General features: G+C 74.3%; 83 protein-coding genes and 2 tRNA genes. 36 read left to right on the top strand and 49 right to left on the bottom strand.

Going from position 1 to position 97,165, the window contains the following annotated elements; all coding sequences use genetic code 11:
- Nucleotides 1-300: 300 nt before the first annotated feature.
- From IR158_RS14800 to rsmI, 8 genes are all read right to left on the bottom strand, one after another.
- Nucleotides 301-1,572: a resuscitation-promoting factor gene (locus IR158_RS14800; RefSeq protein ID WP_291814181.1), complete on the bottom strand. Its 1,272-nt coding sequence runs from the start codon at nt 1,570-1,572 to the stop codon at nt 301-303.
- A 270-nt stretch (nt 1,573-1,842) separates the two neighbouring features.
- Entirely contained in the window at nt 1,843-3,039 is a 1,197-nt protein-coding gene (locus tag IR158_RS14805; protein ID WP_291814182.1) for a ubiquitin-like domain-containing protein, read from the bottom strand.
- Nucleotides 3,040-3,190: 151 nt separating this feature from the next.
- The gene (locus tag IR158_RS14810; RefSeq protein ID WP_291814183.1) at nt 3,191-4,135 is read right to left on the bottom strand and encodes a TatD family hydrolase; all 945 of its coding nucleotides are present in this window, start codon (nt 4,133-4,135) and stop codon (nt 3,191-3,193) included.
- Nucleotides 4,136-4,138: 3 nt separating this feature from the next.
- The gene (gene metG, locus IR158_RS14815) at nt 4,139-5,926 is read right to left on the bottom strand and encodes a methionine--tRNA ligase (RefSeq protein ID WP_291814184.1); all 1,788 of its coding nucleotides are present in this window, start codon (nt 5,924-5,926) and stop codon (nt 4,139-4,141) included.
- A 9-nt stretch (nt 5,927-5,935) separates the two neighbouring features.
- Nucleotides 5,936-7,075 (bottom strand): PH domain-containing protein, encoded by a 1,140-nt coding sequence (locus IR158_RS14820; RefSeq protein WP_291814185.1) that lies wholly within the window; start codon nt 7,073-7,075, stop codon nt 5,936-5,938.
- A 48-nt stretch (nt 7,076-7,123) separates the two neighbouring features.
- Nucleotides 7,124-7,291: a hypothetical protein gene (locus IR158_RS14825; RefSeq protein WP_227578283.1), complete on the bottom strand. Its 168-nt coding sequence runs from the start codon at nt 7,289-7,291 to the stop codon at nt 7,124-7,126.
- Nucleotides 7,292-7,459: 168 nt separating this feature from the next.
- The gene (locus IR158_RS14830) at nt 7,460-8,719 is read right to left on the bottom strand and encodes a PQQ-dependent sugar dehydrogenase (RefSeq protein WP_291814186.1); all 1,260 of its coding nucleotides are present in this window, start codon (nt 8,717-8,719) and stop codon (nt 7,460-7,462) included.
- 70 nt (nt 8,720-8,789) lie between these two features.
- Nucleotides 8,790-9,656 carry a 16S rRNA (cytidine(1402)-2'-O)-methyltransferase gene (rsmI, locus tag IR158_RS14835; protein ID WP_291814558.1) on the bottom strand — a complete coding sequence of 289 codons (867 nt, stop codon included), beginning with the start codon at nt 9,654-9,656 and terminating at the stop codon, nt 8,790-8,792.
- Nucleotides 9,657-9,928: 272 nt separating this feature from the next.
- On the opposite strand from rsmI, the gene IR158_RS14840 reads away from it, so the two are divergent.
- Complete coding sequence (locus IR158_RS14840) at nt 9,929-11,707, top strand: phospholipid carrier-dependent glycosyltransferase (protein WP_291814187.1); 1,779 nt, start codon at nt 9,929-9,931, stop codon at nt 11,705-11,707.
- A gap of 24 nt (nt 11,708-11,731) precedes the next feature.
- Here the strand turns inward: IR158_RS14840 and IR158_RS14845 are convergent, their stop codons facing one another.
- Nucleotides 11,732-13,201, bottom strand: a complete 1,470-nt coding sequence (locus tag IR158_RS14845; RefSeq protein ID WP_291814188.1) for a family 20 glycosylhydrolase — start codon at nt 13,199-13,201, stop codon at nt 11,732-11,734.
- Between the two features lie 189 nt (nt 13,202-13,390).
- Between IR158_RS14845 and IR158_RS14850 the strand changes: the two genes are divergently transcribed.
- Complete coding sequence (locus IR158_RS14850; protein ID WP_291814189.1) at nt 13,391-13,657, top strand: GlsB/YeaQ/YmgE family stress response membrane protein; 267 nt, start codon at nt 13,391-13,393, stop codon at nt 13,655-13,657.
- 63 nt (nt 13,658-13,720) lie between these two features.
- Here the strand turns inward: IR158_RS14850 and IR158_RS14855 are convergent, their stop codons facing one another.
- The 3 genes from IR158_RS14855 to IR158_RS14865 form a co-directional block, all read right to left on the bottom strand.
- A complete protein-coding gene (locus IR158_RS14855; RefSeq protein ID WP_291814190.1) occupies nt 13,721-15,100 on the bottom strand; it encodes a UTP--glucose-1-phosphate uridylyltransferase in 1,380 nt (459 codons plus the stop codon).
- A gap of 207 nt (nt 15,101-15,307) precedes the next feature.
- Nucleotides 15,308-15,556, bottom strand: a complete 249-nt coding sequence (locus IR158_RS14860; RefSeq protein ID WP_291814191.1) for an Atu4866 domain-containing protein — start codon at nt 15,554-15,556, stop codon at nt 15,308-15,310.
- Between the two features lie 16 nt (nt 15,557-15,572).
- Nucleotides 15,573-16,319 carry an Atu4866 domain-containing protein gene (locus IR158_RS14865; protein ID WP_291814192.1) on the bottom strand — a complete coding sequence of 249 codons (747 nt, stop codon included), beginning with the start codon at nt 16,317-16,319 and terminating at the stop codon, nt 15,573-15,575.
- 180 nt (nt 16,320-16,499) lie between these two features.
- Between IR158_RS14865 and IR158_RS14870 the strand changes: the two genes are divergently transcribed.
- Nucleotides 16,500-17,354: a helix-turn-helix transcriptional regulator gene (locus IR158_RS14870; RefSeq protein WP_291814193.1), complete on the top strand. Its 855-nt coding sequence runs from the start codon at nt 16,500-16,502 to the stop codon at nt 17,352-17,354.
- A 157-nt stretch (nt 17,355-17,511) separates the two neighbouring features.
- Here IR158_RS14870 and IR158_RS14875 read toward each other — a convergent pair.
- The 4 genes from IR158_RS14875 to glp all read right to left on the bottom strand — a co-directional run bounded on the left by IR158_RS14875 (nt 17,512) and on the right by glp (nt 20,865).
- A tRNA-Ala gene (locus IR158_RS14875) sits at nt 17,512-17,587 on the bottom strand.
- A 125-nt stretch (nt 17,588-17,712) separates the two neighbouring features.
- Entirely contained in the window at nt 17,713-18,861 is a 1,149-nt protein-coding gene (locus IR158_RS14880; protein ID WP_291814194.1) for a hypothetical protein, read from the bottom strand.
- 105 nt (nt 18,862-18,966) lie between these two features.
- Nucleotides 18,967-19,575, bottom strand: a complete 609-nt coding sequence (locus IR158_RS14885) for a GNAT family protein (RefSeq protein ID WP_291814195.1) — start codon at nt 19,573-19,575, stop codon at nt 18,967-18,969.
- Between the two features lie 48 nt (nt 19,576-19,623).
- Nucleotides 19,624-20,865, bottom strand: coding sequence for a gephyrin-like molybdotransferase Glp (glp, locus tag IR158_RS14890; protein WP_291814196.1), 1,242 nt, complete (start codon nt 20,863-20,865; stop codon nt 19,624-19,626).
- A gap of 123 nt (nt 20,866-20,988) precedes the next feature.
- On the opposite strand from glp, the gene IR158_RS14895 reads away from it, so the two are divergent.
- Entirely contained in the window at nt 20,989-21,657 is a 669-nt protein-coding gene (locus IR158_RS14895) for a 5-formyltetrahydrofolate cyclo-ligase (RefSeq protein ID WP_291814197.1), read from the top strand.
- Nucleotides 21,658-21,666: 9 nt separating this feature from the next.
- Here IR158_RS14895 and IR158_RS14900 read toward each other — a convergent pair whose 3' ends face one another.
- Complete coding sequence (locus IR158_RS14900) at nt 21,667-24,237, bottom strand: penicillin acylase family protein (protein ID WP_291814198.1); 2,571 nt, start codon at nt 24,235-24,237, stop codon at nt 21,667-21,669.
- Between the two features lie 247 nt (nt 24,238-24,484).
- Here IR158_RS14900 and IR158_RS14905 point away from each other — a divergent pair, with 247 nt between their 5' ends.
- The 3 genes from IR158_RS14905 (at nt 24,485) to mscL (ending at nt 26,355) form a co-directional block, all read left to right on the top strand.
- Nucleotides 24,485-24,847, top strand: a complete 363-nt coding sequence (locus IR158_RS14905; protein WP_291814199.1) for an FmdB family zinc ribbon protein — start codon at nt 24,485-24,487, stop codon at nt 24,845-24,847.
- 142 nt (nt 24,848-24,989) lie between these two features.
- Nucleotides 24,990-25,703, top strand: a complete 714-nt coding sequence (locus tag IR158_RS14910; protein WP_291814200.1) for an SAF domain-containing protein — start codon at nt 24,990-24,992, stop codon at nt 25,701-25,703.
- 43 nt (nt 25,704-25,746) lie between these two features.
- Entirely contained in the window at nt 25,747-26,355 is a 609-nt protein-coding gene (gene mscL / locus IR158_RS14915; RefSeq protein ID WP_291814201.1) for a large conductance mechanosensitive channel protein MscL, read from the top strand.
- A gap of 197 nt (nt 26,356-26,552) precedes the next feature.
- Here mscL and IR158_RS14920 read toward each other — a convergent pair whose 3' ends face one another.
- Together IR158_RS14920 and IR158_RS14925 are read right to left on the bottom strand one after the other, a co-directional pair.
- Nucleotides 26,553-26,963, bottom strand: coding sequence for a hypothetical protein (locus IR158_RS14920; protein ID WP_291814202.1), 411 nt, complete (start codon nt 26,961-26,963; stop codon nt 26,553-26,555).
- A gap of 229 nt (nt 26,964-27,192) precedes the next feature.
- Complete coding sequence (locus IR158_RS14925; RefSeq protein ID WP_291814203.1) at nt 27,193-31,746, bottom strand: hypothetical protein; 4,554 nt, start codon at nt 31,744-31,746, stop codon at nt 27,193-27,195.
- 394 nt (nt 31,747-32,140) lie between these two features.
- On the opposite strand from IR158_RS14925, the gene IR158_RS14930 reads away from it, so the two are divergent.
- Together IR158_RS14930 and IR158_RS14935 are read left to right on the top strand one after the other, a co-directional pair.
- Nucleotides 32,141-33,430: a nitrate/nitrite transporter gene (locus IR158_RS14930; protein WP_291814204.1), complete on the top strand. Its 1,290-nt coding sequence runs from the start codon at nt 32,141-32,143 to the stop codon at nt 33,428-33,430.
- A 76-nt stretch (nt 33,431-33,506) separates the two neighbouring features.
- Nucleotides 33,507-33,737, top strand: coding sequence for a hypothetical protein (locus IR158_RS14935; protein ID WP_291814205.1), 231 nt, complete (start codon nt 33,507-33,509; stop codon nt 33,735-33,737).
- 379 nt (nt 33,738-34,116) lie between these two features.
- On the opposite strand, the gene IR158_RS14940 is transcribed toward IR158_RS14935, so the two are convergent.
- Nucleotides 34,117-35,412, bottom strand: coding sequence for a helix-turn-helix transcriptional regulator (locus IR158_RS14940; RefSeq protein ID WP_291814206.1), 1,296 nt, complete (start codon nt 35,410-35,412; stop codon nt 34,117-34,119).
- A 55-nt stretch (nt 35,413-35,467) separates the two neighbouring features.
- Nucleotides 35,468-36,514: a type II CAAX endopeptidase family protein gene (locus IR158_RS14945; RefSeq protein ID WP_291814207.1), complete on the bottom strand. Its 1,047-nt coding sequence runs from the start codon at nt 36,512-36,514 to the stop codon at nt 35,468-35,470.
- Nucleotides 36,515-36,617: 103 nt separating this feature from the next.
- On the opposite strand from IR158_RS14945, the gene IR158_RS14950 reads away from it, so the two are divergent.
- The 4 genes from IR158_RS14950 (at nt 36,618) to IR158_RS14965 (ending at nt 40,377) form a co-directional block, all read left to right on the top strand.
- Complete coding sequence (locus IR158_RS14950; protein WP_291814208.1) at nt 36,618-37,007, top strand: hypothetical protein; 390 nt, start codon at nt 36,618-36,620, stop codon at nt 37,005-37,007.
- An 88-nt stretch (nt 37,008-37,095) separates the two neighbouring features.
- A complete protein-coding gene (locus IR158_RS14955; protein WP_291814209.1) occupies nt 37,096-38,361 on the top strand; it encodes a histidine kinase in 1,266 nt (421 codons plus the stop codon).
- Entirely contained in the window at nt 38,358-39,056 is a 699-nt protein-coding gene (locus tag IR158_RS14960) for a response regulator transcription factor (protein ID WP_366928450.1), read from the top strand. Before IR158_RS14955 ends, IR158_RS14960 begins: the two co-directional genes overlap by 4 nt.
- 52 nt (nt 39,057-39,108) lie before the next feature.
- On the top strand, nt 39,109-40,377 hold the full coding sequence (locus tag IR158_RS14965; protein ID WP_291814210.1) for a histidine kinase: 1,269 nt from the start codon (nt 39,109-39,111) through the stop codon (nt 40,375-40,377).
- A gap of 49 nt (nt 40,378-40,426) precedes the next feature.
- Here the strand turns inward: IR158_RS14965 and IR158_RS14970 are convergent, their stop codons facing one another.
- Complete coding sequence (locus IR158_RS14970) at nt 40,427-42,088, bottom strand: beta-xylosidase (RefSeq protein ID WP_291814211.1); 1,662 nt, start codon at nt 42,086-42,088, stop codon at nt 40,427-40,429.
- A gap of 284 nt (nt 42,089-42,372) precedes the next feature.
- On the opposite strand from IR158_RS14970, the gene IR158_RS14975 reads away from it, so the two are divergent.
- The 3 genes from IR158_RS14975 to IR158_RS14985 all read left to right on the top strand — a co-directional run bounded on the left by IR158_RS14975 (nt 42,373) and on the right by IR158_RS14985 (nt 45,486).
- Entirely contained in the window at nt 42,373-43,326 is a 954-nt protein-coding gene (locus tag IR158_RS14975) for a PfkB family carbohydrate kinase (RefSeq protein ID WP_291814212.1), read from the top strand.
- Nucleotides 43,327-43,371: 45 nt separating this feature from the next.
- The gene (locus IR158_RS14980; RefSeq protein WP_291814213.1) at nt 43,372-44,196 is read left to right on the top strand and encodes a 5'/3'-nucleotidase SurE; all 825 of its coding nucleotides are present in this window, start codon (nt 43,372-43,374) and stop codon (nt 44,194-44,196) included.
- 174 nt (nt 44,197-44,370) lie between these two features.
- Complete coding sequence (locus IR158_RS14985) at nt 44,371-45,486, top strand: YihY/virulence factor BrkB family protein (RefSeq protein WP_291814214.1); 1,116 nt, start codon at nt 44,371-44,373, stop codon at nt 45,484-45,486.
- Between the two features lie 57 nt (nt 45,487-45,543).
- Here IR158_RS14985 and IR158_RS14990 read toward each other — a convergent pair whose 3' ends face one another.
- From IR158_RS14990 to IR158_RS15005, 4 genes are all read right to left on the bottom strand, one after another.
- Nucleotides 45,544-47,202: a DNA polymerase ligase N-terminal domain-containing protein gene (locus IR158_RS14990; RefSeq protein ID WP_291814562.1), complete on the bottom strand. Its 1,659-nt coding sequence runs from the start codon at nt 47,200-47,202 to the stop codon at nt 45,544-45,546.
- Entirely contained in the window at nt 47,183-47,320 is a 138-nt protein-coding gene (locus tag IR158_RS14995) for a hypothetical protein (RefSeq protein ID WP_291814215.1), read from the bottom strand. Before IR158_RS14995 ends, IR158_RS14990 begins: the two co-directional genes overlap by 20 nt.
- Before the next feature lie 103 nt (nt 47,321-47,423).
- Nucleotides 47,424-48,341, bottom strand: a complete 918-nt coding sequence (locus IR158_RS15000; RefSeq protein ID WP_291814216.1) for an SDR family oxidoreductase — start codon at nt 48,339-48,341, stop codon at nt 47,424-47,426.
- A gap of 115 nt (nt 48,342-48,456) precedes the next feature.
- Nucleotides 48,457-54,417 (bottom strand): VWA domain-containing protein, encoded by a 5,961-nt coding sequence (locus IR158_RS15005; protein ID WP_291814217.1) that lies wholly within the window; start codon nt 54,415-54,417, stop codon nt 48,457-48,459.
- Nucleotides 54,418-54,647: 230 nt separating this feature from the next.
- On the opposite strand from IR158_RS15005, the gene IR158_RS15010 reads away from it, so the two are divergent.
- Together IR158_RS15010 and IR158_RS15015 are read left to right on the top strand one after the other, a co-directional pair.
- Nucleotides 54,648-56,450 (top strand): thiamine pyrophosphate-requiring protein, encoded by a 1,803-nt coding sequence (locus tag IR158_RS15010; protein ID WP_291814218.1) that lies wholly within the window; start codon nt 54,648-54,650, stop codon nt 56,448-56,450.
- A 57-nt stretch (nt 56,451-56,507) separates the two neighbouring features.
- Entirely contained in the window at nt 56,508-56,675 is a 168-nt protein-coding gene (locus IR158_RS15015) for a hypothetical protein (protein ID WP_291814219.1), read from the top strand.
- Nucleotides 56,676-56,716: 41 nt separating this feature from the next.
- Here the strand turns inward: IR158_RS15015 and arr are convergent, their stop codons facing one another.
- Both arr and IR158_RS15025 read right to left on the bottom strand, forming a co-directional pair.
- Nucleotides 56,717-57,136 carry an NAD(+)--rifampin ADP-ribosyltransferase gene (arr, locus tag IR158_RS15020; protein WP_291814220.1) on the bottom strand — a complete coding sequence of 140 codons (420 nt, stop codon included), beginning with the start codon at nt 57,134-57,136 and terminating at the stop codon, nt 56,717-56,719.
- A gap of 46 nt (nt 57,137-57,182) precedes the next feature.
- The gene (locus tag IR158_RS15025; protein ID WP_291814221.1) at nt 57,183-57,746 is read right to left on the bottom strand and encodes a DUF4334 domain-containing protein; all 564 of its coding nucleotides are present in this window, start codon (nt 57,744-57,746) and stop codon (nt 57,183-57,185) included.
- Between the two features lie 77 nt (nt 57,747-57,823).
- Here IR158_RS15025 and IR158_RS15030 point away from each other — a divergent pair, with 77 nt between their 5' ends.
- From IR158_RS15030 to IR158_RS15040, 3 genes are all read left to right on the top strand, one after another.
- Nucleotides 57,824-59,692: a glycoside hydrolase family 15 protein gene (locus IR158_RS15030; protein WP_291814222.1), complete on the top strand. Its 1,869-nt coding sequence runs from the start codon at nt 57,824-57,826 to the stop codon at nt 59,690-59,692.
- A 118-nt stretch (nt 59,693-59,810) separates the two neighbouring features.
- A complete protein-coding gene (locus IR158_RS15035) occupies nt 59,811-60,188 on the top strand; it encodes a YciI family protein (protein WP_291814223.1) in 378 nt (125 codons plus the stop codon).
- A complete protein-coding gene (locus IR158_RS15040; protein ID WP_291814224.1) occupies nt 60,185-61,399 on the top strand; it encodes a DUF6596 domain-containing protein in 1,215 nt (404 codons plus the stop codon). The genes IR158_RS15035 and IR158_RS15040 overlap by 4 nt, the downstream gene beginning before the upstream one ends.
- A 19-nt stretch (nt 61,400-61,418) precedes the next feature.
- Here the strand turns inward: IR158_RS15040 and IR158_RS15045 are convergent, their stop codons facing one another.
- The gene (locus IR158_RS15045) at nt 61,419-62,291 is read right to left on the bottom strand and encodes a L,D-transpeptidase (protein WP_291814225.1); all 873 of its coding nucleotides are present in this window, start codon (nt 62,289-62,291) and stop codon (nt 61,419-61,421) included.
- A gap of 47 nt (nt 62,292-62,338) precedes the next feature.
- On the opposite strand from IR158_RS15045, the gene IR158_RS15050 reads away from it, so the two are divergent.
- The 3 genes from IR158_RS15050 (at nt 62,339) to IR158_RS15060 (ending at nt 66,385) form a co-directional block, all read left to right on the top strand.
- Entirely contained in the window at nt 62,339-64,909 is a 2,571-nt protein-coding gene (locus IR158_RS15050) for a LuxR family transcriptional regulator (protein ID WP_291814226.1), read from the top strand.
- A gap of 73 nt (nt 64,910-64,982) precedes the next feature.
- Nucleotides 64,983-65,438 carry a cupin domain-containing protein gene (locus tag IR158_RS15055; RefSeq protein WP_291814227.1) on the top strand — a complete coding sequence of 152 codons (456 nt, stop codon included), beginning with the start codon at nt 64,983-64,985 and terminating at the stop codon, nt 65,436-65,438.
- Nucleotides 65,435-66,385 carry a hypothetical protein gene (locus IR158_RS15060; protein WP_291814228.1) on the top strand — a complete coding sequence of 317 codons (951 nt, stop codon included), beginning with the start codon at nt 65,435-65,437 and terminating at the stop codon, nt 66,383-66,385. The genes IR158_RS15055 and IR158_RS15060 overlap by 4 nt, the downstream gene beginning before the upstream one ends.
- A 51-nt stretch (nt 66,386-66,436) precedes the next feature.
- Here the strand turns inward: IR158_RS15060 and IR158_RS15065 are convergent, their stop codons facing one another.
- The gene (locus IR158_RS15065) at nt 66,437-68,584 is read right to left on the bottom strand and encodes a DEAD/DEAH box helicase (protein WP_291814229.1); all 2,148 of its coding nucleotides are present in this window, start codon (nt 68,582-68,584) and stop codon (nt 66,437-66,439) included.
- 321 nt (nt 68,585-68,905) lie between these two features.
- A complete protein-coding gene (locus IR158_RS15070; protein WP_291814230.1) occupies nt 68,906-69,307 on the bottom strand; it encodes an OsmC family protein in 402 nt (133 codons plus the stop codon).
- Nucleotides 69,308-69,557: 250 nt separating this feature from the next.
- On the opposite strand from IR158_RS15070, the gene IR158_RS15075 reads away from it, so the two are divergent.
- Complete coding sequence (locus IR158_RS15075) at nt 69,558-70,205, top strand: hypothetical protein (RefSeq protein ID WP_291814231.1); 648 nt, start codon at nt 69,558-69,560, stop codon at nt 70,203-70,205.
- Nucleotides 70,206-70,322: 117 nt separating this feature from the next.
- Here the strand turns inward: IR158_RS15075 and IR158_RS15080 are convergent, their stop codons facing one another.
- From IR158_RS15080 to IR158_RS15095, 4 genes are all read right to left on the bottom strand, one after another.
- Nucleotides 70,323-71,315 carry an NAD(P)-dependent oxidoreductase gene (locus IR158_RS15080; RefSeq protein ID WP_291814232.1) on the bottom strand — a complete coding sequence of 331 codons (993 nt, stop codon included), beginning with the start codon at nt 71,313-71,315 and terminating at the stop codon, nt 70,323-70,325.
- Nucleotides 71,312-74,134, bottom strand: a complete 2,823-nt coding sequence (locus IR158_RS15085; protein ID WP_291814233.1) for an alpha/beta fold hydrolase — start codon at nt 74,132-74,134, stop codon at nt 71,312-71,314. Before IR158_RS15085 ends, IR158_RS15080 begins: the two co-directional genes overlap by 4 nt.
- Complete coding sequence (locus IR158_RS15090; RefSeq protein ID WP_291814234.1) at nt 74,131-75,153, bottom strand: 3-oxoacyl-ACP synthase III; 1,023 nt, start codon at nt 75,151-75,153, stop codon at nt 74,131-74,133. Before IR158_RS15090 ends, IR158_RS15085 begins: the two co-directional genes overlap by 4 nt.
- A 161-nt stretch (nt 75,154-75,314) precedes the next feature.
- Complete coding sequence (locus IR158_RS15095) at nt 75,315-77,258, bottom strand: endo-1,4-beta-xylanase (protein ID WP_291814235.1); 1,944 nt, start codon at nt 77,256-77,258, stop codon at nt 75,315-75,317.
- Between the two features lie 299 nt (nt 77,259-77,557).
- Here IR158_RS15095 and IR158_RS15100 point away from each other — a divergent pair, with 299 nt between their 5' ends.
- Nucleotides 77,558-78,157 (top strand): hypothetical protein, encoded by a 600-nt coding sequence (locus tag IR158_RS15100; RefSeq protein ID WP_291814236.1) that lies wholly within the window; start codon nt 77,558-77,560, stop codon nt 78,155-78,157.
- A gap of 54 nt (nt 78,158-78,211) precedes the next feature.
- Here IR158_RS15100 and IR158_RS15105 read toward each other — a convergent pair whose 3' ends face one another.
- Complete coding sequence (locus IR158_RS15105; RefSeq protein ID WP_291814238.1) at nt 78,212-78,481, bottom strand: hypothetical protein; 270 nt, start codon at nt 78,479-78,481, stop codon at nt 78,212-78,214.
- Between the two features lie 100 nt (nt 78,482-78,581).
- A complete protein-coding gene (locus tag IR158_RS15110) occupies nt 78,582-80,534 on the bottom strand; it encodes an FAD-dependent oxidoreductase (protein ID WP_291814239.1) in 1,953 nt (650 codons plus the stop codon).
- A 121-nt stretch (nt 80,535-80,655) separates the two neighbouring features.
- On the opposite strand from IR158_RS15110, the gene IR158_RS15115 reads away from it, so the two are divergent.
- Together IR158_RS15115 and IR158_RS15120 are read left to right on the top strand one after the other, a co-directional pair.
- Nucleotides 80,656-81,285 (top strand): TetR family transcriptional regulator, encoded by a 630-nt coding sequence (locus tag IR158_RS15115; RefSeq protein ID WP_291814241.1) that lies wholly within the window; start codon nt 80,656-80,658, stop codon nt 81,283-81,285.
- A gap of 48 nt (nt 81,286-81,333) precedes the next feature.
- Nucleotides 81,334-81,723 (top strand): hypothetical protein, encoded by a 390-nt coding sequence (locus tag IR158_RS15120; RefSeq protein WP_291814242.1) that lies wholly within the window; start codon nt 81,334-81,336, stop codon nt 81,721-81,723.
- A gap of 13 nt (nt 81,724-81,736) precedes the next feature.
- On the opposite strand, the gene IR158_RS15125 is transcribed toward IR158_RS15120, so the two are convergent.
- The 4 genes from IR158_RS15125 to IR158_RS15140 form a co-directional block, all read right to left on the bottom strand.
- A complete protein-coding gene (locus IR158_RS15125) occupies nt 81,737-82,120 on the bottom strand; it encodes a hypothetical protein (protein ID WP_291814244.1) in 384 nt (127 codons plus the stop codon).
- A gap of 192 nt (nt 82,121-82,312) precedes the next feature.
- Entirely contained in the window at nt 82,313-82,468 is a 156-nt protein-coding gene (locus IR158_RS15130) for a hypothetical protein (protein WP_291814246.1), read from the bottom strand.
- A gap of 219 nt (nt 82,469-82,687) precedes the next feature.
- Nucleotides 82,688-83,911, bottom strand: a complete 1,224-nt coding sequence (locus IR158_RS15135; protein ID WP_291814247.1) for a Fic family protein — start codon at nt 83,909-83,911, stop codon at nt 82,688-82,690.
- 233 nt (nt 83,912-84,144) lie between these two features.
- Nucleotides 84,145-84,217 (bottom strand) — tRNA-Arg (locus IR158_RS15140).
- Nucleotides 84,218-84,430: 213 nt separating this feature from the next.
- On the opposite strand from IR158_RS15140, the gene IR158_RS15145 reads away from it, so the two are divergent.
- Nucleotides 84,431-85,348 (top strand): ribonuclease Z, encoded by a 918-nt coding sequence (locus IR158_RS15145; RefSeq protein WP_291814249.1) that lies wholly within the window; start codon nt 84,431-84,433, stop codon nt 85,346-85,348.
- Between the two features lie 39 nt (nt 85,349-85,387).
- On the opposite strand, the gene IR158_RS15150 is transcribed toward IR158_RS15145, so the two are convergent.
- The 7 genes from IR158_RS15150 to IR158_RS15180 all read right to left on the bottom strand — a co-directional run bounded on the left by IR158_RS15150 (nt 85,388) and on the right by IR158_RS15180 (nt 89,687).
- Complete coding sequence (locus IR158_RS15150) at nt 85,388-85,603, bottom strand: hypothetical protein (RefSeq protein WP_291814250.1); 216 nt, start codon at nt 85,601-85,603, stop codon at nt 85,388-85,390.
- Nucleotides 85,604-85,647: 44 nt separating this feature from the next.
- The gene (locus IR158_RS15155; protein WP_291814252.1) at nt 85,648-87,135 is read right to left on the bottom strand and encodes a glycosyltransferase 87 family protein; all 1,488 of its coding nucleotides are present in this window, start codon (nt 87,133-87,135) and stop codon (nt 85,648-85,650) included.
- 1 nt (nt 87,136) lies between these two features.
- Nucleotides 87,137-87,484, bottom strand: a complete 348-nt coding sequence (locus IR158_RS15160) for a hypothetical protein (protein WP_291814254.1) — start codon at nt 87,482-87,484, stop codon at nt 87,137-87,139.
- A gap of 87 nt (nt 87,485-87,571) precedes the next feature.
- On the bottom strand, nt 87,572-87,994 hold the full coding sequence (locus IR158_RS15165; protein ID WP_291814255.1) for a TM2 domain-containing protein: 423 nt from the start codon (nt 87,992-87,994) through the stop codon (nt 87,572-87,574).
- 148 nt (nt 87,995-88,142) lie between these two features.
- A complete protein-coding gene (locus IR158_RS15170) occupies nt 88,143-88,376 on the bottom strand; it encodes a hypothetical protein (protein ID WP_291814256.1) in 234 nt (77 codons plus the stop codon).
- A 151-nt stretch (nt 88,377-88,527) separates the two neighbouring features.
- The gene (locus IR158_RS15175) at nt 88,528-89,199 is read right to left on the bottom strand and encodes an AIM24 family protein (RefSeq protein WP_291814257.1); all 672 of its coding nucleotides are present in this window, start codon (nt 89,197-89,199) and stop codon (nt 88,528-88,530) included.
- A 77-nt stretch (nt 89,200-89,276) separates the two neighbouring features.
- Complete coding sequence (locus tag IR158_RS15180; protein ID WP_291814258.1) at nt 89,277-89,687, bottom strand: transferase; 411 nt, start codon at nt 89,685-89,687, stop codon at nt 89,277-89,279.
- A gap of 137 nt (nt 89,688-89,824) precedes the next feature.
- Here IR158_RS15180 and IR158_RS15185 point away from each other — a divergent pair, with 137 nt between their 5' ends.
- The 4 genes from IR158_RS15185 to IR158_RS15200 are packed head-to-tail and all read left to right on the top strand — an operon-like array spanning nt 89,825 to nt 93,127.
- Nucleotides 89,825-90,358 (top strand): gluconokinase, encoded by a 534-nt coding sequence (locus IR158_RS15185; protein WP_291814259.1) that lies wholly within the window; start codon nt 89,825-89,827, stop codon nt 90,356-90,358.
- A gap of 40 nt (nt 90,359-90,398) precedes the next feature.
- Nucleotides 90,399-91,778: a GntP family permease gene (locus IR158_RS15190; RefSeq protein WP_291814261.1), complete on the top strand. Its 1,380-nt coding sequence runs from the start codon at nt 90,399-90,401 to the stop codon at nt 91,776-91,778.
- Nucleotides 91,779-91,827: 49 nt separating this feature from the next.
- On the top strand, nt 91,828-92,367 hold the full coding sequence (locus tag IR158_RS15195; protein ID WP_291814263.1) for an OsmC family protein: 540 nt from the start codon (nt 91,828-91,830) through the stop codon (nt 92,365-92,367).
- Nucleotide 92,368: 1 nt separating this feature from the next.
- Entirely contained in the window at nt 92,369-93,127 is a 759-nt protein-coding gene (locus IR158_RS15200; protein WP_291814265.1) for a hypothetical protein, read from the top strand.
- Between the two features lie 9 nt (nt 93,128-93,136).
- On the opposite strand, the gene IR158_RS15205 is transcribed toward IR158_RS15200, so the two are convergent.
- The gene (locus tag IR158_RS15205) at nt 93,137-94,129 is read right to left on the bottom strand and encodes an aldo/keto reductase (protein WP_291814267.1); all 993 of its coding nucleotides are present in this window, start codon (nt 94,127-94,129) and stop codon (nt 93,137-93,139) included.
- Nucleotides 94,130-94,162: 33 nt separating this feature from the next.
- Here IR158_RS15205 and IR158_RS15210 point away from each other — a divergent pair, with 33 nt between their 5' ends.
- From IR158_RS15210 to rocD, 3 genes are all read left to right on the top strand, one after another.
- The gene (locus tag IR158_RS15210) at nt 94,163-94,639 is read left to right on the top strand and encodes an SRPBCC family protein (RefSeq protein ID WP_291814268.1); all 477 of its coding nucleotides are present in this window, start codon (nt 94,163-94,165) and stop codon (nt 94,637-94,639) included.
- 203 nt (nt 94,640-94,842) lie between these two features.
- Nucleotides 94,843-95,670 (top strand): dimethylargininase, encoded by an 828-nt coding sequence (ddaH, locus tag IR158_RS15215; RefSeq protein ID WP_291814269.1) that lies wholly within the window; start codon nt 94,843-94,845, stop codon nt 95,668-95,670.
- A gap of 2 nt (nt 95,671-95,672) precedes the next feature.
- Complete coding sequence (rocD, locus tag IR158_RS15220) at nt 95,673-96,896, top strand: ornithine--oxo-acid transaminase (RefSeq protein WP_291814270.1); 1,224 nt, start codon at nt 95,673-95,675, stop codon at nt 96,894-96,896.
- Nucleotides 96,897-97,165 lie beyond the last annotated feature (269 nt).

The following is a 97,165-nucleotide window of genomic DNA, read 5'->3' on the forward strand; positions in this document are numbered from 1 at the left end:
CCCCGCCCACCCCCATGCGCGAGAGAGCAATCCAGTCACCGCCCGACGCACGGGGCGAACTGGATTGCTCTCTCACCACCGGGGGGTGAGCTGGATTGCACTCTCACCACACGGCGGCGAGCCCGGGGGGTGGGCTGGATTGCACTCTCACCACACGGCGGCGAACCGGGGGGTGGGCTGGATTGCACTCTCGCCACCCCGGGGGCGAGCCCGGGGGGTGGGCTGGATTGCACTCTCACCACAGGGGGCTGGATTGCACTCTCACCACGGGGGGTTGATTGCACTCTCGCCCCCTGGGGGTCAGTTGAAGAGGTTCTTGCCGCAGTGCGGCCACTGGCCGGCACCCGAGCGGTTGTAGAGCATCTTCGCGCGGGCAGTCTGCTCGTCGGCCGACGCCTGCGACGGGAGGCCGGCACCGCCGACCGCCTGCCACGTGGCGACGGAGAACTGGTAGAGGCCGTGGTACTTGCCGGTCGACGACACCGCGTTCACGCGGCCGCCGGACTCGCACCTCGCCAGCGCGGCCCAGTTGAGCGAGTCGGCGCTGCCGCCCGCGGCGATCGGGCCGGCGGCGGCCGCACCGGCGGACGACGCCGCACGCGGTGCCGGGGCGGGCGCGACGGGCCGCGGCTTCGTGCCGACCTTCACGACCTGCTCGACGGGCGCCTGCGTGACGCCGTCGCTGACGAGCTCGCGGGACTCCTCGACGCCGTCGACCGTGGTGACGCTCTCGACGACGGTGCGCACGCCGGGGACCCCGGCCTGCACGACGACCTTCTGACCGACGTAGCGGCTCGCGTCGTCCTCGGTGCGGGACGTGAACGGCACCTCGGACGTCGTCGCGACGTCCTGCACCAGCACGCGCTGCACCACGACCTGCACGACGCCGGCGGGGCCGCGCTGCACGTGCACGCGGTCCAGCGGCTGCAGCGCGACGCCCAGGTCGCCGAGCACCTCGCCGACCGTGGCGTCCACCTCGGGGACGTCGAGGACGGTCCCGTCGACGAGCACCTCGGCGCGCCCGGTCAGCGCGAGCTCCAGCGGGAGCTCGGCGCGCTCGGCGGAGCGCGACGCGACCAGCGCGACGTTCCCGGCGCGGTCGGCGAGCGTGTCGAGCGCCTCGTCGGCGCTGAGCGCGGTGGTCCACACGACCTGGCGCTTGCCGTCGATGATCACGACCAGCGCGGTCGCGTGGCGCACGACGATCTCCGCACCGTCGACCAGCGGGCCGCTGTGGGACACGGTGTCGCGGTCCCCGACCTCGACACCGTGGTCGGACAGCAGGCCGTCGACGGACCCGGCGAACGTCGAGACGTTGCTGATCTCGCCGTCGACGTCCAGTGCGACGGTCTTGTGGGCCTGGGCGACGGCGGTCCCGCCGGCGGCGACGACGAGCGCGGTGGCACCCGCCGCGATCAGCGGCCAGCGGCGACGCCGCGCGCGTGCCGCGCCAGCCGTCTCCGGTCCGTGATCGGTGTCGGGGGCCGTGTCGGCGGCTGCCGTCGTCGGGGTCGGACCGTTGAAGGGGGTCGAGAACTGCACGAGGCTCCAGCCGTCGTCGATCCCGGGCACGGGGAGCGGCGGCGCTCCGCGGCGACAAGCACCGGGCACGCCCACCACGGAGGGATTCCCCGATCCGGCGGTGCGGTGGCCGCAGGACGGCCGACCGTGCGTCGCGTGGGCGGCCCGGGAGTCTCACCCGTCCGCGCAATAGCGACACGCGACCGTAACGGGATTGTGATCCGAGATCCAAACCCGGAGCGTGTGACGAAGATCACACCGGATTCGGCGAGTCGTCGGCGACTCGCCGAGGATCGCGTCGCGCTGCGACGAACCGGGAGGTCAGTACCAGTTCTTGGCCTGCGAGTGCGCCCACGCGCCGCAGGGGTTGCCGTACCGGCCGGCGATGTAGTTCAGCCCCCAGGTGATCTGAGTCGCGGGGTTCGTCCGCCAGTCGTCGGCGACCGACGCCATCTTGGAGCCGGGCAGCGACTGGGGGATGCCGTACGCCCCCGAGGACCGGTTCTCGGCGTTCCAGCGCCAGCCGCTCTCCTTGTTCCACAGCGACAGCAGGCAGGCGAACTGGTCGTCGCCCCAGCCGCGGGCGGCGGCCATCTCCTTGCCCATCGCCTGCGCCGTGCCCGGCTCGACCGCGACCGACGCGGGGTCCGGCAGCTCCGCCGTGCCGACGCGCGTCACCTGAGCCACCGGCGGGACCGTCACGACGGACGCCAGCACCGTGCGGCCGACGACGACGCCGCCCACCACGTCGAGGGAGTACGTCGTCGTCCTCTGCCCCGCCCGGCCGGTCGACTTCACGACCCGGTTGCCCTTGACCAGGGTCGGGTCCTCGATCTCCTGCACCTCGAACGGCACGGCCTCGGTGACGGTCTCGCCCGACGTGGCAGCACGCGTGACCAGCACGACGAGACCGTCCACGGCCGCAGCGTCCAAGGGCACCGAGACCTGGTCGGCCTCCTCGAGCACGAGGCCGATCTCACGCAGCGCGTCCCGCACGGTCGAGCCGCTCGTGACGCCGTCGATGACCTGCCCGTCGACCACGAGGTGCACGGTCTTCTGCGTCGAGACGCGCAGCACGTCGCGTCCGACGGTGGCCGAGCGCGACGCGGACAGCCGCACGCCGTCGCGCAGCCCGAGCTCCTCGACGGCCTCGCCGACGGTCAGCGCCGTCGTCCAGACCGTGCGCTGCTGCCCGTCGACCTCGAGGTCGATCTCGCGACCGTGCCGCACGACGACCTGGCCCGTGCGCGCGACCGTCTGGTCCAGACCCGGCGCGACCAGGTCGCCGTCGGCCACGTCGATGCGCCCGGCCGCCAGGACGTCGGCGACCGTGCGGCCGAACGTCTGCACCTGCACCTCGGTGCCGTCGACGTCGACGGTCACGTCCTTGTGCATGGCCGCGAAGGCACTGGTGCCGCCCACGACGAGCGCGAGCACGACCGACTGCGCGGCGGTGCGTGCGGCCCGGTCGCGTGCGCGTGCTGCGCGGCGGCCCGGCTCCTGCTCGGAGACGGTCACGGTGTCCTTCGGGTCGGCGGGAGGGACGCTGCCCTGAAGTTCTCATCGGCAGCCCTCGACGCACGCTTGACCGTGCGACCGACTGCTGCCGGGACAGACCGTAACCGACTCGTGACCCTCCCGACCAGCGGTGGTTGCGCACCGGGCGCCCTCACCACGGGCCGTACACAGCCTCGGAGACCTCGCTGACCTGGACGCACACGTCCGCGAGCGGCCTCCCGGTCGCCTCGGCGACAGCGCGCAAGGTCCCCGGCAGGAGGTACGGCGCGTTGGGCCGTCCGCGATGCGGGTGGACCGTGAGGTACGGCGCGTCGGTCTCGACGAGCACCAGCGACGCCGGCAGCACGCGCAGCGCCGCCCGCAGCTCCTCGTTGGCCGGGAACGAGACGGGCCCGGCGAACGAGCAGTACCAGCCCTCGTCGGCGCACACGCGCGCCAGCGCGACCCCGCCCGAGAAGCAGTGGAACACGGTCCGCTCGGGCGCACCGTCACGGCGCAGCACGTCGACGACCTCGTCGTGCGCGTCGCGGTCATGGATCTGCAGCGCCAGACCCAGTTCCCTGGCGAGCGCGACGTGCGCCCGGAACGCCTCGCGCTGCACCTGCCGGCCCCGCTCCCCCGCGCGGAAGTGGTCGAGCCCGGTCTCGCCGATCGCCCGCACGCGCGGGTTGGCGCGCGCGACGGCCGCGAAGGCGGCGAGCGCCTCGTCCAGCGGCACGTCGTGGCGCGCTTGGGGGTCCGGCTCGAGCCCGTCGGGAGCGACCTCGCGGACGCCCGCGTGCAGGACCGCCTCGTTGGGGTGGATCGCGACCGCACCCAGCAGGGCCGGGTGGGCGCGCACCGCCGCGTCCGTCCACGCGACGGCGTCGAGGTCGCAGCCGACCTGCACCATGCGGGTGACCCCCACCTCCGCCGCGCGCGTCAGGTGCGCGGCGAGGTCCGGGCTGGTGGCGGACGACGCCGTCGGGTCTGCCGGGTCCCAGCCGTCCGCCCGCCACCCGACGACCGAGTCGAGGTGCGTGTGGTTGTCCACGACGGGCGACGGCAGGGGCTCGGGCGGCGGGGGCCAGCCCGTCTCACGACGCTTGCGGGCCACGGCTCAGGACTGCCGGAGCCGCTCGAGCTCCTCCTCGACGATCGCGTCGTCGAGCTTGGTGAAGACCGGCGTCGGCTTGTCGACCTTCGTCCCCGGCACGACCGCCTTCGGCTGCCACGTCCCGCGGACGGCCGTGTAGTCGCCCGTGATGACGGGGTAGTGCCGGCTGTCGTCGTCGAGGTCGGTGACCTCGTCGATGCGCGGCTGCGGCGAGAATGTCCCCGTGCCGCCCAGCGCCTCGTGGACCTGCTGCGCGGAGTGCGGCAGGAACGGGGCGAGCAGCGTGTTGAGGTCGCTGACGGCCTGCGTCGTGGTGTGCAGGACGGTCGCCAGGCGGTCCGGGTCCGTCTTGAGCTTCCACGGCTCGGTCTCCGAGACGTACCGGTTGGCCTCCGTCACCACGCGCATGGCCTCCTGCAGCGCCTGCCGCTGGCGGTGCGCGCCGACGAGCTCCCCGACGCGGCCGAAGGCGGTGGTGACCTCGGCGACCAGCGCCTCGTCCACGGGCTCGCGACGACCCGGCGTCGGGATCTCGCCGAAGTTCTTGTGCACCATGCTGGCCGTCCGGTTGACCAGGTTGCCCCAGCCCGCGACGAGCTCGTCGTTGGTCCGGCGCTTGAACTCCGCCCACGTGAAGTCGACGTCCTGCATCTCCGGGCCGGCCACCGAGATGTAGTACCGCAGCGCGTCGGGCTGGTACCGCGCCAGCATGTCGCGCACGAGGATCACGCGGCCGCGCGACGTCGAGAACTGCTTGCCCTCGACGTTGAGGAACTCGCTGGACACGACCTCCGTCGGCAGGTTGAGCGAGCCGTACGCGCCGGGCGCCCCGCCGCGCGAGCCCTTGCCGTCGTAGCCGAGCAGCTCCGCCGGCCAGATCTGGGAGTGGAACGTGATGTTGTCCTTGCCCATGAAGTAGTACGACAGGGCCTCGGGGTCGTTCCACCACTGCCGCCACGCGTCGGGGTCGCCGCTGCGCCGCGCCCACTCGATCGACGCCGACAGGTAGCCGATGACCGCGTCGAACCACACGTACAGGCGCTTGGTCGGGTTCTGCTCCCAGCCGTCGAGCGGCACGGGGATGCCCCAGTCGATGTCGCGCGTCATCGCGCGCGGGCGCACGTCGTCGAGCAGGTTCAGCGAGAACTTCAGGACGTTGGGGCGCCAGCCGGTGCGCGTGCGCAGCCAGTCGCCGAGCGCGTCGACGAACGCGGGCAGGTCGAGGAAGAAGTGCTCGGACTCGACGAACTTCGGCGTCTCGCCGTTGATCTTGCTCTTCGGGTTGATCAGCTCGATCGCGTCGAGCTGGTTGCCGCAGTTGTCGCACTGGTCGCCGCGCGCGCCGTCGTACCCGCAGATGGGGCACGTGCCCTCGATGTAGCGGTCCGGCAGCGTGCGGCCCGTCGACGGGCTGACCGCGCCCTTGGTGGTCCGCTCGATCATGTACCCGTTCTTGTGCACCGTGCGGAACATCTCCTGCACCACGGCGTAGTGGTTGCGCGTGGTGGTGCGGGTGAACAGGTCGTACGACAGCCCGAGGGCCGTGAGGTCCTCGACGATGACGCGGTTGTAGCGGTCCGCGAGCTCCTGGGCGCTGACGCCCTCCTTGTCGGCCTGCACGAGGATGGGCGTGCCGTGCTCGTCGGTGCCCGAGACCATCAGCACGTCGTGCCCCGCCATGCGCATGTACCGGCTGAAGACGTCCGAGGGAATGCCGAAGCCGGCGACGTGACCGATGTGGCGGGGGCCGTTCGCGTAGGGCCAGGCGACGGCCGACAGGATGCGGGACATGCCTCGATCCTAGGTGGGACGCCCCTCGTCCTCGTCCCCGATTCCGCGCTGCGGCCCCGACTCGGCCGGGGGCTCGGGCTCGTCGGCGTCCTCGCGCCACCGCCGGCGGCCCAGGTCGACGAAGCGCGAGGTCCCCTCCGAGACGTCCCAGGAGCGCTCGTGCGCCTCCTCCTCGTCGAGCCGCAACGCCTCCTCCCCCGCGATCGCCTCGGCCTCGACCGACGTGCCGTCCTCCGCCGCCTCGGCCAGCGTGGGCGGCAGCCGACGCTCGGCGCGCACGTCCTCGTCGGGTGCGGCGTCGACGTCGTCCGTCTCGTCGGGCGTGCGGATGCGCAGCGGCTGGGTGTCGTTCGGGTCGTAGGGGCGCTCACGCGTCGGCCACACCACCACCGGCTCCGACCAGCGCTCGGGCAGCGCCCGGGCGGACCCCGCGACGACCTGCGGCTCGTCCGCGGCCCGCTCGACCGTGCCGGCCTGCATCTCGGGTGCGTCGGCGAGCGCGACGGCACCGCCGGCCCGCGACGCGCGCGACGGCGGCACCGTCGGGGGCGGACCGTCGGGCCGGCGCCTGCGGCCGCGTCGGGACCCGCGCGGCGGACCGCCGTCGTCCTCGCCGTCGGACGGCGGCTCCGTCGCGGGCGTGAAGATCAGCGCGCACAGGTCCCGGTACGTCGCGTCGGGTCGCGCCACCCAGCCGATCTGCCGCAGCGCCTGGTCCTGGCCGGCGGACTCCAGGAGGAACTGCCCGTAGCCGAGCATCTGCCCCAGGACGGACCGCGAGTAGCGCATGTCCGTGACCTTCATCAGCGGCATCATGCCGACCTGGTGGGTGATCAGCCCGGTCAGCAGCAGCATCCGCTTGTCGGTCGCGACGAACCACTCGACGCGCCACAGCAGCAGGTACCACCCGAACCGCGCGAGCGCGGCGAGCCACAGCCACCACACCACGAGCGCACCGTCACCCACCGCCGGCTGCAGCACGTACGTCAGCCAGCCGCACACCGCGAACACGCCGGACGCCACGAGGGCCGGCTCGAGCAGCTTGGCCCAGTGCCGGCGGGTCGCCAGGACGACGCGCTCCCCCGGCAGCACGTACCGGCGCAGCAGCCGGTGCGACATGACGATGCGTGTCGCGTGGTCCGTCGTCATGTCGTCACCTCCCGCCCTCGCGCCGCGACGGCCCTACGGCACGGTCCGTCAGTCCGCCAGGTTGCTGAAGAACCGCGCGAACCCCGAGAACGCGCCGTAGATGAAGTCCCAGATGTTCTCGACCACCTCGGCCGCACGGTCGGGGTTCGTCACCACGGCGTACAGCAGGAAGATCACGACGATCCACATGAGGATGCTCTTCGCCCTCGCCGGCATGGTCGGCTCCCGTCGTGTGCTCGTCGTCGCGTGGTCGTGCTGCTGATCACCGCCGCCGTCGTCGTCCGGCCGGTCCACCGACGGGCGCGAGCGCGACCGTCGGACGGCGCACACAGTACCGACCAGGACGATCCGCCCGAACCGCACACGCCGGGCGCGTCGCGACTCTCAGTCGTCTCTCACGGTGACGCGCAGGATGCGGTCGTCACCGGGGACCGGGTCGCCGCGGCCGTCGGTGTTGTTCGTCAGCACCCACAGCGACCCGTCCGGCGCGACCTCGACGGCCCGCAGGCGGCCGTGCTCGCCGGCCAGCAGGGCCTGCGGCGTGCCGACCCCGGCGGCGTCGGCGGCCGGGTCGTCGAGCGTCGCGGGGGCGACGGGCCGCAGGGGCACCCGCCACAGCGTGCGGCCGCGCAGGCCCGCGAGGTAGACGCCCTCGTCGGTCACGGCCAGGCCGGAGGGCGACGCGTCGGACGTCGCCCACACGGCGACGGGGTCGACGAACCCCTGCCCCGCGCCACCCTGCCCCTCGACCTCGGGCCACCCGTGGTCGGCGCCCGCGTGCAGCACGTTGAGCTCGTCCCACGTGTCCTGCCCGAACTCCGCCGCGAACGCGCGCCCGTCGGGCGCCCAGCCGATGCCCTGCACGTTGCGGTGCCCACGCGTCCACACCGGCGACGACGGGTCCGGGTTACCGGGGGCCGGGGCCCCGTCGGCCGTGACGCGCAGCACCTTGCCCCCGAGGCTGCCCGGGTCCGGCGCCAGGCTCGTCGTGTACGTGTCCCCCGTCGTGACGTACAGGTGCCCGTCCGGCCCGAAGGCCAGACGCCCGCCGTTGTGGTTCGTCCCGCGCGGGACGCCCTCGAGCAGGACGCGCGTCGGGCCGAGCGTCGCGCCGTCGAGCGTCGCGCGCAGGACACGGTTGTCCTGGCGCGAGGTGAGGTACACGACGACGTCGACCGGCCCGGACGGTCCGGCGCCCGGGACGACCGCCACGCCCAGCAGCCCGCCCTCGCCGCGCGCCACGGTCGCGGCCGCGATCTCCTCGGCGCCGGGTCCCGTCACGTCGGTCAGCGACCCGTCGGCCCCGACGACCACGAGGCCGGCCGCGTCGCGCAGGCTCACCAGCGCACGACCGTCGGGAAGGAACGCGAGGCCCCACGGGGCGTCCAGGCCGGTGGCCACGTCCTGCACGGACGCGACCGTCACGGTCGGGACGTCCCGCACCGCCGAGGCATCGGCCGGTGTCGGGGACCCGGGCGTCGGTGCCGCGGGCGTCGGCGCCGACGTCGTCGCCGGCCCCGCGGGGGGCGGGACGTCCGTCGAGCACCCGGCGGCCAGGGCGAGGGCGACGAGGCCGTGCGCGAGCGCGACCGGTCCCGGCACGGCGCTGCGTCGCGCACCGTCGCGAGGACGTCCGGCTGCCATGACCCCACTGTGCCGTGCGTCGGCCCGTCCCGCAGCCGCGCTCACGACGCTGCGCAGGAGTGCGGCGCGCTCAGGGGGTGCGCGACGCCAGCGCCGCCGCGTACAGGTCGCGCTTCGGCACCCCGGTCGCCTCGGCCACCTCCCCGACGACGGTCTTGAGCCGTTCGCCCCCGTCGACGCGGGCGAGGACCTCCGGCACCAGGTCGGCGACGTCACGCGGGCCGTCGGCGGGCGCGCCGCCGACGACGAGCACGACCTCGCCGCGCACCTCCCCCGCGTGCGCCCACGCGGCGAGGTCCGCCAGCGGCCCCCGGCGCACCTCCTCGTACGTCTTGGTCAGCTCGCGCGCGACCGCGGCCGGGCGGTCCGCACCGAACGCCGCGACCAGCGCGTCGAGCGCCTCGGCGACGCGGTGCGGCGCCTCGAACAGCACGATGGTCCTGCGCTCGGACGCCAGGGCAGCCAGCGCCCGCGCGCGGTCCCCGGGCCGGCGCGGCAGGAAGCCCTCGAAGCAGAACCGGTCCGTCGGCAGGCCCGACAGCGCGAGCGCCGCCAGGACCGCGCTCGGTCCCGGCGCCACCGTGACCGGCAGTCCGGCGGCGACCGCCGCCTGGACGACCCGGAACCCGGGGTCCGACACCGTCGGCATCCCGGCGTCCGTGACGACGAGGACCGTGCCGCCCTGCGCCACGACGTCGAGCAGCTCGTCGGAGCGCCCCGACTCGTTGTGCTCGTGGTGGCTGACGACGCGCCCCGTGATGGTGACGCCCAGCCGGGCGGCCAGCGCGCGCGTGCGCCGGGTGTCCTCCGCGGCCACGACGTCCGCCTCCGCCAGCAGCCGACGCAGGCGCGCCGAGGCGTCCTCGGCGTCCCCGATCGGCGTGGCCGCCAGCACGAGCGCCCCCTCGCCGACCCGCAGCGAGCGCGCGGCCGGCACCGGACCGGCCGCCGGCGTCGCGGAGTCCGTCGCGTCGGACGGTGCCGCGGCGGGGCCCACCTCGGGCAGTGCGTCGGGCAGTGCGTCCGGCAGCGGGTCGGCGGCGGGCTCGACAGGGGGCGACGGGGTCACCGCACCAGCCTGCCACCACGGCACCGTGCCACCTGCGCGGGACGCCCGCGGCGGGCCGCGGCGGGCTGCGTCGGACCGCCGCACGACCGTCCGCCGGTGCGCCCGGAACGCCCCGGTCCACCTACCCCTACGATGGGCCGGTGCCGACCGACGGAGACGACACCGAGCGTCAGCCCACCGGGCAGGGAACCCCCCCGCACGCGGGCGCGGACACGCTCCCCTCGCCCACCCCCGACAGGCCGGACCAGGGCGGTGACGACCCCACCGCCACGGACGCCGACCGGGGCGCACCGCAGCCCGCCGAGGACCCGGAGCCGCACGGGCAGCGGCTCCTGCGCCGCCTGCTCGGCGCCGGCACCCTGGCGCTCGACGCGACCCCTCGCGCGCGCCTGCACGGGTGGCTCTGGGCGCTCGGCGTCACGGCGCTCGCCGGGTTCCTGCGGCTGTGGAACCTGGAGCGCCCCCACAAGCTGGTCTTCGACGAGACGTACTACGTCAAGGACGCGTACTCGCTGCTGATGCGCGGCTACGAGGCGTCCTGGGGCGAGGAGCCGAACGCCCGCTTCGAGGCGGGCGACACGAGCATGCTCGGCACCGACCCCGCCTACGTCGTCCACCCGCCCGTCGGCAAGTGGATGATCGCGCTCGGGATCCGCCTCGGCGGCGGCGTCGAGAGCTCGGCCGCGTGGCGCCTCGCGGCCGCCGTGTGCGGGACGCTCGCCGTCCTGATGATCGCGCGGATCGCACGGCGGCTGTTCGCGTCGACCGCGCTCGGCACCACCGCGGGCCTCTTCCTCGCGCTCGACGGCCAGGCGATCGTCCACTCGCGGGTCAGCCTGCTCGACCCGTTCCTCATGTTCTTCGCGCTCGCCGCGTTCGGGTGCCTGATCCTCGACAGGGAGCAGGCCCGACGGCGCCTGGCCGCCCGGGCCGGCGCCCTCCTCGACGCGGGCGGTCCCCTGCGGTGGGGCCCGGGTCTGGGGTTCCGCTGGTGGCGGCTGGCCGCGGGCGTGCTGCTGGGCCTGGCGATCGGGACCAAGTGGTCCGGCCTGTACTTCCTCGCCGTGTTCGGTCTGCTCACGGTGCTGTGGGACGCGACCGCACGGCGCACTGCCGGCGTACGCCCGTGGGTGCGGGCCACGCTCGTCAAGGACGCGGTGGTCGCGTTCCTCGTCATGGTCCCGACGGCCGCCCTGACGTACCTCGCGTCGTGGGCGGGCTGGTTCGCGACGGACAACGGGTGGGACCGGCACTGGGCGGAGAACAACCCCGGCCAGGGCGTGCAGTGGCTGCCGCCGGCGCTGCGCTCCCTGTGGTCCTACCACCAGGGAATGTGGCGCTTCCACAGCGACCTGGACACGCCGCACAGCTATGCGGCGGGCCCGCTCGGCTGGATCGTGCAGTGGCGGCCGACGTCCTACCACTACCCGCAGGAGGTCTCGGGCCTCACGGGTGACGCCGCACAGCAGGCGTGCGGCGCCGCCTCGTGCTCGCAGGCGATCGTCGCCGTCGGCAACCCGCTCATCTGGTGGGCCGGCACCGCGGCCATCCTCGTGGCGCTGTTCTGGCTGGTGCGCTACCGCGACTGGCGGGCCGGTGCGGCGCTGTCCGGCATCGTGGCCGGGTGGCTGCCGTGGTTCGTCTACTCGGAGCGCACGATCTTCACCTTCTACACGATCGCCTTCGTGCCGTGGGTGGTGCTGACGCTCGTGTACGTCCTCGGGCTGCTCGTCGGGCCACCGGTCGGTGACGACGGCACCGCCCGTGACCGCAGGGCCCGGCGCTGGACGATCATCGCGGTCGGCGTGTTCGTGGCGCTCGTGGTGGCCGTCGGGCTGTTCTTCTACCCCGTGTGGGCGGCGTTCGTCATCCCGTACGACCAGTGGCACCTGCGGATGTGGCTGCCGACCTGGATCTGACACCGGGCCGGCCGGGCGTCCGCCTCAGCCGTCCCAGCGTCCCTGCGGGGTGCGGTGCCACGCGAGGCCGATGCGGTCCCAGTGCCGGCCGTGGTGGCGCAGCCGTTCGGTGAAGCCGTCGAAGTCCCGGTGCCCCGGGTCGCTCCACGCGACCTCCGCGACGGCCGCGAGCCGCGGCAGGAGCATGGTCGTCAGGTCGTCGAGGGTGCGCAACGTCTCTGTCCACAGGGCGGCCTCCACCCCCACGACGGCCTCGGGCGGCAGGCCCGCGACCAGCGACGCGGGCTCCCACTCGTACGCGTCGCGCAGCTCGACCGTCCCCGCCCACTCCTGCCCCAGCCCGACGCCCGGCTCGTACCGCATGTCGAGGTACGCCTTCGGCGCCGGCGACAGCAGGACCCGCGCACCGGCGCGCGCCGCGGCGACCAGCGGCGTGGGGTCCACCCGCGTGTCCCAGTACTGCACGACGGTCTCGGCCGGCAGGTCCGGTACCGACGCGACCTCCTGCCACGCGACGACGCGCTTGCCGTGCGCCGTGACGGCGGCCGCGGCGGCCCGCACGAGCCGCACGTACTCGTCGTGACCCATCGCCAGGACCTCGTCGCCGCCGATGTGCAGGTGCGTGCCGGGGGTCATCTCGGCGAGGTCGCCGAAGACGTCGGCGAGGAACGCGTGCGTCGCCGCCAGGTCGTCGTGCAGGCGGGAGAAGCCCACGTCGATCCCGAGGTACTCGTCCGCGGGCTGCCCGTCGGGGTTCAGCTCGCCGTACGCGTGCAGCGCGGCGTTGACGTGCCCGGGGACGTCGATCTCCGGGACCACGCGGATCGCCCGGGCGCGGGCGTACGCGAGGATCTCGTCCCAGTCGGCGACCGAGTAGTACCCGCCCGGGTCGCCTCCCACCGCGTGCGCACTGGCACGGCGCACCAGCTCGGGCCGTGACGGCAGCTCCAGGCGCCACGCCTGGTCGTCGGTCAGGTGCAGGTGCAGCACGTTGAGCTTGTAGTGGCCCATCAGCCCGATGACGACCTTGAGGTCCGCCACGCTGACGAAGTGGCGCGCCACGTCGAGCGACAGGCCACGCCACGGGTAGCGCGGCGCGTCCTCGATGCGCACGGCGGTCACCTCGATGCCACCGTCGGGACGTTCGCGCAGCAGCTGGCGCAGCGTGACGACCGCGTGCACCAGGCCGTCCGTGGTCCGGGCCTCGAGCCGGACACGACCGGTGCCCACGACCACCCGGTACGCCTCCGGGCCGGGGGGCAGGTCGCCGACGAGCCGCATCCGCACCACACCGGCCGTGTCCGGCTCGGCACGACGGACCTCGACGGCGCGCCCGCTCACGCGTCCGAGCAGGTCGGCGGTCAGCACCGCCAACGGCAGCAGGTCGGCGTCGGCGTCGACCACGACGACGGTGGAACGGGTGATGACGAAGGGCGCCTGCGCCGACGGCTGGACGACGAGCGGTGCGGGCACGATCCCGTGGACGGCGGACACGGAGCTCCTCACGACGGGGCGGACCAACTGGAGCGAACCTACCCGGCGGGAACGGTCCCCGGGCGACGCATCACCGGACGTCGGGCCGTTGCCCCTGGCAGGCCGCCCCCGCTCTCGACAGGCGCAAGTGCCCGGAGTGCCCTAGTTTCCTTCCGACCGGTCATCGGTCCTGACCTCTGAGGAGTGGACATGGGTATCGGCGGTATCATCAGCGCCATCGTCGTCGGCGCGATCATCGGCGCGCTCGGCCGGCTGTTCGTGCGCGGTCGCCAGAAGATCTCGATCATCGCGACGATCGTCATCGGGATCGTGGCGGCGCTCATCGGTACGTGGATCGCCTCGCTCGCCGGCTGGGACGAGACGTCGGGGCCCGACGTGCTCGAGGTCGTCATCCAGATCGCGCTCGCGGCGCTGTTCGTCGCCCTCTATGCGGGCTGGGCGGGCAAGCGCCGCTGACACCAGCTCCCAGGGCCGGCACCGCGGCGCACTCCGCCGGGTGCCGGCCCTCGGCGTGTCCGCTCAGACGCGGGCGCCCCGGGCCTCGAGCGTCGCACCGTCCGGCACCGCTCCCCCGTCGCCGCCGAGCTCGGCGTCGCCGACCACGCGCACGCCCTGCCCGAACGTCCAGCCGCCCCGGACCGTGAGCGACGTCGCCCCGCGCAGCGACGGCACGTGCGGCACGTGGGCGTCGAAGTCCCCGACGAGCGCGTAGTGCGTCGGGTCCAGGTCGACGAACGGCGCGTCGACCACGGCGACGAGCCGGTGGGCGTCGTCCTCCTCGTACACGTCGGAGCGCAGCACCAGCAGGTCGTTGGTCGTCTTGACGGGCAGGAACCGTTCCCGTCCCACCTCGAGGACCGCGGCACCGTCGAACACCTCGATCGCCGCGCCCATCGCGGACTCGATCTGCACGACCCTGGGCGACGTCCGGTCGGTCGGGTCGACGTTCTTCTCGTTGCGGATCAGCGGCAGGTCCAGCACGCCGCCGGTCCGGGCCAGCTCCGCGGCGAGGGCCTCGAGGTCCAGCCACAGGTTGTTGGTGTTGAAGTAGCGGTGCGTCGCGATGTCGGCGGCGGCCGGCGCGTCCTCGGGCGCGGTCTGGGCGGACTCCCGCAGGACGATCCGGCCGTCGGCGCGGCGCACGACCAGGTGGCCGCCCTTGCGGTCGGCCGGCGTGCGCAGCGCCACCTCGGCGGCGAACGGTGCGCCCGAGGCCGCGAACCACCCGGCGACACGCGCGTCCGGCGTCGCCCCGAGGTTGTCGGAGTTGGAGACCGACGCGTAGCGGAAGCCCTCTGCCAGCAGCGCGTCGAGGACACCGGACGCGTAGAGGGCGGTGTACAGGTCACCGTGGCCGGGCGGGCACCACTCGAGCGCCGGGTCGGCCTCCCACGTCACGGGTGTCAGCCCGTCCACCAGGAGCTTGGGCACCCGGTTCTGCAGGAAGTCCAGCGGCACGCCGTCGACCGCCAGCTCCGGGTGGGCCGCGAGGGCCGCGAGGGAGTCCTCGCGGGTGCGGAACGAGTTCATGAGGACCAGCGGGAGCCGCGCCCCGGTCGCGGCACGGGCCGCGAGCACCTGGTCGGCGATGACGTCGAGGAACGTGCGTCCCCCGCGCACCGGCAGCAGCGACTTCGCGCGGTCCATGCCCATCGACGTGCCCAGACCACCGTTGAGCTTGACGACCGCCGTGCGGGCCAGGGCGTCGGCGGCTGCAGCGTCGTCGACCTGCAGGTCCTCGAGGCGCGGGACGTCCGTCAGCGGGTCGACGTCCGCCTCCGGGACCAGGCCGGTGCTCCCGGACTCCAGGAGACCGTAGAACCGCGTGAAGACGTCGACGGCCGTGGCGGCGACGTCGGCGTCACGCATCTTCTGCTGGGCGAGCGCGAGTCCGTTCATGCGTCGACTGTAGGAGCGATCACGTCACCCGGGCTGGTGAATCCGGTCACATCGGACACGGCGTGCTCGATGCTCCGCCGAGCAGCCCGGGTGCGACGAGCCGCAGGGATCAGAGAGTCGCGCGGCATCGAGACGTCGATCGCCGTGAGGCGAGCGTTCGGCCGTGGGACGAGAGATCCTCGACCCACGACCGAACGTCCGGTGCCACTACGGCGTGCGACGCAGGATCATGCCTCCGTGGTGCAGGACGCCGTCGACGAAGTCGCCGTCCGCCGTGAATCCCGTGTCATCGACGTAGTCGATGTGGTCACCGGCGATGACGTACCTGCCGGTGTAGGCGCGTTCCCGCGTCCCGCGGGCTTCCACGTATGTGCCGTCGGCCAGGAGCTGGTGACGGACGTGCCCGTCGGACGTCTGCCACATGCCGACGTAGGGACGGGTGGTGGTCTCAGGCATCGTCACTCCCTTCGGATCAGCGGCCGCGGTTGAGGATGTACGGGCCGTGGTGCAGGACACCGTCGACGAACTCGCCGAAGGCCCAGAAGCCGAGATCGTCCAGATAGTCGATGCGGTCACCGTCGATCCAGTAGGCACCCTGAAAGGCGTGCGGCCGGCCCCCGCGGGTCTCGTCGTAGCGCCCGTCAGCCGTCAGCTCCTGGTGCAGGAAGTCGGTCTCGTCGATCCACATCCCCACGTAAGGGCTGGTGGACGGGGACACCTCGCCCACGTGGCTCTTGTCGAGCGGCGCGGGGGCGTTCGCCGTGCGCTCGCCGTTCCAGAGCACCACCTTGCCGTCGATGAAGATGGCGGCGACCGACTCCGGACGACCGATCACGCTGGCGACGGCGCTGGCGCCGTCCCCTGCCAGCTCGGCGTCGACGACCGCGAAGCTTCCCGTGTTTCCCGGCCACAGCGTCCCGACATCCGACGAGCGGTCGCTGTTGAGGCTGAGCGCCGCGCGGACGTCGACCACCATGGGCACGATCACCATGCCCGCGCAGTCGATCACCAAGGCGTTGTCGTCTCCTGCGGCCGTCACGATGCCGGGGCCGGTGCCGACGATGAACCCCTCACCGAGAAGGATGTCGGCGCCCTCCATCACGTCGACGAACGAGTCGAACAGGTGGACTCGCGCTCCGACGAGCAGCAGTGGCTGCGCGTAGTCGGCCTGGTTGTCGACGATCCTGTTCAGCAGCTCGGGCGTGAATGCGTTGTTCATGCTTCCTCCTCGATCTCCTGGGTGGAGATCCTGAGGCCCAGCCTGGTGAGCATCGAGCGGGACAGGCAGACCGTGACGCACCCAGGCAACGCGCACCCTGGCTCCGCCACCCGAGCCGGGTGGCGCTGCCTGGGTGCGGCACGGCCTGTCTCCCTGGCACCGAGCGGGCATGCTGGAGGCATGGTGACCAGTGATCTCGGGCTCTACCTCGCTGCCAGACGTGCAGCCGTCAGCCCTGAGGCGGCAGGGGTCCGCTGGAGCGGCGTGCGTCGTGTCCCCGGGCTCCGGCGCGAAGAAGTCTCCATGCTGGCCGGCGTCAGTGTGGATTACTACACGCGGCTCGAGCAGGGACGCGAGAAGAACCCGTCCACCTCCATACTCAACGCTCTCAGTCGAGCGCTCGATCTGGCACCGGACGCCCGCGATCACCTGTATCGGCTGGCCGGCTCTGCGCCCGCCGCATCCCCGTCACCCGCCGTCGAGCACGTGGATCCGCCGCTGCGCCGCTTGATGGACGCGTGGCCGGACACTCCGGCCCTCGTCCTCAATCGGCGTCTCGACGTCCTCGCGCTGAACCCTCTCGCCTGCGCCCTGTACTCGACGTTCGAGACCACGCACAATCTTGCTCGGATGGTCTTCTCGGACCCCGCAGGCATGACCTTCTTCGACGACTGGGACCGTTCCGCGCAGTCGAGCGTGGCCCATCTTCGGCTGGCGCTCGGGTACGACGCGCACGACGGGGCGACGCTGGCCCTGGTGGAGGAGCTGCGGAGCACGAGTCCGCACTTCGCCGCGCTCTGGGAGAAGAACGATGCGCGCGGCAAGACCCACGAAGCCAAAGCGTTCGTCCACCCGGATGTCGGACGCCTCACGCTGGAGTTCAACGCGTTCGACGTCCGTGGGGCGACCGGGCAGCAGCTGATCGTCTACCGGGCGGAACCGGGGTCCCCGAGCGATCACGCTCTTCGGCTGCTCGCGACGATGGCGGCGACCCGCGTCGCGTCCTTGGACACCGTCATGCCGACTTCGAGCTGATGGCAGAGCAGGGCCCGGGTGAGGCGCCCCGGGCCTGACGGAGGCGGGAGGTCGAGCCCGGGCCCGAGACCCCCGTGATCACGCTCATCGCCGACCACCAACGCAACAGGCCGGACCCTGAGGGTCCGGCCTGTTGCCGATGTCCTGCGACATCACATGGTGGAGCTGAGGGGATTCGAACCCCTGACCTTCTCATTGCGAACGAGACGCGCTACCAACTGCGCCACAGCCCCTTGAAGCGGGGATCACACTAGCACCACCGGCGCCCCGCGACGAAACCCGTGAGCGGGTCCCCGGGACCGTTGCGGTGTCCGCGGCGCTGGTCCGCAGGGAGCGCTGACGGAGCCCGGGCGGACCGCTACTGCCCGGCCGCGCGACGGCGCGCGAGCACCGCGTTGAGGTCGATGCTGCCGGTCGTCGCGGTGGGCGCCTCGACGGCGGTCACGTCCCGCTCGTGCGCGGCGGGGGCGACCTCGTCCGTCGGGGCGTCGGCCGGGCGGCGGACCGTCGACGCCTCGGCGTCGGACTCCTCGAGCGGCGCGGGCGTGCGGCGCGGGGCCGGCGCCTTCATCGCGTACGTGGGCCGGGGGACGCGCACGGGCGACCACTCGCCGTCGCGCTGGGCCTGCGCGACGTCCGGCACGTCGTCGACTGCGGGGCCCTGCGCGGCGGACGAGGGTCGCACCACGGGCACCTGCCCGGTCGCGTGCCGCGGGCGTCCGGTGGACTCGCCCCGGTCCTCCACGATCCGCTCGAAGACCTCCGTGTGGGCGTCCGACGGGCGCACGGCGTGACCCGTGACGAGCGGCACCGGCACACCGGGCTCGGCATCGGCCCGTACCGCGGGCGTCATACCCGTACGCGGCCGGACCACCGGGGTGGCACCGGTCCGCGGGGTCGCCGCGAGGCGCTCCTCCCGCTGGATCGTCGCGACCCACTGCGCGTCGGCGACGTGCCCGGCGAGCACGGCGCGACGCCCCAGCACGACGACCGACGTGAGCAGCACGGTCGGCACCGCGCCCATCGCCCACGTCGCCGCGGGCGCGACGCCCGTCACGACCCAGCCCGCGACGGACGCGACGACGAGGACGGCGGCGAGCAGCCCGCGGCGGCGCGCGGCGGCACCGCGACGGGCAGCGGCGGCCGCCCGGGCGGCGCGGGCCTGCGCCAGGCGGCGCGCGGCCTCGGCGGAGATGCGCTCGGGTGTGGCGTGCGGTCGGTCCACGGTGGTGCCTCCTGTCAGCGTGCCGACGTACGCAGCCGGCACCCCCGTCCCCGGGGTCAGCAGTGCCGTCGTGCTCGGTCCCCACATCCCGGCCGCCGCGGCCCGGCGTCCCAGCCGGCGGCGCGTGCTGCTCGCCACCGCGACGACGCGCAGACCCGCGGAGAACCGGTCGTCGGCCCGTGCCTCCAGCAACCGTTGACGGTGCCGCAGGTGGTGCGGCACCAGATACGCCGCCCACAGGCCGACGAGCGCGAGCGCCACGGGGCCTGCGAGTCCATTCACGTCACGACGGTAGGGGTCGCGGGGGCCACGATGCGGCAACATCGCGGCGTGTCGCGTCGACGTCCCGCGCGCAGTGGTGCCGCCGGGCGGTCGCGGGGACGCGCGTCAGGGGGTGGCACGCCGTCGGCGCCACCGCTCCACGAGCCCCTCGGGGACGTCCTCCACCGTCAGCGCGAACGTCCTGTGGTCGCACCAGCGCCCCTGGATGTGCAGGTACCGCTCGCGCAGACCCTCGTCGCGGAAGCCCAGCTTCTCGACGACGCGCAGCGACGGCGCGTTCTCCGGGCGGATGTTGACCTCGACACGGTGCAGGCCCAGCACGCCGAAGCAGTGGTCCGCCGCCAGCGCGACGGCGGTCGGGGTGATCCCCTGCCCCGCGACGTCCTGCGACACCCAGTACCCGATGGCCGCCGAGCGCAGCGACCCGTACTGGATCGACGACACCGTGAGCTGCCCCACGAGCCGGTCCGCCCGCTGGATCGCGAACGGCAGCGCCGTGCCCTCACGCGCCTGGGCGGACAGCGCCCGCACGAACTGCCCGAAGCTCGGGCGCGGGCCCCGCACCGGCTCAGGGCTCGTCGCGTCCCACGGCTCCAACCAGCTCAGGTTGCGTCCGCGCAGCATCATCCACGCGTCGGCGTCGCGACGACGCAGCGGACGCAGGCGCACGTCACCGTCGACGAGCTCGACCGGCCACCCGACCGCCACCCTCATCCCCTCCGTCCGCGGACGCGGGCGGGCAGTGGGCTGCGCCCCACGTCCTCACCCCTCCAGCACGAGACAGTGCACGACGTCGCCCGGGTGCACCGCAAGATCCCGTTCACCGACGACTGCCAGGGCGTTGGCGTGCGCGAGGGCCGTGGTCGACGGGGCCGACGGGTCACCCACCGGCGTCGCACGGTACCCCTCGTCGGGGGACCCCAGCACGCCGGCGGGCACGAACTGGCGCAACCCGGCCGGCGACTCCCACCCTGCGGTGGCGACCGCTGTGACCGACGGGCGGAACAGCTCGGTGCGCCCGGCCATCGCGCGCAGCGCCGGCCGGACGAACACCTCGAAGGACACCTGTGCGGCGACCGGGTGGCCCTGCAGCGCGAACAGCGGCACCGTCCGCCCGTCCCCGGCCGTCAGGTCCAGGCCCAGCGCGCCGACGGTCCCGAAGCCCTGCCGCGGTCCGGGCGTCATGGCGACGTGGTCGAGGCGCACGGTGCCCAGGGGCGCGAGGACGTCCTTGACCGTGTCGTGCGCCAGCTCCGACAACCCGCCCGTGAGCACGACGAGGTCCGCCCGCACGAGCTGGTCCTCGAGCGTCTCGCGCAGGGCGGCGTGGTCGTCGGGCACCGCACCGACCCGGACCGGGGTGGCCCCCGCGTCGCGCACGGCCGCCTCGAGCGCGTGCCCGTCGACCTCGAAGACCGTCCCCGGCCGGGCGGCGGTCGTCGGCTCGACGAGCTCGTCGCCGACCGACAGCAGCACCACGCGCGGCGTGGGGTGCACGGGCAGGCGGCCGCGGCCCATCGCGGCCGCGAGCGCGATCTGCCGGGCCCCCAGCCGGGTGCCCGCGGTGAGGACGACCCCGCCCGCGCGCACGTCGTCGCCCGCGCGACGCACGTGCTGCCCGACGTGCGCCGCCCGCTGGAACGCGACCCGCGCCTGCCCGCGGTCCGTCTCCTCGACGGGCACGACCGCGTCGGCCCCCAGGGGCAGCGGCGCCCCCGACGCGACCCGGACCGCCGTGCCGGGCACGTGGCGCAGGCCCGCGGCGCTGCCCGCGTGCAGGTCGTGCGCGACCGGGAGCTCCTGCCGGTGCGGGCCGCCCGTCGTGTCGTGCGCGGCGACCGCGTACCCGTCCCTGGCCGCCACGGGGACCGCCGGCACGTCGACCGGGGCGACGACGTCGGCCGCCAGGATGCAGCCCGCCGCGTCGTGCAGCACGACGTCGAGCGGCGGGACCGGGACCGCTGCGGCGAGCACGGCGGCGAGGTGATCCTGGACCGATCTCATCCGCGCATTGTGCCTGCTGCGGGACCCGGACCCCGTGCGCGCCGCGCCCCCGCGAGGCGGCTCTCGCGGCCTCGGCCCTCGCCGCCGCCCCACGGCGGCGCCAACGTTTGTCACACTGGTGCCATGAGCGCCGTCGCCCAGCCCCCTTGGCACGCCCACGCGGAGGCGACGGCCCACCGGTCCCGACCTCGCAACCCCGCCGAGGAGAAGGAGCAGCTGCGACGGCAGGTGCGGGCCCGGCGCGCGCACCGGTCGCCCCGGCGGCGCACGGAGGAGGCGCTCCGGCTCGCCGAGGTGGTGCTCACGATCCCCGAGGTCACGGCCGCGCGCTGCGTCAGCGTCTACGCCTCCCGGCCCACGGAGCCCGGCACCGGTCCGCTCATCGAGGCCCTCGCGGCGCGTGGTGTCCGGCTCCTGCTGCCCGTGCTCGGGACGGGCCTGCAGCGCGACTGGGCGGAGTACGCGGGCGCCGACGACCTGCGCGAGCGTGCCCCCGGGCGCCCGCCCGAGCCGAGCGGCACACCGCTGGGATCGGCCGGGCTCGCCGACGCCGACGTCGTGCTCGTCCCGGCGCTCGCCGTCGACGCGAACGGCGGCCGGCTGGGTCAGGGCGGCGGCTGGTACGACCGGGTGCTGGCCCACGTGCGGCCGGGGGCCCTCGTGATCGCGCTGGTGCACGAGGACGAGGTCGTCGACGCGGTCCCTCGGGAGCCGCACGACGTGCCCGTCACGGGTGTCGCGACCCCCGACGGATGGCGTCGGTTCGAGCCCGCCGCGGCCCCGGACGCCTGACGTCCGTCGTCAGTCCTGCACCGGCACGAGCGTCTGACGGTCCACCGCGTCCGCGCGCACCGCCGCCGGGGAGTACGGCCAGGGGAACTGCCGGCCCTGCGCCCACGCCTCGAACTGGTCGTCGTAGTGCTTGCTCGCCGGGTGGCCGGACGTGCCGGTGAGGTTCACCCAGGTCGAGGAGTCCAGGTCGCCCAGGTCGACGACCATGCGCATGGACGGCGCCGACGTCACGCCGTACGACCCCGTGGCGGCGTCCCAGCTGGTCGCGTCGACGATCGACGAGCCGCCACCGACCCGCTGCGGCGCCGGGTTCACGAGCCGGTGCAGCATCCGCGGGACGCCGTCGCCGCCGAGGACGGGGTGCTGCGGCGCGGCCGTGTGCAGCAGGCCCCACTGCCAGTCGTCCGTGCGGCTGCCGAGCTGGGCGGTGAGCTGGCGCCGAGCGGACACCAGCGCGCGGGCGAGGACGTCGTCCCGCCCCTCCACGACGCCCGGCGTCGAGCGGTCGTCCCACCACGCGGACGTGGGGTCGTCGAGCATGCCCCGGACGACCTCCAGCCAGCGGGAGTCGCCCGTCGGTGCGTGCCCCTCCGGCAGGTCGTCCGCGAACGTCAGCTCGAGCACCTCCGCCCACACGGCGGCGAAGTACATGGCGCCCGCCGAGTCGACGTCCATCTTCTGGTCCCAGTCGCGCAGCAGCTGCTGCCCGACGCCGTCGAACGGGTCCTCGACACCCACCTCCAGGAGGGCCGGCAGCAGCACCTGCGCGTACGGGCTGCGCTGGTCCGTCTGCAGCTCGGCCACCGCAGCGACGTCGAGCGCTCTCCCGGACCCGATCCGCTCGGTCAGCAGGTCCCGGACCCGCTGGCTGCGGTACCCGTAGTCGGTGTCCTCCGCGAGGAACGGGCCCACGCCCAGGGGGGTGACCGCCTGGTTCGCCGCCACGACGAAGCCCTCGGGCGGGTCGAGCAGGCGCGGCATCGTCGCGGGATCGACCCAGCCCTGCCAGTCGTAGCGCGTGTCCCACCCCGGCCGGGGCCACGTGCCGTCGGACGGCACGGGCCCCGCGACGGCACCGCGCACCGGGATGCGCCCCGGCGCCTGGTAGCCGATGTGCCCGTCGGTCGTCGCGAACACGATGTTCTGCGCCGGCACCTCGAGCAGCGTGGCGGCGGCCGCCACGTCGTCGGCGTCCTGCGCCGTCATCATCGCGAAGATGGCGTCCCCGGTGCGCCCCGGGGTGAGCGCCGTCCACGCCAGCGCGACCTCGAACCGCAGGCCCGGGGCGTCGTCGGGGACGGGCGCGCGCTGGACGTCCGGGAGATCGAGGACGTCGGACACGATGGGGCCGTGGCGGGTGCTGCGGATCTCGATGTCGACGTCGTCGCCGCCGGCGACCTCGATGGTCTCCGTACGGACGTCGAGCGGCGTGCGCTCGCCGTCGACCAGCGCCTCGCCGTCCTCGACCCGCTCGAGGAAGAAGTCCGTCACGTCGGCACCCATGTTGGTCAGGCCCCACGCCAGCTGACCGTTGTGGCCGATGACGACGCCGGGCAGACCCGCGAGCGAGAACCCCGTCGCGTCGAACGGGCAGGCGTCCGTCACCTCGGCGCAGCGCAGCCCGACCTGGGACCAGATGCCGGGCGCCGAGATCCCCATGTGCGGGTCGTTGGCGAGGATCGGCTTGCCGGACGCGGTGTGCTCGCCTGCCACGACCCACGAGTTCGAGCCGACGCCGTCACCCTCGCCGATGAGGTGCGGCACGGCAGCGAGCGCGCGGTCGGCGGACGCCAGCGCGTCCTGCAGACCGGCGTCGGACAGGTCGAGGTCCGTGGTCGAGGCGACGGAGAACGCGGCCGAGGCGGCGTCGGCCGCGGTCACGACGGGCAGGTTGCGGTCCTGCGGGTACGGCGGGAACAGCTCCTCGACGCGCGCGACGTCCTGGACGAACCGGTAGGTCTGCGCGCGCGAGAGCTCGCGGTCGTAGTTGGCGCGCAGGTCCCACGCCATGGCCTTGAGCCACGCGAGCGAGTCGATCGGGTCCCACGCCTCGGGCGCGTCCTGCGGGACGCGCAGCCCCAGGACCGTGTACTCCATCGCGATGGAGCCCGGGTCGCGGTCCTCGAGGTACGCGTTCACGCCGTCGGCGTACGCCTGCAGGTGGTCCCGGGTCTCCTGCGACAGCAGGTCCCACTCCTGCTCGGCCACGCGCCGCCAGCCCAGCGTGCGGATCACCTTGTCCGCCGCGACCGCGACCTCGTCGTCGCCGACGAGCTCCGCGAGCCGTCCGGCGGTGACGTGCCGGCGGTAGTCCATCTCGAAGAACCGGTCCTGCGCGGACACGTAGCCCTGCGCCAGGAAGAGGTCGTACGGGGACTCCGCGACGATGGTCGGCACGCCGCGTGCGTCGCGCGTCACCTCGACGTCGGCCGCGAGCCCGGCGATCACCTGGGTGCCCTGGACGTCCGGCAGGGGGCGCCGCACGACGAGGGCGCTCACGACCGACGTGACCAGCAGCGCGAGCACGACGGCGGCGGCGATGACGACGAGCGCGGCTCGCATGCGGTGGCGACGGGTCACGGTCGAAAGGCTACCCGCGAGCACGCTTGACGGTGGCGCTAGAGTTGGCACTCGGATCCTGAGAGTGCCAATGGCGGCCATCGACACGCGCCGACCGGATGGTGCGCTCGGTGGACCGACGACGGGTCGTGGCGTCGAGGACGCCGGCCCGTCCGGGACGGCGGACACCGACCTCCCGGCGGCTGCGGCACCCTCAGACAGCTTCGAGACTGCCGGGGACGCCCGGCGACGACGATCGGGAGTCACCTTGCCCACCTACGCCTACCGCTGCACGGCCTGCGAGCACTCCTTCGAGGTCCAGCAGTCGTTCACCGACGACGCACTGTCCGTCTGCCCCGAGTGCGAGGGGCGCCTGCGCAAGGTCTTCTCGACCGTCGGTGTCGTGTTCAAGGGCTCGGGCTTCTACCGGAACGACGCCCGCAAGGGCGGCTCGGGGTCCGGGTCCAAGTCGAGTACGTCGACGTCGTCGAGCCCGTCGACGTCCTCCGACTCCTCGACGTCCACGTCGTCGAGCTCCGCCACGTCGTCGGGCACGTCCGGCACCTCGTCCTCGGGGTCCACCGGCTCGTCGAGCACCACGACGACGTCCCCGGCGGCCGCGTCCGCCTGACGAGGAGGTATGCCGGGCCTGTCCCCCGACGCTCCGGGTGCGGGTCGGCACGAGCCGACCACAGGCCCTGCCGTGCCACGCCCCGTCCCCAGGACGGGCAGCCGCCGCCCGGGCGCGGTCGGACTGCCCCTAGCGTCGCGACATGGCCGTCCTGACAGCTGCGAACCCACCCTCGCGACGGGAGGGCCTCCGCGAGCCCCTGCCCCCGCCGCTGGCCGCCGCCCGCGGCCCCGCGCGCGTGCGGGCACGGGCGGCCCTGTGGCGGTTCCGCTTCGCGCTGGCCGCGGTGTGCCTCGGCGTCGCGGCTGCCGTCACGCTCCAGGCGCTGCGCCCGCCGACGCCCCCGACCGTGCCGGTCGTCGTGCTCGCGCACGACGTGCCGGCGGGCACCGCGCTGGCCGCCGGCGACCTGACCGTGGCCGACGTCCCGGCCGGTGCGGCACCCGACGGCGCCCTGCGCACGACCGACGACGCGCGCGGCCGCGTGACGGCCGTGGACCTCCCCGCACGCCTCCCCCTGACGCCCACGCTCCTCACCGACACCGTGCTGGCGGGCCCGGCGGGCACCGTCGTGGTCGCCGTCCGGCTCGACGACCCAGCCGTCGCGGACCTGCTGGAGCCGGGCCTGCACCTCGACCTCGTCGCCGCGCGCCTGGAGGGCGGCCCGGGCGAGACGGTGGCACGCCGCGCGCTCGTGCGGCCGGCCCCCGACGGGGACGCACCACCCGGCGGGCTGCTCGGTGCCGCGCCGACCGGTGACGGACCGCCCGTGCTCGTGGCCGTCACGCCCGACGAGGCGCTGCTCATCGCGCAGGCCTCGGTGTCGTCACGCCTGGTGGCGGTCGTCGTGCCATGATCGGCTGAGGACGCCCGACATCGACGCAGGCCCAGGAGGTCCCATGTCCGGGAACGGTCGCGAAGGTCTGCGTGGCGCGAGCCACCGGATCAGGTCCGTGGGTGACAACCCGCGGGTCAAGGGGCTGGCGAAGGTCGGCCAGGGGTTCAAGGACTTCATCTCGCGCGGGAGCGCGATCGAGCTGGCCGTCGGCGTCATCGTCGGGGCTGCGTTCGCCCAGGTCGTCGACGCCCTCCAGAACGCCTTCATCAGCCCGCTGATCGGCTGGGTGTTCGGCAAGCCGAACCTCGACAACCTCTGGAACATCGGGCCCTACACGTGGAACGAGGACATCGCGGCGACGGCCCAGCCGATCGCGGTGGGCGTCATCCTCAACGCCCTCCTCCAGTTCCTCATCACCGCGGCCGCGATCTACTTCCTCATCGTGCTGCCTCTCAACTCCCTGGCCGCACGCCGCAAGAAGGGCCAGGAGGACGAGCCCGCCGCCCCGGCCGAGGACATCCTGCTGCTCCAGGAGATCCGGGACCTGCTGTCGCAGCGGCTCACGCCGGCGATCGTCAACGACACGACGGACGCCCCGGGCGGACCGGGGACTCCCCAACCGCCGCCGCCCGCACCGGCCGGACCTCCCAGCATCCCGCCGGGGGCCTGAGCACCCGTGGTCCGAGCACCGCGGCTGGTCCGAGCACCGCTGCTGGTCTGAGCACCGCTGCTGGTCCGAGCGCCGCTGCTGGTCCGAGCACCGCTGCTGGTCCGAGCACTGCGGCGTGAGCACACCACCGTCCGAGCACGGCTCCTGAGCTGCGGGCCTCTCGGCCGCGGCAGGGTGCTCGCGTGCACCCCGGTGCCTCACCAGTGCGGGGGCTTCTCCCGGCGCAGCCGCTCGTCGTTCGACGAGGGCTCCTCGCGGCCCCAGCCGCGGTCGGAGTCGTCGGCCGACCGCGTCGCACGCCAGAGGTCGCCGGAGTCACCTCCGCCCGCCGGGGCCACCGACACGTCGGGCACGCCGCGGACCCCCGGGCCACCGGCGGAGTCGCCGGGACCCGGGCGCGCGGCCGCGTCCCCGGGAGCCGGGCGGGCCGCCGCGTCGCCGGGACCCGGGCGCGCGGCCGCGTCGCCGGGGGCGGCGGCAGGGTCGCCGGGGGCGGCGGCAGGGTCGCCGGGGGCGGCGGCAGGGTCGCCGGCGAGCGCGGACGGGAACGCCGGCAGCGTCGTGAGCAGCACCGAGTCGTCGGTGCCGACGGTCCCGGACTGTCGCACCGCCCGACGAGGACGGCGTGGTGCACTGCTCATGGAGCCGATCCTCGCACTGCCTGTCGCGGGCGCCCTGGGCCGACGGCCCCGCGACCGGTCCCGAGGGGTGGGACGACCCCGTCACGAGACCGCGCTGGGGCGAGCCTCGACCGCCCTGACGACGACTCAGGCCGGTCTCGCGGTGCGCGCGTCCCGTCCGGTGGGACGGCACTCAGCGCCCGCGCGGGTCCCGGTGTCAGCTGAACGCGCGGATGACCGCTGCGCGGACAGCGGAGTCGACGCGGTGGCTGCGACGCGTGACACCGAGCTCGGCGCGCAGCGCATCGGCCAGCTGGTCGCGCGTGCGCTGCGCCCCGTCGGACCTCAGCCAGCGCACGAGGTCGTCCAGCTGGTCGTCGCTGTACGCGTTGATCGGCAGACCCGCACGCACGTCGGGGCGCGGCGTCGTCGGCAGCGGCAGCGCGAGCTGCTCACCCGTCGACTGGGTGTCCACCAAGGACTCGGTCTGCGGCACCGCGACCGCGCCCGGGGCCTCGCGCGTACCCACGGACGGAGTCCCGCGCGACACCGACCCGGTCGCCGCGGTCCCGCCGGCCGCTGCCGCCGACGACGCCACGACCGGCATCACGCCGGTGGGTGTCCGCACGACGGGCGCGGCACCCGTCCGAGTGCGCTCCACCGGCGTCGCGTCGGTCGCCGGCGCCACCACCGGCATCGCGCCGGTCGCGGGCGCCACCACCGGCGTCGCGTCGGTCGCCGGCGCCACCACCGGCATCGCGCCCGTCGCCGGTCGCACCACCGGCAGCGCACCGGTCGGCGGGTGGGTGACGTACGGTCGGACGGGCCTGCTGTCCTGGTCGTCGACGGCGTGGGGCACCTGCGGGGCGGCCGTCGGGGCCGCCGCGGCGGCCTCGGGCCGGCGCTCCACGAGCGCCGTGTGCACGACGCGCCGGATCCGGTCGACCTCGGCCTGGGGGTCCAGGAACGCGGCGGCCGACCAGACGCGCACGACCGACCAGCCGAGGTGCGCGAGCCGGTCCCCGACGAGCCGGTCACGCACGCGGACGCTCGGTTCACCGACGTACGTGTCGTCGTCGGTGAGCACGGCGACGAGCATCTCGTCGGGCAGGTCGGGGTGTCCCACGACGAGCGGGATGCGCGCGCCGCCGGGGACTCCGTGGTCGACGTCGACGAGCAGGCCGTGCTGCCAGAGCCGCTCGGCCAGGTCGAGGACGAGCCGGTCCGGGTCGGGACCACCCGTCGGGCGGTCCTTCGTCCCGTGGCCGGCGCCGTGGGCGCTGCGCTCGGCGGCGAACCGCAGGACGTCCGCCAGCAGCCGGGGGCCGGGGCCGCGGAGCCGGTCGGGGTCGAGGTCGTCGCCGCCGAAGCACGCGACGACCGTCAGCCGGTGCCGCGTCGAGCCGAGGGCGTCGAGCAGGAGCGCGTCGCCGCCGACACGGCTGACGGGCCCGAACGTGTGCAGGACCCGGCGGTGAGGGGTGCGCCCCAGGCCGAGGGAGAAGATGACCGCGTCGCGCCGCAGGCCGCCGACGTTGGTGACGTCGACCACGACGAACGGGTCGGCGCGCCCTGCGTCGAAGAACGTGGCCAGCGCCGGGTTGTCCCGCACCTCGGCCAGGACGGTGTCGCGCACGGCGTCCGCGTGCCGGTGGGTGAGGGTGACGACGGCCAGGGACTCGTCGGGGTGCTGCAGCACGTGCTCGACGACCAGCTCGAGGACGCGCTCCACCTCGGCGGACGTCGAGTCGACCATGCTGGACGCGGGATCGGGCATGCCGGTGCCGTCGACCGTCTCGAGCGAGACGAGGGGCCGGGAGTCCGGCAGGGGCGTCGGCACCAGGACGCCCTCGTACCCGTGCTCCGCGAGGAACCGGGTGAGGTACGGGTCCCGGCGCGACGCGTCCGCCTGCAGCGCGACCGACGGCAGGACCGCCGCGAGCTCGCGCACCGCGCTGCCCGACGCGCAGCGCGCGTCACCCACCACGACGACCTGACGGCCCCGGGCGATCGCGGGCAGCGCCGCCTCGACCGGCAGGTGCGCGGCGGCGTCGACCACCACGAGGTCGACGGTGCGGGTCGCGGGCAGGACCTGCGAGACGAGCATCGGGCCGGCGACGAGCACGGGACGCAGCCGTCGGGCCAGGTCCGGGTACCGCGCGACGGTGTCGCGCAGCGACGTCATCCGGTCCTCGACCAGCTCCGCGAACAGCCCCTCTGCCTGGTCGCGGTGCGCCCGCACGGCCGCGGCGATGCGGCCGATCGCGGCCGCGAGCACGGGCGCCGTGCGGCTGACGACGTGCCGACGGTCGAGCGTGGCGTACCGCGCCGACAGCTCACCGAGCGCCGCTCCGTCATACCCGGCCAGCGCGGGGTCCGCAGCCAGCACGTGCTCGAAGACCGTGCTCCACCAGGCCAGGTCCAGCTCGGCGGGCGCCTGCGCGGGGTCCGTGCGCCGTGCCGCGAGGTCGTCGACCAGGTCGCCCAGGCCCGCGGCCCGCAGACCGTGGAGCAGCTGCGTGCGCTCCGGCAGGGTCTCGAGCGCGGCGGCACCGGAGCGCAGCCGTGCGAGCCGCTCGCGCAGCTCCTCGAACGGCGTGGCGGACAGCCGCCCGCCCAGCGGCGTCGTCGCGAGGACCTCCGCCACACCCTCGACGTCCTGCCGCACCGCCGCCTGCTCGTCCTCGATGACCTCGAGGCTCTCGGGGAGACGCGGCCAGCCGCCCGCGGGGCAGTGCGCCTGCCACACGTCGCGACGCTGCTGCACCTCGATGAGCGCGCCGTGCAGGTCCGCGACGGGGCGCCCGGGACGCAGCATGTCCTTGGCCTGCTTGCGCAGGCGCCGGCGCACCCAGAAGCCCATGGGGATGCCGTGCTCCTCGCGCCACTGCTGGGTGGCGGTCGCGGCGACGAGGTCCGCGGCGGTCCGCTCGAACACCATCGGCTGGAACACGTCGAGCGACGACCGCACGCCGTCGAGCATCTGGAGCTGCTCGGTCCACTGGTCGAGGGTGGTGGCCCGCGTGAGTCCCGTCTCGTCGGCGACCTGCGCGACGCGCTGGACGAGCAGCGGGAGGGTCACGTCGAGGAGCCGGTCGAGGCGGCGGCGCACGACCTGGGCGTCGGCGGCCGTGCGCACGTCGGCGCCGTACCAGGGAGTGTCCTGCGGGCGCAGCGAGAACGCGCCGAGCTCGCCGGCGCGCACCAGGTCCCGCGTGAGCCGCGCGCGGCGGTCCGGGTCGAGCGCGCGCGCGACGTCCGGGCTCAGCCGGACGGTGGTCGAGGGGGTCGGTCGCGTCGCGGTGAGGCGTGCCAGCTCCTGGAGCGCGTCGTAGGCGGATGCACCCCAGGGCTCGCGGGGCGCGTGCAGCGCGTCGACGTAGCCCCGCAGCCGCTCACGGTGCTCGACGAGGGGCGCGCGCACGGCCTGCACGGCGTCCGTGTCGACGACGGGCGGCTCCAGGGTCATCGCCCCGAGCAGGCGGCGCGCGGCGGCGCTGCGCCAGCCGGCGTGCGGCTCGACGTCCAGCACGATCTCCCCGAGCCCGAGGCGCCGGAGCCGGTCCGCGAGGGACACGGCGGCGCGACGGTGGCCCGGCACGTAGAGCACCGTGCGCCCCTCGGCGGCCGCGTCGGCGACGATCGCCGCCAGCGTGCCGGTGACGTCCGAGCCGGTCGGGGCGTCGACGAAGACGTCGGTGCCCGTGGCGACGACGTCGAGGACGTGCTGCTGCGCGGGGTCGAGGTCCCCGACGCCACGCTCGAGCGCGGGGTCACGGTCGCCGACGACGGGTGCCGGCAGGGGCACCCGCAGCGCCGCCCGGGCGTCGTCGAGCCCGGCGAGCGCCCGCACGACGTCGTGCCGCTCGAGCGTCCCCGACAGCTGGTCGAGGTCGTCGACGATGACCTGCCCGGGGTGCACGAAGGTCCCGACGACGACACGCTCCACGAGCGTGAAGTCCTCGAGCACGGCCTCGCCCAGGGACGCCAGACGCTTGAGCGCGCCGCGCGGGTCGAAGCCCGCCCCGGTGAACGTGCCGCGGGCGACCGCGGCCGGGTCGAGCAGGGCGCCGTGCCCGCGCAGTGCGCGCGCGAGGACGGGGTTGACCTCGATGGACGGCTCGAGCTCCAGCTCGTAGTCGCCCTCGCCCGAGCCGCGGGCGCGCAGGCCGACGGGCCGCAGGAGGACCGGGGCGCGGACGGTGCGCACGGCGGCGTCCTGCCCGTCGGCACCGGGGGTGCGACCGGCGGGCGTGCGCTGGTGCCGGGTGACGTGCGCGAGTGCGCCGACGTCGTCGGACGCGAGGTCCGCGCTGGACCGGTCGGTCCAGGTGGCGACGCCGATCGCGAGCGACGTCGAGGCGATGCCGTAGCGCTGCGTGTAGGCCGACGCGCGGGCGCTGACGGCGCGTGCCCGACGTCGGGCGCTCGACAGCGCGCCGGGTTCCCGGACGAGGTTGGACAGGCGGGTGGACCGACCGGCGAAGAGCTGGGCCATCCCGGACGGGTGCGCCGCCGAGAGGTCGAGCGCCGCGTCACCGAGCTGGTCGACGTCGGCGAGGGTCGAGGCACCGGCGGCCTCCACGAGAGCGGCGCGCCACGTCACGACGGCGCTCTCGAGGATCTCGGCGGGCGACGGGGGCTCGACGAGCGCCACGGGCGGGGCCTCGGCGGCGTCGGTCCGCTCGGACGTGGCGGCGTCACCCTCGGCGGGTGGCGTGGCGCCGGCCGGGTCGGTCCCCGTGACGGGGGTGCGCGCAGGAGCGGTCATCTTGGCACGGTAACCGCGCGACGGGGCGATCCCGGGGCGGCCACGCCGTGCCCGTGCGGGTTGCCTCCGGACGGGTGGCGGCACGCGGGTGCTCCGACCGTCCGGGCGCGCTGCACCCGCTCCGGAAACGACCGACGGGACGCGCCACTGGGGCACGTCCCGTCGGATCCGAAGCTAAGACGGTGCGCACCGCGCAGGGGGCAGGCGATACGCACCGTCGGGTTCAATGATGCGCCATCTTCGACAGTTGGTCAACTGTCCAGGCACCTCCGGAAGGTGAAACTTCACGGACTCTTCCGACGCCACGGCGCATCTCGGGCGGCCCGACCCACGGCGTCGGAGGGCGCCGCGCCGACCACCTACCCTGGGCGAGGACCACGGACGGAGGAACGGGATGCGGGGGCGCAGTGCGGCCGCGATCTGGGGCGTCGCTGCCGTCACGTACCTCGTCGCCGTCGTGCACCGCACGGCGCTCGGCGTCGCCGGCGTCGAGGCGATCGACAGGTTCGCGCTCGGTGCGACGGGACTGGCGGTGTTCTCGGTCCTGCAGCTCACGGTCTACGCGGTCCTGCAGATCCCCGCCGGGCAGCTCCTCGACAGGTTCGGCCCCCGGGCGCTCATCGTGACGGGCTCCGGCGTGATGGCGATCGGCCAGGGCCTGCTCGCCGTCGCCGACGACGTCCCGACCGCGCTGGTGGCGCGCGCCCTCATCGGCGGTGGCGACGCCGCCATCTTCATCAGCGCGTGCCGGCTCATCGCCCAGTGGTTCCCGGCCCGGCAGGCGCCGCTGATGGTGCAGGTGACCGGGCTGGTGGGTCAGTCCGGGCAGATCGTGTCCGCGCTCGCCGTCGCCTGGGCGCTGCACGCGCGCGGCTGGGGCGTGACGTTCGGGCTGCTCGCCGCGGCCGGTGCCCTCGTGACCGTCGCCGCCGCGGTCGGCCTCGACCGGCACCCCCCGAGCCCCGCCGACGGCCCGGCACGCGAGCGGTTCGTGCCCTCCGTGCGCGCGGCCGCGTCACCCGCGGGCACCCGGCTGGGCTTCTGGTCGCACTTCCTGACCCCCTTCTCGTTCAACGTGGTCGCGATGCTCTGGGGGGTGCCCTTCTTCGTCACCGCGCAGGGCAGGACGCCCGCGGAGGCGAGCATCCTGCTCACCGCGATGACGTTGTCCGCCATGACGGCCGGCCCGCTGATCGGCCGGTGGACGTCGCGCCACCCCCTGCGGCGCTCCTGGGTCGTGCTCGCCTCCGCCGTGGCCACCCTCGCCGCCTGGGTGTGGCTGCTCACGCCCGCCACACCGCGGCCGTTCGCGCAGCTCGCGGGGTTCTGCGTGGTGATCGGTGCCGGCGGCCCGGTGTCGCTCGTCGGCCTGGACTTCGCGCGCACGTTCTCGCCCCTCGACCGGCTCGGCACCGCCACGGGCTTCGTCAACACCGGGGGCTTCACCTCGACGATCGCCGGGGTGCTCGCCGTCGGAGTCGTGCTCGAGGCCGTCTCACCCCCGGGCGCCACCGTCTACTCCCTGGACGCGTACCGGCTCGCGTTCGCCGTGCTGCTGGTGCCGTGGGTCGTCGGCGTCCTCGGCGTGCTGCACAGCCGGCGCCGGACGCGCGTCGCGCTGACCGAGGCCGGCACACCCGTGCCACCCCTGCGTGAGGCGCTGCGCCGCCGACGGTCGCCCTGACGCCAGCCGGCTCTCGCCCCGTCCGCCACCGGTACGGGCGACGCGACGCACGCGACCAGCCCGATAGGTTCGGGCGATGGACCCGGTGGATCCCGCGCTCGCCGGCGTGCGCGCCTACCTCAGCCACCTCGACGGGTGCGAGGTCGCCGTCCGGACCCTGTCGGGCGGCGAGTACGTCGGCCCGCTGTCGTGCCTGCTCTCGGGCAACGTGGTCTTCGTCGGGCCGTCCGGCGCAGCGCCGTGCATCCGGATCGACGCGGTCGAGTCGGTGCTGCTCCTGCGCGGCGAGCCGGGCCGCTCGGGCTGAGACCGCCGCGACGCCCGCCGCGCCGCCGACCCGGGACCACCGCAGGCCCCGGGGCGGCGACGTGAGCCGGCAGGCATCGTGAGAACGCTCCCCCGTCAGATCGCCTTGCAGCAGGGCGAGGCGACCACGACGGGCGCGGCCGACGCGGCGGACGCTCCGATCAGACCGGAGAGGGCGACGACGACGGCAACGGCGGCAACGGTGAGCTTGTTCATGATGGAAACCCCTTCGGGACAGCAGTGCCGGGCTGTCCGGCACTGCTGGCATCGTCCCCATGGGGATGTCGTGACCGCAATGACTCAGCCAACTCCGGGGTAGACGCGCCCAGGTCCGGCGTCGCCCGGGCGTGTCGCGCACGGGTCCCGCCGCCTGCTTGCTCCTAGGGGTGCGTGGTCCCCACGCCCGCGGCGTCGAGCGCCCGCCGGTACGCCTCGGCCACCGCGGCACGGTCGTCCCCGGCAGCCCGCAGCCGGTCACCGAGCCGGCGCCACGCGACCGCCGCCGGACGACCCGCCGGGACGAGGTCCAGGCGGTCCGCCACCTGCCGGTACGCCTTCACCGCTGCCGACCGCTCGCCGGACGCCAGCAGCGCGTCGCCCAGCGCCTCGTGCGCCGCGGCGGCGTCCCGCCGGTCACCGGCCGTGAACATGTCCGACGCGCGCGCGGCGTGCACGAGCGCCGCACGGTTCTGCCCGAGCAGCAGCAGGGCGCGCGAGCGGATGGTGGCCGCACGCGCCAGCTCGACCTGGGACTCGCCGACCTCGAGCGCCGTGGCCGCCGCGTCGAGCTCCACCAGCGCCTCCCGCGGGCGCGCGGGGGTGGCCGCGAGCAGGAGGTGCGCGAGGTCGAGCCGCAGCCGCGGCACGTCGCGCTCGGCCTCGTCGCCACCGGCGATCGCCAGCGCCGCACGCAGGTGCCCCAGCGCGTCCTGCGCGTCCCCGAGCGCGTCGTCGACGAACGCGAGGTTCCAGTGCACCGACCACACCGCGCGCGCCGATCCGTGGACGAGGGCGCGGGCGAGCAGGTCCCTGCCGCGCACCCGGGCGTAGGTGACGTCACCGCGCGCGACGTAGGCCCAGACGAGTGTCGACTCGAGACGGAAGATCTCGTCGGTGCCTGCCGCGCCGGTGGCGAGCGACGACAGGTGTGCCTCCCCCGCGCGGACGGCACCGTGCAGGTCGCCCAGCTCCGTCAGCGTCATGACCAGGCGGGTCGCGGCGTACGCGGCCTGCTGGGGACGGTGCCCGACCGTCAGCCGCCGCGTGGTGTCGGCGAGGACCTCCGCCGACGCCTCGAGGTCGCCCGCGACGTCGAGCGCCTCCGCGTGGGCGAGGAGCACCCGCGCGCTCTGGTCCACGTCGAGCGACTCCAGCTCGACGGTCGCCAGCTCGTCGACGGCCTCGGTCGCGCGACTCGCGCGCAGCAGCTGGCGCGCGCGCACGACCGACGCCTCGGACGCCAGGTACGCGGGTGAGCGCTCACCCTGCTCCAGGTACGTCGTCGTGACCCCCAGGGCGCGCGCGAGCCGCTCGAGGGCTCCGTCGCCGGGGCCCCGCACCCCGCGTTCCAGGTGGGACACGTAGCTGGGGTGCATGGACGCCGCGCGGGCGAGCTCGGCCTGCGACAGACCGGAGCGCTCGCGGGCGTCGCGGATGCGTTCACTGACAGGATGCACGGACTCACGATAGGGACCCGCCCTGCCGCACGGAAGAGGGGCCCCTGAACTCCCGTCACGGCGACGGTGACGCCCACCCCGCGGCGTCGCGGGGCGCCTGCGGCGGTCGGGGGCCGGGGAGGTGCCCCGCGGCACCTCCCGGCGTCGGGAGCGCGGCGGGGAACGACGGCGGCGCGGGCGCCGTCACGAGCCGCAGGTCGGCCACCCCCGTGCGTCGGACCAGCACCTCGACCAGCCCGACGTACACCAGCGTCGCGACCGTCGACTCCGCGAGCACGTCGAGGGGGATGTCGACCAGGTCGAGGTCCGCGAGGCCCACCGACCCCAGGCCGAAGACGAGGACGTTGTTCACCACGTGCGCCGCGGCGGCCGCCTCGAGACCACCCGTCCGCCACACCAGCCAGCCCATCGCGAGCGCCCAGACCGCGGTGTCGACCATCGCGAGGTTGACGTAGGTGTGGCCGAGGACGAACAGCGGCACCGGCAGGACGATCGCGAAGGCGGGGTGCCGCAGCCACGCCCCCACCGTCTGGACGAGGTACCCGCGGAACACGACCTCCTCGGCGACGCACTGCGCGGGCACGAGCAGCACGACGAGCACCAGGAGCGGCCACGTCGCGTCGTCGACGCGCGGCTGCCACGGGGAGCCCTCCGCCACGGCCCGCACGACCGCGATCGTCTGGACGACGACGGTGAGCGCCACGGAGAGCGCCAGGCACCGCGCCGCCCACCCCCAGCGGACGCGCCCGGTGACGGAGGCCAGCAGACCGACGGGCCGCGCACCCAGCAGCCACGTCGCCACGAGGACCGCGGGGAGCATGGCGATGATCGTCAGCATCCCGAGCGCGAACGCGAGCGGGTCGCGCAGGTCCAGCACGTCGAGGCCCGCCAGGGTCTGCAGCCCGTCGGGTCCCGACGCCACGGCCGCGACCATCGTCAGCACGCTGCCGACCGCCAGCATGACGACGTAGAGCGCCAGCGCGACGACGCCGACGAGCAGGGGGCGCCACCACCGCGACCCCGGACGGGTGCGTCCCAGCCGGTGGTAGGCGTAGGCGCCGGGCGCCTCACGGGGGTCGACGACGACGTGCGCGCTGCTCACCGGTCCATCGTGGCCGCAGCGCGCAGGACACGCATCGGTCGCGCGACCGAGCACCTCGGGAATGCGCTGCGCCCGCCGGGGCGCGTGCCCCTACGATCGCCGGATGCTCGACGAGACGTGGGTGGAGCACCGCCGCAGCGGTGACCGTGAGCTGCTGGGCTGGGTGCGGCCGTCCGGCGACGGGTTCGTCGCCGTGGACCGGCTCGGGCGTGACGCCACCGGGCCCGTCGACTGGACCGACGCCGAGGACGCGCTCGAGGAGCGCGGGCTGCACTGGCTGGCCGACCTGTGGCAGCTCACGCGCGAGGACGGCACCGTGCTGCGGGTCCGGCTCGTCGAGGTGAGCCCGGCACGGGTGGTCGTGCGCGTCGACGACATGGACGCGGCGGACGAGAGCGCCGTGGTGCGGCACGAGCTGCCGTTCCCGGCGCCCGCGTCGCTCGTGCCGTTCGCCGGTGACCCGTTCACGATCGACCCGGGACCGGCCGGCTGACGCGGGGACGACCCGAGCGGGGCGCGGCGTGAGGGGGTCGTCCGTGCGACCGATCCGGCGGGCCCGCCGGTCGACCTAGCATCACGTGGTGACCACGACGCCCGCCGCCTCCGAGGCGACCCCGAGCCGGGCGCGGCGCGTGTGGGCGCACACGTGGCGGCTGCTGATCGCGGTCGGTGTCGGCGGCTCGTCGGGGCTCCTGGTCTACGGCCTGGGTCTGGGCCCGGACCTCCAGGAGATGCCCGAGCCGATCGTCCGCCCGACCGCGGCGACGTGGTTCTTCGTCGACGTCCTGTGCCTCCTGGTGTGCGCGCCCCTGTACGTGGTGCGCAAGCGTGCACCCCTGGTGATCACGGGCATCATCGTCGTCCTGGGGTCGTTCTCGCTGTTCTCCGCGGGCCTCGTGATCTTCGCCGTGGTGTCGCTCGCGACACGGCGGCAGTGGCGGGAGATCGGCGCGGTCGCTGCGCTGTGGTGCGGCGCCACCCTGGTGAGCGAGCGCGTGCTGAGCCAGTGGGTCATGGCGTCGGAGCCCTTCCCCGGCCAGCGCGCGTGGGCGGTCGCGGCCCAGCTCGTGTTCAGTGCGCTGGTCGTGGTGACCGGGATGTTCATCGGGGGCCGGCGCGCGCTCGTGGCCTCGCTGCGCGAGCAGGCGGCGATCGCGCGCCGCGAGGCCGACGCCCGCGACGACGGCGCCCGCGCAGCCGAACGCAACCGCATCGCCCGGGAGATGCACGACGTGCTGGCCCACCGCCTGTCCCTGGTCGCCCTGCACTCCGGCGCCCTGGAGTACCGCGCCGGGCTGGACCCCGAGCAGGTCCGCGAGACCGCCGCCGTCGTGCGCGAGAACGCCCACGAGGCCCTCGGAGAGCTGCGCGAGGTCCTGGGCCTGCTGCGCGACACCACCGCCACCGACGAGCAGTCCCGCCCCCAACCCACGTTCGCGCAGGTCGACGAGCTCGTCGAGGGCACCCGCGCCGCCGGGTCCCCCGTCACGTTCGTCCTGGACCGCGTCGGCGAGGACGACCTGACCCGCCTGCCCGTCTCGACCAGCCGCCACCTGTACCGCGTCGTGCAGGAGACCTTGACCAACGCCCGCAAGCACGCCCCCGGCGCCCCCGTGCACGTGCGCCTGCACGGCGCCCCCGGCGAACGCATCACCCTCGAGGTCACCAACCCCGTCCCCGACACCGCACCCCCCGCCCCCCTGCCCACCTCCGGCTGGGGCCTGACCGGCCTGGCCGAACGGCTGCGGCTGACGGGCGGCGAGCTCGACGCCGGGCGGCGTGCCGACGGGACGTTCATCGTGCAGGCATGGCTGCCCTGGGCGGCCCCGACGGAAGGACACGCGTGACGACGACGGCGGCGGAGCAGATGACGGATCAGGCGGTGCGACCGACGGTGCGGGTGGTGCTGGTCGACGACGAGACGCTGGTGCGGGTCGGCCTGCGGCTCATCCTCGGGGCGGACCCGGCCATCGAGGTGGTCGGTGAGGCCGGCGACGGGCTGGACGCGCTCGACGTGGTGCAGCGGACGTCGCCCGACGTGGTGCTCATGGACATCCGCATGCCGCGGCTGGACGGCCTCGCCGCGACGGAGCGGCTGCTGGCCGCGCAGCCCGACGCGCGCGTGGTGATCCTCACGACGTTCGACACCGACGAGATGGTGCTGGGCGCGCTGCGCCTGGGGGCCGCGGGGTTCCTGCTCAAGGACACCCCGCCGGCGGAGATCGTCCGCCACGTCCTCGACGCGGGCGCCGGCCGCACCACCCTGTCGCCGTCGGTGACCGACCGCCTCATCGCGTCGGTCACGCAGCGTCCGCGCGACGAGCGTCGGACGGCCGCACGCGCACGCCTCGACGACCTCACCGACCGTGAGCGGGACGTCGCCCGGGCGATCGGGCGCGGCCTGTCGAACAACGAGATCGCCTCGGAGCTGTTCATCACCGTGGCGACCGTGAAGACGCACATCAGCCGCATCCTGGAGAAGATGCCGGCCGACAACCGCACCCACATCGCGATCTGCGTGCACGAGGCGGGTGACGTGTGAGGTCGACCGCGCGACTGGTCCGCGTCACTCGCGGCGCACGCGACGTGCCCGCATGACCAGCCCTGTGGGACCGCCGCGGCCCAGCCGTGCGCGGCGCGTGTGGGCGCACACGTGGCGTCTGCTCGTTGCGGTCCCGGGCGGTCTGCTCGTCGGCCTGATCACCTACGGGACGGCCCTCGAGGCCTACCCCGCGATGGAGACCAGCGTGCGGGCCGCGGTCTGGTTCGCCCTCGACGCCCTGTGCCTGATGGTGTGCGCCGTCCTGTACGTCCTGCGGCGCCGCGCACCGCTCGCGGTGACAGGCACCGTGGTCACGATCGGCTCGTTCTCGTCGTTCTCCATCGGGATCACGACCCTCGCGGTCGTCTCCCTCGCGACGCGGCGGCGCTGGGCGGAGATCGTGCCGGTGGCGCTCCTGTGGTTCGGCGCCTCCCTCGTCGGTGAGCGCGCGATCAGCACCTACGTCACGGACCCGGGCGGGGAGATGACCCACCTCGACCTGACGGTGGTGGCCGTGCAGGTGGTGTTCGTCGCGCTGGTGGTGGTGACGGGGATGTTCATCGGGGGCCGGCGCGCGCTCGTGGCCTCGCTGCGCGAGCAGGCCGCGATCGCGCGGCGCGAGGCCGACGCCCGCGACGACGGCGCCCGCGCCGCCGAACGCAACCGCATCGCCCGCGAGATGCACGACGTGCTGGCCCACCGCCTGTCCCTGGTCGCCCTGCACTCCGGCGCCCTGGAGTACCGCGCCGGGCTGGACCCCGAGCAGGTCCGCGAGACCGCCGCCGTCGTGCGCGAGAACGCCCACGAGGCCCTCGGAGAGCTGCGCGAGGTCCTGGGCCTGCTGCGCGACACCACCGCCACCGACGAGCAGTCCCGCCCCCAACCCACGTTCGCGCAGGTCGACGAGCTCGTCGAGGGCACCCGCGCCGCCGGGTCCCCCGTCACGTTCGTCCTGGACCGCGTCGGCGAGGACGACCTGACCCGCCTGCCCGTCTCGACCAGCCGCCACCTGTACCGCGTCGTGCAGGAGACCTTGACCAACGCCCGCAAGCACGCCCCCGGCGCCCCCGTGCACGTGCGCCTGCACGGCGCCCCCGGCGAACGCATCGCCCTCGAGGTCACCAACCCCGTCCCCACCACCGCACCCACCGCCGCCCTGCCCACCTCCGGCTGGGGCCTGACCGGCCTCGCCGAACGGCTGGACCTCACCGGCGGGGAGCTCGAGGCGGGGCGGCAGCCGGACGGGACCTTCGTCGTGCGGGCGTCGTTGCCCTGGGTGGTGCCCGCCGACGAGCACGCCACGACGTCGTCGGGCGTGTGATGCGGCCGCGCCCGTCGAGGACGACGAGGAGGACGGGCGCGGCCGCGGTTCAGGGTGCCGGACGCGGTCCCGTCTGGACGATCCCCACGACCGCCCACGGCGGCAGGTCGAGGTCGATCTCCAGGACGCCGTCGTCCGACGCGGTGAGCGTGCGACGCAGCAGGCCGTCGGCCGCGTCCCGCAGCGTGGCGGTCTGCGGGAGCGTCAGGTTGACCGGCTCCCCCATCGCGTGCCACGCCTCGGCCACGTTGCCGTGCTCCCAGTCGAGCTGGGTGACGTCGAACGTCGCCCCCGCGGGCAGCCCGGCGACGGTGTGCTGCACGCGCCGGTGCGTGCCGACCCCGGCCAGGCCACGCGCCGCGGCGTAGGTGTTCTCCGACCTGACGGACCGGCCGCCCATCTCGTCGGGGTAGTGGTGCAGGACGCCCGCGACGCGGCCGGTCGCGGTGTCGCGCGTCAGCACGCCGTGCGGCAGGTCCGCCAGGACCTCGTCGCCGAGCTGCGCGAGCATCGCGAAGGCGTGGAACGTCGGCTTGTGCAGGCCCTGCTCGTTGACGAGCCCGAACCCGCCGTGGAACGGCCCGAGGCCCGCGCCGCCCTCCTCGAAGACGTCCGTGAACGTCCAGTACGAGATGGAGTCGGCGAGCTGGGCGCAGCGCAGGTAGGCGCGCGTGATGTACGTCGCGGCGAACAGCGTGTCGTGCGAGCGGTCGCGGCTCGACGGCGAGGTCGACCACTCGGTGATGTGGACCTCGGCGTCCGGGTAGGGGCTGCTCGCCAGGATGCTGCGCAGCAGCGTGAGGTCGTCGTACGTCGCGTCGACGTAGCGGCTGATCTCCTTGGCGCCTCCGCTGGGCGTCGCGGCGTAGTCCGTGGGGTACAGGTGCGCGGTGACGAAGTCGACCGGCAGGTCGCGCTCGGCGCACCACGCGAGGAACTCCTCGATCCACACCGGGCGCCAGTCCAGGGCGTCGGGGTCCTCGGCCTCGCCGGTGGCGATCGACGCCGTGCGGTCCTCGTACTCCCCGGCGTAGCGGGCGTCGGGCACGAAGACGCTGGTGGACGGACCGCCGACGAGCAGCCGCTCGTCGATGGCCTTGATGGCACGGACGCTCGCCTCGTACAGCTCGAAGTACTGCGTGCGGGTGCCGGTCCAGAACAGCGGGACCAGGTTCGGCTCGTTCCACACCTCGAACCGCCACTGCAGCACCTCGTCGATGCCGTAGCGCTCGATCCAGTGCCGCACGGTGGCCGACACGAGGTCGGCCCAGCGGCCCATGTCGGTGGGCGGGCTGCAGTGCGCCTTCCACCAGAACAGCGTCTCGGTCTGCGTCGCCAGGTCGCGCGGCATGAAGCCGAGCTCGACGAACGGCCGGGCGCCCGTGGACAGGATGAAGTCGAAGACCTTGTCGACGTAGCCGAAGGTGTGGACCGGCTCGGCCAGCGGGGTCGGGGGGCCGAAACCGCCACCGCCACCGTCGTCGCCGCGGTACACGAACATGTCGTCGTGGAAGAGCCCGTGGAACCGCACGTGCCGGGCACCCAGCACCTCGACGGCCTCACGGAAGTGCGCCTGCCAGTCCGCGCGCAGCGCCTCGTTGGCACGGCCCGCACCGACGCACTCGTTCCACACGTGGTGCAGCGCGCGGCCGTCCGGCGCCGACCCGTCGACCGTCAGCGGGCGGGCGCTGTCGTGGCGCGCGGGGTCCATGACGTCTCCTCGTCCAACGGCGAAACTGTTTCGCACCGATCGGGTTACCGGGCGCGACTGTACGGGTGCTGCTCGGGGCGGTCAAGGCGGCATCGTCGCGTCGCTGCCCGGCACCCACCGTCCACCCGCGACATCGAAACAGTTTCGATGAGGAGGTGCCACGATGGCCCGTCGTCAGCCGTCCCCGGTACGTCGAGCTCGCCACCACGCTCGTGGTCCGGGAGTCGACCGCACCCGCACCCGCAGGCCGTGCGCGCCCGGGCCCGGGCAGGCATGCTGCTGGCGTGCCCACGTCCACCACGCCCCGTCCGACCGTCTGCGTGCTCGCACCCACTCCCCACCTCACCGTGACCATCGAGGCGGGCGCGGGCGCGTCCGCCGAGCCCGACCTGCACGTGCACCCCGGCGGGCAGGGGCTGTGGGTCGCGCGCATGGCGGAGTCGCTCGGCGCCGACGTCGTGGTGTGCGGGCCGTTCGGCGGGGAGACCGGCACGGTCGCCGCGTTCCTCGCCGAGTCCGAGGGGCCGCGGGTCCGGCGCACGCTCGCCTCCGGCGGCGCCGGCGGGTACGTGCACGACCGGCGGGAGGGCCAGCGCGCCGAGGTGGTGCGCGTCGCCGCGGCGGCCCTCGACCGCCACGAGGTGGACGACCTGTACGGCACCGTCCTCATGGAGGGCCTGGAGTCCGACGTGGTCGTGCTCACCGGCGCCGACCCGGCCGACGTGGTCCCCGCCGACCTCGTCGGACGTCTCGCCACAGACCTGCGCGCCGCCGGGCGCCGGGTGGTCGCCGACCTGTCGGGCGACGCCGCCCAGGCGTTCGCCGCCGCGGGTGGCACGGTGCTGAAGATCAGCCACGAGGAGCTGCAGGACACCGGCCTGGCCACCAGCGACCGCGTGCCCGCGCTCGTCAAGGCCGCCCGCCGGGTGCTCGGTGACGCTCTCGACGCGGTCGTCGTCTCGCGCGCCGACCAACCCACCCTGCTCGTGACGGCCGACGACGTCCTCGAGGCACGGGCGCCCGAGCTGTCCGTCGTCGACCACCACGGCGCGGGCGACTCGATGACCGCCGGCCTGGCGGTCGCGATCGCGAGCGGTGCGGACCTGGCGCAGGCCGTGCGCCTCGGCGTCGCGGCCGGGGCGCTCAACGTGACCCGGCACGGCCTCGGGACCGGTCGGCGCGAGCACGTCGAGCGGCTCGCGCAGGACGTGACGCTCGAGTCCCGCGGCTCCGGCTGACGGCGCGCCCGCCCCGCACCCCACCCGACGACCCCCGGAGGACACGTGCACGTGCTGGTGACCAACGACGACGGGATCGACTCCCCCGGCCTGGCGGTGCTCGTCGCGACCGCGCGGGCCGCGGGCCACGACGTGACGGTGGCGGCCCCGGCACGGGAGTACTCCGGGGCGAGCGCGTCGCTGCACGGCGCGCAGGAGGACGGCAGCCTCGCCGTCACCGAGCGCACACCGCCGGGCGTGCCGGACGACGTGCCGTCCTACGCCGTGGGCGCCGCCCCGGCGCTGATCGCCTACTACGGCGCGTTCGGGGCGTTCGGGCGCCGCCCGGACCTGCTGCTGTCGGGCGTGAACCGCGGGCAGAACACCGGGCACCTGGTGCTGCACTCCGGCACGGCGGGTGCCGCCATGGCCGGCGCGCTGCACGGCATCCGTGGCATCGCGGTCTCGCTGGCGAGCTCCGCCCCCCGGCACTGGGACACCGCGGGCGCCGTGCTCGCACCCGTCCTGGCGTGGGCGCAGGAGCACGCCCCGACCGACCGCGTCCTCAACCTCAACGTGCCGGACCTGCCGCCCGAGCGCGTGCGGGGCCTGCGCCGCGCGCCGCTGGCTCGGCTGGGTGCGGTGCAGGCCACGGTCGACCGGACCGGTGGTGCGCTGCGCCTGACGTACGCCGACGTCGAGACCTTCGCCGGTGCCGACGCCCGGACGGACGAGGAGATCGACCCCGACGCCCCGGGTCCGACGGGTGAGCTGCCCACCGACTCCGTGCTGCTCGCGCACGGCTGGGCGACGCTCACGCAGCTGCGTGCGCCGGCCGACGACCCCGACGCGCCGCTCCCGTCCTGGGACGGCCCACCGCCCGCGCGATGAAGCAGGCAGAGACCTGCACCGGCGTCCGCTTGCGCCTCGCGGACCGCGACGTAGCGTGAACGTCAGGTCAGGGAACGGCCGCTCGGCCCGCCGGACGCACCGGCACGGCAGCCAGTGGCGTCGCGGCCGCGGCGCGGCCGGACCGCCGACGCACGACTGCGCTCAGGGGGCGACATGGACGACACCCGCACCACGGCGGCAGGCGACGGCACCGCGGCCGTCGGCCCCGGCGGCGACGACGAGGCGGGGGCCGCCGCGCGCAAGGCGGACCTGCCCGCGCCCGACGACCCCCGCAAGCCGGACTCCCCCGCCCAGCTGCGCAAGCCCTCCTGGGGGTACGTGCTGCGCACCACTGTCCGGGAGTTCCTGGACGACCAGTGCACCGACCTCGCGGCCGCCCTCACGTACTACGCGGTCCTCGCGCTCGCCCCGGCGCTGCTGGCGGTGGTCTCGCTGCTGGGGCTCGTGTCCGACCCGGACGAGGCCGTCACCCGCATCACCGACCTCGCGCGCGACTCCGGGGCCGGCTCCGCGGTCGAGACGCTCGAGCCGATCCTGCAGAACCTCGCCGACGCCCCGTCCGCCGGGCTCGCGCTCGTCGTCGGTCTCGTGGTCGCGCTGTGGTCGGCGTCGGGGTACGTGACCGCCTTCGGGCGGGGCATGAACCGCATCTACGAGGTCGACGAGGGCAGGCCGATCTGGAAGCTGCGGCCCGTGCTGTTCGTCCTGACCACCGTGCTCGTCCTCATCGCGGTGCTCGTCGTCGCGTTCCTCGCGCTGTCGGGCCCCGTCGCGGAGAGCGTCGGCCGAGCGGTCGGGCTCAGCGACACCGTCGTCAGCGTGTGGCAGGTCGCGAAGTGGCCGCTGGTGCTCGTGCTCGTCGTGACGGCGGTGGCGCTGCTCTACCACGGCACGCCGAACGTCCGGCAGCCGCGGTTCCGCTGGGTGAGCGTCGGCGCGCTGATCGCGATCGTCGTGTGGCTGCTCGCGTCGGCCGCCCTCGGGCTGTACGTGTCGCGGTTCGCGGACTACGGCGCGACGTACGGGTCGCTCGCCGGCGTCATCGTCCTGCTGCTGTGGCTGTGGGTCTCGAACCTCGCGCTGCTGTTCGGCGCCGAGCTCGACGCCGAGCTCGAGCGGGGTCGCGAGCTGCAGGCCGGCATGGCGGCCGAGCGCACGCTGCAGCTGCCGCCGCGGGACACCCGGGCGAGCGACAAGCGCCGTGCGCGTCTCGAGAAGGACGTCGAGCGCGGGCGGGCACTGCGGGACGCGGCCGCCCGGCGGGACTGAGGGCGGTGGCGGACGACGGACCTGCGGGTCGCCGCCGACTCGTCAGCCGGTCCCCGCTCAGCGCAGGGTCGGCAGCACCTGGTCGCCGGCGAGCACGCCGCGGAACAGGTCGCCGTGCTCGGCCACCCGGTCGAGCACGGTGCGCACCGTGAACGCGTCGGGCCGCAGCCAGTCGGCGTCGAGCTCGTCCCACGTGATGGGTGCCGAGACCGGCGCCCCGGCGGACGCCCGCGGGCTGTACGGCGCGACCAGGGTCTTGTTGACCGCGTTCTGCGTGTAGTCCAGGCGGGCCTGCCCGCCGCGCTCGCTCACCTCCCAGCGCCAGCTGACGAGGTCGGGCACGACCTTGCCGACGGTCCGCGACAGCCGCTCGACCCACGCGCGCGTCTCGTCGAACGACGGGCCGACGGTGATCGGCACCCACACCTGGATGCCCCGCCGGCCGGTCAGCTTGGGGAAGGCCCGCACACCGACGTGCTCGAAGGCGTCGCGGTGCAGCCGGGCCAGCAGCAGGACGTCCTCCCAGGAGGTCGACGTCCCCGGGTCGAGGTCGATCAGCGCGTACGTCGGCAGGTCGGGCGCGGTGGCGCGCGACGTCCACGCGTGCCACTCGAGCGCTCCGAAGTTGGCGGCCCACACCAGCGCGGCGGGCTCGTCGACCACGAGATAGGTCGTGGACTCGCCGGGGTCGGCGTCGGGTCGGTCCCAGCGCGGCACCCAGTCCGGCGCGTGGTCCGGCAGCTGCTTGTGCCAGAAGCCGCGGGTGCCGGCGCCCTGCGGGTAGCGGTGCATGTTCAGGGGGCGCCCGGCGAGGTACGGCAGCGCGACGGGCGCAATCCGGGCCGCGTACCGCAGCAGCTCCCGCTTCGTCACCGGCGGCTCGTCGTCACGGCCGCCGAAGAGCTCCTTGTCGAGGTTGGTGACGCGCAGCCGGCGCCCGAAGACCTCCCACGTGCCCGACGCGCCCAGGTCGTCGAGCGCCGCGAGCTCGTCGTCCGACGGCCCGGCGACGTCCGGTACCGCCGGGTGCGTCTCGACCTCCGCCTCGCTGGCCGGCACGCCCGAGCGCCAGATCCGGTCCGGGTCGGCGGCGACCTCGTCGTTCGTCCGGCCGGACACCACCGACGTCGGATGGTCCTCGGCGTCCCAGCCCTCGACCGCGTGCTCGTCGCGCTTGTGGAGCATCAGCCACTGCTCCTTGCCGTGCCCGTCGCCGTCGTCGCGGCGCACCAGCAGGAACTTGCCGCGCAGGCGGTCGCCGTCCAGCTCGGCGTGGAGCTGGCCACCGCGGACCTCGGCGGCCGGGTCGTCGGTCTTGTACGGCCGCCACGTCCCGCGGTCCCACACGATGACGTCGCCGCCGCCGTACTGGCCGTGCGGGATCACTCCCTCGAACGCCTCGTACTCCAGCGGGTGGTCCTCGACGTGCACGGCCATGCGTCGGGCCTTCGGGTCCAGCGTGGGGCCCTTCGGCACGGCCCAGCTGACCAGGACGCCGTCGATCTCGAAGCGCACGTCGTAGTGCAGGCGACGCGCGCGGTGCCGCTGCACCACGAACCGCCGCTCGGGGCCGTCGGACGGCTCCGGGGCCGCACCGGCCGGCTCGGCCGTGCGCGTGAAGTCGCGCATCGAGCGGTACGTGCCGAGGGCGTCCCGCCCGGGCTGCTCGTCGGGCGGGACGTCCTGCGTCGTGGGGTCACTCCGCGGTGGCGTCAGGGTCCTCCTCCGGCTCGAACGAGCTCGGCTCGTCGGTCGTCGTGCCGCCGACGCCGTCGTCGGACAGTTCCTCGGCGTCGGTGCTGCTGCCGGTGCGGCCGTCGTCGGTCTCGCTCACGGGGTGCCTCCTGCGGTTCGTGGTCCGGCCAGCGTGCGGCGGGCGCGGACGCACCGCAACCGGTGCGCCCCACACGCCCGCCGCACGCCCCGCGCCGCAGGGGTCAGGGGGTCGGCGAGCCGCCGTTGACGTTGAGGGTCTCCCCCACGACGTAGCTCGACTCCGGGGACGCGAGGAACACGTACGCCGGAGCGAGCTCGGTCGGCTGCCCGGCGCGACCCAGCGGGACCGACTGGCCGAACTCCGGCAGCTGCTCGGGCTGCTGACCGCCCGACGGCTGGAGCGGGGTCCAGATGGGCCCGGGCGCGACCGCGTTGACGCGGATGCCCTGGGGCGCGAGCTGCTGCGCCAGGCCCTTGGTGAAGTTGTTGATCGCGGCCTTCGTCGACGCGTAGTCCAGCAGCGTCGGCGACGGCTGGTACGCCTGCACGGAGGTGGTGTTGATGATCGCCGAGCCCGGCTGCAGGTGCTTGAGCGCCGCCTTCACCAGCCGGAACATCGCCAGGATGTTCGCCTGGTACGTCGACTCGAGCTGCTCGTCGGTGATCTCCTCGATGCTCTGCGTCGCGATCTGCTTGCCGGCGTTGTTCACCAGGATGTCGAGCCCGCCCAGCCCGTCGGCGGCGCGGTCGACGACGCTCGCGCAGAAGTCGGCGTCGGTCAGGTCGCCGGGCAGCAGCACGGCCGTGCGGCCGCACTCGGTGATGATCCGCTCGACCTCCCGCGCGTCGCGCTCCTCCTGCGGCAGGTACACGATCGCGACGTCGGCGCCCTCGCGGGCGAAGCCGATGGCCACCGCCGCGCCGATGCCGGAGTCGCCGCCCGTGACGAGCGCCTTGCGGCCGGTCAGGCGGCCCGTACCGCGGTACGAGTGCTCGCCGATGTCCGAGGCGGGCGTGAGCTCCTGCTGCGAGCCCGGTTCGGGCTGCTGGTCCTGCGGAGGGGAGATCGAGGGGTAGCGCTTCACGGGGTCCTGCAGGGTGAGCTGGTCCGTGCGAGTCGTGTCGGTGTCCTGTGCCACGAGGGGTCCTCCTCGTCGTGTCGTGTGGCACGCCACGGCGTCCTCGGGCGTCCGTCCAGTCTGCGCGGCCCCGTGGGGCCTCGCATCTGGACGCACGCCGGCCGTGCCGGTCAGGTCACGCCCCTTCCGACCCCCCCAGGCGGCGCTGGCGGGCGGAGCTCGCCAGAGCACCACCGATAGCCAGCAGCCCGAGCGCGGCGGCCCACAGGCCCAGGTTGGCGCCGCCCGTCGCGGCGAGCCACGAGCCTCCGCTCGACGACCCGCCACCGGTCGACCCAGCCGGAGGCGTCGGCGTCGGGCTCGGGGGCACGTCCGGGTCGGTCGGCGTCGGTGTCGGCGTCGGTGTCGACCGGCGGTCGGTGTTGGTGACGAAGCACGTCGTGACGTCGCCCGCCTCCAGCTCCACGACGTCGCCGTCGAGCGCGACCGGGCCGGCGGCGTCCTCGCACTCCCAGCCCTGCTCGGTGTACCCGTCAGGACCGTCCACCTCGGAGAGGGTGTAGCGCCCGGGCGCGACGGGCACGTCGGTGATGGTCACTCCCCGCGTGGCTCCGGAGACCGACTCGGGTCCGTCCGCCCGCAGCGTCCAGTCCTCGGGGACGGCGGTGCCGCCCTCGTCGTTGAGGACGACCTTGACCAGGGTCAGACGCGGTGCGTCGAACGTGTTGACGATGGTGCAGGTCACCTCTTCCCCGTTGGCCACCGTGACGGTGCTGCCGGACCGCGCCCCGCCCTCACAGGTCCACTCGCCGGCGGTGTAGTCCGCCGGGCCGTCGGCCTCCGACAGCTCGTACGCACCGGCGTTCACCGCGGCACCGGTGACGGCACTGCTGCCGCTGGTCCCCGTGACCGTGCTCGGTCCGGCTGCCGTCAGCGTCCAGTCGGTGGGATCGGCGGTCCCACCGTGGGCGTTGGCGACCTCCTTCACCAGCGTGAGCGTCGCGGGCTGGTCCTCGTTGAGCACGGAGCAGGCCACGTCCTGCCCTGTCCCGACGGACACCGTGCTGTTCTCGTCCACCGGCACGTCGCCCTGCTCGGTGGAGCACGTCCAGTCACCGGTCGTGTACCCGGGCAGGCCCTCCTCCGCCAGGACGTAGTCGCCGACCCTGACGGGCACCGTGGTGATCTCGTCGTCGCCCGTCCGGCCCGTGTGGCTCTCCGTGTCTCCCGTCGCGGTGAGCACCACGTCGCGGGGCTGTGCCGTGCCGCCGTTGTCGTTGCTGATGAGCTTGGCGAGCGTCAACGTGGCCGGGCGGGCCGTGTTGGTGATGGAGCACGTGACGTCCGCGCCGTTGGCGAGGGTGACCGACCCCTGGTCGACGGTGACGGCCTCACCGGTCGCCGTCGCACAGGTCCAGGTCCCCGCGTCGTACCCGTCGACGAACGACTCCGACAGGGCGTACGTCCCGGCGACGACCTCGACGGCTGTCACGCCGTCCTCACCGTTGCCCTCGACGATCTCCTGGCCCTCGATGCCTTCGGGCGCGGCCCGCACGGTCCAGTCCGCCGGCGTCTCGGTGGCGCCGGTGGTCCCGGCCTCGACCACCTTGCGCAGGGTCAGCACGGCCGGCTGGTCGGCGTTGACGATCGTGCACGTCACGTCCTGCCCCAGCTCGATGGTCACGGCACCGTCGGCCACCGGCACGGCGGCCTCGTCGGTCGCGCACGTCCAGTCCCCGGCCGCGTAGCCGGCGGGCCCGGACTCGGTCAGCGCGTAGCTGCCGATCGCCACGGCCGCACCGGTGACCGCCGGGGCACCGGTCACGCCGCTGAGGCCGGCGGTCGGGCCGGTCGCCGTCAGCGTCCAGTCGGCGACCGTCGCGGTCCCGCCCGCGTCGTTGACGACCTGCTTGACCAGCGTCAACGTCGACGGCTGGGCGGTGTTCGTGATGGTGCACGTGACGTCCGCGCCGTTGGTCAGTGTGACCACGCCGGCGGTGACGGTCACGGCGGTGCCGTCGGCCGTCTCACAGGTCCACGTCCCCGCGTCGAACCCGGCGACCGTCGACTCCGACAGCGCGTAGCCCCCGGCGAAGACCTCCACGCCCGTCACGCCGTCCTCGCCGTCCCCGGAGACCGGGTCCTGCCCCGTGATCTGCTGCGGGGTGGCGGTCAGCGTCCAGTCCGCGGGCGTCTGCGTCGCACCGGTCGTCCCGGCCTCGACCACCTTGCGCAGGGTCAGCACGGCCGGCTGGTCCGTGTTGACGATCGTGCACGTCACGTCCTGCCCGAGCTCGATCGTCACCGCACCGTCCGCCACCGGCACGGCGGCCTCGTCGGTCGCGCACGTCCAGTCCCCGGCCGCGTACCCGGCGGGCCCGGACTCCGTCAGCGCGTAGCTGCCGATCGCCACCGTCGCATCGGTGACCGCCGCATCGCCGGTCACGCCGCTGACGCCGGCGGTCGGGCCGGTCGCGGTCAGCGTCCAGTCCGCGACCGTCGCGGTCCCGCCCGCGTCGTTGACGACCTGCTTGACCAGCGTCAACGTCGACGGCTGGGCGGTGTTCGTGATGGTGCACGTGACGTCCGCGCCGTTGGTCAGTGTGACCACGCCGGCGGTGACGGTCACGGCGGTGCCGTCGGCCGTCTCACAGGTCCACGTCCCCGCGTCGAACCCGGCGACCGTCGACTCCGACAGCGCGTAGCCCCCGGCGAAGACCTCCACGCCCGTCACGCCGTCCTCGCCGTCCCCGGAGACCGGGTCCTGCCCGACGATGCCCTGCGGCGTCGCCGTCAGCGTCCAGTCCGCGGGCGTCTGCGTCGCACCGGTCGTGCCGGGCTCGACGACCTTGCGCAGAGTCAGGAGCGCCGGGTCGTCCTCGTTGACGATCGTGCACGTGACGTCCTGGCCGAGCCCGACGGTCACCGCACCGTCGGCCACCGGCACGGCCTCCTCGTCCGTCGCGCACGTCCAGTCCCCGGCCACGTAGCCAGCGGGCCCGGACTCGGTCAGCGCGTAGCTGCCGATCACCACGGGCGCGTCCGTGACCGCAGCGTCCCCGGTCACGCCGCTGAGGCCGGCGGTCGGGCCGGTCGCCGTCAGCGTCCAGTCGGCGACCGTCGCGGTCCCGCCCGCGTCGTTGACGACCTGCTTGACCAGCGTCAACGTCGACGGCTGGGCGGTGTTCGTGATGGTGCACGTGACGTCCGCGCCGGCACCCAGGTCCACGACGCCCTCGGTGACGGCCACCGCGGTTCCGTCGGCCGTCGCACAGGTCCACGTCCCGGCGGCGAAGCCCGCGACCGCGGACTCCGAGAGCGCGTACCCGCCCGGCAGCACCGCCACGCCGGTGACCCCGTCCGCACCGTTGCCGGAGACGGGATCCTGCTCGGCGATGCCCTGCGGCGTCGCCGTCAGCGTCCAGTCCGCCGGTGTCTGGGTCGCGCCGGTGGCACCGGCCTCGACCACCTTGCGCAGGGTGAGCGTGGCCGGCTCGTCGTCGTTGACGAAGACGCAGACGGCGGTCTCCCCCGCCGGCACGGTCACCTCTGTGAGCGGCTGCTCCACATCGCCCACGGTGCAGCGGATCTCGGTGAGCGTGTAGCCGTCGGGGCCGGTCTCGCTCAACGCGTACGGGTGCCCCGGCCGGATCTCGTTCACCTGGGCGTTCTCGGGGGTCGCCCCGGTGACCTCGACGTCCGTGAGCCCCGGGACCGCCGGCGTTGCGCTCGGCACGGCCCGCAGCGTGAAGTCCGACACCACGGCCGTGCCGCCGGAGTCGTTCACGACCTCCTTCTCCAGCACGATCTGCGCGGTGCGGTTGGTCGCCGCGCACCTCACCCGCGTGCCCAGCGGCACGGTGACCCCGCCGTTGAGCCCGTCGTTGAAACCGGGGACCGTGGACCCGTCGGCGGCGACGCGCACGCAGTTCCACGAGCCGGTCGACAGCGGGTTCGACTCCAGGTCGGTCCGCTGGTCGTCCTGCAGGTACGTCGGTGTACCCCCGGACTCCGCGAGCTGGTAGGTGACGTCGGGAGTGACCACCTGGTCGGTCACCGCGGCGGCTCCGGCCGGGCCCGTCGGGCCGGGCAGCTGACCCGCGGGGGTGTCGGGGCCCGGCAGCGCGGACAGGGTCCACAGGTTCGCGGCAGCACTGCCCTCCACCGTCTTCGTGAGCGTCAGGCGCGCCTCGCAGACCACGATGTTGCGGACCGTGTAGGTGTTGGCGCCCTCGTGCAGCGTCGCCTGGTACCCGGCGGCGGGCACGTCGGCAGGGGTCACCGGCTGGCCGTCGACCGCGACGACCTCGGCCGCCTCGACCTGGCACAGGTCGGGGTCCACGTCGGGCGCGACGAGGGTGATGACCTCGGCGAACGTGACGGACTGACCTGCCACGTACCCGGTGCGCGTCACGTGCCAGGGCTGCGGGGTCGCGGCGGCGCCCTGCGGCCCGGTGAGCGTGAGCTGCGACGTGAGCCCGGAGGGCTGGTTGCCCTCCGGGACGGGGGCGGCACCGTTGACCACCCACTCCTTGTCGACCGTGACGGACGCGGAGGCCAGCTCCTGGTTGTAGACCGTGCAGCTCACGGCCGCGGTGCTCGGCACGTCGACGCTGAACCCGGCACCCCCCGCGTTCGTGGTGGGCACGGGCTGGCCGGTGTCGAGGTCGGTGCAGACCGCGTTGGCGCCGTCCACGGGGAAGAGCGTCGTGCCGGTGCGGGGCTGCTCCTGGACCTCGATCGTCCCGGACGTCACGCCGCCCGCGTAGGTGACGGGGAAGCTGACCGCGCTCGTCGAGTCCGTCGTCGCACTGCCCGTCTCCAGCGAGACGCCGGTGGTGGTGGTCGACGCGTCGAACGTCCACCCTGCCCCGCCGGGCGTCGCACTCGTGATGTCACCCGCGGCACCGACCAGCTGCTTGACCACCGACAGGGATCCGGCGCACTCCCCGAGCGCGAGCTGGCGCAGCGCCTGCCCGACGACCGTGTAGTCGGCGACCTGGTAGTAGTCGGCGGCCAGCGGGTTGGTCCCGTCGTAGGCGGTGGGACCGGAGATCGCTGCCAGGTTCCGGGCCGTGGCGGCGTCGGCAACACCGGCACCCACCCCGACGGCCAGCACGCGCGTCCCCTCGGCCTTCAGCTCGTTGGCCGAGAAGATCCCGTTCTCCATCTCGCGCAGGCGCGTGAAGTTGCCCGGACCCTGCGACGGCTGCGAGTACAGCGTGGGGTCGCCGTCGGTGATGACGACCGCGAGGTCGTACGCGCCGGCGGCCTCCGCCGCCGCCGCGAGCCCGCGGTCCCAGTTGGTGCCGCCGCCCGCGGTCCACGAGGCGTAGCGGGACTTGAAGGCGTCCGCACCGGCCTGGGTCGACACCTCGACCAGACCGGGGTAGTTCTGCGTCGCGCCCTGGGCCGGGGTCACCGTCGAGAAGGAGAGCAGCGCCATCTGCGACGGCGTGCCGACGAGCGAGTCGACGAACGTGTCCGCCGCGTTCTTGAGGTCGACGAGCTGCGAGGAGGTCACCGACCCCGACAGGTCGAGGATGAGCGCGACGTTCAGGCCGCACTGCTGCAGCGGGGCCGGGTTGACGCGCGACTGCTGCCACGTGCCGCCCGACGCGTTCCGGGTGGTGCTGCCGGTGCCCACCATGAAGTCGGACTGCGAGGTGTACGTGTTGCCCGCGCGCAGGAAGCGCCCGGTGCGGAACTCGTACGGGGTCAGCTGCGAGCCCGTGCCGTCGCCGTTGCCCGTGCGCAGCGCCGTGTTCGCGGTGAAGCCCTCCGGCACGCCGGTCTGCACCACCCAGAACCGGCGGTCGCAGTTGGCGCCGCTGAGCAGCGTGCAGCCACGGATGCCGGCCTCGGTGTCGGGCACGACGAAGCTGCAGTCACCGTCGGCGTCGGAGACGCAGGTGGCCCAGTCCTCGTCGACCGGCGTGGTCGGCGTCGTGGTCCCGTCGTAGAGCTGCAGGGTCACCCCCGCGAGCCCGGTGACGCCGGTCGTGCCGGCACGGTCGCCACCGACGCGGACCGTGATGACGGCCTCGTCCCCGGTCGGCGTGGGGACCGCCAACGGCGCTGCGGCGGAACTGCTCCCCTGTGCTGCCGTCGTGCCGGTGAGGCTGAGCAGCAGCACCACCGACCCCAGAACGGCCCCGACTCGACGCAGGCGTCGCGTGCTGGTCCCCATTGCGTCCCCCCGGTCGCTCAGGCACAACGCCTCCGAGGGCGCGATTCCGACAGTACGCCCGGATCGGGAATAGCGGCACCCGGGACGAACCGGGCGCCCTCGGAACCCGGCCCCGGATGCGTCCCGTCCGCCGGGCGCCCAGGATCGGGTGACGAGCAACCGAGGCGGAGGACGCGATGACGACGGTGGCGGACGGGATCGTGCAGCGCCTGCAGGAGTGGGGAGTCGAGCGGGTCTTCGGCTATGCCGGTGACGGCATCGACCCGCTCCTGGCGGCGCTGGCCAGGTCCGGCGGTGCCGTCGAGCTCGTCACCGCACGGCACGAGGAGATGGCAGCCTTCATGGCCACGGGGCACGCCAAGTACTCCGGCGGCGTGGGCGTGTGCCTCGCGACGCAGGGCCCCGGCGCGGTGCACCTGCTCAACGGCCTGTACGACGCGAAGCTCGACCGCACCCCGGTCGTGGTGATCGTCGGTCAGGTCGCCACGACCGCGCTGGGCACCGGGTACCTGCAGGAGGTCGACCTGCCGGTGCTGCTCAAGGACGTGTGCGCGCAGTACGTCCAGACCGCCACGACGCCCGAACAGCTGCCCGCCGTCCTCGATGCGGCGCTGCGCACCGCCCTGGCGACGTCGAGCCCCACGTGCGTGATCGTGCCGCACGACGTCCAGCAGGCCGACCAGCCCGAGCCGCAGCAGGGGCACGGCCTGGTGCACACCTCACCCGTGGTCTCCCGCACCGTCGGCGTGCCACCGGTCGACGACCTCGACCGCGCCGCCGGGCTGCTCGCTGCCGGCGAGCGCGTCGTCGTCCTCGCGGGACGCGGCGCACGCGGTGCCACCCGGCAGGTGCTGGAGGTCGTCGAGCGGCTGGGAGCCGGCCTCGTCACGTCGCTGCTCGGCAAGCCGCTGCTCGACGAGGGCCTGCCCGTGCACGCCGGGGTCATGGGCCATCTGGGCACCACGGCGTCCGCGGACCTCCTGGCGCGCTGCGACACGCTGCTGATCGTCGGCAGCAACGACCCGTGGACGGAGTTCTACCCGCCGCTCGGGCAGGCGACGACCGTGCAGGTCGACGTCGCCGCCCGCAACCTCGGCGCCAAGTACCCCGTGCAGGCGCCGCTGGCCGGTGACGCCGCCGCGACGCTCGACGCGCTCCTGCCCCGGCTGCCGCAGCGCTCGGGCCCGTGGCGCGCGGAGGTCACGCAGGCCGTCGCCTCGTGGCACCACATCGCGGCCGAGCGCATCGCCACCCCGGCGGAGCCGCTGAACCCCCAGCTCCTGCTGCACGAGCTGTCCGAGCACCTGCCCGCCGACGCGCAGGTCGCCGTCGACGTGGGCTCGGTGACGTACTGGTACGCGCGGCACCTGCGGCTGCCGCCCGGCGTGCCGGCGCACCTGTCGAGCACCCTGGCCTCGATGGGCTCCGCGATGCCCTACGGGATCGCCGCCAAGCTGCTGCACCCCGACCGGCCCGTCGTCACGCTGGCGGGTGACGGCGCGATGCTGATGAACGGCATCAACGAGCTGGTCACCGTCGCGCACCGCTGGCGCGACTGGGCGGACCCGCGGTTCGTCGTCCTCGTGCTCGACAACGGCGACCTCGCCGAGGTCACGTGGGAGCAGCGCGAGATGGAGGGCGACCCGCGGTTCGACGTCTCGCAGGACGTCCCGGCGTTCCCGTACGCGGACTACGCCGAGCTGCTGGGCCTGGCCGCCGTCCGCGTGTCGCGCCCGCAGGACGTCGCCGAGGCGTGGCGCACGGCCTGGGCCGCCCGGCGCCCGTGCGTCGTGCACGCCGTGGTGGACCGTGACACCCCCCTGCTGCCGCCGCGCGCCCAGGCCTCGCAGGTCGAGCAGATGCGCCGCGGCCTGGCGCAGGAGCCGCTCCCCGACAACGCGCTGCGCCAGCTCGACGCACAGCGGGCCGGCGAGCACGCGGACGACCCGACGGGTCTGTCCCGCGAGCACGACGCGTGACACCCACGGTGTCCGCGTGACGCGACGGACGTTCCGTCGCCGGATGAAGGAGGAACCATGAGCGAGAACCCCGGTCCCGCGTCCCCCGGGACGCCGACGCACGGCGACGGGCAGGACGCACCCGTCGAGACGGGCACCGGCCCGAACGAGGCCGACGTCAACCAGGAGCACGTCGGCACGGCCGCCGAGGAGCCCGAGGAGGAGGGACGCTTCGACGCCGGGTGACCGCGCGGCGTCGCCGACCCGCTCAGTCGGCGACGACCCGCTCAGTCGTCGGCGACGACGCCCTGCCGCTCGAGCTCGGCCAGGTGGTCCTGCATGTGCTGCAGGACCTCCGGGGCGTGCGGCGTCCACTCGACGACCTCGTCGACCACACGCACGGGCTCGCGCGTGCGGTACGAGCGCGTCGGGTTGCCGGGGAAGCGCTGGTCGGTGAGGTTCGGGTCGTCCTCGATCGGGCCCGTCGGCTCGACGCGGTAGATGCGCCCGGGTCCCTCGCCGGCCGCGAGCTCCGCGCCCCACGTCGCGGCGTCGAGCGTCGCGGTCAGGTAGACGTGGTTCGCTGCACGCTCGGCGAAGTTCGACCGGCGGCCGGGCACGAGCAGGTCCCCGACGGCGAGGTCCGCCTTCGTGCCGTGGAAGAACGGGCCGTCGTCGGCGACGGGTGACGGGCGGTGCTCGGCCATCCGTGGGCTCCTCGGCGTGCTGGCGTGCTGGACGACGTCGTCCACGCTACTGCGGCGGGTCGGCCCGCTCCAGGACGAAGACGTACGGCTGCGGGTCGTCGCGCACGTCCATCACCCCCAGCACGGTGCGGTCGTCGACGCGGCGGAACGCGTCGATCACGGGCAGCCGGTCGTAGACCATCGCGGCGCTCGTCACGCCGCGATGCTCGACGACGCGCAGCCGGGCCTGCGGCCGCGTCGTCGTGACGACCGGGCGCAGCACGCGGAAGACCGAGGCCGCGAGCGCGGGCGGCACGGCCGGCGCGACCCGCAGGGCGGCACCCATCGGCAGCCACGCCGGCGTGATGCCGACGAGCCGACCCTGGCGCGCCCGGAAGACGAGCGGGTGGACGTCCTCGGGCGAGCGCATCACCTTGCCGTGCCAGCCGAGCCGCTCCAGCAGCCCGTCGAACGGGTGACCGGTCGGCACACCGCGGCCCGCCCAGCGACCGAGCAGGTCACCGACGCTCAGGGGCGGCAGGTCGTCGAACAGCGCCAGGGCCGCCCCGGGCGTCGTCCCGTGCTCCAGGGTGCGCAGGCGGCGCCGCGCGTCGGACGGCTCGATCGGCATGCTGCGGCACCTCCCCGGCGGTTGCTGGCACCGTACGCCGCACTGCGGTCCGCTGCGCGAGCAGGTAGAAGGGAGGAGTGAGCACCCCGCTCGAGGACTACGCGCTGCTGTCCAACCTGGGCACCGGGCCGCTCGTGTCGCGCGACGGCAGCGTCGACTGGCTCTGCCTGCCGCGCTACGACTCCCCCGCGGTCTTCTCGGCGCTCCTGGGCGGCCCCGACGACGGCCGCTGGCGCCTGTCGGCCGTGGACGGCGAGGTGGTCGAGTGGCGGTACCTGCCGCACACGTTCGTCCTGGAGACGACGTGGCGCACGGCCACCGGTCGCGTCCGGGTGACCGACTTCCTGCCGATCGTCACCGACCGCAGCGACCTCGTGCGCCACGTCGAGTGCCTCGAGGGCACGGTCGAGATCGAGCACGACCTGCGCCTGCGGTTCGACTACGCCCGCGCGATCCCGTGGGTGCGCGTCGTGGACCACGCGGGCGCACGGGCGCTGCTGTCCCTCGCCGGCCCGGAGGGGCTGGTCCTCAACGGTCCGCTGCTGGCGTCGGCCAAGGGGCACGAAGCCGTGGGCCAGGAGGACCGCGTCCGCGGGGCCGGGCGGCGCGATCCCAAGCACCGGGCGCCCCACGGCGGCGGTGCGCGCACTCCCCGGCTGACGGCCCGGTTCGGCATGAAGGCGGGCCAGTCGCTGGCGTGGAACCTGACGGCGTTCCCGTCGTACGAGGAGCCACCCGAGCCGCTGGACGCGGTCCAGTCGCTGGCCGAGACGATCGCGTTCTGGACGGGCTGGTCGTCGCGCGTCACCGTGCGCACGGACTACGGCCCGCTGGTGGTGCGCTCGTTCCTGGTGCTGCGCGCGCTGACGCACAAGCGCACGGGAGGTGTCGTCGCCGCCCCCACCACGTCGCTGCCCGAGGACCCGGGAGGCAGCCGCAACTGGGACTACCGGTACGTGTGGCTGCGGGACAACGCGCTGATGATCGAGGTCGTCGCGACCTACGGGCACGCGCAGAGCGCAGGCGTGTGGCGCGACTGGCTCCTGCGGGCCATCGCGGGCGACACCCACGACGTGCGGGTCCTCTACGGCCTGGCCGGCGAGCGCGAGCTCACGGAGAAGACCCTCGACCACCTGGCCGGCTACGACGGCTCCCGGCCGGTGCGCATCGGCAACGACGCGGCCCGGCAGTACCAGGCCGACGTGGTGGGCGAGGTCATGATCGCGCTCGCGATGCTCCGCGACCAGGGCGTCGCGGAGAACGAGTACTCGTGGGGTCTGCAGAGAGGCCTGCTGCGGTTCTGCGAGACCAACTTCGACCGCAAGGACTACGGCATCTGGGAGGCCCGGGGCGAGCCCCGCCACTTCACCCACGGGCGCGTGATGATGTGGGCGGCCTTCGACCGTGGCGTCCGGGCGGTCGAGGACCACGGCCTGACGGGCCCGGTGGACCGGTGGCGCCAGCTGCGGGACTGGCTCCGTCAGGAGATCGACAAGAACGGGTACGACCCGGCTCTCGGCAGCTTCACGCAGACCTACGGCCGGCCCGAGGTCGACGCGTCCCTGCTGCAGCTGCCGCACACGGGCTACGTCCGGCCCGACGACCCGCGCATGCTCGGCACCGTCGCGCGCATCGAGTCCGAGCTGCGCGACGAGCACGGGCTCGTGCACCGCTACCGCACGGACACCGGCATGGACGGCCTCGACGGCGACGAGCACCCGTTCCTCATCTGCAACTTCTGGCTCGTCGAGCAGTACGCGCACAGCGGCCGGCTCGGCGACGCACGGGCACTCATGGACCAGCTCGTCGGTTACGCGAACGACCTCGGTCTGCTCAGCGAGGAGTACGACACGGACGCCGGGCGGCTCATCGGCAACTTCCCGCAGGCGTTCAGCCACCTGGGCCTGATCCGTGCGGCGGACGCGATCGCGGCGGCGAGCAGGTGACGAGGGGTGTCTGCCGGGCCGACGCGAGATCGTCATGAGGGTGTGCGGCCACCACGGCCCACCGCCGACCGGCACCCTGCCTGCCGGAGCGACCACGTGACCGTCCGAGGAGGACGCCATGCGCTACACGATCCTGCTGCACTACCCCGAGATGACGCCCGAGTCGATGGGCGACGACGCCTGGGCCGAGGGTGAGCGCGAGTTCACCGCGTACGCCGCGACGCTGCAGGCCGCCGGGGCCCTGGTCGGCGCGGAGGTGCTGCAGCCCTCGTCCAGCACGACCACGCTGCGCACGGTCGACGGCGTGCTGCAGGTGCAGGACGGGCCGTTCGCGGACACCAAGGAGCAGCTCGGCGGGACGTTCGTCGTCGACGTCCCCGACCTCGACGCGGCGATCGAGCTCGCCCGCCGGGCCCCGGGCGTCTCGTGGGGAGCGGTCGAGGTGCGTCCCGGCGCGCTGTACACCGTGGACGGCGTCTGGACACCCAACGCGTGAGCGCCGCACGGGCGCGGGCGGCCGCCGAGCGCGCCGCCCGCGACTCGTACGGCCGGCTCGTCGCGCTGCTCGCCGCACAGTCGGGGGACCTCGCGCTGGCCGAGGACGCCCTCGCGGACGCGTTCGAGCAGGCGCTGACGCGCTGGCCGGACGACGGCGTGCCGCGCACGCCCGACGCCTGGCTCCTGACCGTGGCCCGCAACCGCATCCGTGACGTGTGGCGCTCGGCGGCGCACCGCCGCACCGCCGCGCTCCCCGACGACGCCGCGAGCACCGACCTGGTCCACGAGGACCCGTTGGCGGACGTCGACCCGGCGGCCATCCCCGACCGTCGCCTGGCACTGCTGTTCGTGTGCGCGCACCCCGCCATCGCGCCGGAGGTCCGCACGCCGCTGATGCTGCAGACCGTGCTCGGGCTGGACTCGGCGCAGGTCGCCACGGCGTTCGCGGTGTCACCGGCCGCGATGCAGCAGCGCCTCGTGCGGGCCAAGCGCCGGATCGCCCGGGCGCGGGTCCCGTTCGCCGTCCCGGACCGCACAGCGATGGCCGAGCGGCTGCCGCCCGTGCTGGAGGCGGTCTACGCCTGCGCCGCCGTCACCTGGCGGCAGGGCGCGCACGACCTCGCCGGGGAGGCCCGGCACCTCGCGCTGGTGCTCGCGGCGCTGCTGGGCGACGAGCCCGAGGCGTGGGCGCTCGCCGCGCTCGTGACCCTCTCGCTCGCCCGCCGGCAGCCGCCCGGTGCGTTCGTACCGCTCGACGAGCAGGACCCCGCGACGTGGGACGCCGACCTCCTCGCGGAGGGCGAGGCGCTGCTGCGCCGCGCGCAGCGGCCCGGAGTGCCCGGGCGGTTCCGCCTGGAGGCGGCGATCCAGGCGGTGCACGCCGACCGGCGTCGCACCGGCCGCACCGACTGGGCGGCGCTGCGCACCCTGTACGTCGCGCTCGACGCGGTCGCGCCGAGCCTGGGCGGGCGGGTCGCGCTGGCCGCGGTCGTCGGGCGGCTGGACGGCGCGGACGCGGGCCTGGCCGCGCTGCCGCCCGAGCCGTCGCCCGCGTTCCAGCCGTGGTGGGCGACGTGGGCGGACCTGCTGGCCCGGGCCGGGCACGGGGTCCGGGCGGCCGCGGCGTTCCGACGCGCGGCCGAGCTGACGGACGACGCCGACGTGCGCGCGTACCTCACGTCTCGCGCGGGGGCGCAGCGCGGCACGTGACGCGCGCTGCGACGACACCTCAGCTCACCGTGAGCACCGTGCCCGCGGGCACCTTGTCCCACAGCAGGTCCAGCACGTCCTCGCTCACGCGGATGCACCCGTTGGAGATGGGCCCGGTGGCCGCGAACGGACTGGTGTGGATCGCCGTGGCGGACGTCCCTGTCGCCGTGTCGTAGACGTCGATGGTCTCGCTCTGGCTCGACAGCAGGAGCACGCGCGGCGTGTAGGTGCCCGGCTGCTCCCACTGCGACCCGACGACGAACTGCGGCACGGCCGGCGTCGGGGTCCCCGGCGCCCCGACGGCCTTCACGGGGACCGTGCTGGTCGTGGTGCCGTCGTCGACCGTGAGCGTCAGCGCCGCGAGGTCCAGGTGCAGCCGCCAGTCGGTCCCCGCCGGCGCGGTGTCGTCCGCGCGGATCCACACGCTGCGTCCGTTCACCTGCGACGCGTCCTGGCTGGGCAGCGCGCCGCGCGTCGCGACGAGCACCCGCAGCCAGCCCCCGCGCTGGTCGATCACCGGCAGCACGGTCGGCACGTCGAGCGTCACCGCGGGCACGGCGGCGACCGGCGTGCCGTGCACCGCGTCGTACCCGGCCGTGTCACGCAGGACGGACGCGGTCTTCCAGGTGCCGAGCGCGGGGTCGTCGTTGCGGCGCTGCTCGAGGCCGTCCGTGCCCGGCAGCCCGGGGACGAGGTTGCGGGGCTCGGCGACCGGCAGGGTCGACAGGTCGACGGCCGGGAGCGTCGGGGGTGCCGGGACAGCCGTCTTGGGAGCGTCGACGGGCGCGCGGACGACGACGGTCTCGGGGGTCGGCGCGTCGGCGCAGCCCGTCACCACCACGGCGCACAGCAGCGCCGCTGCCGCCAGCCGCACCCGCTCGGTCGTCCTCACCCCACCCATCGTGCCCTTTCCACCGTCCCGACCCTACGATCGGCTCCATGGAGCGGCTGTGGCCGCTCACCGGCCGGGGCACGGAGCTGCGGGACGTCGCAGCTGCCGCTCGGCCCGGTGCGGCCGGGATCCTCGTGGCGGGCCCCGCAGGCGTGGGCAAGACGCGGCTCGCGCGCGAGAGCCTCGCGGAGCTCGCGCGCCGCGGCACGCGGGTGGTGTGGGCCGTGGGGAGCGAGGCGACGCGCCCCGTGCCGTTCGGTGCCTTCGCCGGGCTCGTGGACGTGCCGCCGGCGGACGCAGCCCCCGCGGTGGCCCGGATGATCGACCGCCTCGCCCGGCCGGGCCCGTTCGTGCTCGCGGTGGACGACGCCCACCTCCTCGACGACCTCTCCGCCGTCGTCCTCCACCGCGTCGTGCTCCGCGGGATCGCCCCCGCCGTGGTGACGGTGCGCGAGCCGGCGGCCGCACCCGACGTCGTCACCTCCCTGTGGAAGGACGAGCTCCTCCCACGCCTCGACCTCGATCCGCTCGACCTGCCGACGACGACCTCACTCGTGTCCCAGGCCCTGCAGGGGCCGGTCGAGTCCGGGTCCGCGCAGCGGCTGTGGACCCTCACCGGCGGCAGCCCCCTGCTCCTGCGGCACGTCCTCGCCGCCGAGGTCGCGTCGGGGCGTCTCAGCCCGGTCACCGGCCTGTGGCTGTGGTCGGGCGACGTGCAGGTCTCCTCAGGGCTCGCCACGCTCGTGGACCGGGAGATCGGCCGTCTCGAGCCTCCCGTGCGGGACGTCCTCGACCTCGTCGCCCTGGGTGAGCCCCTCGCGTGGGACACGCTGCTGTCGCTCGCGCCGCACACGGCCGTCGACGAGGCGGAACGGCCCGGACTCGTGCGCTCGGACCCGTCGGGCGGGGGAACCGCCCGCCTCGGGCACCCGGTGTACGGCGAGGTCCGCCGGGCACGGATGGGTACCGCCCGGGCGCGCCACCTGCGCGGCAGGCTCGTCTCCCGGCTCGCGACGGACGCGGACCCCATCACCCGAGCGGTCCTGCTGATGGACTCCGACGTGCCCCTGGACCGCGACCTGCTCCTGCAGGCCGCCGGGTCGGCCGTCGCCTTCCACGACCTCCCGCTCGCCGAGCGGCTCGCCCGCGCCGCTGCGGCGGACGGCGGGTGGGACGCGCGCCTGGTGCACGCGGCGACCCTGTCGTGGCTCACGCAGGGGGAGGCCGCCGACGCCGTGCTGCGGGACCTCGTCACCGACGCACCGGGCGGACCGGAGCGCGCCCGGGCCCGCGTCTACCGGGCGGGCAACCTGCTGTTCACGCTGCGCCGCGCCGACGACGCCGCCCGTGTCGCGTCCCAGGCTCTCGGCGACCCGGACGCGGGCGCCGTGCGGATGCTGGTGGAGGCGATGAGCGCCGTGATCGACGTCGCGCACGGCCGGGTGGCGCAGACGCTCGCCCGGTGCTCGGAGCTGGTGGGCCGCGAGCTGCCGGACGACCTGACCCGGTTGCTGGTCGTCTCGGCGCTGGCCGCGGCGGCCGCCGTCCGCGGAGACCTCGACAGCCTGGCGACCGCCGCGGCGGCGGGCGGCGCTGCCAAGCCGCTGCACGGCATCCCGGCATTCGGCTTCGCCGACTGGCTCGTGACCGGCTACCGGCTCGCCGGGCTGCCGTCAGCGGCGCAGGACGTCGTCCGTGGGCTCGTCGCGTCGTCCGCCGACCTCCCCGGTCCCGCACGGCCGATGGGACTCGTGCTGGCGGGGCATGCCTCACTCGCCGCCGGACGCCCCCGCGACGCGCTGGGTCCGCTGCGCGAGGCGTGGGCGATGCTGGACCGCTCGGAGCACGAGTTCCGGTTCCGTTGCCGCACCCTGCTGGCGACGGCACAGGCTCTGGCCGGCCGGCCCGAGGCCGCGCTGCCGCTGCTCGCCGAGCCGCAGCGACACCCGGCGTACACGCTGCACGAGCCCGACGACCTCCTCGCGCGCGCGTGGGCCGCGGGCGCCGAAGGGGCCGTGACCGAGGCGGTGCGCCACGCGGAGACCGCCGCCGCGACGGCCCGCCGCCAGGACTCCCCCGCGTTCGAGGTGCTGGCGTGGCAGGCGGCGACGCAGCTCGGCGGCTCCCCGCTCGCGGAGCAGCGGCTGGCCGAGCTCGTCGTCGGCACGCCTCTCCCCCGGGCGACGGCCGCCCTGCGCCATGCTCGCGCGCACGCGGCCCAGGCCCCCGACGCCCTCGTCGCCGCGGCGCACGACTGGGAGCAGCTCGGGGACCTGGTCGCCGCGGGAGACGCCGCAGCGCAGGCGTCGGACCTCCATCGCCGGAGCGGACGCCGCGGCTCGGCGTTGTCCGCGGCCACCTACGCGCAGACGGTCGCGCGGCGTTCCGGCGCCCGGACGCCCGCGCTGCTCACCGCCGTGCACCCCCTGCCCCTGACGGCGCGCGAGCGGGAGGCCGCCGCCCTCGTGGCGCGGGGTCTGAGCAACCGGGAGATCGCCGAGCGCCTCGTCGTGTCCGTGCGGACCGTCGAGGGCCACCTCTACCGCGCGGGACGCAAGCTCGGTGTCGCCGATCGCGCGGCGATGGCCGCCGTCGTCGGCGACCACGGATTCGAGTAGCCCACTACCTGCAGGCGGCGCCCCCTGCCGCGCGACGCTGGACGCTCCTCTCCGCACAGACTGGAGCAACGCCATGAGCGCCACGTACGTCGGCCCCGACGAGGGCCTGCACCACCGCATGATCGACGGCGACCACGTGACGAAGGCGCAGGTGAAGGACGCCGTCGGCGCCTTCGAGGTCTTCGAGATCGTCGCCACCGCAGAACAGGCCGCCCCACCGCACGTCTCCCCGTGGACCGGTGTGATGTACGTGCTCGAGGGGGAGGTGACCGCGACGGTCGCGGACGACACGTACCGCGTGGGGCCCGGCGGTCTGGTGACGCTGCCGGCCGGCACGCCCGTGACCTTCGCCGCCAGCAGCGCGACCGCCCGCTTCCTCGCCATCACCTCAGGCGACCGCGCCGGAGCCTTCTTCGCCGACCTGGCGCAGACCGTGCCGCCCGACGCACCACTGGACGAGGCGATGACGGCCGTCGCCACGGTCACCGCCCGGCACGGTGTGTCGGTGACGGCGGGCGGTGCGTCATGAGCCCGCGCAAGCCCGACGCGTCCGTGTCGGTGCGCGAACACGACGGGCCCCCTTCGGTCCGCGAGCACGACGGGTCCCTGGCGGTGCGTGGGTACGAGGCCGCGGCCGCCGCCTGGTTCGCCCGGCCGGCGCCGGACGTCGATCTCTCGCCACCGCCCGCGGACGAGGCCGAGGCGGACGCGAGATCGTTCGCGGCCGCGGCGACCACCCTGCTGCACGACCACCAGCAGGCGCTCGACGGGAAGGGGGTGCCGACCTCGGCACGCGTCACCGAGAGCCTGTTCACCCATCGGTTCGTCCCGGACGTCGCCTCGGTGGTCGGCGACACGACGAGCATCCTCCTGCCGACCACGTGCCGCCTCGTGGCACCGCCCTACGACCAGAGCTGGACCCTCGGTCCGGGCTCCCAGGCGCAGCACAAGTTCGGCGACCTCATGTGCTCTGGCACGGACGGCTCCAGCGCCGCTGCCCTGGGTCTCTACCTCTCTTCGGACTCCGCGACGGATGTCTCCCTCACCCCGGAGGGACGGTTCACCTTCGTGTGCATGCCGCTGTCGCCGGACATGACGCACTACGCCGGGCGCGGTGGTCTGGCGATCACGATCTACCGCGCCGGGAGCGACCGGCCCGCGTACTCCCGCCAGGTCACCCTGTGGGACGTCCGCGGCAGCTCACTGCCCAAGAACCCGGACCCGCGCGCCGGCTCGGTGCCGCACGGAGCGAGCGGTGGCGGGAGCCTCGCGGACGCGTCGTCACCGCCCGTCGCCGGGAGCTTCGGCTCCTTCCCCCTGGCGCCCGTCGGCCTCGCGCTCCGCCCCGGCGTGAAGTCCCTCGTGTGGGTGTGGGCGTGGCAGGTCTGCGCGCGCAGCTCGCTCGCCCTGTCGATGATCTCGGTGAAGATGCCGGCCGTCCGCGTCTGCACCGTCCCGCCCCTCGTCCTGCACTGAGTGCCCGGGGTGGGCCCGGGTGACCGGTGACCGACCGTGGCGACGGTGTCGTCAGACCGCGCCGTCCACCGCCAGCGCGTCGGTGAGCAACCCCACCAGCGCGTCGAGCTGCACGTCCGACGACCCCTCGGACTCCTCCTCGCTCGCACCGTCCAGCGCCCGGGCGGCCAGCCCGGACTTGCTGTCGATGAGCTCGGCGATCCGGGCGTCGATGGTCTGCGCCGCGATGATGCGCCACGCGGTGACCGGCTCGTCCTGTCCGATCCGGTGGATCCGGTCGATCGCCTGCGTCTGCTCGGCGTCGGTCCACGACAGCTCGGCCAGCACGAGGTTGGACGCGACCTGCAGGTTCAGGCCGACGCCCGCGGCCATCAGGGAGCACACCGCGATCGAGACCTCGGGGTCCTCGACGAACGCCTTGACGTTCTTGGCGCGCGTCCGCGGTGTCTGGTCGCCGCGGATCGAGGCGTAGCGGATGCCGCGTTCGGCGAAGGTCTTCTCGGCGTGGTCCATGACGTCGATGTGCTTGGCGAAGAACACGACCTTGCCGACGTTGCGCGCGAGCTGTGCGGCGTAGTCCGCGGCCAGCCCGGCCTTGGCCTGGCCGATGCGGCGGACCATGGTGAAGACGTTCTCGCCGCCCGCCTTGGAGCTGGAGTCCTTGAGCTCGGAGGCGGCGACGCGGCGTGCGAGGTCGAGGTCGACGCCGTCGACGGCGGTGTCGCCCCCGCGCGCCTGCAGGGCCGCGCGGTACCGGCTGACCAGGCGCTGCGCGAGCGCGGCCTCGGCGGCGCGGATCGAGCGGCCGACCGCCCCGTCGAGCTCGACGGGCAGGTCCGCGACGCGGCGGGCCGGGATGTCGGCGACCACGTCGGCCTTGCGGCGACGCACGATGCCCATGTCGATGACGGCGGCACGCGCCGCGGCGGAGAACCCGCGGTCGGCCGGGGTCAGCCCCGTGTCCTCGAGCGCCGTCATCAACGCACCCAGCGGCTTGGTCTCGTCGATCCAGCCGAGGAACTGCCAGATGGCGCGGAAGTCCTCGATGTCGTTGATCAGCGGCGTGCCGGTCAGCGCCATCAGCAGCGGCCGCGCCATGCGGGCGCGGATCCGCTCGGACAGCGCGAGCACGTGCTTGGAGCGCTGCGAGCTGGTGTTCTTGATGAAGTGCGCCTCGTCGACGACCATCCCGCGGAAGCCGTGGTCGCCGAGCCACCCGACGTGCCGGTCGAGGATGTCGTAGTTGACGATCACGACGTCCGCGAACGCGTCGACGTCGTCACCGTCACCGTGGACGACGGTCGCCCGCCGCAGCGGGACCCACAGCCCGACCTCGTGCGCCCAGTTCGTCTTCACGACGTTGGGGACGACGACGAGGAGCGGGAACGCGTCGGCGGCCTGGGCGGCGAGCAGCGCCTGGGCCGTCTTGCCGAGACCGGGCTCGTCGGCGAGCAGGAACGTGCGGTGGCCACGGACCGCGGCCGCGACGACCTGCGCCTGGTGCGGCATGAGCTCGCGGCCGGGAGGCGTGGGCACGAAGCGCGGCTCGGGGAGTGCCATGCACGCGGGTGCACCGGGGGTGGCGTCCTCGAACGAGCGGAAGAGCGGTTCGAGCAGCTCCCAGCCGGCGAGCCGACGCGGGCGCGCGACGACCCGCTGGGCGGCCGCCTCGAAGTCGGGTGCGAGGAACGGGTTCGCCAGCCGCCGCGAGATGACGGACTGCGGGACGACCCGCTTCTCGACGCCCGGCGCGGGCGGGGGCGGCGGGGCAGGCTCGGGCTCCTCGGGCGGCTCCAGGCCGCCGGCGCGCATCACGGTCGCCTTGTAGGCGCGTGCCGCGTCCGAGACGCGCGCCTCGTCCGTCAGCAGCTCCAGCAGCGAGGTGTCACGGGCCGCGGTCTTCGCCAGCTGGGTCGCGACGCCGTCGAGCCGCTTGAGCTGCTCCGCGCGCCGCGCCTGCGGGAGGGTGGCGTCCGCCATGACCCGGGCGCGCTCCTCGCGCACGATCAGGGCGACGACCTGGAACTTCGTGCGCACGGCGGCACGGGTGGGCGGTCGCTGGACCGCACCGTCGACCTCACGGGCAAGCCCCGCGAGCACCGGGATGATCCCCTGCTCGCTGGGACGCGGAGCACGGCGGCGCTGCGCGCCGACGTCGCTGCGTCCGCGGCCGGAGCCGCGCTGGCCTGCTCGTGCCACATCTCCTCCTTCGCGCCCGTCCGCACCGCGGTCCGCGGTCCGGCACGCCATGCCCCACCCAGCCAGGACCGGTCGCGCCGGGGCAGTGCCCCGTACTGCCGGGCAGCGCCCGGGGCCGACAGGGCGTGAGCTCCTGCGGGTGAGCGCGCCGTGAGACCGCGCAGCTTCCCCCGTGCGCGCGCCTACGGGTCCGTGCTGACGCCGGTGGTGCCACTCGGCCGGACGCCGCCGTGAACGACCACGCGGCACGGTCCTGGCCCTGCTCCATCACCAGCTGATCGAAAGCCTACCGCCGAGTAGTCCTGCGCAGGCCCGCCACGCTCACGACGACGTGGTCGCGCGCGTCACGGACGCCCCGGCCCTGACCGCGCGAGGGATCTCGGCGACGTCGTCCACCACGGCGAGGAGACGCTCGACGTCCTCGGACGCGGACGGGGTGTCGAGGTCGACCGCGTACGTGATGCCGGTGGACGCCCAGCTGCCGTCGAAGCCGCCCCGTGCGGCGACCCGCACGCCGTGCAGCACGACGCCCAGGCGGTCCGCCTCCCGGTAGAGGTCGTTGAGGACGCACCCGGCGACGGCGGTGTGCAGCAGGTGCGCGCCGGTGAACGGCGCCTCGATCGTCACGCCCTGGGCGGTCCACCGGTGCGGGACCGTCGTCGCGTCCGGCTCCGGCGAGCGCAGGCTTCCCGCGGCCACGACCACGGCGTACGTCTGCGACATGCGCGCTCCTTCGTCCGGACGGGGCCATGCTCCACCCTCAGGCTGCCGGCGCACCACCCTCACCTGGTGGGTGCTCACCTCCGAGCCGGCGCAGCGGCAGCCACGCCCGGAAGCTACCGCCGAGTACCCCGGCACCCCCGCGCGAGACGTGCAGGGTCCACCCGAAAACCAGCCACGCGGCCCACTCCCCCGTCGCTACGCTGCTCGCGCTCGCCCGGGACCCTCCCGGGCCACCTCCCCGGGAGTCCCCGTGTCTGACAACCCCGCCGACGTCGTGACGACGCCGGCCGCACCCGTTCGCGAGAACGTCCGCCGCGGGACGCTCGCCGCCCTGGCCACCGTCCCCCTGGGCGTGGCGGCCTGGGTCCTGATCTGGGGACTGGGCTACGTGACCGCGATCGTCGGCGCCGTCGTCGCCTTCGTCGCGCTCCGCCTGTACGTGTGGGGAGCGGGTCGGATCAGCCGCCTCGGCGCCACCGTCGTGCTCGTGACGACGGCCGTCACGCTGCTCCTCGCCTTCTTCGCCGGCATGGTCTACGACGGCGCGACCGCGTTCGTCGAGGGCAGCGGGCTCAGCGCCTGGGCCGCTCTCACGCACGGCGAGTTCTGGCCGCTGTTCTTCGAGGTCCTGCCCGACGCGCTGCCCGACTACCTGCCGGACTTCGGCTGGGCCCTCGGGTTCGGCGCGCTCGGCTCCTTCGCGGTCCTGCGGTCGGCCTTCGCCGCGGCGAAGACGCCGGACGAGGCTCCGGTGCCCGCCGCCGAGGCGTACGGCGTCGGCGCCTTCGGTGCCGGGGCGTCCGGCGCCGAGGCCGCTCCGGTCGCCGCGCCCGAGACCGGGCCGGGCGTCACGCCCGCACCGGCGAACGACCACCAGGGCATGCCCGGCCCGCTCTGACGCCTCGACGAGGGGCCGCCGAACCGTCAGGGTCTCGGCGGCCCCTCGCCGTTCACGCGGTCGTCGTTCACGCGGTCGTCGTTCACGCGCGGTCGTCGCTCACGTCCGCCCCGTCGCTCAGCCCTGCGCCGCGTGCCACTGCGCCAGCCGCCGCAGCCCTTCGTCGATCGTCACCTCGGGGCGCCACCGCAGGTCGGCACGCGTGCGGCGCTGGTCGAACCAGTGCGCCGTCGACAGCTGCTCGGCGAGGAACCGCGTCATGGGCGGCTCCCCGTCGGTGCCGCGCAGCGGGAGCCGGCCCCAGGCGGTCTCGACCGCGGCGCCCGCACCGCGAGCCACCGCGCCGGGCACGCGGGCCGTCGGCGGAGGCGCACCGACGGCCGCACAGATCCCCGCGAGCATCTCGGCGACCGTGCGCGGCTCGCCGTTGGTGACGACGTAGGCCCGGCCCCGCACGGCACCGTCGTCGTCGCCGAGCCGGTGCAGCGCGGCGACCAGCGCCGACGCCGCGTTGTCGAGGTACGTCGTGTCGATGAGCGCCGCGCCGTGGCCCAGCAGCGGGAGCCGTCCGGCCCGTGCCCGCTGCGCGACGCGCGCGACGAGCTGCTCGTCGCCCGGCCCCCAGACGATGTGCGGCCGGACGGCCACGACCCGCAGGGCACCGTCGGCGTCGAGCGCGAGGAGCTCGGCCTCCGCCTTGGTGCGCGCGTAGTCGCCGTGCGCGCGCTGCGGGTCGGCGCGCGGCGCGTCGTCCCCGACGATCGCCGTCCCCGTGTGCGCGACGGACGGTGACGACACGTGCACCACGTCGGTGACGCCGCGGCGTGCGGCCGCGGCGAGCAGCGTGCGCGTGCCGTCGACGTTGACGCGGCGGAAGTCGGCCGCGTCGCCCGCGAGCGACACCTTCGCCGCCAGGTGCACGACCGCGTCGACGCCACGGACGGCGCGGTCGACGGCGTCGTGGTCCGTCACCGAGCCGAGGACGTCCTGGACGCCGTCGAGGCCGCTGGGCCGGCGCTGGAACGTCCGGACCTCGTGCCCGACGTCGCGCAGCCGTGCGCCGGTGGTGCGTCCCAGCAGGCCGGACGCTCCCGTGACCAGCACCTTCACGGCCGGCCCAGCCGTCCGCCGGCGAGCACGCCCTCGGCCCATGCCGCGAGCCGGGTGCGGTCGACCTTGGAGTTGTGGCGGACGTCGGTCGGCAGGTCGGGCACGACGAGCACCGCCGCGACGGCCGGACCGACGGCGGCGCGCACGGCGGCCGTGAGCGCGGGCGTCCCGAGCGCCGGCCGGCGCGCGCCCGGCTCGGTCTCCACCACGACGACGACCTGCTGCGTGCCCCGCGGCCCCACCCCGACGACGCCCGCGCGCCGCACCCCGGGGACGGACTGCGCGCGCTGCTCGGGGCCGACCGGGGTGACGGGCCCGTCCGCGGTGAGCAGGACGTGCGCGAGCCGCCCCTCGACCCACAGCCGGCCCTCGGCGTCCAGGTGCCCGACGTCACCGGTCCGGTGCCAGCGCGCACCGGGTGCCACGCCGTCGAGCGCGTCCTGCGCGTCGGGCACCCGAGGTCCGTCGCCGTCCGGCGTCCCGCGCCGGCTCTCGCGGTCCGTCAGCCACAGCCGGTCGTAGTGGTCCTTCACGTGCGCCGCGGCGACGACGACCTCGCCGGTCACGCCGGGCGTCGCGTCCAGGGGCCCGGTCGCGCGCCCGTCGGCGTCGAGCGCGCTGATCCGCACGGTCACGCCGGCCGCGGGCCGTCCGACGCACACCCCTCCCGCCGCCCCGCCGGACCCGGCGGCGCGGATCTCCTCGAGCGTCACGTCGGTGAGCAGCAGGCCCTCGGTCATGCCGTACGGCGTGTGCGGCACCGCGCCGGGCAGCAGGTCGCCGACCGCCGCGAGCAGCGCCTCCCCGACGGGTGCACCCGCGGACAGCAGGAGCCCGACGCGACCGAGGGCGCGCTCGTCGTCGGCCGTGAGGTCGCCCGCCGTCGCGACGACGTTGGCGAGGGCCGCGGGCGACAGGAACACCGCGGTCGGGCCGGGAAGGTCGACGGTGGCGGCCTCGACGGCGGCCGCGACCGCCCGCGCGGTGAGCGTGCGCGGGGACGTGACGTCCATGTCGGGCGTGACCGAGCGGCAGCCGAGCGCGGGGCCGAGCAGCGCGAACGGTGCGAAGCCCGCGACCAGGCCCGTCCCGACGCCCAGGCCGTACTGCGCCGCGAGCGCGTCGCGCATCGCCGAGAGCTGCGCGTGCGTGTACGCGACGCCCTTGGCGGGGCCGGTGGACCCCGACGTGAACAGGATGGCCGCGACGTCGTCGGGTGCCGGCTCGGGCGGCAGCTCGGTCCCGACGCCGAGGTCGACCAGGTCGGGCAGGCTCACCTCGACGCCGAGCACGGCTGCGGTGGCCGGGGGCAGCGTCGTCGTCGACACGCGACGCCCCGGCCAGCCGAGGGCACGCGCCGCGGCCAGGCCCTTGCGCTCCCCCACCACGACGGTCGGTTGCGCACCACGGACGGCCCGCGTCAGGCCGCGGGCACCGAGCCCGGCGTCCGCGACGACGACGACGGCCCCGATCCGCAGGCACGCGTAGAGGGTCGCGGTCAGGTCGGCCCCGGGCGGGACGAGCAGCGACACCCGGTCCCCGCGGCGCACACCGGCCGCGTGCAGCCCCGCCGCGAGCTCACGCACGCGCCGCGCGAGCAGACGCCACGTGACGGTCCGCACGCCCCCACCGGTGGGCGGCGCCATCTCGACGAGCGCCGTCGAGTCGTCGTCGGCCAGGTCGTCGAGCCGGCGCCACAGCGGCGCCCGGGCGTCGTTCGCGGCGGTGGTGTCGGCGCGCGTCGCGGCGGTGGTGTCGGCGCGCGTCGCGGCAGTGCCGTCCGGGCCCGTCGCGCGGCGGTCCGCGAGCCACGTCGTGACGGCGCCCGCGACGTCGACGTCCTCGGCGACCAGGTGCCCCGCGCCCTCGAAGCGGTGCACCTGCGCCTGCGGCAGCCGCGCGAGCAGGTCCCCGAGGTGGGCCTCACCGAAGACGGGGTCCCGCGGGCCCCACAGCACCAGCGCCGGGACGTCGAGGCCACGGACGCGCTCCGCGACGCGGTCGAGCTCGTCCACGCTCGGGTGCCCGGGACCGACGGGGATGTCCGCGACGAACGCGCCGATCCCCGCGCGGCGCTCGGCCGTGCGGTACGGCGCCCGGTAGGCGTCCTTGACGTCGTCGGGCAGCGACGGGTGCGCGAGCGCGAGCGTCGTCTCGAGGAACGCGGGCGTCGCGACCGTCGACGGCGCGAGCGCGCCGAGCGCGAGGCGCAGCGGCAGCGGGATCGGCCGGTCCGGCGGCTGGTGCACCGCCGTGTCGAGCAGGACGACGCCCGCGAGCGCGTCGACGTGGTCGACGGCCCAGCCGAGCGAGACGACGCCACCCCAGTCGTGCCCCACCGTGACGACAGGCCCCTCCAGCGCGAGCGCGTCGGTGAGGTCGCCGAGGTCCCGCACGCGGCGGCGCAGCGTCCGGTGCGTGCCCGTCCGCTCGGAGAAGCCCATCTCCAGCTGGTCGACGGCGACGACGCGCCACGCGCCCGGGCCGTCGTCGGCGTGCGCGGCGGCGAGCGTGGCGGCGGCGAGGTCGCGCCACAGGTACGCCCACGTGGGGTTGCCGTGCACGCACAGCAGCGTCCCGACGGGCGTGACGCCCCGGGCGGCGAGGGCCGGTGCGGTGTCGAGCACGTGCCAGGTGCGCTCGACGGCGGGCGTGCCGTCGGCGGGCGTCCCGGGTGACCCCGGCAGCGGCGTCTCCCGCGCGGTCACGAGCCGCGACCACGCGGGGTCGAGGCCCGGCAGGCCGTCCGGCGGGAGCTGTGCGGGCGCGGGCGTCGGCGCGGGCAGCCGGCCGGCCGGCCCCGTGGTGGGACGTGTCACCAGGCGAGCTCCAGCATCGCGGTGTTGATCCCGGAGCCGACGCCCATGAGCAGCACGCGGTCCCCCGGCGTCAGGCTCGACGCCTCGTGGGCCAGCGTGATCGGGATCGACGCCGGTCCGACGTTGCCGAACCGCGGGTACGTCAGCGGCACGCGCGCCCGGTCGAGCTTGGCCGCCTTGATGATCGCGTCGGTGTGCACGTCGGAGACCTGGTGCATCACGTAGCGGTCCATGTGGGACCACTCGAAGTGCTCGCGGGCCTCCTCCCACGCGGCCATGACGAGCTGCATGCCGCCGCGCAGCAGCGCCTTCGCGTCCGTGTACATGCCGTTGACGCCGCCGACGCACAGCTCGTTGAACTGCGTCGCGGCGCGGGTCACGCCGCCCAGCAGGCGGTGCCCGGAGGGGTGCGCGTCGGCGGGGCCGAGGACCGCGGCGGCCGCGCCCGAGCCGAGCGTGAGGGTGGGGAACTCGCGCATGAAGTCCGCGCGCGTCGTGCCGTCGCGGGACAGCCGCGCGACGGTGTTGTGCTGGACCTCGTCGGCGTCCTCGCCGTCGACGACCAGCGCGTACTCGATCTGCCCGGCGTCGATCAGCTGGGCCGCGAGGCTCATGCCGTTGACGAACCCGAGGCACGCGTTGGCGATGTCGAAGTTCACGGCCGACGACGGCAGGCCCAGGCCGTGGTGCATGCGCACCGCGACGGAGGGCTCGAGGTGCGGGCGCGTGACCGACGTGTTGACGATCAGGCCGATCCGCCCGCGGTCGACACCGGCCTCGGCGAGCGCCTTCGCGCCCGCCTCGATGGTCGCGGCGTCGAAGCTCTGCCCCTGCGCCCAGTTGCGGCGCTCGTGGACGCCCGCGATGCGCTCGAGCAGGCCCGTCGGCAGCGAAAGCCGCTCCAGGACGGGCCGCAGCCGGCCGTCGAGCTCCGCGGACGTGGTCACGCGGTCAGGTGTGACGGCGGCCAGGGACAGCAGGGCCGCGTTGCGGAATGTCGTTGTCGCGTTGCCTGCCACTCACACGCCTCTCCAGGTCACGGAGAGCCCATCCTCCCCTGGCCGGCCGGAGCGTGCACGGCGGTGGGCGGCGCGTGGGCGCGCGAAGGCCGAGGCCCCCGCGGGCGTCCGGAGCGTTCTCGCCCCGGCGCCCGCGAGGGCCTCGGCCTCGTCGGGAACCGTCAGGACCGGGGGTGGCCGGGCTTCGGCGGCTTCGGCGGCTTGGTCGGCTTCGGCGGCTTGGTGGGCTTCGGCTCGAGCGCGGCGACGGCGTCGAGCAGCGCGGCGGTCGCCTCGTTCACCTTGGCCTGCGGTGCGCCGTGGGCGAGGACGGCCTTGGCGCGGGCCTCGGCCTTCTTCACCGCGGCGACGCTCCTGCCCGTGTAGGTGTGCCCGCGCAGGTCGAGCTCCGCGACGGTCGCGAGCGCGGCCTCGAGCCCGGAGGTGTCGGTGATCTGCTTGCGCAGGCCCAGCCACTTCTCGGGGTCGGCGACGGCCACCGCCCCGAGCTTCTCGGAGAAGTCGCTGTTGAAGATCAGCGGGTTGTGGGTCGACCGCCAGCTGAGCTGGTCCGTCAGGCCCCAGAACGTCACCCGGTTGATGTCGGTCGAGTACTTCTTGTAGACCGCGAAGTACTCCGCGAACCGCTGGGCCTGGATCTTCTCCAGCTCGGCCCGGTTGGTGATCTTGCCCTCCCAGTAGGTGAACCCCTCACGGGAGATGCGGTCCTTGACGGACGGGTCGGTCAGGTCGCGGTACGCGGCCCGGTCGTCGCCCTCGGGCTGGCCGTTCCACGCCTCCCACACCTGCAGGTCGAGCTCGCTGATGCTCACCGAGAAGCCCGCCTCGACGATCAGCTGGATCGAGCGCTCCACGGACGCCTCGTTCGAGCACGCCCCCGGCTGCCACTCCGCCGCGGCGTCGTCCACGAGCCGCGGCAGCCGCGTGAGGTCCGAGCACGCGTAGGCAGGCGTCTGGTTGATGTAGTTGTGCGACTGCATGCCGATGGCCTCGACCAGCGGGCGCGGGTCCTCGGGGTGCTCGGCGGCGTACCGCTCGTTGAGGTCGGTGGCCATCGCGATGATGGCCTGCGCCTTCCCCTCGGACTGGAACACGTTGAAGTCGTTGTACTCCAGCCGCGTCTCCGGGCCGTACTGGCGGGCGAAGACGAACGCGTCGTAGAGGAAGTCGGCCGGGTGCTCGCCCGCCGCGGTGTCGGCGCCGTTGGCGTAGGAGCTGTACCAGCGCGAGAAGCCGCCGTTGGGGCCGCCGCGCAGGAAGTCGCGCCAGTCCTGCGTCGCGGGGTCGAACTCCGCGAGCCCGTCGACGAACGCCTCGTTCACGACGTCCCAGGACACGGTGCGGCCCTGGAAGTGCGTGAGCACCTCCTCGATGTACCGCTCCATGTTGGCCTTGGCCTGGGCGCGGGTGCCGCCCGTGGTGCCGCTGTTGATGCGGGCGGGCGACTGGCCGTGCCAGACGAGCACGTGCCCGTGCACCTTCATCCCGCGTGCCAGCGTCTCGTCGACGAACGCGTCGGCCGCGTCGAAGGTGAAGGTGAACTCACCGGTCTCGGGGTCGATGTTGTCGTTCGGCAGCAGCTGGTCCGGCTTCATGGCGTTCTCGGCCGTCATGACGTTGTAGTGCCGGTCGATCGTCGCCGAGTTGGGCGACCCCTCGGCGTACGTGCCGGGGTGGGAGTAGATGTTGCCGACGTCGAAGTAGTCGCGGTAGACGTCCTTGAGCGGCTTGATCGCCTTGCGGAACGACGTCTCGAGGACGACGTCGTGCTCCGGCATCGTGAAGGAGTCGACGCGTGCGCCGATCCACTCCAGGTCGGCCGACGTCCAGCCGCCCCAGACGTGCCCCTCGCGCGGCGTCGCCGTCAGCTGGACGGTCTCGCCCGCCTCGTAGCTGCCCGCGCCGGTGACGGTCCCGTGCTTGGCCGCGCGGATCTCGACCTCGTAGGTCTCGGCGACCGCCGCCTGGGCCGGGGCGCCGAGGCCGACGCTCGCGACGACGATCGCGACCCCGGCACCCAGCCATCGCGCCGCCCGCCGCCGGGCGCTGCGCAGACCCGCCGTCGGCGCTCCGCCGCTTCCTTGTGTGGTCCCTCGATCGCTCATCGATCCCCCTTCGAACCTGCACCGGAGCCGGCGGCGAGAGGCGACCCCCCGCCTGCTGGCATCTTCACCACCCGCCCGAGGGGTCCGCCGGTCGCGAACGATCACCAGCAGCCACCCGGGACAGCCGTTGCGGTCCGCGGGCAGGCGCCGACGTCGTCGTCGACGGAGAACGTTCACTAGGCCGAGTGGGTGACACCGTAAGGAGGGTGACGGGCGGCGTCAAGGATCCGTGCTCCCCGCATGCTGCGGCCTGCGGGGGCGAGACTCAGGCACTGCGTGCGGTGTGCCGATGGTCAGACGTGGAGAGACTGCCCGGTCTGCTCGCCGGCGAGCCCGTGTACTGGATCGAGCAGGTCACGACCCTGCGTGACGGGCGGCTGCGTACCGAGCTCGGGTTCTCGGACGTCGCCGCGCACCCCTACGAGCGCCTGGTCACGGGGACCGTCGCGATGCTCCAGCAGGTCCCGGGCGTCGACGACGTGGTCCACGAGGACCGCGAGGTGGTCGTCGTGACGAGCCGCTGCGTGACCGCTGAGCAGATCGGTGACCTCGTCGACCGCTACTGGTTCGACCGCCTGCCGAGCACACCGATCGACCCCGGGTTCGAGACCGCCCCTGCCGACGTCCTCGCCTGGCCGTGGCCGAGCGCACCGCCCGGCCCGCGGGGTGAGCCGCCCGTGCCGACGCCCCTCGAACCGCGCGAGGCGATGGCGTTCCCGCCGTCCCGCAGGCGCATGTGGACGTACCTCGTGTGCGGGGCCGTCGCCTTCGCCGGCGGCGCCGCGCTCGCGGCGACTCCCGGTGGCGCCGACGGGATGCTCCCGCTCGTCGTGGGAGCGGTCAACATCGCCGTCGGCACCCGCATCGCCGTGCGTCGACGGCGGGGTAGGTGGACATGACGACCGAGCCGTCCGGGTACGTGCCGGCGAGGACTCGTTCGACGACCTGCCTGACTACTCCCAGGTGAGCGTGCCGTCCTCACCCAGGACGCCCACGTCGCCGTCGCACATGGGCCGGTCGGCGAAGTCGTGCCGGACGATCACGTCGCCGTCGGCGTCGCGGATCTCCAGGTGCCCGTCCTGCTCGACGAGGCACTGGAGCTCACGGTCGACCCACTGGGTGTCGAGGTAGGCGGACTCCTCCATGGTGCTCGTGAACGAGTCCAGCCCCTGCGCATCGACGACGACGACCGTGAGCCCGTCCCTGCCCGACTCGTTGCGCACCTCCGCCTCGACGCTCCCTCCCACCGTCCGGGCGGCGTGACCGATCCGCCGAACCGTAGCGCGAACACGAAGGTGTTCGGCTGACCGAGCGCCACGCGCGTCACCGCATCGAGATCGCGACCTCCGCGGCCTCGGCGACGGCGTCGATCGCGCGTCGCGGTGAGCGGGCGTCGCCGATGATGTGGAACGGGATCTTCCTGGCCAGGCAGTGGTCGGTGAGCTCGGTGGTGTCCAGGGAGCGCGAGCCGACGGCGACGACGACGCCGGTGGCGGGGATGGTCGAGACCTCGCCGTCGTGCTCGACGACGACCCCCTCGGCGTTGATCCGCAGGCAGCGCGTGTCCACGACCGTCGCGACCTCGTGCAGGGCGAGGTGCGTCATGACCTCCTGCTTGCGCAGCGTGCCCAGGTCGCGGCCCACCTCCGAGCCCATCTCGACGACCGTGACGGACGTGACGCGCGGGTCGTTCTGGGCGAGGTACTCGGCGACCTCGAGGCCGACGAGCCCGCCACCGATGACCACGACGTCGCCCGTGAGCTGGGAGTAGCCGGTCAGGACCGTCTCGGTGTCGATGACCGAGTTCTGGTCCGAGCCCTCGAGGTCCAGGGTGATGGGGGTCGAGCCGATCGCGATGATCACCTCGTCCGGTGCCACCTGGTCGATGAGCTCCGGCGTCACGGGCGTGCTCAGCCGCACGTCGACACCGAAGTGCTCGAGCGTGCTGGCCCGGCTCAGCGCCGCGTCGCTCATCTCCTGCTTCCGCGGGGCGAGCCCGGCCATGTAGAACTGCCCGCCGAGCCTCGCCGACGCCTCGCACAGGATCGGCTTGTGCCCGAGCGCGTGCAGGCGCTCGGCGGCCTCCATGCCGCCGATGCCGCCGCCGGCGATGAGGACCGTGCGGGGGTTGTCGGTCTTGGGGATGCGGAACTCGGCCTCGCGTCCCACGGCCGGGTTCTGCAGGCACGAGATGTGCGGGAACGTCGAGGCGTTCGCCGCGGCGATCCGGTCGAAGCAGCCCTGGTTGCAGCCGATGCAGCGGATGATCCGCCACTCCTCGCCCGCCATCGCCTTGGTGCAGAACTCGGCGTCGGCGATCTGGGCGCGGCCCATGACGACCATGTCCGCCTGCCCCGACGCGATGATGTCCTCGGCCTGCTGCGGGTCGTTGATGCGGCCGACGGCGACGGTGACCAGGCCGGTGTCCGCCTTGAACTTGGCGGCGTTGTGGACGTTGAAACCACGGTCGTGGTCCATCGTCGGGACCTGCAGGTTCACGCTCATCACGGTCCCGCGCGACACGTTCACCATGTCGACGCCGTGCTCACGCGCGACCTTGGTGAAGGCGATGACGTCGTCGACGGTGTTGCCGCCCGGGACCCCGTCGTCGCCCGCGGAGACGCGCATCATGAGCGGGACGTCGTCCGGGATGGCCGCGCGGATCGCGTCGATGCACTCCAGGGGGTAGCGCATGCGGTTCTCGGCGCTGCCGCCGTACTCGTCGGTGCGGCGGTTGAACCCGGGCGAGAGGAACATCTCCGGGGAGTAGTTGTGGCCGGCGTGGAACTCCAGGACGTCGAAGCCCGCCGCGACCGCGCGCGCTGCCGCCTCGCCCCACGCCTGCACGATCTCCGCGATCGTCTCCACGGTCGCTCCGGGCAGGACGACGCCGCCGGCGACCGGCATGTCGCTGGGGATGACGGCGTACGTGGCCGGGTCCTGGCCGGGCGTGATGATGCCGCCCTGCCACAGCTGGATGCAGGTCTTGCCCCCGGCGGCGTGGACGGCCTCGTTGAAGCGGATCCAGCCCTCGAGGTAGGAGTCGTCGGCGATCGACATGAAGTTGCGCGGCGCCGTGGGCTTGTGCACGGACGTCGCCTCGACGGTGAGCAGGCCGCAACCGCCGCGGGCGCGGGCGACGTGGTAGTCGATGAGCGCGTCGGTGACGTAACCGCCGTCGGCGCCCATCTTGGTCGCCATGGCGGGGAAGTCGACCCGGTTCTTGAGCGTCACGCCCCGCACGGTCAGCGGCGAGAACAGGTGGGGGTAGAGCATGACGCACTCCTTCGTACAGGCCCGGCTTTTCGGTACTGGCAACGTACTGGCGTCCCGAAACAACGGCTCAGGCCCATCGTCCCGATAAGGTCGGCCTCACCTGCCACGAGGAGTACCCGACGTGATCGCCCCCGAGCCGCCCCCTCCTCCGGGCCCCGGCCGGCCCCGTGCGACCACGCACCGCGCGATCCGCGACGCCGCGATGCGCGAGTTCGCCGCCCACGGCTACGCGGCGACGAGCGTCGAGCGCATCGCCCAGGCCGCCGGCATCGGGCGCAACACGTTCTTCCGCTACTTCCCCACCAAGCTCGACGTCCTCGGCGACGACTACACCGCCAACCAGGAGGTCGTCGCCCAGCACCTGCGCGCCGCCCCGGCCGGCGGTGACGTGCTCGAGCAGGTCATCGACGCGGTCCGCGCCTCCATCCGGTACGACGACGCCGACCGGGAGTTCTACCGGCTGCGCCTGCAGGTCCTGGCGCAGGACCCGACGGTCCCGCACGCGTGGGCGCGGCCGCTGGTCTCGGGCTGGGCCGAGCTGATCGCGTCGCACGTGCTGGCCTCCGCCACCGACACCGGCCCGCGCAACCGGGCGGTCGCGCAGGCGGTCGGCTACGGGATGCGCGGCGTCCTGGCCAGCGTCCTGGAGGCGTGGTCCGACGACGAGGTCGGGCTCGGCGCTGCGCTCGACCTGCTCGCGGCGACCGTGCGCGAGATGTTCGAGCCGTCGGTGCGGACGCTGACACGGTGAGTGGGCGCCGCCTTGAGCCGACAGACCTTCCGGTGAGACGCTCCCGTCATGAGCTTCGACGTATTCGTGCAGCGCATGGTGGACGGCGAGCTGGCGGTGACGGACAGCGACGCGCTCCGTGACCTCATCGCCCCCCACGTGAAGAGCACGGAGCCCGAGTCCGACTTCGCGCTCCTGCAGTTCGACGACGGGACCGCGGACCTGTACGGGATCGGCGAGCCGGGCAACGGCTTCATGGTCAACCACGTCAGCGGCCAGCAGGCCTGGGACCTCGTCGCCAAGCTCGCCGCCACGGGCGACATGACGCTCATGGCCCCGGGCGTGCCGCCGATGATCTGCAGCGAGGCGGCACGCGCCAACCTCCCGGAGGGGGTCGGTGAGTCGGCGGTGGTCGTCACCTCGGGTGCCGATATCCAGCGCACGATCGCCGAAGGCTGAGGCGAGCGGCTCGCTACGCCTCGTCGGGCGTCGCGAGCTGGAGCAGCAGGGCTTCGAGTGCGGGCAGGGCGTTCTCGGGTCGGGTGAAGTCTCCCGCCACGGTGACGCGTCCGCCGGGACGTTCGAGCCCACGGTGAGGGACGTCCCTGACGAGAGCCAGCCGCACTCTGCCCTCCGTCTCCCACTGGACCTCGACGCGCTCGCTGAACGCGTAGCCCGTCTCGCCCGGGCGGGTGAACAGCAGCGTGAACATCGAGGTGTCAGGGCGCACAGCGCCTGCCCACCGGTGGTGCAGGGCGTTGAGGAGCGCGAGGTTCAGGCGTGCTGCCGGGACGTCGAGGGCGCGGAAGCGCGCGGCTGCCACGTCGCACGCGTCCTCGACGTCGTCAGCCCCCACGGGCGGACGGCTCAGCCCGGTCGCCGCTCGCTGCCTCACCCGCGTCTCGAAGCGCCTCGCGTGGTCCCGCTGGATGTCCATGGTGTTCGCGAAGGCCTCTGCGAGCAGCCGTCGAGCTCCGGGCCAGGCCCGTCGTCGGCGACGAGAAGGGCCTCCGCGCGCGAAGAACACTCCCCAGACTCGCCCGCTTCATCAGGCCCAGACGTCGGCACCGGCGGGTGCCCCGGTCGGGTGCAGCCGAATCCGATAGAGACCAAGTGACTCCCCGACCGACTTCGGATAACCGGCACCGAGCGTCTCCTCCACCCAGTCGAGCCACGGCGCGGGAGCCAGGGCCAGGTTGATCACGCACCTCATCGACTCGCTCGTGCTCCACGGCGACGACTGGACGTTCACGACTGCCAGTCACCCGACGGGCTACATCTGCGCCAGGTCGGTGCCATGCCGCGGAACCCGTGGTCCCTCGCAGCCGGACCCACGTGCTCGCGGAGGACGGCTCGTAGCCCCACCCGCTGAACCCGTCGTTCTCGCCTTCGTCATCGTCCCACACGCGCTCATCGTGTCGCGTCAGGCGCGGCGCCCAGCACGGGCGGCAAACGCGTCCATCGCGGCAAGAACCTGCGGGGCCTGCCAGACCTTGTGCCGTAGCGCCGAGGTCGACGGTTGAAGGACGCCGGCCTTCTCGAGGACCTCGATGGCGTTGCGGGCACCACGGTCGGAGATGGCGAGCGTCGCTGCGACGTAGTCAGCGTTCACGACGGGCTGGGCGACGAGTGCGTCGATGAGGCGCCACGCTGCCGAGTCGGATCGGGCCTTGATCTGGTCCTGCCATGCAGCGCGAAGGGCCATGACGTCGTCGGCGAGGTGACGGCCGTTGATGGTGGCGGCCACTGCCGCGTAGGCGACCTGTTCGACGATGACGTCGGGGTCACCTTCCCGGTAGCTGGTGAGCGCGCGGAAGTAGCGGTCGGGATCGCGCAAGAGGCCGGCGGACACGGGCACGGTCGTGTGCCGGGTCAAGCCCCGGCGGCGCAGAACCTGCTGCAGCAGCACGCGGCCGGTGCGCCCGTTGCCGTCGACGAACGGGTGGATGGTCTCGAACTGGGCATGGACGAGCGCTGCGTGCGTGAGTGCGGGGATGTCGTCGCGCTCGGCGAACGTGACCATGTCGTCGATCGCGGCCTGCACGCGTTCATGGTGCGGGGGGATGAAGTCGGCGCCGTGCGGGCTGATCGCGGAGGCGCCCACCCACACCTGTTCGGCGCGCCATCGGCCGGCGACGTCGGGGTCTGACACGGTGAGCAAGGCGTGGTGAACGGCAAGGATCGTGTCGGGGGTGATGTCGTCGCCAACGGCGAGGGCTTCATTCATGGCGCGCACGTTCGCGGCCACGAGCTCGGCGTTCTGCTTGGATCCAACTCCGAGACTTGCCATGGCGAGGTTGCGGGCGTTGGTGGTCAGATGCTCGATCTGGGAGCTGGAGGCCGACTCGGTGCGGAGCAGGACCGCGGGCATGGGGACAGGCATCGTTGCGACTTCGCTGTCGAACCGCGCGACATCGGAGGTCGCGTCGTTGACGAGGACTTGCACGTTGCTGCTGATGCGCGGGGTCCGGTGCGCGATCGGTGGCAGGACTGACGCCCTGTAGGGGCGCGAGATCCGCTGGCGTTCCCAGACGCTGAGGCGCCCATCATCGAGGTTCGATGTCCAGTCGCGGGGCTCGGCGGTGAGCGCGGGCCACGCTGCGTCGTCGCCCGCACCGGGTACGACGTCCGTCTGCTGGCCGCTCATCAGGCTTCAACAACCTTGGGCACTATTGAAGTCTAGCCGCTTAGCCTTCAGTGAGCGAGACCCATATAGAAGGCTGCGAGTTGCAGCCGTACCCCGATACGCCTGGTGGCCGTACGGCCACACGAGCCCTGGGGCAGCACGTCCGACGCGGACATCCTGTTGGCCACGAGGCCCTGCCAACACCGCGGGACTCGCGCGCGGCGGCCACCCACCCTTGATCTGCACCAACACTGTGCGCCTGGGCAGATTCGAACTGCCGACACCCGCTTTAGGAGAGCGGTGCTCTATCCCCTGAGCTACAGGCGCGTGACACCGGGTCCCGGCGACGCCGGACCAGCCTACCGGCCGGTCAGCCCTGTCCGCGGCAGGTCACCGACCCCACCACTCCCCCACCGGGCCCAGCACAGCACACCCCCACACACGCTGGTCGCCACGTCACAGCACCCACCGTGAGAGCGTGAAGCGTTCTTGCCGGATTCCGGCAGCAACGCTTCACACTCCGTCCGGCAAGGAGTCCCCGTGCGTGAGCTCGTCGTCCTCGGGACGTCGTCGCAGGTGCCGACGCGCACCCGCAACCACAACGGCTACCTGCTGCGCTGGGACGGCGCGGGCGTGCTGGTCGACCCGGGTGAGGGCACGCAGCGGCAGCTGATCCACGCGGGCGTCGCGGCGTCCGCGGTGACGCGCATCTGCCTGACGCACGTGCACGGCGACCACTGCTACGGGCTGCCGGGCGTGCTGTCCCGCATGGTGCTGGACGGCGTCGAGCACCCCGTGGACCTGCACTACCCGGCGTCGGGCGAGGACGTGGTGCGGGCGCTGGTCGGCCTCGCGAGCCCGGGCCTGGACCTGCGGCTGCACCCGCACGGCGCGTCCGGACCGGTCGCGGACGGGCTGGAGGTCGTCGCGCTGCGGCACCGCGTCGAGACGTACGGGTACCGGCTGAGCGAGCCGGACGGGCGCACCTTCCTTCCCGAGCGGCTCGCGGCGGCGGGCATCAGCGGCCCGGACGTCGGCCGGCTCGCGCGCGACGGGCACGTCGGGCGGGTGCGGATGGAGGACGTGAGCGTGCCACGTGCGGGGCAGCGCGTGGCCGTCGTGATGGACACCGCGGTGTGCGACGGGGCCACGGAGCTGGCCGACGGCGCCGACCTGCTGCTCACCGAGTGCACGTACGCCGACGAGGACGCCGACCTCGCCGCCGAGCACCTGCACCTGACGGCCGGCCAGGCGGGCGTGCTGGCCGCAGCGGGTGGCGCGCGCACGCTCGTCCTCGCCCACTACTCGTCGCGCTACCCGGACGTCGAGCCGCTGCGCGCGCAGGCCGAGTCGGCCGTGCGGGCCGCCGGCGCGACGACCACCGTGCACGCCGCGCTCGACGGCGACAGGTTCGCGCTCCCGGCACGTCGCGGGACGCCTGCGCCCTCGGCCCGCTGAGCCCTGGCGCCACCGAGGTCGCGCCGGTCTCCGACCGGGCTACCGGGGCTCTCGTCCGCCGACGCCCCGCGGCGCCCACGCCAGGAACACCACGGCGCCGAGCACCGGCAGGAGCAGGATCGCGAGCAGCCACAGCACGGGGTGGCGGGTCGGCACCGCGCGCCAACGCAGCAGGGCGAGCACCGTCAGCGGCAGGACGGCCAGGACGGCGACCGACCACAGCAGGTCGTACGTCGGGGGCACGAGCAGCTCCATCGGCGGAGCGTATCGACCCGGGCACCCGCCTGTCCGCCCATCCCTCACCCGTCCGACGCCACCCCCGGCAGCAGCACCTCCACGGCCCCCACCTGCACGACCCGCCCGTGCGAGTGCAGCCGCTCGACGGTCGTCCGTGCGAACCCGTTGCCCGTCTGCCGGGCGATGACCGCGGCCGACCCCGACGTCAGGTACGCGACGGCCGCCTCCTGCCACTGCTGGTTGCGCACCCGGGGGACGGGCCGGCCGGCGCTGTCCCGGTCGCCCACGGCGTACGTCTGGCCGGACACGTCGATGCGGGTCGCACAGCCGCGCCGCTCGTTGCGCGACAGGACGTCCAGGACGACGAGGGCACCCGGCGAGTCGGCGCGGACGCACCCCGTGGCCGGGAGCAGGTCACGCACCTGCGCGACGGGGAACGGTGCCTGCGCCGGTGCGGCCGGGACGCCCGCGACGACGCCCAGCAGGCCGCACGCCAGCACGGCACCCCCCGCCCGCAGCCGGTCCGGCACCACGGAGATCCCCGCCGCCAGCACGAGCGCGACGGCCGGCGCGCTGTACGCGGCGTAGGACGCGAAGTACGAGGGCGCAGCCAGCAGCACCAGCAGCTGCGCCCCGAGCACGGCGACCCACAGCCGCCCGCGGTCGTGGCGCCAGGCGGCGACCGCGGCCGCGACGACGGCCAGGCCCACGGCCGCGGTGACGGCCGCACGCACCTGCTCCGACTCCCACTGCGTGGCGCTCACGCCGAGGATCCCCTCGACCCGGGTCGCCACCGTGCCCGGTGCCCGCGAGCGCCCCAGCTGCGCGAGCACGACGAGCTCCACCATCGACCGCCCGGACGCCACCGCGAAGGGCAGCAGCACGAGCAGCGCAGCCGCGGCGCCCGCCACCGCGACGCCCACCGCCTCCCGCACCCCCCGCCGCACCGCCCACCACACGACGACCACCAGCACCGGGACGACGTTCCAGATCTTGACGACGACCCCGAGCCCCAGCACCGCACCGCCGACGTACCGCCACCGGCGGGCCGCACCGGGGACCTCCGCGCGACGCAGCAGCGTCACGCCGGCCAGCAGCGTCAGCGTGCCGAGCGGTTCGAGCAGCGTCAGCCGCTCGGTGTACGCGGCGGCGGTCGACACGGCGTAGAGGAACCCCGCGACGACGGTCGCAGCGAGCCCCCAGCGTCGGGCCAGCCGTGCGACCAGCACCGTGTTGGCCGCCCCCAGCAGCAGGAAGCCGACGCGCGCGACCGCGAGCGCGGTGGAGTCGCTCGTCCAGTGCGTCAGCGCGGCGAAGGGCGTCAGCGCCAGCATGATCCCCGGCGGGTGCACCAGCAGGAAGTCGCGGTACGGCAGCCGTCCGTGCACGAACGCGACGGCCGAGGAGAAGTACACCCCGTCGTCGTAGCCGTGGTACTGGCGCAGCCCGGCCGCACCCCCGAGCAGGTGCCACCGCACGACGAACGCGAGCACCCCGGCGGCGAGCGCGACGGCCCACGCCACGGCCGCCCGGCCGGGGCGCCACGTCACGTCAGGTGCGCGGCTGCGCCGGGTTGGTCGGGTCCCCGTGCGAGGGCGGGTTCTGCGGCGGCCCCTGCGTCTGCGGGGACGCGGTCACAGGCCCCTCGGGGGGTGGCGCGAGCTCGGGAGCGGGCGATGCGGGGTCACCCCCGGACGGGGCGGCGCCGTCGGCCAGCTCGGTGAGCCACTGGTCCAGCACCACCAGCACGGGCAGCCGGTTGGCCCGCGTCTCCTCGTACTCCCGCAGCACGGCGACGTCGTCGGCCTCCAGCGACCGGACGCGCTGCTTCAGGGTGCCCAACGGCAGGTGGTCGAAGTCGGGCAGGGGCAGGTCCTCGCGGGCGATGTCGTCGGCCATCTCGTCCTCCTCGTCGTCGTCGGGAACACTCCACGATGGGGTGCACGACGGCGACCCGCACGCCGAGAGGGCCCGGGGCGACCACCCTCACCGCAGCATGCGGCCGTAGGCGTCCTTCCCGCCGTTCGCGAGCAGCAGGATCCCGTCGATCACGGACCACAGCCACACGGCGGGTGCGATGACGAACCCGATGAGGACGAACACCAGCAGGACGCCGACGAAGAACCCGAGCAGCTGCGCCAGACCGATGCCGACCTGCCCCGCGTACAGGCGCCCGACACCGCAGAGGCCCACCATCGGCAGCAGCAGCGACAGCAGGCCGGCGGTCGTCCGCGTCTTGTCCGACCACGGCGTCCCGGTGACGGGGTCGAACCCGTAGACGGGCGCGCCCGCCGGGGCGTACCCGCCGCCATACGCCGGCGGCGCGGGGACGGCGTACCCGTACGGCGGCGGCTGCTGCGATCCGGGCACGTCGTCCTGGGGGAAGTACGGCTGCTGCTGATCGCTCATGCGCCGGAGAGTAGCGCCGATCCGGCACTCCGGACCGGGACCTCGCAGGTGGTCACATCCGCGACCACGTCCACCGGCCGGCGGGCATGCACTCGCCTCGGCCGTCCAGGTCGGCGGCCGAAGCGCGGCGTCAGGGGGACGCCGGGCGTCAGGTGGGGGCGTGCGACGGGTCCTCGGACGGCTCGGCGCCGTCCGCGAGCTCGTGCAGCCAGTTGTCGAGGACCTGCAGCACGGGCAGCCGGTGGCTCTGCGCCTCCTCGTACTGCCGCAGCATGACGACGTCGTCGGCGTCCAGCGAACGGATGCGCTGCCCGAGCCTGCCCAGGGGCAGGTGGTCGTAGTCCGGCAGAGGCAGGCTCTCCCGGCCGACGTCGTCGGTCATGTCGTACCTCCTCGTCGCGGTCCGCTGCCCCAGCATGGACGACCGACCAGGTTTTGCACCTCGGGCCGCCGGGTGATCCTGTTTGTGCCATCCGCACCTGCTGGGTCGCTGACCTCGCCCGTCAGCCCGCACCTGCGGCCGCCGGACCCCCTCAGCTGGTCTGCACGGCCCCCGAGAAGCCCTCCGAGGGCTGCACCACGACGAAGCCCGGGCCGTGGAACTTGTACTGGAACGCCTCGCCGGTGCCACCGCGCAGCAGCGACGTCATGTTCATGCTGGACACCACGTCGGGCACGAGGTTGGCGGACCAGCAGACCGCGGCGTTGGGGTCGACGAACGTCGGCTGCTGCGAGCAGTCGAGGATGACGGGCGTGCCGTCGGACGTCAGCGCGACCGACCCGCGGCCCTGGATGAGGGTGTTGAACAGGCCGCCGGTCATCGTCCCCGCGCCGCGCGTGCGGTGCAGGTCCCACTGCAGCGCGGCGTCGAACGCGAGCAGCGACGAGCCGCCGACGCTGATCGCGTCGCCCTCGAGCTCGATGAGGAACACGTTCTCCGCCATCCGCGCGAAGAACACGTCGCCCTGCCCGGACACCGTCATGAGCGCCTGGTCGTCCGACGACATGGCGCGCTTGACGAACTTCGTCAGCGAGTCGGCACCCTTGTGGTGGAACTGCACGTTGCCCTGGTACGCGACCATCGCGCCCTTGGCGGCAATGACCGGCTCCCCGAGGGTCACCTTGAGCATCTTGGTGTTCTGGAGGACGAACCGCTGGCCGGTCGCCACCTCGAGGTTCTTCTGGTCGAAGATGTCGCTGCGCATGGGCACATCCTCCCGCGCCGCCGGGTGCGGCGTGGCAGGTTCCCGGGTGACGTCGGCCGCGCCGGGGGCGCGCCGCGTCAGGCCGCGAGGACGTGCGGCGGGAAGCCGCGGCGCTCGACGTGCGCGCCCTCGGGGATCTTCGCCTCGGGCTCGACGACGAGGCCGGCGTCGAGCCGTGCCTTCGCGCCCACGTCGACGCGCACGCCCAGGCGCGCACCGCGCCCGACGACCGCATCGCGCCCGATGTGCACGTGCGAGCCGAGCCGGGCGCGTGCGTGCACGACGGCTCCGGGTTCGACCCAGCAGAACTTGCCGACGGACGCGCCGGCCTCGACGACGGCGTCCGGGTCGACCCATGCGGAGTCGGCCACGTACGCGGTCATGTCGACCCGAGCGCTCTTGGCGACGAGGCCGCCGCCGTTCTCGTGTCGCTGGTAGCGGACGACCTTGCCGTCCTCGGTCTCGAGTTCTTCGTATCGTCTCTTCATCCTGACCACCAAAACGATCCGACCACGCACGGTGTTCCCGGCCCGCGGGCTCTCACGCGACCTTCACGAGAGCCCCACGCCCTGTTCAGAGCGCTCCCCGGTGGCCGAGCACCCCATGCTCCGCCAGAGTGTCCCCCGTGGGCGACGCGACAACGCACGACCAGGCGGCAGCGGTGGAGCACCTCGTGCTCATGGGCGTGGCCGGGTCCGGCAAGACGACCCTGGCGCGCATCCTCCAGGAGCGCCTCGGGCTCCCGTACGCCGAGGCCGACGACTTCCACCCGCCCGCCAACATCGAGAAGATGTCGGCCGGCACGCCCCTGGACGACGACGACCGGTGGCCCTGGCTCGAGGCGATCCGCGACTGGCTCACCGAGCAGACCCACGCGGGACGACCGTCGGTCGTCACGTGCTCCGCGCTCAAGCGCTCGTACCGCGACGTGCTGCGCTCCGCCGAGGGGCGCGTGCGGTTCGTCCACCTGACCGCCGGCACCGACCTGCTCGAGGACCGCATGGCGCACCGCGAGGGCCACTTCATGCCCACGACGCTGCTGCCGTCCCAGCTGAGCACGCTCGAGCCGCTCGGCGACGACGAGGACGGCGTGACCGTCGTCGTCGACGTCCCGCCGCAGGACGTCGCCGACCGGGCGCTGACAGCGCTGCACACCTGATCCGACCGCCCGCACCGCGGGCCGACGCAAGGGAGACGCCGTGCCACCGGAGGACTGGGAACAGACGCTGGGAGCCGGGCCGCTGCTCGGCATCGCGGCCGCCGCCATCGCCCTGCTGCTGTTCCTCATCATCCGGCTGCGGCTGCACGCGTTCCTCGCGCTGATCCTCGTCTCGCTGCTCACGGCGTTCGCCACCGGTGTGCCGGCGGGGTCGGTGGTCGACGTCCTGACGTCCGGGTTCGGCACGACGCTCGGGTCCGTCGCGCTGCTCGTCGGGCTGGGCGCGATGCTCGGCCGGATGGTCGAGACGTCCGGCGGTGCCGCAGTCATGGCGGAGACGCTGGTGGGACGGTTCGGGGAGAAGCGGGCGCCGCTCGCGCTGGGCATCGCGTCGCTGATCTTCGGGTTCCCGATCTTCTTCGACGCGGGCCTGGTCGTCATGCTGCCGATCGTGTTCGCGGTCGCCCGGCGCCTGGGCGGGTCGGTGCTGACGTTCGGGCTGCCGACGGCCGGCGCGTTCTCCGTCATGCACGTCTTCGTGCCCCCGCACCCCGGGCCCGTCGCGGCCTCCGAGCTGCTGGGCGCGGACCCCGGCATGGTGATCCTGCTGGGGCTCGTCGTCGCGCTGCCCACCTGGTACGTCAGCTCCTACCTGTACGGCCTGTGGGCCGGCCGGCGGTGGCAGCTGCCCGTGCCGGAGCTGCTCGGCACGCAGGAGGAGGAGCCCGACAACCCCCCGGGCCTCGGCACCGTGCTCGGCGTGCTGCTGCTCCCCCTCGTCCTGATCTTCGTCAACACGGGCCTGGACACGTTGCGCAGCGCGGGCGTCGTCGACGGTGACCAGGCGTGGGTGCAGGTCGCCCGCGCCATCGGGTCGACGCCCGTGGCGCTGCTGATCGCCGTCCTGGTCGCCGCGTGGGTCATGGGTGCCCGGCGCGGGCGCGACAAGACGACGATCGAGCGGCTGCTCGAGTCGTCGCTCGGCCCGGTGTGCTCCGTCATCCTCATCACCGGCGCCGGCGGCATGTTCGGTGCGGTCCTGCGCGCGTCGGGGATCGGCGCGGCGCTCGAGGACGCGCTGGGCGACATCGGGCTGCCCGTCATCGTCGCGGGCTTCCTCATCTCGACGGTGCTGCGGATCGCGCAGGGCTCTGCGACGGTCGCCCTCATCACGACCGCCGGGCTCATCCAGCCGGCCGTCGCGAGCGGCGACTTCACCGCCGTGCAGCTCGCCGCGATCGTGCTGGCGGTGGCCGCGGGGTCGGTCATGGCGTCGCACGTCAACGACTCGGGGTTCTGGCTGGTCGGCCGGTTCTTCGGCATGGACGTCCGCACGACGCTGCGCACGTGGACCGTGATGGAGACGATCATCGGCACCATGGGCTTCGCGATCGCGTTCCTCATCTTCAGCATCGCCTGAGCGCCGGTCGGCCGGGCGCGCGTCGGACGTGCGTGCGAGGATCGGGCGCATGACGACGGACCAGGACTCACGTGACCTCGCCGGGGACCCGGCGCCGGCCGGATCCGGCACGGCGCTGGGCGACCCGTCGGACGTCGCGGCGGTGAGCGACCCGCAGGACCCGCTGGCCAACGCGGACGACACGCAGCTGTGGCTCGAGCGCACCGGCACCCGGCAGTACGTGGGGCGCAGCTCGCGCGGCGGCGAGGTGCGGATCGGGTCGCTGGGCGACCCGGACGCCTTCACGCCGGGCGAGCTGCTGAAGATCGCGCTCGGCGCGTGCACGGGCCTGTCGTCCGACGCCGCCATCGCGCGGCGCCTGGGCGACGACGTGCCCGTGACGATCCGCGTCGGCGGCCTGGCGCACCCCACGGAGGACCGGTACCCGGTGCTGACCGAGGTGCTCGAGGTGGACCTGTCGAGCCTGGACGACGCCGCGCGCGAGCGGCTGCTGACGGTCGTGCACCGCGCGGTGGCCGAGCACTGCACCGTCGGCCGCACGCTCGAGCACGGTGCGACCACCTCGCTGACCGTGGCCGGGGAGCGCTGACGTGCCGCGCCTCGTGCAGGCCGCCCTCGACAAGGCGGTGACGATCCCCTCGGCGTCGATCCACGCGCACGTCGCCAGCGTCCGGCGCAAGAACCCGGGCGCGACACCGGAGCAGATCATCCAGCTCCTCGAGAAGGAGTTCCTGCTCGTCGTCGCCGGGGCGGGCGGCGCCGTCGGTGCGGCGGCCGCGGCCCCCGTCGTCGGGACCGGGCTGGCCACGGCGCTCACGGTCAGCGACGTCGCGACGTTCTTCGGTGCCTCCGCGGCGTTCTCGCTGGCGGTGGCGTCGGTGCACGGCATCGAGGTCGCGGACAGCGAGCGCCGCAAGGCGCTGCTGCTCGCGAGCCTGCTCGGGGAGTCCAGCACCAAGGTCATCGGCGACGCGACGGAGATCACGACCATCCGCGTGGGCAGGCTGCTGCTGACGCGCATGCCGATGGGCACCGTGAAGAAGGTCAACAACCAGCTGACGCGTCGTCTCGTCCGCAAGCAGGCCGCGCGCATGGGCGGCCTCGCCGTCGGGCGGCTCGCGCCCTACGGCATCGGCGCCGCGATCGGCGTCGCGGGCGGACGCGCCCTGGGCCAGAGCGTCATCAAGGGCGCACGCCTCGCGTTCGGACCGCCGCCGACGACGTTCCCTCAGGTCATCGAGTCCGAGTCGGGCACCCGCGCCCTGCCGCCGGGACAGGTCTACCCGACGCCCGCGCCCGGCAGCACCGACGCCCGCCCGCGGCGCCGGCTCCTGGGCCGGCGCCGCTGAGAAGGGCGACTACCAGCGCGTGTGGACGTGCTGGCGGATCTTGTCGTCGTAGACCCGCTCCAGGGACGCCAGCGTCGCGTCGTCGAGGTCGGGGAAGCGGTCGGTCGCGGCGTTCGCCTGCGCCTGCGCGGGCGTGCGGGCGCCGGGGATCACGACGGAGACGCCGGGCTGCTGGACGATCCACTTGAGCGCCAGCTGCGCCGTCGTCATGCCCGAGGGGGTCAGCGCCGCGACGTCCTGCGCCGCGGCGACGCCCACGTCGTAGGGGACGCCCGCGAACGTCTCGCCGACGTCGAACGCCTCGCCGTGGCGGTTGAAGGCGCGGTGGTCGTCCGCCGCGAACTGGGTGTTCTCGTCGTACTTGCCGGACAGCAGGCCCGAGGCCAGCGGCACGCGGGCGATGATGCCGACGCCCGCCTCGACGGCCGCGGGGAGCACCTGCTCCAGCGGCTTGCGGCGGAACACGTTGAGGATGATCTGCACGCTCGCGACGTTCGGACGTGCGATCGCGGCGAGCGCCTCGTCGACCGTCTCCACCGAGACGCCGTACGCGGCGGTGCGGCCGTCCTCGACGATCCGGTCGAGCGCGTCGAAGACCGCGTCCGTGTGGAAGACCGGCGTGGGCGGGCAATGCAGCTGGACCAGGTCCAGGGTGTCGGTCCGCAGGTTCTCGCGGCTGCGGTCCGTCCACCGGCAGAACGCCTCGTACGTGTACGCGGCCGGCTCGTGCGGGTCCGCGCGGCGGCCCATCTTCGTCGCGACGGTAACGCGCTCGGCGACGTCGGGCCGTGACGCGAGGAACGCGCCGATGGCCCGCTCGGAGCGGCCGTCGCCGTACACGTCGGCGGTGTCGAGGAACGTGACGCCCGCGTCCACCGCCGCCTCGAGGACGGTCCGCGCGGTGTCGTCGCCGACGGCACCCCAGTCCCCTCCGAGCTGCCAGCAGCCCAGCCCCACGACCCCGACCTCACGACCCGTCCGTCCCAGCACTCGCGTCTGCATGCGCCAGACGCTACCCCGCGCGAGGATCGTCGGATGACACCCGAGCCGCCTGCCGGCACCGCCTCCGTGACACGCGCCTTCGCGGTCCCCGCGGACGTCGCCTGGCGCGCCCTGACCGACACGCGCCGGCACGAGGCGTGGATCCCGCTGACCCGGGTGCGCACCGACGGCCCGCCGCGGCTGGGGACCCGCGTGGTCGCGGTGTCCGGCCCGGGTGCGCGCCGCGGAGGGCCGGGTCTGGTCGACCGGATGGAGATCACGCGGTACACGCCGCCGGGTGACGGCCCGGGCGTCGCGGTGTTCACCAAGCGCGGGCCTGTGCTGCTGGGGTCGGCGACGGTGGTCGTGCTGGCGACGTCACCGACGACGTGCCGGGTGACGTGGTCGGAGCAGGTGCCGCTCGCCGGTCCCCTGCCCGCGTCCCTGACGTCGCGGCTGACGGCCCCCCTCCTGGCGGCCATGCTGCGCCTCGTCCTGCGCCGCGCGGCGGCCGACCTGACCCGGGGCTGACCGCCCGGGATCGGCGGCGGGCGCCGGGGTCGCACACGGGCGTTACGGGTGCGTTTCGGCGCAACGGACCGGGGGTGCTCCGCCGTGCGGCGCAACGGATCACGCCTCCACACGCAACGTCACCTGTCGGGCCGCACGTCGGCGGGATCGTACGCTCGTCTCGGGCCGCACGACCCCCGCGGCCCCGTCCCCCGAGGAGTCCCATGACCGCGCACGCCCCCGGCGCCACCCCCCGTCATTACCTCATGTGCGAGCCCACCCACTACACGGTCTCCTACGAGATCAACCCGTGGATGGACCGCACCCGGGCCACCGACACGGCGCTGGCGGTGCGCCAGTGGCGCACGCTGCGCGACACCTACCTGGACCTCGGGCACACCGTCGACACCATCGACCCGATCCCCGGCCTGCCCGACATGGTGTACGCGGCCAACGGCGCGACGATGGTGGGCGGGGTCGTGTACTCCGCGCGCTTCCGGTACGCCGAGCGGCAGGCCGAGGGGCCCGCCTACCAGAAGTGGTTCGCCGACCGCGGCTACGTCACGCACACCGCGGCCGCCACCAACGAGGGCGAGGGCGACATGCTCGTCGCCGGCGACCTGCTGCTGGCCGGCACCGGTTTCCGCACGGAGCGCACCGCGCACGCGGAGGCCCAGGAGCTGTTCGGCCGGCCCGTGATCTCGCTCGAGCTCGTCGACGCGCGCTACTACCACCTGGACACGGCCCTGGCCGTGCTGTCGTCGGACCCGCGCGACCCGCAGATCGCGTACTACCCGCCCGCGTTCTCCCCCGGGACGCGCGCGGTGCTGGAGCAGCTCTTCCCCGACGCCGTCCTGGCCACGGACGACGACGCGGCCGCGCTCGGCCTCAACGCCGTCTCCGACGGGCTGCACGTCGTCGTCGCCCCCGGCGCGACGCACCTCGCCGGCGCGCTGCGCGAGCGCGGCTACACGCCTCTGCCCGTCGACACCTCCGAGCTGCTCAAGGGCGGCGGCGGGGCCAAGTGCTGCACCCTCGAGATCCGGGAGTGACCATGCGTACCGCCGCCGCGACGTCCGCCCTGGCGCCCAACTACCACCCGCTGCCCGTCACGCTCGCGACGGGTGAGGGGTCGTGGGTGACCGACACCGACGGGCGGCGGTACCTCGACCTGCTCGCCGGGTACTCGGCCCTCAACTTCGGGCACCGGCACCCGGCGCTCGTCGCGGCGGCGCACGCGCAGCTCGACCGGCTGACGCTCACGTCCCGGGCGTTCGACCACGAGCTCCTCGAGCCGTTCGCGCAGGCGCTCGTGGGGCTCGTCGGGCCGCTGCTGACGGGCACGTCGCACCTCGTCCTGCCGATGAACACCGGCGCCGAGGCCGTCGAGACGGCCATCAAGGCCGCGCGCAAGTGGGGCTATGAGGTGCGCGGCGTGCCGGCGGACCGCGCGACGATCGTCGTCGCGGACGGCAACTTCCACGGGCGGACGACGACGATCGTGTCGTTCTCGTCCGACCCGGACGCCCGGCGCGGCTTCGGGCCGTTCACCCCCGGCTTCGTCACCGTCCCGTACGACGACGCGGCCGCGGTCGCCGCGGCGATCGACGAGACCACCGTCGCGGTGCTGCTGGAGCCGGTGCAGGGCGAGCAGGGCGTCGTCGTGCCGTCGGCGGAGTACCTGCCGGCCGTGCGGGCGGCGTGCGACGACGCGGGCGTGCTGCTGATCGCCGACGAGATCCAGTCGGGCCTGGGGCGCACCGGATCGACGCTCGCGTGCGAGCGGTTCGAGGTGCAGCCCGACCTCGTCACGCTCGGCAAGGCGCTGGGCGGGGGCATCGTGCCCGTCTCCGCGGTCGTCGGACGCGCGGACGTGCTCGAGGTGCTGACCGCCGGGACGCACGGCTCGACGTTCGGCGGCAACCCGCTCGCGTGCGCCGTCGGGATCGCGGTGGTCGACCTGCTCACGCCGGGCACGCTGCAGGCGCGCGCCCGGACCCTCGGCGAGCTCGTCGCCGACCACCTCGCCGGTCTCATGGACGAGGAGCTGCTGTCCGGCATGCGCACCATCGGCCTGTGGGCGGGCCTGGACATCGCGCCGTCGGTCCCCGGCGGCCCGACGACAGGACGCGAGCTGTGCGAGCGGCTCCTCACCCGCGGCGTCCTGGCCAAGGACACGCACGGCGGCACGATCCGCCTCGCGCCCCCTCTGACGATCGACCCGGCCGACCTCGACGAGGCCCTCACCCACCTGACCACAGCCCTCACCACCCCCTGACCCTGCCCCCCTCCCCCTCCCCATCCCCATGGGGCGCGAGAGCGCAATCCAGTCACCACCCCACCCCCCATGGGCGCGAGAGCGCAATCCAGTCACCACCTCCGCACGCGAGAGTGCAATCCAGTCACTTCCCCACCCCCCCCACGGGCGCGAGAGTGCAATCCAGTCACCACCTCCGCACGCGAGAATGCAATCCAGGCACTTCCCCACCCTTCACGGGCGCGAGAGTGCAATCCAGTCACCACCTCCGCACGCGAGAATGCAATCCA

The organism is Cellulomonas sp. (genome assembly GCF_015234515.1).
Classification (GTDB): domain Bacteria; phylum Actinomycetota; class Actinomycetes; order Actinomycetales; family Cellulomonadaceae; genus Cellulomonas.

Coding starts and splice junctions, on each gene's coding strand:
- IR158_RS15060 (WP_291814228.1), top strand. CDS start 65,435: ATGAGCCCGCGCAAGCCCGACGCGTCCGTGTCGGTGCGCGAACACGAC.
- IR158_RS14950 (WP_291814208.1), top strand. CDS start 36,618: ATGCTCGACGAGACGTGGGTGGAGCACCGCCGCAGCGGTGACCGTGAG.
- IR158_RS14965 (WP_291814210.1), top strand. CDS start 39,109: ATGACCAGCCCTGTGGGACCGCCGCGGCCCAGCCGTGCGCGGCGCGTG.
- IR158_RS15160 (WP_291814254.1), bottom strand. CDS start 87,484: ATGGCCGACGACATCGCCCGCGAGGACCTGCCCCTGCCCGACTTCGAC.
- IR158_RS14850 (WP_291814189.1), top strand. CDS start 13,391: ATGGGTATCGGCGGTATCATCAGCGCCATCGTCGTCGGCGCGATCATC.
- IR158_RS15205 (WP_291814267.1), bottom strand. CDS start 94,129: ATGCAGACGCGAGTGCTGGGACGGACGGGTCGTGAGGTCGGGGTCGTG.
- IR158_RS15180 (WP_291814258.1), bottom strand. CDS start 89,687: ATGAAGAGACGATACGAAGAACTCGAGACCGAGGACGGCAAGGTCGTC.
- IR158_RS14935 (WP_291814205.1), top strand. CDS start 33,507: ATGGACCCGGTGGATCCCGCGCTCGCCGGCGTGCGCGCCTACCTCAGC.
- IR158_RS15120 (WP_291814242.1), top strand. CDS start 81,334: ATGAGCTTCGACGTATTCGTGCAGCGCATGGTGGACGGCGAGCTGGCG.
- IR158_RS14820 (WP_291814185.1), bottom strand. CDS start 7,075: ATGACGACGGACCACGCGACACGCATCGTCATGTCGCACCGGCTGCTG.
- IR158_RS15195 (WP_291814263.1), top strand. CDS start 91,828: ATGACGACGGACCAGGACTCACGTGACCTCGCCGGGGACCCGGCGCCG.
- IR158_RS15010 (WP_291814218.1), top strand. CDS start 54,648: ATGACGACGGTGGCGGACGGGATCGTGCAGCGCCTGCAGGAGTGGGGA.
- IR158_RS14885 (WP_291814195.1), bottom strand. CDS start 19,575: ATGAGGGTGGCGGTCGGGTGGCCGGTCGAGCTCGTCGACGGTGACGTG.
- IR158_RS14930 (WP_291814204.1), top strand. CDS start 32,141: ATGCGGGGGCGCAGTGCGGCCGCGATCTGGGGCGTCGCTGCCGTCACG.
- IR158_RS14895 (WP_291814197.1), top strand. CDS start 20,989: ATGAGCGCCGTCGCCCAGCCCCCTTGGCACGCCCACGCGGAGGCGACG.
- IR158_RS14830 (WP_291814186.1), bottom strand. CDS start 8,719: ATGGCAGCCGGACGTCCTCGCGACGGTGCGCGACGCAGCGCCGTGCCG.
- IR158_RS15035 (WP_291814223.1), top strand. CDS start 59,811: ATGCGCTACACGATCCTGCTGCACTACCCCGAGATGACGCCCGAGTCG.
- IR158_RS15135 (WP_291814247.1), bottom strand. CDS start 83,911: ATGAGCGGCCAGCAGACGGACGTCGTACCCGGTGCGGGCGACGACGCA.
- glp (WP_291814196.1), bottom strand. CDS start 20,865: ATGAGATCGGTCCAGGATCACCTCGCCGCCGTGCTCGCCGCAGCGGTC.
- IR158_RS15110 (WP_291814239.1), bottom strand. CDS start 80,534: ATGCTCTACCCCCACCTGTTCTCGCCGCTGACCGTGCGGGGCGTGACG.
- IR158_RS14910 (WP_291814200.1), top strand. CDS start 24,990: ATGGCCGTCCTGACAGCTGCGAACCCACCCTCGCGACGGGAGGGCCTC.
- IR158_RS15025 (WP_291814221.1), bottom strand. CDS start 57,746: ATGCCGATCGAGCCGTCCGACGCGCGGCGCCGCCTGCGCACCCTGGAG.
- IR158_RS15050 (WP_291814226.1), top strand. CDS start 62,339: ATGGAGCGGCTGTGGCCGCTCACCGGCCGGGGCACGGAGCTGCGGGAC.
- mscL (WP_291814201.1), top strand. CDS start 25,747: ATGTCCGGGAACGGTCGCGAAGGTCTGCGTGGCGCGAGCCACCGGATC.
- IR158_RS14865 (WP_291814192.1), bottom strand. CDS start 16,319: ATGAACAACGCATTCACGCCCGAGCTGCTGAACAGGATCGTCGACAAC.
- IR158_RS15175 (WP_291814257.1), bottom strand. CDS start 89,199: ATGCGCAGCGACATCTTCGACCAGAAGAACCTCGAGGTGGCGACCGGC.
- IR158_RS14825 (WP_227578283.1), bottom strand. CDS start 7,291: ATGCCGGCGAGGGCGAAGAGCATCCTCATGTGGATCGTCGTGATCTTC.
- IR158_RS14860 (WP_291814191.1), bottom strand. CDS start 15,556: ATGCCTGAGACCACCACCCGTCCCTACGTCGGCATGTGGCAGACGTCC.
- IR158_RS15170 (WP_291814256.1), bottom strand. CDS start 88,376: ATGACCGACGACGTCGGCCGGGAGAGCCTGCCTCTGCCGGACTACGAC.
- arr (WP_291814220.1), bottom strand. CDS start 57,136: ATGGCCGAGCACCGCCCGTCACCCGTCGCCGACGACGGCCCGTTCTTC.
- IR158_RS15055 (WP_291814227.1), top strand. CDS start 64,983: ATGAGCGCCACGTACGTCGGCCCCGACGAGGGCCTGCACCACCGCATG.
- IR158_RS15015 (WP_291814219.1), top strand. CDS start 56,508: ATGAGCGAGAACCCCGGTCCCGCGTCCCCCGGGACGCCGACGCACGGC.
- metG (WP_291814184.1), bottom strand. CDS start 5,926: ATGTCCCGCATCCTGTCGGCCGTCGCCTGGCCCTACGCGAACGGCCCC.
- IR158_RS14970 (WP_291814211.1), bottom strand. CDS start 42,088: ATGGACCCCGCGCGCCACGACAGCGCCCGCCCGCTGACGGTCGACGGG.
- ddaH (WP_291814269.1), top strand. CDS start 94,843: ATGACCGCGCACGCCCCCGGCGCCACCCCCCGTCATTACCTCATGTGC.
- IR158_RS15070 (WP_291814230.1), bottom strand. CDS start 69,307: ATGTCGCAGACGTACGCCGTGGTCGTGGCCGCGGGAAGCCTGCGCTCG.
- IR158_RS14925 (WP_291814203.1), bottom strand. CDS start 31,746: ATGACCGCTCCTGCGCGCACCCCCGTCACGGGGACCGACCCGGCCGGC.
- IR158_RS14870 (WP_291814193.1), top strand. CDS start 16,500: ATGGTGACCAGTGATCTCGGGCTCTACCTCGCTGCCAGACGTGCAGCC.
- IR158_RS15095 (WP_291814235.1), bottom strand. CDS start 77,258: ATGAGCGATCGAGGGACCACACAAGGAAGCGGCGGAGCGCCGACGGCG.
- IR158_RS15210 (WP_291814268.1), top strand. CDS start 94,163: ATGACACCCGAGCCGCCTGCCGGCACCGCCTCCGTGACACGCGCCTTC.
- rocD (WP_291814270.1), top strand. CDS start 95,673: ATGCGTACCGCCGCCGCGACGTCCGCCCTGGCGCCCAACTACCACCCG.
- IR158_RS15165 (WP_291814255.1), bottom strand. CDS start 87,994: ATGAGCGATCAGCAGCAGCCGTACTTCCCCCAGGACGACGTGCCCGGA.
- IR158_RS14855 (WP_291814190.1), bottom strand. CDS start 15,100: ATGAACGGACTCGCGCTCGCCCAGCAGAAGATGCGTGACGCCGACGTC.
- IR158_RS15150 (WP_291814250.1), bottom strand. CDS start 85,603: ATGGAGCTGCTCGTGCCCCCGACGTACGACCTGCTGTGGTCGGTCGCC.
- IR158_RS14985 (WP_291814214.1), top strand. CDS start 44,371: ATGGACGACACCCGCACCACGGCGGCAGGCGACGGCACCGCGGCCGTC.